Below are 114111 nucleotides of genomic sequence, written 5' to 3'. Positions count from 1 at the left end.
GAGGGGACCCGGCTCGGCGCCGCGCAGCACCGAGTCCAGCAGGTCGACGGTCACGAAGTCGGCGAGCGCCGGCACGACCACGTCCGCCAGCTCCTGCGCGGTCCGCCGTACGTCGAGGGTGCGGCCGATGTGCTCACCGGCACGGTCCAGCAGGGCGAGCCGGGTGCGGGCGCGGTGCCGCTCCGACACGTCGACCACCGTGTAGTACACGCCGATGGGCCGGCCGTGGTCGTCCTCCAGACGAGTGAACGACATCGCGTGCGCGGTCTCGCGGTACGGAGCGGACCGCACCCGGCCCACGTGCTCGTAGTCCAGCACCGGGACGCCCGTCTCCAGCACCTTCCGCATCTGCGCCTCGATGCGCTCGGCGTCGAGCCCCGGCTGCACCTCGGCGAGCCGCAGCCCCACCCTCTCGTGCGCCAGGCCGCCGCCGAACCGCTCCAGCGCCGCGTTCGACCACACGAACCGCAGCTCCGTGTCGACGATCGCTATCCCGACCGGCGACCACGCGGTCATCCGCTCCAGCACGGTCCGGCTCATGTCCCAGCCGGGCGCCTGCGTGGCATCGGACACGAGAGCGACCCAGTGGGCGGGCTTGAGGGGGTCGGTGGAGGGAGGGGGAGGGGGCGACGGGGGCGACGGCGTGGGGGCGGAAGGTGCTGGTGCTGGCGCAGAGGCGGGGCGCGGCGGCGAGGCCGGCGACGGCGAGAAGGGCAGACGTCCGGACGGCGAGGGCGGGAGTGAGGACGATGGCGAGGGAGAGGACGACGGCGACGGCGGCTGCGGAGGGGAATCGGGGGCCGGGACGGGCACGGTCCGCCGTGCGGTCGGTCTGCCGGAGTGCTGCGCGGCGGGCCGCGCACCGGCGGCCACGCCGCCCGCGCCTTCTCGAGCCGGCGCCCGCTCGGTGGGGGCCGCGTCGGTCCGGGGCGCGCCCTGCGCAGCCGCCGACGCCGCGGTCCGGGGCGGAGCGGGCTTGGGTGGGTGCGGTTGCGGGTTCCGCCGGGGCGGGCCTCCGGCCGCCGCGGGCCCCCCGCGCTCCGCCTCACCCGGCACAGGTGGCTGTGCTGCCTCACGGGTGGGGACGACGCGGACCATCACCTTGACGGTGTGGCCGTCGCGGTGGCGGGCCGTGAGGATGCCGGACCAGCCGCCGAGCGCGCGATGGGTTTCGGCCAGCGGGCTGATGCGTTCGCCGTCCTCGTCGACCAGGAGCGTACGGACGCTGCGGCCCAGGATCTCGGCCGCGGTATACCCGAAGAGGCGCTCGGCGTCCCGGGTCCAGCTCGTCACGAACCCGTCCGCGTCGATCAGCAACGGCGCGGCGTCGGCCACGTCGAAGCGCTGACGGGAAACGGCACTGCCCCTGTCGGTCCCCACGGCGACCCTCTCTGTCGCTGAGACGCCCTCAGGCCCCATTATTCACCTTGTGTGATCGCAGGCAGGCCAACTTGTGACGGCGCATATCGCACGACCGCACGCCACGGCGCACGGACCGGCACACACCAGCCCGCACGGGACCCCGTCGAGCCCCCGAGCGGACAGCCGACCACCTCGCCCGAGCCCCTCCCAGTCCCCGGGCACGTTCACGGCCGTACGGGATCGGTCACTATCGGGCGCTACGGGGACGAGGTCGCGCACCCGACCGGCCCGGAGTCGCCCGCACGACCGCCCTCGCCCCCGACCCCCGGTGCAGCCGTACGCCGGTAACGCGCTCCCGTACGCCCTCTGAGCTCCCCCGTACAGAAACGACCGCCCCCTCCGCGAGAGGCGTGCGAAGGGGGCGTGCGAAGGGGGCGGTCGACGGCCGATTCGGGCCACCTCGGGCCTCAGCAGTCGCGGAACTCCGGCGACTGGTTGAGGATCTGCGACCGCAGCGACGTGAAGCGGGTGTACGTCTCGCCGCCGCGCGCCTCCGTCGGGAAGACCGCCACCCGGTGGCAGTTCTGGAAGGCGAGCGCCACCCCGAAGTGCCGCTCCAGGCTCCCCCGGATCGCGTCGCTGGACAGCGCCCGCAGCAGCTGGCCCCGCTCCTTCTCCGACGGCGGTGGCGTCCGATTGTCGGCGAACGGCGCGGAGCCGGACCGCAGTTCACCGACGAGCGAGGCGATGAGCTCGTAGGCGTACGGCAGCGACGTGCGCACCGTTTCCACGAACTCCTCCTCCCGCACCTCGCCCTTCTCGGCATCGGCGAGCAGCTGCGGGGAGACGTCGAGCGACATGGGTGTTCCTGTTCTGATCAGACGGAGACTAGAAAGTGACTATGGAGGGGGTGGCGGCCCCGGCGGCGGCCTGCGCCTGCGGTCCGTGGTGGAACTCGGGGTCCACCTGGGCGGCCAGGTCGTGCCCGGTGGCGTCGTTGGCCCAGGCGGTGGCGTTGCGGAGGTGGAACTCGACGGCGTGGCGCTGGAAGGTGGCCCAGTCCTTCGTGCGGGCGTCGACGGCGTCCTTCAGCAGGGTCAGCGCGTGCAGGTTGTGCGCCTCCAACTCGCCCTGCTCCCGCCCCTGTTCCTGAGCGCGGACGTACGACGACTGCACGCAGTACGCCAACAGGTCCTCGCCCACGTGCTCCTTGAGGAAGAGCAGGTCGTCCTCGCCGGTGACCTTGTTGCCGACGACCGCGATCGGGATGCCGAACTCGGCGGCGTGCTCCCGGTACTGCCGGTACACGGAGACGCTCTTCCGGGTCGGCTCGGCGACCAGGAAGGTCATGTCGAACCGGGTGAAGAGCCCGGAGGCGAACGCGTCGGCGCCGGCGGTCATGTCGACGACGACGTACTCGCCGGGCCCGTCGACGAGGTGGTTGAGATACAGCTCCACCGCGCCGAGCTTGGAGTGGTAGCAGGCCACCCCGAGGTCGCTCTCGTCGAAGGCGCCGGTGACCATGAGCGGCACGTCGCCCACGCGCTCGACATGCCGGGCGTGCAGGTCGTCGTCGCCGAGGAGTCGCAGCAGGCGTGAGCCGCGACCCGGCGGTGTCGTCTTGACCATCGCCTCCCGGGAGACGATCCGCGGGTTGCTGCCGCGCAGCAGGTCCTTGATCTCGCCGGTGCGCGAACTCAGCGGCGGGGCGCCGAACTCCGCGTCCTCGTCGAGGCCGAGGGCGTGCGCGAGGTGCTGGTTGATGTCACCGTCGATCGCCACCAGCGGGGCGCCCGTCCGGGCGAGGTGCCGGGCGAAGAGCGCGGAGAGCGTCGTCTTGCCGCTGCCGCCCTTGCCTACGAAGGCCACACGCATGGACCGTCACCCCGCTCGCTCTCGGCGGCACCCTTGACGCCGATAATGAAAATGGATGTCATGAACGTAGATTCGGGAGTGACGGTCGGCTTGTCAAATCCGCCCCCGATCAACTCCCTTGTGCATGTAAGCGAGTTGGCGAACCTTTTGCGGTGGGCCCCGGTCCTTGGGTCCGACGTGGGGACCTCATGGCGTCTCGATGGTTTCCCGATGATGTCCCGATGGTTTCCCGGAGGAACTGATTCCCCTTGTGTCCCATATGTGCCCACGCACAGTGCGTACGTGCCTGACGAACCGTCGAAGTCCCTGCCCCGGTCGGTGTTTGCCGAGGTTGACAGCCCCTACCCCTTGGTAAACGATGTCCCCACCCTGTGGCTCAAGTGACCCCTGAGCCCGGTGTTTTCTTCGACCACTCACCCCCCGGCGCGGCCTTCGGCTGCCCTCGTGCCGCCGTGCTGCCGCCGCGCCCAGGGGTCTCGTACGCAACGACGTTCCGAGTTCGAGAATGGGATCTGCATGTCCATAGCGAGACGTGTCATCGTGAGCCGCCTGGTGGGGACGGGCATCGCCGCTCTTGCGCTGAGCGCGGCGGTCTCGGCTCCGGCCTTCGCCACCGACGCACCCGGCGGCGACGGCTGGGGCAAGAAGAGCTACGCCCCCGGCCAGGGCGCGGGCACGGCCACCGAGACCGACCGCTGCGAGTTCTCGCTGGACGGCGTGACGTTCACCGACTGGGTCAGGCTCGACGACCAGAACCTCAAGCCCAGCGAGGACGGCAAGGTCCACCTCAAGGTCCGCACCGCCTCCGACGCCACGACCTGCACGGTCTCCCTCGCGTCCTACCTCGCCCACGGCCCGACCTTCGCCACCTCCGGCGAGCAGGTCTTCGTCGACTTCGACACGGTCACGGTCAAGCGCGGCGCCACGGACTCCCTCGACATCGCCGTCCCCGACGCGGGCTGCTACGCCCAGATCGACCTCTACCGGGGTGCCGTGAAGTTCGACGGCAAGCTCGACGCGAAGGACGGTTTCGAGCACGGCGACGTGCCCAAGGGCCCGGACCGCCCCGTCATCAAGGACAAGCTGATCGCGGCCTGGAACGGCGGCACGAAGGACTGCGCGACGGAGGAGCAGCCGCCGGCCGAGGAGAACCCCCCGGCGGAGGAGCAGCCCCCGGCCGAGGAGCAGCCGCCCGCCGAGGAGAACCCGCCGGCCGAGGAGCAGCCCCCGGCCTCCACCCCGCCCGCGGACGAGAAGCCGCCCGCCGACGACACCCCGAAGACCGAGTCGTCCCCTTCCCCCTCCGACTCCACCCCGGCCGCCCCCACCCCGAACGGCGGTGAGCCCGGCGACCTCGCCGAGACGGGCGGCGGCAACGCCATCCCGATCGCCGTCGGAGCGGCGGCTCTGGTGGCAGCGGGCGGCGCGATCTTCGTCGTGACCCGCCGCAGGGGCGCGGGCGGCACGGGCGCGTGACGCGGCGCGAAGACGCTTGAACCTCTGCGGCGTCCGGTCTCTCTCAGGCCGGGCGCCGCAGAGGTGTGCCCGGGTGAGGTGTCAGCGCTTGTCGCCCCGGCGACCGGGGCGGCGGCCCCGCGAAAACGGTCGAGTAGGGCCCCGGCCTGCGCGGCGCCCGAGTCGAAGAACTGCGTGCACAGCGCCGGCGGCACAGCACCCCCGTGCATCCCCACCTCATCGCACGAGAAGCAGAACGCCGCCTCGAACAACACGGCGTCGAGGTCATCGTCGTACGCCCGGATTCCCCACCCGGGCGAGAACCCGCACCGATGCCGCACGCCCTCGGGCAGGGACCTGACCAGGGCGAATAGGCCATTGACCTCGTCCCCGGCCCAGTGGGCGACCACCTCTCCGGGGTACAGGCCCCCCTTCCTGCCCGGAAGCCCGGAGATCCGTACGACCTCGATCAGCGCGGTGACGGCGACGGCCGGTGCGGGGAGCGGCATGCAGGCAGTCTGCCCGGCGGTGCCGTGAAGGGGGTGGCCGACGGCTGACGACAGCCTCGGTGACCTCCAGGACGCGTGCCGAGGCGTCGTGCGTTCCGACGACCGCTGCATCCCAAGGCCGTACGGGCAGGGAGCTTCCTGGAGCTGAGCCCGAAGCACTCATCGCGATGAGGCGTAGCGGCTGGCCAGCGCAGCCGCGACCTGGGCCATCGACTCCCGCAGCTCGGGCGGGCCGATCACCTCGGCCTCGATGCCCAGTCTGAGCAGGTCGCTGACCGCGACGGCTTGTGGCTCGATCGACATCTCCACCCGCACCCAGCCCTCAGCATCCGGTGGCCCGGCGCCCTCAAGGGCTCGTACGCCGGCCGAACCGAACTGCATGGGCAACAGCTTCTGGGCACGAGGCGAGATCCTCAGGAGCGCAACTCCCTGGTGAAGCGCAGCTTCCAGGCGGCGGGAGGACTCCTCCCAGTAGGCAGCCAGATCGAATCCGGCCGGGCGATCGAAGACTTCTCCAGTGGTGTCGACAGCCAGGAAGCGCGATATCCGGTAGGTCCGCACGGTCTCGTCGATCCCCGCCACCAGGTACCAGATCCCGCCCTTGAGGACGAGACCGAGCGGATGCAGTTCCCGGTGCACTTCACCACCCCACCGCCGATAGTGTGCCCGCAACACCCGCTGCCCCCACACTGCCTGGGCCACCGCCCCCAGATACGGAACCGGGTCGGCGTCCCGGAACCAGGCCGGCGCATCCAGGTGGAACCGGTCCTGAATGCGCCGAGCCCGGTCGGCCAGTTCGGCCGGAAGAGCGGCCTGCAGCTTCAGCTGCGCGGCGGCCAGCACCGCCCCGAGGCCCAGATCGCGCGCAGGCCCGGGAGCCCCGGCGAGGAAGAGCGACGCGGCCTCGGTATCGGTGAGCCCGGTCAGCCGCGTGCGGTACCCGTCCACCAGCCGGTAGCCACCGGCGGGCCCGCGGTCGGCGCAGACCGGGACGCCCGACGCGCCGAGCGCCTCGATGTCCCGGTAGACCGTACGGACCGACACCTCAAGCTCCGCGGCGAGTTCGGACGCGGTCATCCGCCCGCGGTTCTGGAGCAGCAGAAGCAGGGAGAGAAGCCGGTCGGCACGCATGGAACCATTGTCCCGCCGTACCTGACAGGAGATGTCAGGTACGGCGTTCAGGCTGATCACGCACCGCACGGGGAGGACCGTGCGACCGATCAAGAGGACAGCCATGCCCGTCCGGACCAGCGGCCACTTCACCTTCGCCAACTGGGAAGAGCGCACTCTCACGCCGAGCGAGGTGAGTCCGAAACTCGCCCACGCCACCGTCACCAACACCTTCTCCGGCGGCATCGAGGCCACCGACACCACCTGCGAATACACCACCGTCTACGTCACGGAGAAGACCGGCACGTTCACCGGGATGGAGCTCCTGGCCGGCCGTCTCGACGGTCGCGAGGGCACCTTCGTCGCCGAGGAACGCGGCTCCTTCGAGGCCGACGGCACTGTGCACTGCACCTTCGAGGTCGTACCGGGATCAGGGACCGGAGAACTGGACGGACTGCGCGGGACCGGCAGCTTCACCGCCAAGCACGGCGAACCGTCCGTCTCCTACACCTTTGACTACGACCTGGACTGAACAAGCACCCCAGGCAGCGCATCTCGGGTCGAACCCGTAGCTCCCGCCCCTGGAGGGGCGGGAGCAATTCAATTACGAGAATCGGGCGGGCGCGGATTCTCCCCCAGCCAACGACGGACTGCCTCCGCCTCCGCCTCACGCCCGAGCCCGTCAAGCAGATCCGCCTGTAGGCCCAGCAAAGCATGAAGTCGCGGGAGTACGGACGGAGCCGAGACAACGTGACTGCGGTAGAGCTCCACAGCCTCCCCCGTCGCGCGTAGCGCCACGGAAAGGTCGCCCTCCGCTGCCAGAAGCATCGCGAAGACAGCGAGCGAGGTGGCGAGGTCGGGTTCGTAGGCGGCCGGATTGCCCTCCGCGAGTTGCTGGTGGGTGTGGGCGAGGACGACGGTGAGGCGAAGAGCGAGGGGGGCGATGACGCGGGATGGGTAGGGGAGTGCGTCTGCTGCGGTCCGGATGCCTTGGTAGGTCAGTGGGGCGGTGTCCAGGGCCGTGTCCAGAGTGTGGAGGACTTGTTCGCTGGCGGTCGTGCGGCCGGTGTTGTAGTGGGCGATGGCGGCGCGGGCCAGGACGGTGATGAGCTGGGCCTGTTGTCCGGGCGTTGCCGCGCCGAGCAGGGCGGGCAGCGGGATGTCGTCTTCGGTGAGGGTGCGGGAGGCGTGGTATTCGGCGATGCGGTCGGGTTGGAGGGAGCCCCAGTAGCGGTCGCCGTCGGCCGGGTACAGGGAGGCGAGCCAGGCGGCGGCGGGTGCCGTCTGGTGGGCGGGCAGGCCGGGCAGGGTCGTGATGACGCGCAGGGCCTCGTCCTTCGTGGAGGCGCCGCACAGGGCGGCCACCGCCACGGCGGCGCCGAGGGTGGGGCGGGCAGGCCGAGTCTGTAGGCGGGCGAATTGGCGCTGGCTTCCCAGAAGCGGTCCTCGTGTTGGAGGAGGGTGCGCTCCGGTGGGGTGCCGGGGGCCGCGTCGACGGGTCGCGGTCCGTGCTGCAGGAGGCCGACCAGCGCGGTCATCTGCAGGGTGAGGACGTTGTCGTAGCGGTGGTCGTGCAGGTCTGCGGGGGGCCGGAGCGCGTCGGCCAGGGATGTCCACTCGTGTGCGGGCAGATCGGGAAGCAGCGGCAGCAGGAGGGCGAGGTCATGGGCGGCGCGGTAGAAGGCGTCGCGCCGGTCCTGGGCGGCCTGGCTGGTGGGGATGAGCGGGGCGAGGGGATGACCGGGGCTTCTTCGAGAAGGTCTCGTACGTTGGCGACGGCTTGGAGGGAGCCGGTGCGCCACTGCCCGTCGGAGCGTGCGAGCAGCAGCACGCGCACCCGGTGGCGGGAGCGGTGCAGGTGGGTGAGGAGCCGGCGGAGCAGGCGGGGGCGGGTCTCGGCGTAGTCGACGACCAGCAGCAGGGGCAGGGATGTGGTCAGGGTGGTGAAATCGGGCGGGGCGGCGTCCGGGGTGGGGTCGTCGGTGAGGTCCGGGCTCAGGTGTCCGGTGACCCAGCCGCGCCAGCCGAGGGTGTCGGTGAGCCGGCGGGCGAGGCGGGTCTTGCCCTGTCCTCCGGGGCCGGTCAGCACGCGCACCTGGATGGCGGGCGGGCCGTTCTCGCACCATGCGTGCAGGTCGGCGAGTTCGCTCTCGCGTCCGTGGAAGGCGACGGCTTCGGCGTCGGCGCGCAGGAGAGCTGCGGGGGAGCGGAGGTTGCGGTCGACGGCGGCTGGGGTGAGCAGGGCGGCGGGTTCGACCGGTTCGAGGACGGGTTCCCAGCCTGTGTGCTCGGTGACGAGGGTGCGGAAGGCGTCGTCGTCCAGGAGACGGGCGGCGGGGGTGGCGGTCAGGCGGGTGCCGGCGTCGGCTTGGCGGTCGCAGCGCATGACGCCGCACAGCAGGTCTGAGCCGTAGCCGTCGTCGGTGAGGACGGCGGCGCCGGACATGCCCGCCCAGCGGCTCACGCCGCTGGGGGTTTCTGTTGCGGGGGTGGGGGTGGTGCTGGTGAGTTCGTAGCGGCCGGCCAGGGAGCCGGTACCCGGGGCGATACGGCCGGCGAACTGCTCATCCAGTCGCCGGCCGTCCGTGGTGTCTTTCTGCAGGCGGGGGAAGCCGCTTGCGGTGACTGGGTGGGGGCGGGTTCCGATGATGAGGCCGTAGCGCTGGGGTGGCCGGGTGAGCAGGTCACTGAGGGACTGCGGTGCCTGCCAGCCGTGGCCGTCGGCGATCTCGATCAGCGCGGCGTCCACGGTGGCGTCCTTGCGCTGCCAGCGCACGACCGCAGGGAACTGCTTCTCCCCGGTGTCGGGCAGACTCACCGTCACCGGGTTGTCGGCGTCCGGGTCCGCGTGGTCCAGAACGTGGGCGGCTGTCAGCACCAGGCGCGGCCCCACCAGGTAGCCGGAGCCGAACCCCCTCTTCCGCTGCTCCTTCTCCAGCCGGTCCACCCGGATCTGCACCCGCCGGTCGAACTCCACCAGCGCTCCCCTCCCCCGCTTCTTTGCCGCCGCCTCCGGCATGTGCCTGGAGGGTCTACTCCTCGTCGCTGACGTCGATGTCGCCGCCGCCGGGCCGGTGCGGGGTGAGCTTCACGGTCACGGTGTGGGTGGCCTTGCTGCCGCTTTCCCTCTTGCCGCCCAGGCTGATCACGCTCCAGCGCAGTCCGCCGTTGACGCCCTTGGTGCCGGTCAGTTCCAGGCCGAGGTCCAGCGTGATCTCTCCCAGCGTGAACAACACCCCCCCGGTCCCCCCGGCCCGCTGGGTCAGCGATCCGGTCCTGGGCCTCGGCGATCTGGTCCCGCAGCAGCGGGATCGCGTCCGCCAGGTCCATCCACTCACGATCCGAACCGCTTGTGCCCACCACAGTCCCCCTCCACATCTCTCCCTCGTCTCCTGCCGTACGGCAGGAGACGTATCCGGCTACTTCTCCCGGCGCAAACCAGCGGAAACCACGTCACGGCCGTCGCGTTCCCGAGAGCCTGTCGCTCTCCGGCCCGCCGACGCTCCGGCAGGGCCCTCGATGCGTTGTCCTCCTACAGGTTCGTCCTCCGGCTCCCGTCGGCATCAGGGGGCCGTCCGCAGCTCGTTGAGGATCTGTTCCAGGCGCCTTCGGAGGTGAGGGTTCGCGGTCCCGTCGAGTTCGTGCTCGAGGGCGGTGAGGAGCTGGTCGGTGGTGGACGGGGCCCGTTCGCCGAGCAGGCGGACGGTATGGACGGCGCCTTCGACGAAGCCCGTGGCGTGGACGGCCTTCATGATCCTCCTGCGTACCGTCTCGATGACTTCGCACTGGCTGCTGTACTGCGCGATGTAGCGGGCGGCGAGGTACTGGCCGAAGGGGTCCCGCACCAGGGTCCAGCGGGGCTCGGTGCCGGGGGCAGTGGTCGGTGCCGGACGGACGGGGAAGTCCGACTCGGAGAACAGAGCCAGCAGTTCGTCGGTGAGCCGGAAGCCGTACCTGTCGGGGACGGTGCGGCGCAGTGCCCGGCCCAGAGCGGCGGTGAAGTCATGACCGGTCATGTCGGGTTTGCCGTCGGGCCGGATGACGAACTGGTAGGCCAAGCGGCACACGATCTGGCCGAGTTCCTCGGGCCCGATGGCGGAGCGGGAAATGCCCCGGTACAGCTCACGGTCACCGAAGAGCAGGGTGTAGGTGCTGTCGTAGAGGTCGATCAGCCGGTGCGGGAGATGGCCTTGGCGCTCGTGGACGGCGGCCATCTGGGTCAGGAGTAGCGGGTTGGTGACCAGGGACATCAACTCGGGGGAGGAAAAGACTTCGGTGAGCAGTCGTTCGGTGTCGTGCGCGGGCATGTGGGTGGCGCGGGCCCACTTGGAGAGGTAGGTGCGGACGTCGACCTGCGTGAACGCGTCGATCGTGTGCGGGGCGAATCCGTGCGCCACCAGCCCGGAGACGGAGGCGCCGGGGCGGCTGAAGACGACAACGGTGGCCCGGGGGTAGCTCGTTGCGAACGTGGTCACGTCGGCCTGGGCGCGGTCGCGGTCGCGGACGGACAGTTCGTCGAGACCGTCGAAGATGATCAGGGTGCGACGCTCGGTGAGGAGAAGTTCGAGCGTCTCGTAGGACATCTCCAGGTCGTGGCGCAGCCCGACCGAGTCCGCGATGAGGCGTTCCAGCGATTGCCGCCGGCCGGTGTACTGGCGCAGGGGGACGGTGAAGGCGACGTCCAGCCGACCGCTGTGATGCGTGGTGGCGATGTCGTAGCAGATCCGGTCCGCCAGGACGGTCTTGCCGGCTCCTGCGCCGCCGAGGACGAGAATCTGGCGGTGGTCGGCGGCCACGTCCTTCCAGGGGGCCAGGTAGGCGCCGGGCAGGGTGTCTTCGGTGGAGGTCAGGCGCTGGGGGATGTACAGCTCGTCGGGGGCGGAGAGCCACCGTTCGCGGCCGTGGAATGCCATGGGGCCGACGCCGGACCACTGGCTGCCCAGCAGGCGGCTGCGGTAGCTGTCGAGGAAGTCGCTGGTGTAGACGTCCAGGAAGCGGGCGACATGTGCGCCGTCGGGGTCGTCGCCCGCACTCTCGCAGTGCTGGCGGGCGAACAGTTTGAGCAGGTCGTGGTAGCGGAAGTGGACACCGTCGCTCGTCTCGACGAGCTGGGCGTCGACCAGAAGTTCCAGCAGTTCCTCGGCCCGGGCCTCCGGTACCTGGAGGAAGACGCCGGCGTGCCGGGCTTGGAAGCGGCTGAGAGGGAGTTGGGACAGGACGCGGAAGGCGTGGGCCTCGGCCTCGTGCAGGCCGCGGTAGCTGATCTCGAAGCTGCCGCGGACGTCGCGGGAGCCGTCGGCCAGTTTCGCGAGCCTGGTGCGTTCGTCGGTGAGTACGTCGGCGAGCTTGCCGACGGTCCAGTGGGGCTTCCTCTTGAGGAGGGCGCCCGCGATGCGCAGGGCCAGCGGGAGGCGGCCGCACTGCTGGACGAGCGTGCGGGCGGCGTTCTCGTCGTCGGTGCCGGGCCAGTGGCGCTGGGAGACCTCGGCGAGCAGGGTCAAGGATTCGGCCTCGCTCATGAGGTCCAGATGGTGGAGCCGGACGCCGTCGATCTCCGACAGGGGAATGCGGGAGGTGACAAGGACGAGGCAGGTCGCTGTGGCGGGGATCAGGTCCACGACCTGGTCCGCCGACTGTGCGTTGTCGAGGAGGATCAGGCAACGGCGCCCGTCGAGGAGGGAGCGGTAGCGCTGGGGGAGGTCCTGCGTGCCGACCGGGACACTGAGGGTGGCGGGGTCGAGATCGGCGACGAACCGCTGCAGGATCTGTGTGGCGGTGGGCCGTTCGCCGTTCTGCTCGCCCAGGTCGGCGTAGAGCTGGACCTCGTCGAAGCGCCCGGTCAGCCGGTGGGCCATGTGCACGGCCAGGGCGGATTTGCCGACGCCCGGGGTGCCGCACAGGTCGATGACGTGAGGCCCGGGCCCGTCGTTGCCGATCAAGGACGCTATCGCGATGATGTGGTCCACGCGCCCGCTGAAGTCCTTCGTTCCCTGAGGGAGTTGGCGCAGGGAACGGGTGGGGCCGGGTGCGGAGGTGAAGTAGATCGGTGCGTAGTTGTCGCGGAGGACGTTGACCTGTCGGGCGTGGCCGGTGGCGAGCGCCATGGTGGCCGGCCGGGGCGGACGACGTCTAGGAAAACGAAATGGGCCCACTGTTGTTTCCGCTGACGTTGACCTGCTTGGCGTTGCCGCTCGCGTGGGCGATCAGCGTCTGTGTGGCAGGGTCACTCTGGGCGGCGGTCACCAGGGCTTCGAGGGTGGCGGCGAACTCCGCATCGCTCTCCAGCTCACGGCGCAGATGGCCGGCCACGGCGGCCTGCATGTCCTCGTCCCCCGGACTCGCCTCCAACTCGGCCAGGGCAGCGCTCTGCGCGTCGGAACGGCCGAACCGTTGCCTGACGGCCTGCGCGACACTCTGGATCTTCAGCCAGGCGGCCTTCCCGGCCTCCATCGCGGCGCCCTCCCCGAACTTGGTAGCAACCAGCGCCACCGCAACGGCACTTAACGTAGCTGGATCCATGTTCGCCTCCCCCTCGCGTCCCCACGACACGGTCCTGCCCCCACGCTAGCGGCGCGCAGCGTGCTCCGGCAGCGAAACAGTCACAGCCGCCTCCGGCCCAGGGCCCCGCTGAATTTTCCCGGGTACCCCATGCTCTTCGAACCGTCGGTCGAGAATCCGCTCATGGCTCAGGCTGCGGAAAGAATGTGGGCCTGGGCTCGTGGTCACGGACTCGTCCGCGAGCAGACGGCGAGGGAGCGGATGGAACCCACGCGCCCCGAGCTGTGGGCCGCGCTGTGCTGCACGACCCGTGACCTCGAAGCACTCACTTTGTGCATCGGGTGACCAGCGTCCGCTGCTGCGCGCCGGGTTTCTCGGCGGGAACCTGGAAAGGTTCACGACTGTCGACGACGGCGTAAGAGTCGGGCTTCGCTTGGATGCGGAGCCCGATGGGGCGGCCTTGTTGTCGGTCCGGCCTCGGTCGGGATCCCGGTGGAGCGCGTGTTGCGCCGTGTCCTGTAGTGCTGCGTCTTCGGGGTCCTCCCGTGAAGCCGCCTGGATCCGAACCCGATTGCTCCTTTGCGGCCGGGTCCGCATTCTGCTGGGATGCGCTTCTCCATCCACATCCCCAACTTCGGTGACTTCGCCGACCCTCGTAGCGTCGCGACTGTGGCGGCTGCCGTCGAACAGGCGGGCTGGGACGGACTCTTCGTCTGGGACAACGTACTGCACCGCCAACACCAGGGGCGCCCCTTCGGAGATCCCTGGATGCTGCTGACTGCGGCCGCGCTGGCGACCTCGCGGATCCGGCTGGGCACCTTACTGACGCCGGTGCCCCGTTATCGTCCGCAGCAGCTTGCCCGCCAAGTGGCGACCCTGGACAATCTCAGCGGTGGCCGGGTGATCTTCGCGGCCGGCCTGGGCGGGCCGGTCGAGGACGAGTACCGCAGCTTCGGCGACACCGCTGAGCCGCAGCTCCTCGCCGAGCGGCTGGACGAGGGGCTGGAGCTGTTGAGACGCTGGTGGTCCGGCGAGCCGGTGGACCACCATGGCCGGCACTACGAGGTCCGGGACGTGACGCTGCTGCCTGCAACCGTGCAGCGGCCTGGTCCGCCGGTGTGGATCGGCGGGTTCTGGCCGTGTCGCCCGCCTATGCGGCGGGCAGCGCGGTGGGACGGGGCGGTGCCTCTCTTCGAGACGGCCCGGCATGGGCATGTGCCTGATGTGGCAGAGGTTCGGGATCTTGCCGGTTATGTACGCAAGCACCGTACGGGCACCTCCGAGCGGCCTTTCGAGCTCGTGCTCGGCGGTGCCACGCCGTTGGATGCCGTGAAGGCCAGGGACGTGATCGGTCCACTGCGCGACGCCGGCGCCACTTGGTGGGACGAGCGGCAGGTCCAGACCGGCCCTGATCTGGACAGCATGCCCGCGGTGATGCGCCGGATCGAAGCGGGGCCGCCGGTGATCTGATCAGCCTTGCGGGGGTGTGCCGGGCTTGCCGGTGGGATTCTTCGGTCACTTGTCGGGGCGGTATCTGGGGCCGTTCATGATGACCTGGTGGCCGGCGTTGATCAGCCGGTCCAGCAGCGACTCGGCGACGACGGCGTTGGGGAAGAGGGGATACCAGTCGCTGGGCGCCCGGTTGCTGGTGATGATCAGGGACCGGCCCTGTCACCCGCCGACGAGTTCGTAGAGGTCGTCGGCCTGGGGTGCGGTCAGCCGGCGTTCCTGCACAGACGAACCGCTGAGGTGACGCGGTCCGCGCCTTCGCGAGGTCCCTCAGTCATGGCGGGGCCGCGAGCTGTTGTGGCTGCGGCCCCGCTGGGGCGCCGGGGTCCTGACGGGTGGCCGCGCTGGAGGCCGCGGCCGCTGGCGCCGACATAGAAGCGCGAATCCTTCGACTCATGCCGACCCAGGCCTTGGGCCAGTGCCCGCCTGGTGAGTCCGGCTGCTTTCCGGCTTTCGGCGAGGCGTATTGCGCGGGCGCCTTGCGGGCTTGCTGAACGATCGAAGAGGGGTGACGTCCTGTCGGTCCGAGGATGCAACTCGGCTTCCCCGCCGTCACCTGCCAGCGCGATCACCCCCTTCGCCGAGGCCGCCTACTTGAGCGCCGTACCACCCGAGTTGTGATACGCGATCGTCTTGCGGATCAGGTTTCCGCCGTCGGACTCGGGCGTCGTCTGCTCCGTCCACCCCGCACCGAACAGCAGGCCTGCGATGTGGGCGTCCGCCACCTGGTCCATGTGGGCGAAGAACCAGTCCACCTTGTCGTCCTTGTAGTGGTCGGGCGTGTTGTTCTGCGCCATGTTGCCCACGGGGATCTGCCACAGGACGACCGGCTTGCCCACGGACTCGGCCATCGTCTTCCAGAACTTCAGCGAGGCGGCGGCCTTCTTGTCGGTCCAGAAGGTGTCACGGCTGCCGTGGGCCGGCAGTGCGTACCAGCCCGCGTCGCGGTCCGACACATCGCTGACCAGGAAGTCGGCGTTCTTCGCCCCGAGGTCCGCGTAGTCCTTGACGCACTTCTGGACGTCGGTCTCCCAGTCGAAGCAGGAAAGGTGCAGCCCCACGGCGGCGTTCGGCGCGTACTTGCGCGTCATCTGAATCAGGCACTGGGCGAGTCCGGCAGCGCTGTTCTCCTGCGATCCACAATCCGTCGGATTGGCGGCAGAGACCTGCGCGGGCACCTGGTGCAGATTGCCGAGCGACCGGGCGAAGCCCCAGAAGTCGGGCTCAAGGTCGATCGCGTCGTGCGACTTGCCGATCTTCTGGAGGAAGAAGCGGTAGTCGTTCAGGTACCGGGTGAGCAGGTCACGCCTGTTGATGGCCTTGACCTCGCCCGGGCCGTCGCCCTCACCTGCCGCGTCCCCGAGGTCGCGCAACGAGTACCAGGTCCAGAGCATCTTCTGCGGGCGCGGCTTGCCCTTGTACGTCGCGTCGGCCACCACGTCGTCCCGCCAGGTCACGTAAGTGCCGGGCGCCGTGGTGCTGCCGTTCCAGCAACCCCACCAGCCCGACCACGCGTCCTTGCAGCGCGCTGCCGTGTAGTACTCCGACGAGGGTGCGGGCTGGCTGTGCACATAGGCGTATCGCACGTCGAACGGCGCGGCGTTCGCCGAGGCGTCGGTCATCGAGCCGCCGATGAGCACCGTGTCACTGCCCATGAAACGCTTCGTCGACGTGCCCTTGGTGGCGGGCGGAGACGCCGGCGGCGACGCTGGCCGGGTGCCGTTCGGAGCCGGGCTCGCCGGAGTGCTGCCGCTGGGCGTGGGCGTGCTGCCGGCGTCCCCGGGGTTCCCGGTGCCGCCGGCACTACCGGCCGCGACGAGTTTCCACTGCTGGTTGGCGCGGCCCCGGTCGCGGTTCTGGACGATGTCGCCCCCGTTGGCCTTGGTGGCTTTCTGGACACCCACAGCCATGCCGCTGAAGCGATTGACCAGACGCACGTAGCCGTCCGGCGACTTGGCCAGTTTGAACTGCTGGTTGGTGCCGTTCAGGTCTTTCCACTGCACGATGGCCGAGCCGGCGGTCTTCGACCAGCCGAGGTCGTCCAGCACCTTGCCGGAGTTCCGGTTCTGCAGCCGGTAGTACCCGTCACCCGATTTGATGAACCGCCACTGCTGGTTGGCACCGCCGTGACGGCTCCACTGCACCACCCGCGCGCCGTCCTTCGTGGCGGAGGCGTGGTTGTCCAGCACCTTGCCGCTGTTGCGGTTGACCAGCACGTACCACTTCTTCAGATCCAGGCCTTTCTGCTCCGCCGAAGCCTGGTTGACCACAACGGCCGAGCCGGCCACGACCACCATGGCGAGACCCGCCCAGAGCCCCCGCCGCGCGAGCAGCCGACGGCCACGATGCTTCGGGCGGTCACCGCGCGCGCCGCCGTCGGCACGGTGGCCGCCGACGCGGGACGCCACCGGTGACGTGGGTGGGCCTGGGACATGTCTGTGCTCTGGTTCCAGGGACATGTCTGTGCTCTCGCTTTCAGCCGTTGCACCTGACCGGACCGCTTGGCCGGACAACGCTTAGTGGTCCGAGGGGCCGAAAAAGGTTGCCGCGAAGATCCACAGATTTTTCTCGCCCTGCGCAGTGGGCGGCCGGCATGTCCCGGGAGCCGTCGCGTCGGATCAGGATCCGGCGGGAAGTCCCTTGCCGAGCATTCTGTCGATGGCCACCCGCGTGAGCCAGCCGAGGCCCGCGGTGAAGAGTGGTGGCCATACGACCGGCCCGAGGGAGTAGCCGACCAGTACCACCAGCGGGATCCATACGCGATGCACCGACTGGTAGAGGAGACCTGGTGGGCGGACCCCCGCCAGCCGGGCCAGGTCGGGCAGCGCGAAGAACACCAGCGCGGCAACCGTCGTCGGAAGGCCGTACTTGACGCTCTCGAAACCCGCGAAGGCGATCAGGAACAGTGCCAGAGCGCCCCAACCTGCTTTCCTCGCCCACCCCTTGCTGCTCTGAGCGCCCTCGCTTGTCATGTCCCCAGCGTAGTCGCGAGGCCCTGTCCGCCAGGCGTCCCCTCCGTGAACACCTCGTCGGCTGAGCCGGCCGTCAGGTCCCGGGTGAGCCAGGTGCGGAACGTGCCCAGGTCGGTGCACGTCAACGCGGCGGTCCTGGCGAGGTGGTCCCTGACCCGGGCGAGCAACTGCGGGCCGGTGAGCGGCTCGTGGGCGCAGGCGGCCCGGCCCACAGGGATCGCGGTGGCCTTCTGGATCCGGGCCGACACCGCGTCAGGCGAGCGCCGAGGCCGGGGCCCCAGGAAGTCCCTGCGCAACGGCTTGCCGAACCGGTCGTCACCGTCGGTCCTGATCGCCGGTGCCTGGTAGTCGTGATCGTCGAGCGACCTCAGGTCATGGCCAGGACGGCCGAGACCAAGGACCGCAGGCAGACGCGCTCGGCTTCCTCGTTCGGCAGGGAGAGGTGCTGCATCGTCAGTCCGTCGAAGCCGGCCAGGAAGAACCTCGCGATCGTCTCGGCGGGCTGGCCGAGCCGGTGACCGGTGCGTTCGGCGGCCTGCTCGACCAGCTTCGTCGTCACCGCCAGGACCTCGCTGTAGTGGTTCTGAAGAGCCTCCTGCAGGTATGGCGTACGCAGGGCGAACATGCTCAGCTCGGTGAGCAGCTGGTGCGAGGCGGGCTGTTCGAGCACGGTACGCCAGAGTGCTTCGGCGAGTGTGAGGATGGTGTCCTCGAAGCTCGCGTCCGTGGGCGCGGCCCGTGTCACCTGGTCGATGAGGTCGCGCGTGAGCTGTTCCATGACGGCCCGGTACAGCTCCTCCTTCGTGCCGAAGGTGTAGTGCACGGTCGCCTGTGCCACGCCGAGCTCGGCGGCGATGGCGCGGGTGCTGCCGGCGGCGACGCCCTCCCTGGCCATGAGGCCGATGGCCGCCTTGATCAGTTGCGGGCGGCGCTCCGCCGCGGATACATGTGCCATGACGCGATCCTATCCGACTCAGTCTGCTGAACAGGTCGCTCGACAAATCAGCGGTACGTGATGATGGCCGCTCCTGGGCCGGCGGCCGATCGGGCGGGTGGGCCGGCCGACCGGCCCACGAGCATCCGCCGCCTGTCAGCGAGCGGTCCTCGACGCCTCGGATCGCAGCAGGGTGTTGAGGTTGGCCATGGAGGTGCGCATGCCGGCGCGCATGGCGGGCTGCTGTATGGAGTCGAGGAGCAGGCCCAAGGGGCCGAGGCCGATGGTGTATTCGACCTGGTAGAGCATCTCGGTGGCCTCCCGGCCGTCGGAGGTCTGGACCGGGCGGAACTCGAAGGTGTTGGTGAGGTCCTGGAGGGGGGCGAATCCGGTGCCGGTGTCGACGCGGCGCTTGAGGGGTTCGATCTCCTGGACGGTCCAGAGGGAGTCGGTCTTGAGCGGGCCGAGGGTGCGGTTGCGCTCGGCGTAGGTCTTGCCGACGGTGGCGAGGCCGTGGTGGTCGGTGACCTCGATGGCTCCGGCGACCCACTCGGCGTAGCGGTCGGTGCGGGAGATGACGTCCCAGACCCGCCCGAGGGGGGCGTTGATGACGGCGGTCTCGGCGACGACGAAACGGTTCATGACAGGGTTCCCTTGCTTGTCGGTACTTCGTGCGCGCAGCTCTGGCGGAGGGGTGCTTCGTGCGCGCAGCTCTGGTGGTGGGGTGCTTGGTGTGCTCAGCTGTGGTGGAGGAGTTCGGTGGCGGTGGTCCGGCCGGAGCGGACGGCGCCGTCCATGTAGCCGTTCCAGTAGGGGGAGAACTCGGCGCCTGCCCAGTGCACGCGGTGGTGGGGGCGTGCCATCCAGTGGCCGTAGTCGGTGAGGACGCCGGGGGCGGCGACGGAGGTGGGGCCGCCCTGGGTCCACTGCTCGGCGGTCCAGTCCTGCTCGACGTAGTCGACGGTGTCGAAGGCGCGGTCCCCGACGACCTGGGCGAAGCAGCGCAGGACGGCGCCGCGGCGTTCGGCGGCGGGGCGGTGGGCCCACTTGCGCCATTCCCGGCCGCCGAGGAAGCCCATCAGGACGCCGGGTCCGCCGTCGGGCGGGGTGTTGTCGAACATCTCGCGGATGGGGGAGCCGCCGCGCAGCAGGCCCATGCCGGAGAGCCCGTCCTCGCGCCAGAACGGCTTGTCGTAGACGGCGACGCACTTCATGAGGGTGCCGAACGGCAGCCGCTGGAAGAGCTGGTCCTGCTGGGCGGGCAGCAGCGGGTCCCACATGATCCGTGAGGCCACCAGCGGCGGTACGGCGACGATCACTCGGTCGGCCCGCCAGTCGCCGGCGTCGGAGACCACGGTGACACCGGTGGAGTCCTGGCTGACGCGTCGCACCGGCGCCGACAGGTGGACGCGGCCGTCGAGTTCTTCGGCGAGGCGCTGGGCGACGAGCTGTGAGCCGCCGACGAAGCGGCTGTCCTGGGCGCCGCCGGTGGTTCCGGTGCCGCGCTCCATGGTGCCGGGGTGGGTCTCGTTGCCGAAGGTGGAGACGTACCAGAGGCTGAACAGGGCGGAGGCGTCACGGGCCTCGCCGCCGTAGGCGGAGTTCAGGAACAGGTTGATCATGTCGACGGCGTCGCCGGTGATCTCGGCCTTGCGCAGCCAGGTCTCGTAGGTCATGCCGTCCAGCTCACGGGCGTTCGGGGCCTTCCAGGGGGCGGCCGGATCCACCTTGCCCGCCGCCTGCCCGATACGCGCCAGAGCGATCCCCATGTCCGGCAGGGCGAGCAGGTCCGGCGGGGTGTGCCCCGTGAACCGCTTGGCCCTGCCGTCGTTGACGTAGACGGTCTCGCCGGGAACGGCGGCCTGGTAGGTGGCCACGCCGACCTCCTCGGCCAGCGCCAGGATGTGGTCCTGGGTGGGGCCCACGAACTGCCCGCCGACCTCCGTCACCTGACCGTCGCCGAGATCGTGGTTGAGCAGCCGCCCACCCACCCGGTCCCGCGCCTCCAGCACGGCCACCGACCTCCCCGCCGCGACAAGCTCCCGCGCCGCGGTCAGACCGGCCAGCCCCGCACCGACCACCACCACATCCACCCTGCGCACGTGCCGCGCCATGGCGATGTCCCTGTCCTGCGTGCTGCTCATGATCGCTCCTTGTCCTGCGGTGGTCCCGGCGCTGCGGACGTGCTCCGCGGGGGAGAGCGGCACAGGCCCATGACCTGGCTCTTCCGAGGGCGGTGTGCTCCGGTGACCATCACCATACAGGTGACATTGTCGGCTGACAAGGTCGATAGTTTGAGTTGTGTGATTTGGTCGTACGACTTGAGCAAGTGATAAAGTCAGTGCCGAAGCAGCTCGCATGCCGCCCACGGCACCGGCATGCCTCATGCCCGCGGCCGCGGCCGCTCGACGGCGCGGGCCGACCCGCTTCGCCCTTCGCCCTTCGCCCCGCGTCCGCGACGAGACGTCCGGGACATCCCTTACCGACCTTGGGAGTTCGCCATGGCAGTACTGCTCCATCGGCTGGGCCGCAGTGCCTACCACCACCGCAGGCTGGTGCTCGGTATCTGGCTCGTGGTCCTGGCCGCGCTCATCACGTGCGCCGGCGTCTTCGGCGGCAAGCTCGACGACCGCTTCACCGTGCCGGGCACTGAGTCGCAGCGCGCGCTGGACACGCTCGGCAAGACGCTGCCCGAAGCCTCAGGGGCGGGCGCCGAGATCGTCTTCACCGCACCCGAGGGCCACCACATCACCGAGGCCCGCTACACCGCGGCCATCGCCGGAACCGAGAGGGCGGTGGCGAAGGCGCCCCAGGTCAAGGCCGTCCTGGGCCCAGGCCTGTCCGGGGCCGTCTCCGCCGACCGGAGCACGGCGATCGTGCAGGTGCAGTACTCGGTGCAGCGGGCCGAGGTACGCCCTTCGTCCCTGGACGTGATCGAACGGGCGGCCGAGGCGGCCGAGAAGGGCGGGCTCAGGACCTCGGTGGGCGGCAGTGCCTACGGCAGCAACGGCGTGCACATAGGCCCGTCCGAGATCATCGGTGTCGGCGTCGCCGTGCTCGTCCTCGTCGTCACCTTCGGCTCCCTGCTCGCCGCGGGCATGTCGCTGCTGCCCGCCCTGCTCGGCGTGGCCGTGGGACTGGCCGGGCTGTTCGCCCTCACTCCGGCGGTCAGCATCTCCTCCACCGCGGTCACGCTCGCGCTGATGCTGGGGCTGGCCGTGGGCATCGACTACATCCTGTTCATCCTGACCCGCCACCGCCAGCAGCTCGCCCGTGGAACCGACCCGCAGGAGTCCATCGCGCTGGCCAACGGCACGGCCGGCAGCGCGGTCGTCTTCGCCGGCAGCACCGTGATCATCGCCCTGGCCGCACTCAGCGTCATCGGCATCCCGTTCCTGACCGTGATGGGTCTCGGTGCCGCCGGAGCCGTCCTCGTCGCGGTCCTGGCCGCGATCACCCTGCTCCCGGCCCTCGCCGGATTCGCGGGCACCCGGTTGACCCCGAAGCCCGGCAGCAAGGAGGCCCGGCGGGCCACCGATCCCGACGGATCCGCCGGCCGGGCGACGCTGGGCGCCCGCTGGGTGAGGACCGTCGTCGCCAAGCCCCTGCTGACCGTCCTGGCTGTCGCCGGCATCCTCGTCGCGCTGGCGCTCCCCGCGGCGGACCTGCGCCTTGCCCTGCCGGACAACGCCTCGGCCCCGGTCACCTCCACCGAACGCAAGGCGTACGACACGGTCGACGACAAGTTCGGCCCCGGCTTCAACGGCCCACTCCTGGTGCTGACCGAGACCGACAAGGGGGCAGGGGCGCAGGCGGGTGCTCAGGCCGCGCAGCAGCTGCGGGACCTCAAGGGGGTCAAGGCTGTCCTGCCCCCCGTGCCCACACGCGATCCCGCGCAGACCGTCATCCAGGTCATCCCGGAGACCGGTCCCGACAGCGCCCGCACCGACCGGCTCGTCCGCGACATCCGTGCCGCCGCCCCGGACATCCGCGAGACAACCGGAGCGACGGTCGCGGTCACCGGCACCACCGCCGTCAACATCGATGTCTCCACCCGCCTCAGCGACTCCCTGCTGCCGTTCATGGCGATCGTCGTCGGCCTGAGCCTGATCCTGCTGACCATGGTGTTCCGCTCGCTGGTCGTCCCGCTCAAGGCCGCCGTCGGATTCCTGCTGTCGGTGGCGGCCTCGCTCGGCCTGGTCGTCGCCCTGTTCCAGTGGGGCTGGCTGGCGGACACCCTCGGCCTCGCCCACACCGGTCCCGTCGTCAGCTTCCTGCCGATCATCCTGATCGGCGTGCTCTTCGGACTCGCCATGGACTACGAGGTGTTCCTCGTCTCCGGGATGCGGGAGGAGTGGGTCCACACCGGCGTGGCCCGCGGGTCGGTGATCGACGGCGCGCGGCACAGCGTCCGGGTCGTCACCGCGGCCGCCCTGATCATGTTCACCGTCTTCGCCGGGTTCTTCCCGCTCGACGACGCCCTGATCAAGCCCATCGCCTTCGCGCTCGCCGTCGGCGTCGCCATCGACGCCTTCGCCGTCCGCCTGACCTTCGTCCCGGCGGTCCTCGCCCTCGCCGGACGGCACGCCTGGTGGCTCCCCGCCTGGCTCGACCGCGTCCTGCCCGACCTCGACGTAGAAGGCACACGCCTCCAGAAGGCCCCGCAGGTGCGGGACAAGGAACCCGAGCGAGTCTCCTGAACCGGCTGCGCACCCGGCGGATCCCCCGCCGGCAGGGGCCCTGACCCGGAGGAAGCACCACCTCCGGGCCAGGGCCTCACCTTTGCCGGGGTGCCGTCCCCCGGGGCGCCCCTGTCACGGGGAAGCAATCAGGCCGGCCGGAACACCGGCGATCACCTGAAGTCCCGTCCTACTGGCCTGTCAGTTCCACTTCGCAGTCCAGTGTCTGTGTGAACTCGCGACCGCCCTGCCGATAGACGAACCGGCAGTAGCGGGCGCCCTGGTCGGGAAGGGCGGTGATCTTCAGCCTTGCCAGGTAGTAGATGTCGCTCGACGTGTGGGGAGCTACCTTCACGGGCTTGTCGGAGTGGTCGCGCAGCGCAGCGAATCGTGGAGTCAATCTCTCGCCCTCTTTCACCAGCAGAGCCAGCCCTTCGGTGTCCTCAAGGCTGTAGGCACCGTATTGCAGGACCTCTATCCCCTCGGACACCTGCACGATGGATACCCCGGTGATGTCGATCGGCTCGGCGGACCTGTTGGTGGGTACGGGGAGCGCGAACCACCATGTTTCCCCGACCTTGACGTTCTCGCTTCCCACGATCCCGTTCTCCTGGGCGCCACCCTCCAACGCCTTCCCTTGATAAGGCTGTTGCTCCCGCGTGGAACATATCGAGATAAGGAGTACGGTCGCCGCTGCGAGGGCGACTCTCCTGGCAGCGGAAAACGCCGTGCTTGGTCTGTCCGGGGCCATTCTTTCCCCAATGTGTTGCCGGGCATCGATTCTTGATCCCGGCCATGGAGTGTTGCATGCGCTCGGGAGTGGCTTCGCCGGGCCGGCGAATGAGCAACCGGCCGCGTCTCTACGTATCCCCTGACGAGTGCACTCGGTACGGAGAACGCGAACGGAGATCAGGGCATGGTGAGGAAGCTGCCGCGAGGTGCCGCGCTGGCTGTGACTCTGGCTGTCCTGCCCCTGGCGGCGGCGTGCAGTGGGGGCGGTGAGGGTGACAAGGCGTCGGGTAAGGCGAGTGATGAGTCGAGTCCTGTCTCCGCGGTCGTCGCGCCCGCCAAGGTCGAGGTGATCGCCGAGCTCACCGGGTGCGAGGTGAAGATCCGGACCGAGGCGGAGGAGTTGCGCGAGGGGGTGTGCCAGACCGGGGACGGGGACTACCTCATCACCACCTTTCCCAAGGATGAGTTGAAGGAAGTCTGGCTGGAGTCCGCCTCCATGTACGGCGGCAAGTATCTGGTCGGGCCGCGCTGGGCCGTCTCCGCGAAGCCGGACGTGCTCAAGAAGCTGAAGGCCAAGGTGGGCGGCACGATCCGGGACCTGAGTCAGCCGAGTGCCTCGTAGCCACTGAGGTCGTACGCCGCTTCGTCGTCGATCGCGTTCTCCTCCCAGTCGATGGCGATGGAGACGGGACGGCCGTCCGCCGCGTACGAGACGTCGACAGTGTCGGCGCCGTCCTCGCGTGCCGATTCCACCTCCTGCAACAGGCGACCGATGGTGGGGATGTGCTGCGGTGACCGGTCGACCACGTGCCGGCCGCTGTCGTCGAGCCCGACGGCCTTTACGACCCTCCCGTCCCGGACCGTCACCGTGAACGTCCCGATCAGCGGCCGCTCGCCCTGCGTCGACTTGAGCGTGTAGGTGTACGAGGCCGGTTCTTTCCAGGTGGGTGCCGAAGCCTTCGGGAAGGTGGGCTCCTGATCGCACCCGGAGATCGCCCACATCAGCGTTCCCGCCGCCGCCAGGGTGGACAGAGCGCGGGTACGCGGTCGTACGGCGGTGGTCGGCGGCATGGTGGTGTCCCCCTCGGAGCGCGGCTGAAGACGGTCACCACTCGGACGCCGGACGGGGTGACAACGTTCGGGGGCAGAGAGAGGACAGGGCGTCGGCGCCGAGTCGGTGAGCCGGGCCGACACGTTTTCCGGCCGTCGTTGCCAGGAGGCTCCGCCCGGGAGCGCCCCACAGGCAGGATGGCCCCATGACGAAGTCGTCCGTACAGTCCGCCCGACGTTCCTCCTCCTCGTCTTCTTCCTGCTCCTCCTCCGGTTCGTTGCTGTCCCTGTGGTCGCAGGACTCCGTGCTGTCGATCGGGTCCGTCGGGTCCGTGCTCTCGGTCGGGTCCGTCGGTTCGGCTCTGTCGATCGGTTCCATCGGGAGCGCCCTGTCCGTCGGCTCGATCGGGTCGTCCCTGTCGCTGATCTCGACCGGGTCCTGGCTGAGTACGGGGTCCCTGTTCTCCGCACAGTCCCGGTGGTCGGTGCTGTCGTGGCGGTCCAACGGGGGCCTCATGACTGCGGGAGCGGTGGGCGCAGGGGTGGTGGGGTTGGCGGCCGGAGGAGCTCTGTTGCTGAGCCGGCAACGGCACAAGGCCTAGCGGGAGACCGCCACGAGGGGTACTGGCTCGGATCGTATCGCCAGCGTTGGTATCGGCGGCGATACGATCGCCGCCGATACCAATCCGCCCTGTGCAGGTGCCGTGGGCGGATCTCCGTACAACGCGATGAGCCCCGCTTCACTGGAGTGAAGCGGGGCTCATTCTCTGGAGCGCCGGGCAGGCCTTGCACCTGCATTTCCCCGCAGGAAGCGGGGCGTCTTTCCTTGGACCACCAACGCATCGAGTGCTACCGGGAGTTCGTTTTTCCGGTGAGCGGCTCGAGATCAACTATAGCGGATCTTCGGGGGCGTTGCATCTCGCGTCCCGGCGGGTCAGAGCAAGTGCGCCTGGGGGGCGTACTCGACGCGGAGGTACTTGGCGTTTCGTTCGCCGACGAACTTGCGGAGGATCGGTTCGGCGGTGTCGGGGTCGTCCACGCCGACGTGGACGAAGCCGGTGCCGTCCAGGCCGGCCTCGCGCAGGGAGAAGGTGCCGTCCCGGCGGCTCATGTCCTCGCTGACGCGGTCGAGGAGGGTGTTGAGGTCCTTCTCGTTGATGTCGCGGTCGTGGAGGCGTACGGTCACGCCCTGCTCGGCGGCTTCGCAGACGGCGGTGTCGAAGGAGGCGGAAGGGATGCGGTACACGTTCAGGGAGGCCGTGTCCTCGTCCAGGACCGTGCCCGTGTAGATCGAGGCGTGTCGGCCGGTGGCCAGCTCGTCCACGTGGCTCAGGGTGCGGTCGAGTGGGGTGTCCTCCGGGAAGCCGTCCCTGGCATGGCCGGCGAGGCTGCCTTTCGGCTGGGTGCCGTGGCAGGTCCTCGTCGCGGACGACACGACTTCCACGGTCTGGGCGTCGGCCGCCGATCCCCGCACGCCGCCGAGGACGACGACCGCTCCCAGGGCGGCCGCCGCGGCTCCGGCACGGGTGCGGGTGGCTGAGCGGGCCCAGGTCCGCGTCCAGGTCCCGGTCCGCCTGCTGTTGTTCGGTTCGCCCATGTGACCCCTCCGCGTCCTCTGCTCCCACGACCGCACGATCGGTACTTCGACGCACGGAGCCGCCCAAACGTTCGGCCCACGCGGATCACCTCGCGGGCGGCTTGTTCCGTACGGCCCGGGGTTGAATCGGACAACACGTGCACAAGCCGTACGACGGGCGAGGAGGGGCGGGACCATGGGGCGACTGCTCGGGGTGCTGACCAAGCCGGTGGTGATCGTGATCCTGCTGGTGGGGGCCGTGCTGGCCGGCTTCGGGCTGTACTGGTTCCAGCCGTGGAAGCTGTGGACCGACGAGACCGTGCGAGAGACTCTGCCGTCGGCCACGGCCACGCCCACGGCCATGGGGAAGACGCAGATCGTCGCCCGCGGGGAGTTCGTCAGCCACGAGCACTCGACCTCCGGGGACGTCCGGCTGCTGCGGCTGGCGGACGGGGCGTACGTCGTACGGCTGGAGGACTTCGACACCAGCAACGGGCCCGATCTGCGGGTGTGGCTGAGCGATGCGCCGGTGAAGGAGGGGGAGGGCGGCTGGCGTCTCTTCGACGACGACGTGTACGAGCACGTCAGCCTCGGCGGGCTGAAGGGCAACAAGGGGGACCAGAACTACCCGGTGCCCGGGGACGTCGATCCGGGGGACTTCACCAGCGTCAGCATCTGGTGCGACCGCTTCAACGTGTCGTTCGGGGCGGCCGAGCTGGTCCGGAGCGGGTGAGGCTCCGGACCGGCTCGGGGTCACCGGTGTCGAACGCAAGGGGTCCGGGTGTCAGTAACCCACCCGGAACGTCGCGTCCGCCCGCTCCGTCGCCGTCGAGACCGGGTCGATGCGGAGCACGTAGTTGTAGTGGCGGAGGTAGCGGGTCGGGTTGTTGTACGAGCGGAACGAGGACCACGTCGAGTCGGCGAGGCCGGCGACGCGGGTGAACGTGGCGTCCGCGGCGAACGTCGACGTGCCGTCGTTCGCGTCCAGGCGGAGCGCGTAGTTGTAGTGGCGGAGGTAGCGGGTCGGGTGGTTCACCGACTGGAAGGAGACCGCCGAGGAGTCCGCCAGGCCGGGGACCAGCCTCCACTGGGAGTCGGGGAAGGGGTCGAAGGGGTACTCGTCGATCCGGCCCACGTAATCGCTGTGGCGGACGTAGCGGGCCGGGTAGTTGTACGACTTGAGACGGTTCCACGTCGGGGCGCCCCACCTGGCCAGCAGGTTGCTGTATTCCGTCGACGTGATCGGGTGGATGCCGCAGTGCTTGGAGTTGAGCGGCTGGGTGTAGAGCTTCTGGTCGAGGGCGGTCCAGGTGCCGGAGGCGAGGTCGCTCGACTGCCAGACGTAGAAGACGCCGTTGGGGGTGTAGGTGTCGCCCCACAGGTACCAGGCGGAGGACGTCAGGGACTTCACCACCGTGGGGGCCTCGGTGCCGCCGTGCGCGACAGGCGTGCTGAACGGTGTGAAGCTGCCCGGGGCGAGGGACGTCGACCGTGCGCCGACCAGTTGCTGGTTGCGCTTGTAGTAGAGGTAGTTGACGCCGTTGACGCCGATGGTGAGGTTGCCGTCGATGATGTCGTAGCCGGGGTCGAAGAAGACCTGGGGGTTCGTCGACGTGACGAAGTCCGTGGTGTAGCTGACCATGATCACGTTGTGGCCGCTGCTGTTCACCGAGGAGTAGAGGATGCCGTACTGGCCGCGCGAGGCGTCCCAGTAGGCCTCCGGCGCCCAGCTGTGGGTGTTGGTCATGTCATGGAGTTTCAGCCGCCGGTAGCCGGTGAAGGTCCGCAGGTCGGTGGAGTCCCAGACGTGGATGTACGTGCTGTTGTAGTTCCAGTCCGTGCCCTTGAGGTCGGTCGCGAGGACGACGAAGGTACCGTCCCGCTTGCGCATCAGGAACGGGTCGCGCAGGCCGCCCGCGCCCTGGGTCGGGGTGACCAGGGGGGCGTTCTGGTTCAGCGGGGTCCAGTTCAGGCCGTCCTGGCTGACGGCCAGGTGAAGACCGTAGTCGGCCTCCAGCATGGTGGTGGACTCGGTGAAGTAGACCATCGCGTACGCGGAGTCGGCGGCGTGGGCGGTGCCGGCGCCGAGGGTGAGCACGCCCGTCGCGGCCAGCGGTACGGTCGCCGCGGTGCCCAGGAACGCGCGGCGGGACAGGCCGGGTCCGCTGGTCGTACCGCTCATGCCGCTCATTCCGCTCATGTCAGGCTCCACTTCTGGTGGATGCAGTCGGCGATGGCCTTCATGCCGCCGGGCCACTCGGTCTCGTCGATGGTGATGTACTCGTAGCCGGCCTCGGGCAGCCCGGCCGCGACGAACGCGTCGACCCGCTGCTTGATCACGTGGTGGTCGACCTTCGCGGCCGTCGCGAGGGCGAGGGCGCGTACGGCGGAGCTTCTGCAACGGCCTCTGAAGCCAGGGGAGTCGGTGCGGGGAGGGGGTGCATGCGGCTCCTTCGATGGATATCCGAGGGCACGAGGGTCGATATCTCGAACAAGGATCGGCTCGCCGAACGTGTCGGCTGGCAGAAAGTAGAGCCGGTGGGTGCGGAAGTCAACGGGTGTGGCAGAGGCGGTTCTTGAACCGGCCGCAAAGGGGTGGTGGGGGTGGGAGGGCCGCGCTTCGGGGACGGAGGGGTGCCACAGCCGCGAGCCGCGAGCCGCGGGCGGCGGAGAACGCCTAACGCGTTGCCCGAACCCGCTCCCGGCCCCAGGCGGCCAGTGGTTCCAGCGCCTCGTTGAGGCGGGTCCCGGCATCGGTCAGGGAGTACTCGACGCGGGGCGGCACCTCGTCGTAGGAGACACGGCGCACGATCCCGTCCGCCTCCATCTCGCGCAGATGGGAGGCCAGGACCTTCTCGCTGACGCCCGGAAGCTGTCGGCGCAGCTCGCCGAAGCGGCGGCACGGGTGCTCGTGCAGCGCCCAGAGGATCAGGACCTTCCACCTGCCGCCGATCACCTCCATCGCGGTGTCGATCCCGCAGATGTGTCCGTCCGGTTCGCCCGGCCGGTTCAGCGTCGCCATGCCCCCACCCCTTTGACATCCGCCATCCCCGTGACGTGCTCGCTCACCTCAGGGTAACCACCCACTCCGAAGTACGTACTTGATCACTTCCGTGCCTGTGACCAGCCTGTTCGGCATGACACAGAACCTTTTCGAGAAGCCCGCCGTCACCCTGCTGGGGCTCGGCGCGATGGGCACCGCGCTGGCCCGCGCGTGGCTGGCCGCCGGTCATCCGCTCACCGTCTGGAACCGCACCCCGGCCCGCACCGCGCCGCTCGCCGCCGAGGGCGCGAGGGTCGCGGACAGCGCCGCCGAAGCGGTCGCGGCGAACACCCTGGTCGTCATCTGCCTGCTGGACGACGCCTCCGTGGACGAGGCCCTGGCCGACGCCGACCTCACCGGCCGCGACCTGGTGAACCTGACCACGACCACCCCCGCCCAGGCCCGCGCCCGCGCCGAGTGGACCGAGGGGCGGGGCGCCCGTTACCTGGACGGCGGCATCATGGCCGTCCCGCCGATGGTCGGCGTCCCCGAGGCCGGCGGCTACGTCTTCTACAGCGGCTCCCGGCACCTGTTCGAGCGGCACCGGACCACGTTGACCGTCCCGGTCGGCACCACCTACGTCGGCGAGGACGCGGGCTTCGCTGCTCTGCACGACGTGGCTCTGCTCAGCGCGATGTACGGCATGTTCGCCGGGGCCACGCACGCCTTCGCCCTGATCCGCGAGGAGGACATCGACCCCACGGCCTTCGCCCCGCTGCTCGCCGACTGGCTCGTCGCCATGGCCCCGTCCGTCCACCTCACCGCCGCCCGGCTGCGCAGCGGCGACCACTCCGGAGACGTCGTCTCCAGCCTGGCCATGCAGGTGGCCGGCATCCCGACCTTCGTGACCACCGCCGAGCAGCAGGGCGTCAGCCCCGAACTGCTCGCCCCCTGCTTCGCGTTGATGCGCCGCGGCCTGACGGAGCGGAACGGCGAGGAGGACCTGACGGGACTGGCCGACCTGCTGCTGCGCTGACCCCGCCGTACGGGCGTACCCGTCACACGCGGCCCGTGAGGTGGGCCGTGCCGGGCGACGTCTGCACCGGCTGTCGGCAGTCCGGGGCTGCCGGGGGCGGGGGCTGACCGTCGAGGGCTCGGCAGAGGGCGGCGTGGAGGTGCTCGGCTTCGGTGAGGGTGAGGGTCAGTTCGGTCTCGGTGGGGTGGCCGCCGGTACGGGTCACGCGCAGGGGCACGGCCAGGCGTTGGCCGTCGGTGCGGCGCACGGGGCGCCCGGGTGCCCTCTCGACGATCCAGCTCATGACGCCGCCCCACCTTTTCCGATCCTCGCGAGGCGGTACGCGCCCCACAGTTCCCGCCCGCTCTCGCACCCGTCCTGCGCCTTGGGGATGCCCTTGCAGCCGCCGTCGCACTTGCGGGTGTGGTCGAACCACAGGCGGTACGCGCGGAGCATGGGAAGCTCGGCGGGCCGGACGGTGGTGCTTGCTTGTTCGTGTGTCATCAGCTCGCCTCCGTGAACTGCCGTGCCTGAGGCGGTGATGACGGGCAACTCGAGGTGCGGCCACAGGAGTGACACGGCCGGGCGAATTCCTGCTCCTGCGACCACTCCTCGGCGACCAGGTACGGCCGGACCATGACGGTCGCGGCGCCGTCGAAAAAGGTGTGCAGGCCGTATGGGGAGCGGTGGGCCGGAAGGCCGGAGGGCGCCGCGTGGACTGCCCGGGTGGTCAGGGCGGCGATGTCTACCGTCGGGTGCGTGGGTCCCCGGCGTCTGCCGGTGCCGGGCGCGAACAAGTCCAGTGCCTGGCGCATCAAAGCGTGGATAATGCCCACCGTCATCAGCTCCTGTTTGTCGTGTCTGGTGGCCACGCCCCCGGACGGTCGCACCCGTCGCGGGGGCCTCTTGCTGGCGTCTCCGACCGTAGCGCAACTTGGTACGTCCTAGCACGTCTTTGTACGTGAACGCTCGGCCTATGCTGCCCTGAGTCAGCCTCTTACGCTCAAACTTATGATCGAGATCGACCGTGAGAGCATCACCCCGATGTACGTGCAACTCGCGTCCGCCCTGCGCGAGCGCATCCGGCTCGGAGAGATCCCGGTCGGCCGCCGCATCCCTTCCCACTATGAGCTGGAGCAGGAGACGGGCGGTGCTGTCAGCCGTCGCACCATCAAGTCCGCCATCGAGATGCTTGTGGCGGAGGGGATTCTCCAGGGGGTCCAGGGCAAGGGTGTGTTCGTCATCTCGAAGCCCGCGGGTGGTCCGTCGGCCGTGGACCGGCCGTCGCCCGACTCGTGATGCGGTGGCCCTTGCCGGTGTCGGCAGCATCCGGCCGGACACCGGCTGTCGCGGTCACGCGCTGACTGTCGAGTGCAGCCGGGTGCTCTGAGTTGGAGGCCTCAGGAGGGATAGCAGACCGTTGCGAGGGTGGCGGCGCGTGTCAGTTCTGGATGGCTGAGCACGTCGGTGCTGTCGACGAACTGGTCGACGTTTCCGATCGTCGGCAGGGCGCGGACGGCCGGGTCGGTGATGCGGGTGGTCAGCGCCGCGGTGAAACGGTCGGCGTGCAGCACCTGAAAGGGTCTGGCGTGGTAGGGCCGCGTGGCAGGGTCGACAGGGTCGGTGAGGCCGAGTTGGTTGTGTGTGGCCGCGACGGCCTCGTAGGCCCGGGCCAGGTGATGTTCGCGGGTGTGCCAGTCGGTGGCGGCGAGGACCGCGGTGAGGACCGGGCTGAGGGCGGGTGCCTGGGGAGTGCGGGCGAAGGCGCTGCCGAGCCACTTGCTGTAGGGCGGGTAGCGGCGGTCCATGAGCAGGCAGAGTCGCATCAGATCGCGCACCAGTCGGGCGGCGACGATGGCGGAGCCGATTTCGTCGCCCACTTCGCCGCAGCGCCCGACAAAGGCTTCTTCCCGGGAGATGCGCTGCCACTGGCAGGCGAGTAGGTAGAGCCATAGGTCGTGGGGGTACCAGTGAAGGGTGGCGCGGGCTGGTGCCAGCTGGCCGAGTCCGTCGTGGAAGACGGCACCGGCAGTGACCTCGGCGAGAAGCTGAGTGGGGATGGCCAGCCAGTCCGCCAGGGTGATGTCGGTACGCGGGTCGAAGCCCAGTTGCGCGGTGAACCAGGTCCCTGGATCTATGACTTCGACTCGGTGGTTGACCGGCCCGTCAGTTGTCTGCATGACCCCGACACCTTCTTCGCCGACGGGGGCGAAGTGCGTCGGGTAGCCGCCGAAGGTTTTCGGCAGGCGTTCGGAGAGCAGTGCTGTGATCCTGGCGCCGTGGCGAGCGACGTCCTGCGGGCGCAGGAAGATCTGCAGGCGGGGTCCCCACTCGTGGTCGGTGGATCGGACGGTGTCGAATCCGAGGACTTCCGAGCCGCTGCCGAGGCGGGCGGCGGAGTGCGTCACGTCCGGCGCGGCAGCGTCCAGCAGAGGCCGTACGGCGTCGAGGTAGAAGCGGCGGGAGAGCTCCAGTCCGGGAACGAAGGACGACATGGTCATGCCGGGGAGGGTGCCAAAACGGCGTGTGGTCGTCGAAGGCTTTTCCACGTTCCGGCGGTTGCGGTCGACCGCACGTACCGCCAACCAGTGCCGCTGTGTTACTAGTAGATTGTCGCGGCTTAATTTCGTCGTGTGGTTGGGTAGAGGTGGCGCAGTTTCACGCGTGCGTCGTCGGTGGTGAAGTGCCAGTCGACTTGGCGCTGGTTGCTGTTGGTGTGCTGCTGCCGGGCGGCGAGTTCGGTGTTGAGCACGGTGAGGTCGTCGATGCGGCGGTCCAGGCACTGACGGGTGAGCGCGGAGAGCTCGATCTCGGCGATGTTGAGCCAGGACCCGTGTTTGGGGGTGTGGTGGATCTCCAGGCGCTGGGCCAGCGCGAAGGCCTTTGCCGGGTCGAACGCCTCGTAGAGCGAGGCGGTGGTGTGGGTGTTGAGGTTGTCCATCACCAGCACGACCGTGGCGGCGTCGGGATAGTCCACGGTCAGCAGGTGCTCGACCTGGTGCGCCCAGTCGACCCTGGTCCGGCGGGACTGCGCGTCCACGCGCCGCCATCCGCGCAGCGGCTCGACCCAGCAGAAGATCGAGCAGGTCCCCGAGCGGACGTACTCGTTGTCCTCGCGCCGGTCACGGCCCGGCCGCGCGGGGAGCGGATCACGGACGTGGCCGAGCAGCTGGTACGGCTTCTCGTCCATGCACACCACCGGGCGCGCCGGGTCGAAGGGCCGGTGATAGACCGCCAGGACGTCCTCCATCGCCGCGGCGAAGGCCGCGTTCGCGGCCGGCGGGATGGTCCAGCACTTCTTCACGTGAGGGCGCAGTTCCGTTTTTTTAAGACCCGCCCGATCGTGGAGTGGTCCAGATCCGGGATGTCCTCGGCCAGCGCGACGTGCTTCTCCAGCAGGCGCAGCGACCAGCGGGCGTGTCCTTCGGGCGGCGTCGAGCAGGCCAGCGCAATCAGTCTTGCCTCGACCTCGCCGGTCACCGGGGAGGGCACCGGCGGCAGTGCGCGTTCCTTCCGGCCGACCGTGGCCCACACATCGCCGCCGGTCTCCGCATACCGCTTCGAGATCAGGCGGACCGAATCGCACGAGACCCCGACCCGCTCCGCGATCACCGCCCGCGGAGCGACCTCGCCGGCCGAGGTGTCCAACGCGAGCAGCACCCGCGCCCGCCTGATCATCGACGCGCTGCGGACCCCCGTCGTCGTCACACGCTCCAACGCCCGACGGTCTTCGGCACTCAAGACAACCGGATACTTCTTCTGCGAGGACACAGCACCCCCTGCCCGGCCGGACGGAAGCATCAAGCGAAGCCTGCCCGACACCAACTCCACCAACCATAACGACACTTAGTCGCGACAGTCTACTAGGCAGGGGGCGGGCCGGTAGGGGGCAACCCGCTGCCCCCTACCTACCTTGAAATGCGCCCAGCCTCTGGTGGGTTGTCGGCCTGTGGCGGCTACTCCGTCGCCGTCGGCCTCCTCGACAGCTTGGTCGCGAGGTGCACGTCCGTCAGCGGGCGCAGGCGGTACGTGTACGCGTAGTCGCGGTTGGCGAAGAGCTTGTACTCGTCGTGGGTGTGGGCGCCCCAGCTGTTGTCGCCGCCGACACCCATCTGGCGGTGGTTGACGCGCAGGACGACGGTGTCGCGGGGGGTGAGGTGGTAGTCGTGGCGGAGGCCGGTGGAGAGGTCCTCCGGGGTGAAGTGGGAGGCGTTGACTTCGAGTAGCGAGTCACCCGCGATGAGGAGGCCCTCGCCGTCGCGGTCGGTCAGGGCGGCCCAGCGGACGTCGGTCTTGTTGCCGTTCTCCTGGGGGCGGATGTAGCCGGACCACTGCTCGGCGACCGTGCCGGAGTAGAGGCCGACGTCGGTGCCGTTGTTGCGGTCCCAGTGGTTCTCCTCCGGGCCCCGGCCGTAGTAGTGCAGGCGGTCGAGGCGGCGGGGGAGGTGGAGGATCGTGCCCACCTCCGGGATGTACGGGAGGGAGGCCGCCCCCGGGCGCAGGGTGTTGTCGACCTTGATCTCGCCGTTGCCGAAGACCGTGTAGGTGGTGGTGTAGGCCGACTCGACGGTGGTGGGCAGGGTGCCGGTGACCTTGATCTCCACTGCCCGGCCTGCGCCCAGGGGGCGGACGGTCACGTCCGTCACCTTGCGGTTGGTGCCCGCGTCCCGCCAGGTCTGGTTGCGGATGTGCTGCCCGTTGCCGTGGTCGTTGTCGGTGGGGGCCCGCCAGAAGTTGGGGATCGGACCGGAGGTGAGCAGGCGGGTGCCGACCGCCTTGTAGGAGGTGAGGGTGCCGCTCTGGCGGTCGATGGTGACGGAGAAGGCGGGGCTGCCCTTCACGCCCTTGCCGGTGACCGTGATCTCGTCCGGTCCGTCCTTGTACGTCAGCTTCGGGACGGCCGTCAGGGGGACCGGTGTCACCGCCGGGCTGCCCGCGTCCACCGGCAGTTGCTGCCGGGCCACCTCGAAGCCGGACTTCGCCCAGGGGGTGCGTTCCCGGGTGGTGAAGGAGAGTTCGAGGAAGTACTCGGTGCCGGGTGCGGGGGAGGAGGGGAGGCGGAAGGGGACGGTGATGTCCTTGGCGGAGAGAGGGGCCACGTCCAGCTGGGTTCGGGTGAGGCGGCCCTGCTGGATCTTCCTGCCGTCCGCCACCAGGGTCCAACTGCCGTCGAACTCGCGGAGGTTGGTGAAGAGGTACTCGTTGGTGAGGGTGACCGCCCGTGAGGCCGAGGTCAGGGCGTCGGTCGCCGGGGTCGCGTGGATCGCCTGGTAGACGCGCTTGATCTCGGCCGCCTTGCCGGTGTGGCCCCGGTCGGCCGTGACGATGCCGTCCGCCACGAAGGCCCCGTCGTTGGGGTTGTCGCCCCAGTCACCGCCGTACGCGAAAAACGAACGTTCCTTCGCGAAGCCCTCCCGCTTCCGCTCGCCCACCTTCACCGTCGCCGCGTCGAACCAGAACCGCACTCCCTCGTCCCCGGGCCCACGCCCCCCGGACGCCAGCTCGGCCCCGCTCAGGGCACGCGCGTACACACCGGCCCGCCGGATCGTTCCGCTGAACTCGCGCGTCGGGTTGTCCGTGTCGGTGCCGAGGGAGAGGGGAGCGGTGTTGACGCTGGGTCGCCGGGTCGTGGTGCGGGTGGCCTTCACCTCGCCGTCGACGTAGAGGGTGAGGGACCCGGCCTCGGCGTCGAAGACCCCGGCCACATGGTGTTCGCGGCCGGTCCAGCCGTCCGCCGGGAGGCCCCAGCTGACGCTGACCCACTGGCCGCCGCCGTAGATGAAGAACTCCACGCTCTTGTCGCTCTGCTTCAGCGCGTACTGCGTGTCGCCCTTGGCGACGAGCGGCTGGTGGCCGCCGGTGACGTGCGGGGTGACCCACGCCTCCAGGGTCAGCGAGCCGGTGAGGTCGAGGGCGGGGTCGCGGGTGAAGCCCGTGGCGCCGGACAGCCCCTTGCTCCGGCTGAACGTCCCTGCGGCGGTGAGGAGTTGGCCCTTCAGGGCGCTCGGGCCCGCGTCCGTGAAGACCCTCAGCTTCGGCACCGGCCAGGTCAGTGACTGGTCGACGAAGTCCCAGATCCAGCCGCCCTGGAGGACCGGGTAGCGCCGGATGAGGTCCCAGTACTTCTTGAAGTTGCCGTTCGAGTTCCCCATCGCGTGCGAGTACTCGATCATCACGTACGGCCGGGTGTCCGAGGTGTCCTTCGCCCGCTGCTCGACCCGCTGCGGGCTGTCGTACATCTCCGAGCGGATCTGGCTGATCGTCGGCCGGTCGTCGCCCTCGTACTGGATGACACGGGTCTTGTCGTACGACTCGATCCAGTCGCGCATGGCGACGAAGGTGGAGCCGCCGCCCGCCTCGTTGCCGAGGGACCAGATGACGACGGAGGCGTGGTTCTTGTCGCGGTGGACCATGGCCTTCGCTCGGGCCACACAGGCGGTCGTCCACTCGGCGTCGTTCCCGGGGTAGCGGTCCCGGATGCCGTGGGTCTCCAGGTTCGTCTCGTCGACGAGGTAGAGGCCGTACTCGTCCGCGAGCTCGTACCAGAGCGGGTTGTTGGGGTAGTGCGAGGTGCGGACGGTGTTCATGTTGAGCCGTTTGATGATCCGCATGTCCTCGACCAGGTCGGCGCGGGTGAGCGCCATGCCCCGGTCGGGGTGGATCTCGTGGCGGTTGGTGCCCCGGAGGGAGACCGGCTGCCCGTTGATCCGCATCAGCCCGTCCTTGAGCGCGAACTCGCGCAGGCCGACGCGGTGGGAGAGGGTCTCGACGACCTTGCCGCGCGGGTCGCGCAGCCGGAGCACGGCCGTGTAGAGGGTGGGGTGTTCGGCGGACCACAGCTCGGGCGAGGGGACGGACTTCTTCGCCTGGACGGTCACGTCCTCGCCGACACCGCCGCCCTTGCCGCCGCCTTCTCCGCCGACGGCGACGGACTGCACGAGGGGCCGCGCCCAGACGGCGTGGCCCCGGTCGTCGTAGAGCTGCGTCTCGACGGAGTACGTCCCCTCGTGCCCGGCCGCGTACGCGCGCACGCTCGCGGTGACGGACAGTTCGGCGGTCTTGTAGCCGTCGCCGAGTGGGGTGTCCAGCTTGAAGTCGCGCAGGTGCACGGCGGGTGTGGAGTAGAGGTAGACCGAGCGGAAGATGCCGCTCAGCCGGATCATGTCCTGGTCCTCCAGCCAGTCGCCGTCCGAGTAGCGGTAGACCTCGACGGCTATCTGGTTGGTGCCCGGCTTCAGGTGCCGGGTGATGTCGTACTCGGCCGGGTCGAACGAGTCCTCGTGGTAGCCGACGAGTTCGCCGTTGATCCACACGTAGTGGGCCGACTTCACGCCCTCGAAGTGGAGGAAGGTGCGGCGGTCGCCGGCCGTCCAGTCCTTGGGGAGACGGAAGGTGCGCCGGTACTGGCCGACCGGGTTGTAGCGGGTCGGCGCGGCCGGCGGCTGGGCCTCCTCGCCGAGGCCGTTGGGGCCCCACCACGGGTAGGTGATGTTGACGTAGATGGGGAAGTCGTAGCCGTGCAGCTGCCAGTTGGAGGGGACCGGGATGGTGTCCCAGCCGCTGTCGTCGACGTCCGTCTTGTAGAAGTCCTCGTCCCGGTCGCCCGGCCGGTCCACGTACGCGAACTTCCACCGGCCGTCGAGGCTCAGCCGGTACGGGGAACGGGTGCGGTCGGCGACGAGGGCCTGTCTGACGTCCGCGTACGGCATGAGGGTGGTGTGCGGCGGCTCCGCGCCGACCTGGAAGAGCGCCATGTTGCCGGACCACTCGGGGCTGCCGGGGGCCTCCGGCCCGGAGCGGGGCGCGGCGTACGCGGCGCCGCCGGAGAGGGCCAGCGCGCCGAGGAGGGCGGCGCCGCCCTCCAGCAGCCGGCGGCGGCTGACGACGGGGCGGGCTGCGGGGGTGCCGGTGGGCGCTTGCGGGTGCGGGTGGTGCATTGCCGGGCCTTCCTCGCGATGACAGGGGGGTGCACGTACGGAGAGACGTGTGGGACGAGGAGCGTCGGTTGCTGTCTGATGTTGTTGAAAAACCGCGCCCACCCTAGGACTTCGAACAGAACCGAATCAATGACTCTGTCGGACTTTGTGCGGTCGTGGGTGCCCCGCCCTGGTGTCGCACCTCCGCCGCCCGCTCGGCCGCTTACGGTGCCCCCATGACGGCGGGAGTGGTGTGGGCGTTGTGCGCGGCGGTGTGCATGGGAACGGCGACCGTGTTGCAGGCGCTGGGCGCGCGAAGGGTGGCGGCCGCGCGCGGCGACGGGGGTGCGCGCGAGCGGGGGCGGACCGTGGTGGAGGTGCTGCGCGGCTGGCCCTTCCTCGCGGGGGCGGGACTGGACACGCTCGGCTTCGCGGCGCAGGTGGTGGCGTTGCGGCTGGCACCGGTGTTCCTGGTGGAGGCGGCGGTGGCCGCGTCGCTGGCGGTCACGGCGGTGGCCGGCACGGTCGTCCTGGGGCTGCGGCCACGACGGGCGGAGTGGGCCGCCGTGGCCGTCGTGGTCCTGGGGCTGGCGACACTGGCGGTGTCCGCCGGGCGCGCGGGCGACGGGGACGGTGACACCGCGCTGCGGGTGGCGGTGCTCGTCGCGTCGGTGCTGGTGGTGGCGGGCGGCTGGGTCGTGGGCGGCCGGCTGCGGCGGGGCCGGGCCGTCGTCCTCGGCGCGGCGGCCGGCCTGAGCTTCGGCCTCACCGCGATCGCCGTACGCCTGCTGCCGGACACCACGGTCCTCGGGGTCCTGGCTCAGCCGTCGGCGTACGCCGTCGTCGTCTCCGGCCTCGGCGGGTACCTCCTGCTCGTCCAGGCCCTCCAGTCCGGCTCGGTGACGGCGGCCACGGCGGCGATGGTCATCTGCGAGACCGTGTGGCCGGGGGTCTTCGGGGTCGCGTGGCTCGGCGACTCGACCCGCGACGGGTACGCGTGGTCGGCCGTGCTCGGCTTCGTGTGCTGTGTGGCGGGCGGGGTGGCGTTGGCGCGGTTCGGGGAGGCGGGGGAGACCGGGGGGACCGGGGAGACAGGACAGGCGGGGAGTGCCGGGGAGGCAACCTCGCGGGCGGTCGGTGGCGACCCATGAAGTCCCGTCACGGTCTCTGGCACCTCTGGTCCGGTGACGTCCCGCGGGGCCATGACAGATGTCATGGCCCCGCTGTGAGAGCGATCGTCCGCGGGACGGATGTGGAGCGCACGGGTTGTTCGTGACAATCGCCTGGCAGGGCCCGGGAGTTGACCGTCCCGGGTCGTCCGAACGTCAGGAACGTCAGGAACGAGGGGGAGAACTCGTGCGTATCAAACAGCTCGCCGGGACCGCGCTGGGCACCACGCTTCTGCTGGCCGCGGCGATGCCCGGGGCCGAGGCCGCAGCCCCGGCGTCGTCGGCGTCGTCGGGCAAACTGGACCGGGCCGAGCTGCGCGAGACGCTCGACGCGGTCCACGAGGCCGGGATGTACGGCACGTACGCGGCGGTGCGGGACGGCCGGGAGCGCTGGGCCGGCGCGGCCGGGCTGGCCGACGTGGACACGGGGCGGAAGGTCACCCCGACCATGCGGCACCGTGTCGGCAGCATCAGCAAGACGTTCACGGCCGTGGCGCTCCTGCAGCAGGTGGAGCGGGGCCGGATCCGTCTCGACGCGCCGGTCACCCGCTATGTGCCCGAGCTGTTCGAGGGCAGCGGAAGCGACGAGGACGGGCGGGAGCGCGGGGACGCCATCACCGTACGGATGCTCCTCAACCACACCAGCCACATAGGCGACTACGTCCTCGGCGCCTTCCCCTCCCTCGCCCAGAACTCCACCGCCAGCCTCGACGAGCACCGCTTCCGGGAGATCGGTCCCCGCGAACTCGTACGGCTGGGCCTCGCGGCCCCCGCCACCGGCACCCCCGGCGCGCAGCCGGGCAGCTACTCCAACACCAACTACGTCGTGGCCGGCCTGATCCTGGAGAAGGTCACCGGCCAGAAGGCCTCGACGTACATCACCCGCAACGTCATCGAGCGCGCCGGCCTGCGCCACACCTCGTACCCGCGCACCGCGTACATCAAGGGCCCGCACCCCAGGATGTACGAGTCGTTCTACGGTCTCATCGACCCGCCCCGCGACTACAGCGTCTACGACATGTCCTGGGCGTACACGGCCGGCGCGATCGTCTCCACGACCGACGACCTCAACCGCTTCTACCGCGAGCTGCTCACCGGTGATCTGCTCCGCCGGTCGTCCCTCGCCGAGATGCGGCGCACGGTTCCGGTGGAGATCGGCCCGGGCGCCGCGATCGACTACGGCCTCGGCATCTACACCTTCGACGTGCCCGGCTGCGCCCGGTTCTGGGGCCATGACGGCGGGGTCTTCGGCGCGGGCACGATCAGCCTGACCAGCGCGGACGGCAAGCGTCAGCTGTCCATGGGCTGGAACCTGATGAAGTACCAGCGCCTCAACGCGGACGGCACGGCGCTGGAGCCGAGCCCGATCGACGAGGCGATGGGCGCCCACGTCACCAAGGCGCTCTGCCCGATGCTGGAGGACGAGGGAGCGAGGGACGGTTCGGGTTCGGGTGCGGGGCTGAAGTCGCGGCTCGCGGCGGGGGACGCGCGCAGGATCCTGCCGGACGGGATCCTGCCGGACGGTCTGCTGGGTAGGACGCTTCCGTAGTCGTCCTAACCGTCCTCGCACCCCAGGGAGCGCACGTCTTGCCCACCTTCGTCATCTTCGACCTGGAGTACACGACCTGGCCGGGAGCCATGGAGCAGGACTGGTCGGCGCCCGGCCAACTGCGGGAGATCGTGCAGATCGGCGCGGTGCGCGTGGACGAGGAGTACTCCGTCGTCGAGGAGTACGACACGCTTCTCCGCCCGGTGGTGAACCCTCGACTCTCGCCCTTCTTCACCACCCTCACCGGCATCGACCAGCGGAGCGTGGACCGGGACGGCCTCCCGCCGGCCCGGGCCCTGAGCGACTTCCTCGCCTTCTGCCGGGGCGGGGCGGTCCTCTCCTACGGCAACGACATGCTCGTCCTCGGCGAGAACATCGGCTGGGCCCGGGCCCGGGGCGAGAAGATCGAGCACAGCGCGCTCACCCCGGGCTTCCTCAACGTCCGTCCGTGGCTGAACGCGGTCGCCCCGGCGACGGCGGGCGTCAACTCGGGCCGTCTGTGGCAGACCCTGGGCCTCCCCCGGCCCGCCGCCCCGGGCGACGAACACTCGGCCCTCTTCGACTGCCACTCCATCGCGACGGCCCTGCGCCACTTGTCGGGCACGGGGGTGACGCTGCCGGACGGTCTTCTCCGGGTCAGTGGGGTCCGCGGGGGGAGTTGAGGAGTTCGGCGCCGAGCGGCGAGAGAGTGTGCCGCACGGTGTTGCCCTGTCTGTGCGTGGAGACCAGCCCGGCCTGGCGCAGCACGGTGGCGTGCTGGCTCGCCGACGCCGCGGAGATGTCCGCGCGACGGGCCAGTTCCCCGGTGGTGCTGGCGTGCACGAGCAACTGCATGACCGTCGCCCGGGTGCGGCCCAGCAGCGCCGCCAGCGGGCGGGGGACCGCCCCGTCCTGCGCGGTGGCTCCCCCCGCCCAGCCCCGGCTGCGGACGACGGGATAGACCAGCACGGGAGCCGTGTCGGGGTTCTTCAGCGTGATGGGGATGCCGAAGCAGAAGAACGACGGCAGGAGCACCAGCCCTCGGCCGTTGAGGAAGAGGTCCTGGTCCACGGGGTAGGGGAGTTCGAGTACCGGCGGTTGCCAGCGCGCCTGCGGGTGCAGCTGGGTGAGCAGCCGTGCGACGCCTCCGGTGGCCAGGGCGTGCAGCCGGGTGGCCCGGTCGGCCTCCAACTGGGCGTGGAGGGCACGCCAGTAGGGGGCCAGGGCTGTCCGGTGGTAACTCCGGACGGCCTCTCCGAGGGTCCTGACGACCGCCGTGTCACCGGCGGCCAGCGCACCCAGCCAGGGGGCCGGGGCACGCCGGGGGACCAGGTCGCCGAGGTCCGCGCGCAGCCGGGTTCGCGCGGTGGCGAGCAGGATGTCGAGGGCTTCGTCCAGGCAGGAGACGCCCGCGGTCGGAGTGAGGAAGTCCGCCGAGTAGCCCACGGGGGGCGCCAGTTCGCACAGCATGCGGGTCAGGTCCGCCGTGCCGCCGAGCAGCCGGCCGCGGGTCCGGTCGCGCCACAGGCCGAACTCCTTGGTACCGGGTCGTTTCTGCAGGGCGTGCAGGCTCAGCAGCACCTCCCAGAGCACGTCAGGCTCGGCGGCCAGGCGGGTGTTGGCCATGTCCTCGGTCGTGAAGTGGATGCTCAGCACGGTGTCCCCCTGTTGTCTGGATGACGCCCGCGTCGGCAGGTCCGGCCGATGTCCGGCCGGGCATCTGCCGGGCATCTGCTGGGCCGACGTCCGGCCGACGTCCGGCCGGTGCTCGCGGCGTCGGTATGAGTGCTTATGAGCGTTGCTGCTTGCTTTGCGTGGCCGGTGTGCCGGCCCCTGGTCGTGACGTGCCACTTTCGGAGAGCACTGAAAGTCCTGGCGCGTTCGTTCATCGATCAATCACGCTGGCGGCGTGAGCCCGGTCGCACCGGAGCCGACCCGCCTACCGCTCGCACCCTCCTTCACGCCCCACGCGAGAGGACGTCATGCGCAAGGCCGCGATCAGCCTGCTCCTCGTGTCCGCCGTCATCACCGGCTGCGCCGGCGCCCAGCGCTCCCCGGCGAATACGGAACGTCAGGAGGCGGTCTCCGCACGGCAGTTGACCGAGGCCGAGCAACTGCGGATCTCGGACGCGCAGCAACGCCTGATCGGCGGTTGCATGCGCCGGCAGGGCTTCGAGTTCTGGGAGGCCGAGCGGCTCAGTCTGGCGAAGAGCCGCACCCTCGGCTATGTGCTGGACGACGTCGACTGGGCCCGCACGTACGGCTACGGCAGTCGCCTCCAGGCCGAGGAGGCCGTCGCCCGCGCCGCCAACCCCAACCTCGCCTACCGCAAGCGTCTCCCCGAGCAGCGCCGCACGGCCTACGACCTGGCGCTCGACGGCGGGATCGACGGGCCGGTGATCAGCGTCGAGATTCCCGGCGGCGCCGGCACGGTGCGCAAGCGCCTGGGCGGCTGCGTGGCCGAGTCCGAGAAGAAGCTGTACGGGGACCCCCGGGAATGGTTCCGCGCGGAGAAGGTCTCCGGCCACCTCCGGTCGCTCTACGTCCCCAAGGTGCTGGCCGACCGGCGTTTCTCGGCGGCACTGGAGGTCTGGTCGCGCTGTATGAAGCGGGCGGGATACGACTACGAGGACCCGGGTGCCTCCCGTCGGGCGGCCATCGCGCGGTCCGACCGGGTGGCCGAGCCCGGGGTCTTCGAGGCCGAGAAGAAGCTCGCCGTGGCCGACGCGACCTGCGCCGGGGACGCCGACCTCCGCGTCATCGGCGAGGAGCGCGAGAGCCACTACCTCGACCAGCTGCGCGACCGCTACGGCGAAGAGCTCGACACCTGCACCCGGCTCCAGCACCGGGCGCTGGACCTCGCCCGGAAGATCGTCGGCCCACGGGCCTGACCACACCAAGGAGTACACATGCGCAGACCAGCCATAGCCGCCGTCGTCGTCATCGCCCTCGCCTCCCTCGGGCTCGGGGCACCGACCGCGTCCGCCACGTCGGCGGACGAGAGCGTCTGCGGGGAGGAGTGGCCGAACAGCCGGGACGGCAATCTGAGGGTCTGGCAGGACTGGGGCTGCCAGGGCATCCTCCTCGGCACGACGCCGGGGAACGACCGCTTCTGGGGCGACAGCGGGAATGAGGGGGTGTTCAACTCACCGGACCACCTCGCGCCGTCCTCCGTGATGAACAGCGGGTTCCTCGGGGGCAAGGACGTCGTCGCCTTCTACGCCGAGAAGGACTACCAGTACCAGTTCGGCTACGTCTGTCTCGCCCCGGGAGAGCTGTGGGCCGACAATCTCACGGACAACAAGTACCAGTCCGGGGCGGTCGTGAACGACAACATCAGGTCCCACCAGTGGGTCACCGCCTCCGCGTGCGGGGCGGGCACCTGGCTCACCTGACCTGACCTGACCTGAGGCCGGGGCCCGTCGGCCTGCCGACGGGCCCCTTCCCCCGCCGACCCGAAACGACCCGAACCCCGCCAGGAGCCGTCATGTCCGAGGAACCCGCGGTCCGCGAACTCCGGCTGGTCGTCACCGCCGCCGACTACGACGCCGCGCTGCACTTCTACCGAGATGTGCTGGGGCTGCCCGAGCGGGCGGCGTTCTCGTCGGACGGCGGGCGGGTGTCGATCCTCGAAGCGGGGCGGGCGACGCTGGAGATCACCGACCCGAAGCACGCGGAGTACATCGACGAGGTGGAGGTCGGCCGCCGTGTGGCCGGCCACATCCGGGTCGCCTTCGAGGTGGACGACTCGACCGCGACCACGGCGAAGCTGGCGGCGGCCGGCGCCGAGGTGATCGCCGAGCCGACCCGGACCCCCTGGAACTCGCTGAACTCCCGCCTCGAAGCCCCCGGCGCCCTCCAGCTGACCCTCTTCACCGAACTCGGGACGTGAGAGCCGTGGGGCGCGGGAGTCGTCGGACGTGAGGGCCGTCACCGGACGGCGCTTTGCATGATCATGCATTGCCATGCATAATAATTTCTATGTCCAAGGTCCTCACCTCTCTTCCGGCCGGCGAGCGCGTCGGCATCGCCTTCTCGGGCGGGCTCGACACCTCGGTCGCCGTCGCGTGGATGCGTGACAAGGGTGCCGTCCCCTGCACCTACACGGCTGACATCGGCCAGTACGACGAGCCCGACATCGCCTCGGTGCCCGGCCGCGCGAAGACCTACGGTGCCGAGATCGCGCGCCTGGTCGACTGCCGTGCCGCGCTGGTCGAGGAGGGCCTGGCCGCGCTGACCTGCGGCGCGTTCCACATCCGCTCCGGCGGGCGGGCGTATTTCAACACGACCCCCCTCGGCCGTGCGGTCACCGGCACCCTGCTGGTCCGGGCGATGCTGGAGGACGACGTCCAGATCTGGGGCGACGGCTCGACCTTCAAGGGCAACGACATCGAGCGGTTCTACCGCTACGGCCTGCTCGCCAACCCGCACCTCAGGATCTACAAGCCCTGGCTGGACGCCCACTTCGTCACCGAGCTCGGTGGCCGCAAGGAGATGTCCGAGTGGCTGGTCGCGCACCAGCTGCCGTACCGGGACTCGACGGAGAAGGCGTACTCCACCGACGCCAACATCTGGGGTGCCACCCACGAGGCCAAGACCCTGGAGCACCTGGACACCGGCGTCGAGACCGTGCAGCCGATCATGGGCGTCCGGTTCTGGGACCCCGAGGTCGAGATCGCCACCGAGGACGTGACGATCGGCTTCGACCAGGGCCGCCCGGTCACCATCAACGGCAAGGAGTTCGCCTCCGCCGTCGACCTGGTGATGGAGGCCAACGCCATCGGCGGCCGCCACGGCCTCGGTATGTCCGACCAGATCGAGAACCGCATCATCGAGGCCAAGAGCCGCGGCATCTACGAGGCCCCCGGCATGGCCCTCCTGCACGCCGCGTACGAGCGCCTCGTCAACGCCATCCACAACGAGGACACCCTCGCCCAGTACCACTCCGAGGGCCGTCGCCTCGGCCGCCTCATGTACGAGGGCCGCTGGCTGGACCCGCAGGCGCTGATGATCCGGGAGTCGCTGCAGCGCTGGGTCGGCGCGGCGGTCACCGGCGAGGTCACCCTCCGCCTGCGGCGCGGCGAGGACTACTCGATCCTCGACACCACGGGCCCGGCGTTCTCGTACCACCCGGACAAGCTGTCCATGGAGCGCACCGAGGACTCGGCCTTCGGCCCGGTCGACCGGATCGGCCAGCTGACCATGCGCAACCTCGACATCGCCGACTCGCGCGCCAAGCTGGAGCAGTACGCGGGCCTCGGCCTGATCGGCACCGGCAGCCCCACCGTCGGCGCCTCCCAGGCCGCCGCGACCGGGCTGATCGGCACCATGCCGGAGCTGCCGCAGGGCGGAGCCGAGGCCATCGCCTCGCGCGGTGAGGTCTCGGAGGAGGACGCGCTGCTGGACCGCGCCGCGATGGAGTCCGGCACGGACTGACCGCCGGCGGGCGGCGACGACGTGCGGTGGAGGCCGGCTCGACGAGGGATGTCGAGCCGGCCTCACGTCAGTCGGTCGAGGATGCGGTTCGCCGCGTACTGGAGGTGCTGGGAAGAGGGCGGCTGCGCGAGCGCGGTGATCACGGCGAGCGGGTCGGGCCGGTGGGCTGCGTCGGGCACGTCGGTTGTGGCGGCGGCTTCGGGAGCTTCCCGTACGTGGCGACGTAGCGGTCGATCCCCCAGAGGGCCTGGTAGCGGGCGGGCTCGGACGGATCGTGGAGGTGGGCGAGGAGGAGGGCCACGTCGGCGTCGGCGTCGTCGTCCGTACGCGGCGGCCCACCGGCCCACCCGCCCGAGCCCTTCAGGCGGCGGCCCTCGGCGCGCGCTCCTCCGCCGTCAACTCCCGCATGAAATGGGCCACCTGATGCGCCGCACCGGTCGCTCCGCCGCCGCGGCCGGCTCGGGGCGCCTCAGTCGTTGTCGGTGTTCTGGTTGTTCTGGGAGTTGGACTTGTTCGCGCGGAGCAGCACGTCGCTCGCGACGTCGGTCGTCCTGGCCACACCGCGGGCCCAGCGTGGGGCGTCGCCTCGCGCCGTCCAGTAGACGCAGACGATGCCACCGAGGGCGAGCAGGAGGACGACGGACAGGATGAGCATGGTCGTTGCTCGCTCTCTGTGCTGGGGGCCGAGGACGGCGGGTTCCGCGCGGCGAACGCGCACGCGATGAACGCGACCGCGACCGCGACCGCGACGAAGGGGACGCGTGTCCGCGGGCATTGGTTGCGTCGCGCGGGGCCACGTGCGCCGCACCCCCCCCGCGGTGTCAGTGGTGGGCACTACGTTCCGGCCATGGGCATCTATCTGGTGAGCGTCGACGCGGAGGAATGGTTCGGTGAGGGGGAGGGCGAGGGTGAGCACGAGGAGGAGGGGCGGGGGCGGGTGGCCACGGCGTTGAACGAGGAACTGGGGCGGCGGGGGCTGCCGGCCTACGACTCGGTGCCTGCGGCGAGGCCCGTGCGCGCGCCCTTCGTGCGTGGGGCGGGGCTCGACTTCGAGGAGAAGCTCGTCCCGCCGATGGACGGGTTCATGCGGCTCTGCGAGGCCCACCTCACGCGCGAGGAGGTGGAGACCCTGTGCGGCTGGACGGTGCTCGTGCCGCTCTCGCTGGAGGAGGACGTCTGGCTGGACGGTGTCGAGTCCAGCTTCGCGGAGTCGACCATGGTCGCCGGCGCCCCGCAGGTCCTGGCGCTCGCGGAGCGGCTCGCGGCGGCCGTCGAACTGCCGCCCGAGACACCGGAGATGTGCGACAACCTGGACCTGACCACGTGGTTCCTGGACGGACAGGCGAAGACGCTGGCCGCGACCCGGCCGGGGCCGTGGGCCGAGGACCTCGACATGGCCTTCTACGTGGCCGTCTACCTCCGCGCCGCCCAGCACTCGATCCGCCGGGGCTGCCCGATCGTCTACTCATGAGATTTTCCGACCGGAAGCGCAGTCGCTCAGAGGAGTGCGTCGGGGGAGGGGGGACGGCTCGGCGATAGCATCGAAAACCCCGTCTGGCGGGGGCGTGGTCGGGTGGTGTGGAGGAGCGGGAGTGGGATGGGCGGTGGGGTAGGTGGTGGGGCGGCGCCGGTGCGGCGGCGGGATGCGCGGCGGAACCGGGAGTTGTTGGTGGCTGCGGCTCACGAGGTGTTCACCGAGCAGGGGCTCGAAGCGCCGCTCGATGTGATCGCCCGCAGGGCCGGCGTCGGGAACGCGACGCTGTACCGGCACTTCCCCAGCCGCGCCGCCCTCATCGACGCCGTCTTCCACGACCAGCTCGCGGGCACGATGGCCGTCGGGGACCGGGTCCGCGACGCGCCGGATGCCTGGGCCGGGCTGACCGAGTACCTCGGCGCGGTCTTCGACACGCTCGCCGCCGACCGGGGCACGAACGACCTCATGACCACGCGCGTACCGGGCGTGGACACCCTGGAGGACGTCCACGAGCACAATCGGCGGACCATCGAGTCCCTGCTGCGGCGCGGCCGTGAGGAGGGCACGGTCCGGGCCGATGTCACCACCGAGGACGTCCTCTTCGCCCTCGCCGCCCTCGGCCGCGCCGTCCCCGCCCTCACCGCCGTCACCACCCCCGACGCCTGGCGCCGCCCGCTCACCCTCCTCCTAGACGGCCTGCGCCCACCGGGGCCCACGGACACCCGGGCATCGCCGACCTTGCCCGAGCCGGCCTTGGACGCGGCTCAACTCGCCGACGTGCTGGCCGAGTTGGGGCCTCATCGGGCGCCCAGAGCGTAGAGGGGCAGGGGGCAGAGGGGGCCTGGACCCTGGACCTACTCCTTACGCTCCTCCTCTTCGAGGGTGATCGCCGCCGGGCAGACCGCCGCCGCCTCGCGGACGGGCGGGTGGTGGGGCGCGGCGGGTGCCGGATCGAGGGCTGGTGGAGCGGACCCTCGACCCCGACGGGGGAGTGGCCCGCAAGTTCCGGATCACCGACAAGGGGTCGGAGCGCCTCGCCGCCGCAACGGGAGGAGTTCGTCACCGGTCTCACCGGCGGCATCGCCGACTGACCCGCCGAACGCCTCCGGCGCTTCGCCGCCGACCTGGAGCAGTTCAACACCGACATCGAACGTGTCAGCGGACGTTCCTGGCCGCGCCCGATGGCCGAGGGCTGACCGCTCGGCAGCGGTCGGCCCCCGGCCCTCGGCCATCGGACGTGGGGGTAAGGGTGTGGGTCGGTGCGTGCGAGCCTCAGTTCACGCAGACGATGCCGAGCAGGCAGAGGCCCGAAGGGGACGTCGTCGCCGTGTCGGAACTCGAACCGTCCGACCCGCCCGTACCCGAACCGGAGTCCGAGCCCGAGCCGCTTCCGGCTTCCGAACCGGTGCCGGTGCCGCCTCCGTTGCCGGTGTCCGAGCCGGAACCCGATCCCGACCCCGCGCCCGTGCCCGCCTCCGAGGAGCCGGAGTCGTCGGTGGCCGGCGGTGTGGTCGTCCCGTCCGACGGGGTGGTGCCGGCGGCCGACCCGCCTGCGCCGGAGGTGCCGGTCCGCGCCTCCTGGGCCGACGGCGTGCCCGAGTCCGTTCGGGGGGAATTGGGCTGCTCGGCACGGGAGTTCGACCGACTGGCGGTGGAGCGGTCGCGCGCGGGGTCGCCGGACGGGGTCCACGGGGTGGACGCGTCCGGGGTGCGCCGGGCGTCATCGGTCTCCGGCGTCGACGTACGGCCGCGCTGCGAGCCCTGTTCCTCGATGGAGCCGAGGCCCTCGGCGTCCGGAGCGGAGGCCGCCTGGGTGCGGTCGGTGGACTGCCGGTCCATGCTCATGACGGTCAGACCGCCGCCGACCAGCGCGACGGCGGTCGCGACGACGGCCCGGCGCTGGTTCTTCTTCCACCGCGCCAACTGACGCCGCCGCGCGGCCCGCCCTCGCGGCGCCACGGGAACACCCTCGACGTCCACATCGTCGACACCGTCGACACGGTGCGCGCTGTCCACACCACTCAGGTCACCGGCGTCGCCGTCGTCGGCGTATCCATCCTTCGCGTATCCATCCTTCGCGTATCCGTCGTCCGCGTACCCCTCCCGCGGGAGGGCGTCCGTCGTGAACCCGTCCTCCGGCGCCCCGCCGTGCCACGCCCCGTCCGTCGCGCCGTACTCCCACGTCGGCGCCGGAAGCACCGGCGCCGCCGGTGTCGTCGGCGGCATCGGGATCATCAGCGGCGCGGTCGTCGTCCCGGTGGGGCGGGACGGGTCGACACGGCTGTCGATCGTGGCCGGGGCTATGTCGGGCGCGTAGGCGCCGCAACCCGGGCACACGAGGGCGCCGTTGAGATGTCGGCGACATGAGGAGCAGTAGTCCATCGAGGGTCTTCCTGTGTGGGCATGCCGTCGACCCGCCGGGCCGCGGCCCGGTCACAGCACGTTCGCACGCGGGATCGAGCGGATCGAGCGGTCAGCAACGCTAACGAGGCATTCTCAGAGCTGTGTGCAGGCTGTGTGATGCTCCTGCGTGGATTCCCGGGGGACTTGGGGCCGGTTCCGCAGGGATACGCGGGCGTGTGTTTGAGCCGTGCTCACCACACCTTCCGTGAAATTCCGTCCCAACAGGCAACCCTGGCACCGCATTTATCAATCTCTCAGGTTGCTCACAGGAAGAGCGGATCGAGCGTGGCCGGCCGGGGGTGCGTGGGGGTGCATCCGCACGGCGGGCCACGGATCGGCCGTCGACCGTGGGCTGTCCAGTCCGATGCCCCTGACCAGGGCACTCGCAGACGAGGAATCGATGACCAGCCAGATGACCAGCCCCTCCAGCCCGACCGACCCGACCGACCCGACCGGTGCGACCGCTGCCGCGGACTCGACCGTCCCGACCGGCGGTCAGGGCCGCCGCCGTCGCCTGAAGCGCCCGGGCCTCGCCGCCCTGGCGTCGCTCACCGTCGTCGCCGCCGTGGCCGGGGCGGCCCCCGGCGCCGGTGCCGCGCCCGCCGCGAAGCCCGGGAAGCCGCAGCTCAAGCTGATCGCCGCGTCGAAATCCGTGACGCTGACCCGCTACGAGTGGGACAACGGCGTCCAACTGCAGCTCGGGACGTACATCTCGGTCGACAACGCGCCCCTGGAATTCAAGGTGACGCGGAAGTCCTACAAGGACCCGATCGTCGCCAAGCAGATCCTGCGCGACGGCAAGAAGACCACGACGAAGACGCTCCCGAAGGGGCTCGTCGACGACTTCTCCGGGCTGACGGGCTTCCTGGAGATGTCGGTCAAGAACGCGGCCGGGGAGGAGGTCGTGAAGACCAAGGGCACCTTCTGCCCGAACAACGCCTCGGGCCGGATCCGTCCGGACGCCCCCTCCACCAACCACTATCCGCAGAGCTGTTCCACCAACCCGTGGACACTGGGCTCGGTGTGGGGCGTCGAGAAGGGCTGGGCCACCAACACCACCAGCTGGAACTACGACAGAACAGTGGACCTGCCGGCCGGTGAGTACACCGCCCAGGTCGGGGTCGCGAAGAAGTACCGTGACGCGTTCGGCATCCCCAACGACCGGCCGACCATCAAGGTGACGGTGCGCGAGGAGCGCTCCGAGGAGGGCGGCGAGGGCGGCGGTGTCGGCATGGCCCCGTCGAAGTCCTCGCACGGCGGTCACGGATCGGGTCACGGCTCCGGCCACGACACGCGGTCCGCCCCGGACAACCACCACTACGGCCCGCGCGGCGCCGACGTGCCGGCGCCGCCCGAGCTCCCCTATGCCCTGGTCGACCGGGGCCTGGCGAAGCACCTGGGCGACGGCAAGGGCCACACCGACGGCTCCCGCATCGCGCCCGCGCTGCAGGCCGCGCCCAAGCGTCCCACCGGCAAGGCGGGTGCCCCGGCGAACATCCCCAAGCCCGACCTGCGGTCGCTGCCCGCCTGGGACATCGCCATCACCGACGGCGAGGACGGCGACGCACCCGGCAAGGACTACCTGGCCTTCAGCGCCAACGTCTGGAACGCCGGCCCCGCGCCCCTCGTCGTCGACGGCTTCCGCAAGCCGGGTGCGGACCTGATGGACTCGTACCAGTACTTCTACGACGCCAAGGGCAAGCAGGTCGGCTACGCGCCCGCCGGCACCATGGAGTGGGACCCGCGCGAGGGACACGAGCACTGGCACTTCACGGACTTCGCCAGCTACCGCCTGCTCAGCGCGGACCAGACCAAGGAGGTGCGCTCCGGCAAGGAGGCGTTCTGCCTGGCCAACACCGACGCCATCGACTACACGGTGAAGAACGCCAACTGGCACCCGGAGAACACCGACCTGTCCACCGCGTGCGGCTCCGAGGACGCCATCAACGTCCGTGAGGTCCTGGACGTCGGCTCCGGCGACACGTACACCCAGTACCGTCCCGGCCAGTCCTTCGACATCACGGACCTGCCGAACGGCACGTACTACATCCAGGTCATCGCCAACCCGGAGAACCGTCTCCAGGAGGCCAACCACAAGAACAACATCGCCCTGCGCAAGGTGATCCTCGGCGGCACCGAGGGCGCCCGCACGGTCCAGGTCCCGCCGCACGGCCTGATCGACACCAAGTGACAGCGGCTGTCGACGCCGAGTAACGGCGGTTGTTCGGTCCACGACGGCATGAACCCCCAGGCCCACCCGGGACTGGGGGTTTCGTCGTGCGTGGCGGCCGTCTTCCGGGATGTTCCGCGCCCCCCGTGGGAGACTCGGGCGGTGATTATCGAACGTGCGTACGCACATCTGGAGTCGAGCGACGAGCTGGGTGGGGCAGGAGCGGACCACGGGGAATGGCCCTGGTCGGTGCCCTGTGTGCGCGGACTCCTGGCGGACGGTCTGCGCTTCACCGCGCCGGTGACCTTCCTGGTCGGGGAGAACGGCTCCGGGAAGTCGACCCTCGTCGAGGCCCTCGCCGAGGGCTTCGGCCTGGACTCCTGGGGCGGCTCCCACGACTGGCGCTACGCCTCCCACCGCCCGAAGTCCGTGCTCGGCGAACGGGTCCGCTTCGACGCCACCCCGCGCGGCCGCCGCATGCTCGGCAGCTGGAGCGCGCGCAAGGGCTTCTTCCTGCGCGCGGAGACGGCGCTCGACGCGCTGGACCGGGAAGGCTTCGCCCCTGACTCGGTCAGCCACGGCGAGGGCTTCCTCGCCGCGTTCCGGGGGAAGTTCCTCCAGCCCGGCCTGTATGTGTTGGACGAGCCCGAGGCTGCGCTGTCGTTCACTTCCTGCCTCGAACTCATCGGCCACATCGACCAGTTGGTGAAGAACGGCGGGCAGGTCATCTGCGCCACCCACTCCCCGCTGCTGACCGCGCTCCCCGGCGCGGACATCATCGAGGTCGGCGACCACGGCATGCGCCGCGTCCCTTGGGACGAACTGGCCCTGGTCGACCACTGGCGCCGCTACCTCGCCGACCCGACGGCCTATCTACGGCACGTCCTCGGCTGATCGGCTCGGGGTGCTGAGGGTGTGCAGGGCGCGCAGGGCGTTCAGGGTCTCCGGCGGGATCGTGTGGTCGAGGAGGTGGAGGGGCGCCGCCCGGACTCCGGCGGCCTCGGCGGCGTGCCAGTGGGCGAGGGCGCGGGGGAGGTCGACGAGGCCGTGGATCAAGGGGAGCGTCGTACGGGGGTCCGGGGCGGCGCCGGGTCCGGGGCGGGTGAGGTGGGCGTGCAGGAGGGACTCCAGTCGGCAGGAGGCGAGGGTGCCGGGGAGGTGGACCGCCAGGTGGTGCTGGGTGCGGGCGGTGGCGTGGCCGGTGAGGGCGGCGGCCGGGAGGTCCGGTGACAGGTGGGTCTCGGTGGAGTCCAGGGCCAGCAGGCCGCCTCCCACGATCAGTACGTCCTGGTCGCGCCTCATGCGCTCCAGGGCCCGCGTGGTGTCGAAACAGTGCGGGAAGGAGTCGTCCACGACGATCGTGCCGGGGCGCAGCCGGTCCACGTCCAGCAGGGCCGTCGGGCCGCCGCTGACCGCCGTGACGATCAGGTCGGACGTCTCGTGGACCTCGGCGGGCAGGGCCCGGGGGTCGGTGGACACGACGACCTGTAGGGCCGTCGTGGGGTGGTCCGCCGACAGCTCCGCCGCCAGGTGGTGGAGGCGGGGGGCGCTGCCGGGGACGTCGCAGAGCAGGATGCGGGCCGGTGGGTGGGGGCTGAGGGAGAGCAGCAGACGCAGGGACGACGTGCCGATGGAACCGAGGCCGACGACGGCGAGGGTCAGGTCGGCCAGGTCGCGGTCGGTCGCCCGCAGGGCGGCGTGGACGGTCTTCACCACGGCGACGGTGGTGGCCGCGTGGCCGGTGGTGAGGGTGGTCGGGGCGGTGGGTGCGGTGGGTGTGGTGGGTGCGGTCGGGGGTGTGGCCGGGAGTTCGCGGAGGACGTCGTAGCCGTAGCCGGTGAGGGACGGGATCATGCCGGCCAGGGAGACGCAGCGGGCGCCGAGGGACGCGGCGTGGTCCACGGCGCGGGCGGTCAGGGCGGACAGGGTGCTCGGGGCGGTCGGGGGAGTCGGGGTGGTGGGCATGGTCGGGGCGGTCAGTTCGTCCGCGAACAGGGGGAGGGAGACGAAGCCGGATCTGCCGAGGGGGGTGGTGACGCTCTCCAGGACTCGGGGGCGGCCGTCCGGGAAGAGGAGGGCGCGGAGCTGTTCACGGCTGGGGACCGCGTGCGCCGGGAGCCCGGCGAAGGCGGCCAGTTGGTGCGGGGTCGGGAGGTAGCCGATGAGGGCCGCGTCCAGGGCGTTGTCGCGGTGGCCGGATTCTTCCAGTTCTCCCATCAACACCCCTGTGAAGCGGGCGAGTTCGTCGGAGGTCACGGCCTTCGACGACGCGCGCGCCGTGATGCTCAGACCTTCGCCGTCCGGGGAGGGGCGTACGGCCAGGAAGACATCGGTGCCCACCGGCGGAGGCGCGAGTTCGGTGTCGCTGTCGTCGGCCCGGAGCGACAGCGTGGTGTCGGGCGGTGCGCCGAGGGAGCTGAAGTCCAGGAACGTGAAGAAGAACTGGGCGGTACGGGGCAGTCCTTGGGGCGTACGGAGGTCCAGGGGACCGGTGGCGCGGGCCGCGAGCGTCTCGGCGGTGATCCGGCGAAGGTCCTCGTCGAAGCCCGGGACGGGGTGGGCGTCGTCGTACGGTGCCACCGGGCGCAGCGCCACCGCCTCGGCGAACGGGCCGAAGACGCGGTGGGCGTCGTCCGTGGTCCCGTCCCTGCCGGTGACAGCCAGGCCGAGGACCAGGTCGCGGCGGCCGGTGAGGGTGGTGAGGGCGCGGTAGTACGCGGTGAGGACGGGGGCGTGGAGCGTGGTGCCCGCCGTCCGGGCGAGGTGGCGCAGGGCCCGGGTGCGGTCGGCGTCGAGGGCGACGGTGGTGGTGTGGAAGGCGGGGGTGCTCCCGTCGGGGCGGGCGCGCAGTACGGGTGGGGTGTAGGGGGCGTGGTGGCGGGCGCGGTAGTCGTCGGACGACGGGTCCGCTGCAGGTGCCGGTACCGGTGCCGGTGTTGGTGCCGGGCCCGGGGTGGGTGCCGGTTCCGGTGGGGTTCGGCGGAGGACGTGGTCGCGGAAGGTGGAGGCGAGGGGCTCCAGGCTGTGGGGGAGGCCGCGCTCGAAACGGCCGTACACGGTGAGGAGTTCGCGGGTGAGGAGGGCCGCGCTGTAGCCGTCGCCGATGAGGTGGTGGGCGTGGACGAGGAGGACGTGTTCCTCCGGCGCGACCGTGAAGAGACGCAGCCGCACCAGGGGCCAGGCCCAGGGTTCGAAGCGGCGGCTCGCCTCCTCCGCCGTCCGTTCCTCCAGCAGGTCGGGATGGACCAGGGTCTCCGTCTCGACGGGAAGCCGTAGCGAGGCGGGGAGTTCCTGCTGCACGGGTGGGCGCGCACCGGCCGGGAACACCGTGCGGAGCATGGGGTGCCGGGCCATGAGGACGTCGACGGCCCGTTGGAACAGGTCCGGGTCCAGGGCGCCGTGGATACGGAAGCGGGCCAGCCAGGCGGGGTTGGGGCCGGGGGCGGCGCCGGAGCCGGACGCGAGGGCGTCGGCGAGGAGGAAGCCCTGTTGGGAGGGCGTGAGGGGGTAGGGCGCGAGGGGGGAGGAGGTGGAAGGGGAGGGGGAGAGGGTCGGGGTGGAAATGGAGGGGGCGGGGCCCTCGGGCGGTGCGGTGGTGTCGGTGGTCGCGAGGGTGTCGATGGCTGTGGCCAGGGCCGAAAGCGTGCGGTGGGTGTAGAGGGCGGTCGGGCGTGGCAGCGCGGGGCGTTCGCGGCGGATGCGCGAGAACAGTTCCAGCACGGTGATGGAGTCGCCGCCGAGGGTGAAGAAGTCGTCCTCGCGGCTGATCTCGGACGCCGTTGTCTCCAGCAGCTCGGACCAGATGCGTGCCAGCAGCCGCTCGGTGGGCGTCGCGGGCGGTGTGCGCCGGGCGTCGGGGAGCGTGTTCTCGCTGCGGGGAGCCAGGCGGTTGCGGTCGATCTTGCCCGTGCCTGTCAGCGGGAGCGCCGGGAGGGAGTGGATGCGGGCGGGGAGCATGTACGGGGGGAGGGTGCGGGAGAGGAAGCCGCGCACCTCGCGGGGGTCGAGGGTGGCGGTGGTCCTCGGCTCCACGTACGCCTCCAGGCGGCCTTCGCGCAGCAGTACGGCCGCGCGGGAGACACCCGGGTGGGTGAGCAGGGCGGCCTCGATCTCGCCGAGTTCCACGCGGTGGCCCCTGACCTTGACCTGGTCGTCGAGTCGGCCCAGGAACTCCAGCACCCCGTCGGCCGTACGACGGACGCGGTCGCCGCTGCGGTACCAGCGGCGGCCGTCCCGTTCGGTGAAGGCGGCGGCGGTGAGGTGGGGGTCGCCCAGGTATCCGGGGGTGAGGCCGGTGCCGGCGATGAGGAGTTCACCGGGTTCGCCGGTGACGCACGCGTGGCCGTCCTCACCGACGACGGTCAGTTCCGTACCGGCGATGGGGCGGCCGATGGGGAGGTGGCGGACGTCGTCCGCCGGGCGGGTGTCGATGATGTGGCAGGTGGCGTTGATGGTGGTTTCGGTGGGGCCGTAGAGGTTGGCGATCCGGTGGGCGCGGGGGCGAGTGCCGGCACGGGTGACGTCAGCGGTGTCCAGGAGGTCGAACCAGCGGCGTACGTGGGCGGCGGGCAGGGCCTCGCCTCCCACGTGGACCCAGCGCAGGGCGGAGAGGTCCGGGGCTGTGCCGTCGTTCCGGCGGGCGTGTTCCTCGGCGGCGGTGAGCAGGCGTTCCCACAGGGTGGGGACCGAGCTCCACACCGTGATCCGGTCGGCCACGACACGGTCGAGCAGTGCCTCGGGGTCGCGCAGCAGGTCGCGGGAGAGGGTGTGCACGGTGGCGCCGACCAGCAGGGGTGCCAGCAACTGCCGTACGGAGGCGTCGAAACAGGCCGACGCGGTCTGGGCGAGCCGGTCGCCGGGGCCGTAGCCGAAGGTCGTCAGAGACCAGTCGAGGTAGTTCGTCATCGACCGGTGGGTGATGGGCACGGCCTTGGGGCGGCCCGTCGAGCCCGAGGTGAAGATGACGTAGGCGATGGCGTCGGGGGAGGGGAAGGAGGGGGCGTCGGAAGCGGGGTCGGGTTCGGGGTCGGTGGCGGGGGTGGGTACGGGTACGGGGACGAGGGTGACTTCGTCCAGGGTGGTGGCCGTTTCGTGGGTCGCCGGGTCGCAGACCAGTACGCGGACTCCCGTACGGGAGAGCTGGTCCCGGTGCCGTGCGGCGGGGTGGGTGGCGTCCAGTGGTACCCAGCCGGCGCCCGCCCGCAGGATGCCGACGACTCCGGTGACCGTGGACGTGCCACCCGGTTCCGTGAGGAGTCCGACCAGGTCGCCGGGGCGTACGCCCTGCGCGCGCAGGCGGGTGGTGAGGGTTGCGGAGGCGGCGTCGAGGGCGGCGTAGGTGAGGGTGGTCCCGCCGTCGGCGGCCCGCACGGCCACGGACCGAGGGGTGGCGCGGAACTGGGCGCGGAGACGGTCCACGATGCCGCCACCGTGACCTGTGCCGGCCGCGTCCGGGAGTGCTGGGGTGGGACGTGCTGGGGTGGGGAGTTCCGTGGGGGAGGGCGCTGGGGTGGGGAGTACTGTGGTGGCGGCCCGTAGTTCTGCGACGTAGTCGTCGGCGAGGCGTCGTACGGTCTCGGGGCGGAACAGGTGGGCCGGATGGTTCCACGACAGGCGCAGCGCTGCGTCGGCCTCCCAGCACAGGAGGCCGAGGCGGGTGGCGGCGGAGGCGGTGGCCGCGGCCGTGGGGGTGACGGTGACGGGCCAGTCGGGGCCGTGGACCACCGGGAAGCGGGCGAAGCTGAAGCCCGCCTCGGCCGCGGTGCGCGGGGCCGGACCCGTGGTGGGGCGCACCTCGGACAGCAGTCGGGCGAAGTCCGTGCTGCTCAGGGTCGCGTGGGCCTCGGCCTCCCGCCAGCTCCGGCGCAACCGGTCGGCGAGCGCGATGACCGGTTCGACGGGGTCGATGTCCACGAACACCGGGAGGGTGTCGGCCAGCGGCCCCACCAGACGGTCGATGCCGGCGATCGGCGCCTCCCGTCGCGCCCGTGCCACGTTGACGGCGACGGTGCGGCGTCCGCTCCACCGGGCCAGACAACGGCCGTACACCGCCAGCATCAGGTGGAACAGCGACACATCGTGCCGCGCGGCCGTCTCCCGGAGCGCGGCGGTCAACTCCTCGTCGATGTCGGTGCGGTGGTGGGTGAGGGGCGGGGCCGGGGGTGCCTCGGGGTCTCCGTCGTAGGGGAGGGAGAAGGGGGAGGTGAGGGAGGCCGGGTGTTCCGCCAGGCGCGCGCGCCAGTGGGCGAGGTCCTCCGTGTGCGCCGGGGACTGGCGTTCGGCGGTCAGGATGGCGGCGTAGTCGGTGAACTCGGCCCGGGGTGAGGGTAGGTGGGGTGTCTGTTCTCCGCGCGTCAACGCCGTGTAGAGCGACCAGAGTTCCTCGGCCATGAGCTTGAGGCTGAAGCCGTCGGCCGCGGCGTGGTGGACGACCAGGAGCAGGTGGGCGAGGTGTGCGTCGTCCCGGTCGTGGACGAGGACGGCTCGTACCGGGTCCTCCGTCCGCAGGTCGAACGGGCGGTTGCAGAGGGCGTGTTCGAGCTGTCGTAGGTCGTGGGGGTGGCCGTGCGGGTGGGGGGCCTGGATCTCGTACCAGCGCGGGGCCGTGTCGGTGGGGCCCGCGGGGGCGGCGTACTGGCTCGGGCGTGCGGCTCCGTCGTCGGTGATCCGCAGTCGCAGCATGGGGTGGCGGGCGGAGAGGTGGGCCAGGGCCCGGCCGAGGAGGGTGGTGTCGAGAGGGCCGGTGATGCGCTGCCGTACGTAGCCGTAGGCGGTGATGCCCTCGTGGAGGGTTTCGGTGGTGTGGAAGGCGAGTTGGAGAGGCGTGAGGGGGAGGGGGGTGGTGAGAGGTGGGTTGGTCGGGGGTGCGGGTTGGGGCACCGGCTGGGGGGCCGGGGTCGGGGTCGGAGTCGGCGGGGTGGTGGCCAGGTGGGTGGCCAGTTCGGCGATGGTGCGGTGTTCGAAGAGGAGGGTGGCGGGGAGAGGGCGGTCCAGTTGGCGTTCGAGGCGGCGGGCGAGATCTACGGCGCTGAGGGAATCGAGGCCGAGGGTGAGGAACGGTTCGTCGTCGCCGATGTCCTGTGGGGGGCGGTGCAGGGCGTCGGCGAGGAGGCGGCGTATGACGGTGGCTATTTGCGTGGGCGTGGGCGTGGGGGCTGGGGTCGGGGTGGGTGGGCGCCTGAGAGCTCGCGGGGAGCTGGTTGTCGGCGGCTGCGGGTGGGTTGTGGCTGGTCGCGCAGTTCCCCGCGCCCCTATGGGGCCTGCGGCCTCCATCCCGCTCGCGGCAATCGCCGGGATCGAGGTGTCCGTTGCTGTGATCAGGACGTGGGGCGTGTCGAGGGTGAGGGCCTTGTGGAGGGCCGTCAGGGCTGCCGGGGTGGTGAGTGGTGTGAGCGCCGTGTGCGTTCCGCTCGCCATTCCCGCGTTGGCGACCGGGCCGAACGCGATGCTCTGCCAGGGGCGCCCGGCGGCGCGTTCGGCGGTGGCGAAGGCGTCCAGGAAGGAGTTCGCGGCGGCGTAGTCACCGAGGGCGCCGGCCAGGCCGGGCAGTACGGCCGAGACGGACGAGAAGGCGACGCACACGGCGCCCTTCTGGCCGTGCCGCCGCAGCGCCTCGGCCAGCAGCCTCGTCCCGCTCACCTTCGTGGCGAGTACGGCCTCGATCTCGTCGTCCGGCTTGCCCCGCAGGCTGCCTGGGCGAGCCGTGCCCGCCGCGTGGAACACGGCGTCCAGGGGCGGCAGACCGGCCACGAGGTCGTCGACCGCGTCGGCGTCGGTGACGTCGGCCGCCTGGTAGCGGGCGAGGGCGCCGAGCGCGCGGAGCTCGCCCAGCAGGGTGCGGGGCGGGGTGACGGTACGGCCGGTCAGCACGAGCGTGGGCGTGCCGCGTTCCGCGAGGTCGCGGGCGAGCGCGGAGCCCAGGCCGCCCGCGCCACCGGTGATCAGGTAGGTGCCGTTCGCGGGGAGAGGCGTGGCGGTGGGGAGGGAAGAGTGGGCGGGGGCGGGGGTCGCTGTCGTGCGGGTGAGGCGGCGGCCTGTTCGCCAGGCGACGGTGCCGGCCGTGACCGCGGCGGCGTGCAACTCTGCTTCCAGCGCGGTGAGTTGGACGTCCAGCTCATCCTGTGCCGAAACGTCGATGCTCAGCGAGGTGAGGTTCGGATGTTCCTGTGCGAGGGCCAGGGCGAAGCCGTGCAGGAGGGCTTGTTCGGGGCGGGGGCCGGGGCGAGGGCGGGAGTGGGGGGAGGCGTCGGTGCTCGTGCCCGTGCTCGTGTCGGCCTCCGTGCGGTACGCGTTCTCGGTGACGAGCAGCAGACGGGTGGGCCGGGTGAGGGGGGTGTCGAGCGTCGCCAGCACCTCGCGCAGGGCCGATACGGCCGTGCCGGTCTCCGACCGCGGGCTCGGGGAGTCACCGGCGAACCACAGCACGGCCTCCGGACCTTCCGCCCGGTCGTCCGCCTGGTCTTCCCCCTGGCCTTCGTACGGGCCTGGTGTCGGCGTCGGGGTCAGTACCTTCACCCCGCGCTCGGTGAGCCGGTCCGTGAGGGAACGGCGTAGCGGGGTGTCGGCGCCGACGAGGCGTACGGCTCGGGGGCCGGGGGCGGCGGTCAGCGGGGCGTCGCGCCAGAGGAGGGGCTGTGGGGTGGGCGGGGTGTCGGGGAGGGGGCGGGGGAGGTGCGTGCGGGGTGCGGAGGCACCCCGCACGCCTGAGGACGCCGCGCCCGACTCGGCGGCAGCCTCGCCGCCTGACGCGCCGCCTGACTTCGCGGGTGCCGGCGCGGGCGCCGGCGTCGGCCCGAATGCGCTCGCCGCTTCGGATGTGGGCGCGGCTCCTGATGCGGGCGTGGCTTCGGATGCGGACGTCGGCGCGGACGCCGGCGCGGATCCGGGCGCGCTGTCGACTCGTCGCGCCCAATGGTGTTCGCGTTGGAAGGGATACGGGGGCACGGGGACCCGGCGTCGTGTCGTGTCCCGGGCCGGGGACGTCGGGGAGAGCGGGGTTCCCAGGGCCCAGAGCCGACCGACCGTTTCGAGCAGGGCGCCCGCCCCCCTTGTCCCCCTTGACCCCCTCGTCCTCATCGGCCCTTCGCCGGTCGCGAGGGCGGGCAGGACCGTCACCTCGGCTCGTGCGGCGGCCGGGCGGGCGGCGTCGACCGCGTGGATCGGGGCGGAGAGCGTGGCGCCGGGGCCGAGTTCGACGAACGTGTCGTAGCCCTCGTCGAGGAGCCGGGCGACGGCGGGGCCGAAGCGGACGGGGCGGATCGCGTGGTCGCGCCAGTAGCCGGAGTCGGGGGTCAGGTCGGGGGCCCAGTGACCGGTGACCGTGCTCAGCATGGGAACGGTGGCCGGGTGCACGGTCAGGGCCTTCGCCGCGCTGTGGAGGGGGTCGAGCACGGGGCCGAGCAACGGGGAGTGGAAGGCGTGGGACACGCGGAGCCGCCGGGCGGCCACGCCCCGCGCGGTGAGCGTGGCCACCGCCCGGTCGACGGCCTCGGACGCACCCGACAGCACGATCTGGGTGGGTGAGTTGACGGCGGCCACGGTGAGGGTGCCGTCGGAGTCGGCGACCAGGGCGGCGACGGTCTCCTCGTCCCCCCTGACGGCGGCCATGGCGCCCGGCGTGGTGAGTCCGTTCATCAGGCGGCCGCGTTCGGCGGCGAAGCCGACCGCCTCGGCCGGCGGCAGGGCGCCGGCGACGCACGCGGCGGTGATCTCGCCGACGCTGTGCCCCACGACCGCGTCCGGCGCCACGCCCCACGCGGCCAACTGCCCGGCCAGCGCCACCCCGAACGCGACGAGCAGGGGCTGCGCCACCTCCGTCCGGGCCAGGGTCTCGGGGTCGGCGTCCTCGTCCAGACACCAGGCGGCCAGGCTGCGCCCCGCCACCGGCCCGGTGAGTGAGGAGGCCTCCTCCAGAAGATCCCGGAACACGGGTGCCGAGCGCCACAACTCCCGTCCGAGACCGGGCTGTTGGGCCCCCTGTCCGGGCAGGACGAACACGGTCCGGGGCCGTCCCCGAACGAGCCCCGTCACTGCGCGGCGCGGACGGCCCGCGACGCACTCCCGACCGAGGCCTCCCGGACCGGCCGGACGACCAGGATCTCCCGCTCCACCTGTGTCACCCGCCTCACCCGCGCCACCGACGCCTTGCCGGTCACCGACGCCTTGCCCGTCACCGACACCTTGCCCGCCACTGGCGCCTTCCGGGTCCAGCCCCCACGACCGCCCTGCCTCTTCGAGCCGTTCCGCGAGGTTGCCCTCCGCCACCAGGGCCAGTCGGTGCGGTCCCTCGTCGCGGGCGGTGCTGACGGTGGCGCACACGTCGCCCTCGTCCAGTTCGGGGTGGGCCCGCAGATGCGCGGCCAGCTCAACCGCGGCGGCCCGCAGGGCGCCCTCGGTCCGGGCGGACAGGGTCAGCAGGTGCGGGCCCCCGGCGGCCGGGGCCGCCCCGCCCCCGCGCCGGTCCCGGGGCGCCTCCTCCAGGATCGCGTGGGCGTTGGTGCCGCCGAAGCCGAAGCTGTTGACGCCGGCGATCAGGGGACGGCCGTCCGCGCCGGTCCACTCCTCCTGCTCGGTGACGAGGCGGAACCCGGGGGCGGTGTCGGCGAGGAACGGGGCGGGGGCGGTGACATGGAGGGACGGCGGGAGCCGGCGGTGCGCGAGCGCGAGGGCGACCTTGACCAGCGCGGGCATCCCGGCCGCGTTGAGCAGGTGCCCGACGTTCGTCTTCACCGAGCCGAGCCGTCGCGGAACCCCGTCGGCGCGGGGCGGGAACGCCTGCCCGAGCGACCGCGCCTCGACCGGGTCACCGATCGGCGTTCCCGTGCCGTGCGCCTCCACGTACGACACGTCGGCCGGATCGACACCGCACTCCTCGTACGCCCGGCGGATCACCTCGCGCTGCCCGCGCGGGGTCGGTGCGAGCAGGCCGAGCGAGCGGCCGTCGTTGTTCACGGCCGTGCCGCGTACGAGCGCGAGGACCGGGTCGTCGGCGGTGCGGGCGTCGTCGAGGCGGGCGAGGACCAGCGCCGCGCCGCCCTCCCCCGGGACGAACCCGTCCGCGTCGGCGCCGAACGCCCGGCACCGGCCCGTCGGCGACACCGCGCCCGTCGCCGCGAGGAGGCGGTGGCCGGTCGGGGTCAGGCCCAGGTTGACGCCGCCGACCACGGCAAGGTCGCACTCGCCGGACAGCAGGCTGCGCCGGGCCAGGTGCAGGGCGACGAGGGCGGAGGAGCAGGCCGTGTCGACGGCCAGCGCGGGGCCGTCGAGGTCCAGCACCTGGGAGACACGGGCGGCGATCAGGTTGGGCAGATTGCCGGTGAGGGCGGACGGGTGGCGGGCGAGGTCCCCGTCGGCGGCCTCGGCGAGGATCTCGCGGTACCCGCTGTCGCCGGTCGCCGCGAAGACCCCGACCCTGCGGCCGGCCCGCCGGGGTCCCGCGTACCCGGCACGCTCCAGCGCCTCGTGCGCCAGCTCCAGGAAGATCCGCGCCTGCGGGTCGGTCGCCCGCGCCTCCGCGTCGTCCATCCCGAAGAAACGGGCGTCGAAGGCCCCGGGATCGCTCAGCCGGCCGCCCGCGTCCCCGCCGACGGTGTCCCCACCGGTCGCGAGCAACTCCCAGAATTCCTCGGGCGTCCCACCCCCGGGAAACCGACAGGCGACGGAGAGAACGGCGAGGGGCTGTGACACGTGCGGCTCCGCCGCGTCGGCGCGACCAGCCACCACGTGCCCGCACTCGCCGACGGACCCTTCCCCCCGAGCTCCCAGGCGCCCTCGGCTCTCACCCGCGTCAGCACCCGCCCCTTCCCCCAACAACCCCAGCACATGCCCGGCCAACGCCCCCACCGTGTCGTGGTCCCGCAGAGCGCCCGGCTCCACCGTCACCGCGAACTCGTCCTCCAACCCGGCGAGCACGGCCATCGCCTTGAGCGAGGAACCCCCGAGGTCGAAGAACCGTTCCCACAGCCCGACTTCGGCCGCGGGCACGTCCAACACCCGCGCCCACACCGCCCGTACGGCATCCTGAACCTCCCGCAGTGAACGGGACACGCCGGTGCCCCCTTCCCCCGCGGTGCCGTGCCCCCGAGCCACGCCCACCGCCGTGCCGCCCCAACGCCCCTCGACCGCCGCGTACTCCCCGGCCTCGAACCTCTCCCGCAGTACCCCCCGCCGCAGCTTCCCGCTGGTCGTCCGCGCGAACGCCCCCGGCGGCAGCGGCAGTACCCGTACGTCGTCGTGGCCGAGGGCCTCCCGCAGCCGGCCGGCCGCGGCGCGGAGCACCCGGGCGGCAGTGGACCGCTCGGGCCGGGCCCACTGCACGAACGCGACGACCCGCTCACCCCCGCCGTCCGGGTCGGTGGACCCCACGACGGCCACGGCCCCGGGCGGCAGTCCCGGCGTCGCGGCGACCGTCTCCTCCAGGTCGGCCGCGTGGAACGTCCGGCCGTTGGCGAACACGACGTCCTTGTGGCGCCCGGTGACGCACAACCGCCCGTCCCGCAGGAACCCGAGGTCGCCCGTGCGCAGCCAGCCGTCGTCCCCGAACGCCGCCGCGCTCGCCTCGGGCGCCCGGTGGTACCCGCGGCCCATCTGCGGGCCCCGCACCTCCACATGTCCGACCCGCTTCTCGCCCGTCGGGGCCCCGCTGTCGTCGGTGATCCGGACCTCGCACGCCGCCACGGGGCGACCGAGGTCCATCAACTCCACCGCATGCGCGCCGGGTTGGGCGTCCACCACCCGACCGGCACTCAGCGCGGCCCGGTCCAGCACCAGGGGCGTCGCGGTCTCGCCCAGCGGCGGTACGGTCACCGCGAGGGTCGCCTCGGCCAGGCCGTACACCGGGAGCGGGGTGCGCGGGTCGAGCCCGGCCGGGACCGTGAGGGCCGTGAACTCCCGCCAGACGCGCGGGGCGATGGGTTCGGCGCCGACGAGCAGCAGGCGTACGCAGCTGAGGTCGAACCGGGCGAGCGCGGCGGCCGGGACACGGCGGACGGCGAGGGCGAGGGCGAAGTTCGCGGCCGACAGAAGGGTCGCGCGGTGGCGGTCGACGGCCTCGAACCACAGGGCGGGTCGCTTCGCGAAGGACAGCGGCTCGATCCGGATCTGCTTCACCCGCGCGGCCATGGGGACCAGGTGCGTGCCGATGAGCCCCATGTCGTGGAAGTACGGCATCCAGGTCGCGATCACGTCGTCCGAGGTGATCGCCATCGCGGCGCGGATCTGGCGGAGGTTGGCGAGGACCCCGGCGTGGGTCAGCTCCACGCCTTTGGGGGTGCCCGTGCTGCCGGAGGAGAACTGGAGGAAGGCGATGTCGTCGGGCGCGGGGCGGGGGAGGCGCCGGGGCGGGTGGCCCTGCCGCAGCTCGTCCAGCCGCAACACCCGTATGGAAGGGTCGAGTCGGCGGACCGTGGTGGTCGATGTGTCGTCCGTCAGCACGGGAGGTCTGTCGAGGAGCTCCCACACCGGGCCGATCCGGCGGGGCTCCGGCGCGAGGGGGACGGGGACGGCCCCCGCCGCCAGCGCCCCCCAGAACAGGGGCTGGAAGGTGTCGCCCCGGTCGGCGACCAGCGGCAGGGGAGTGCCCGGGGTCACGCCCGCCGCGAGCAGGCCGCCGGCCACGCGCAGTGCGTCGTCGCGGAGTTCGGCGAAGGTGACCGTGTGCTCGCCGCCGTCCCCCCGGACGTGCACGACGGTCTGCCCGGGGGTCTCCCGCGCCGCCTGGAGCAACACGTCCAGCAGTGTCGGGTCCGCGCCGTCGTTCACACGTTCATTCGATCTCTCCACCGTGCGGACACTACAAGCCGTCCGGGCCGGTGGCGGGCAGCGGCGGCCGACGGCGGGCGGCCGGGTCGGCGGTCCCGGCAGGCCGGGACCGCCGACCCGAGGCCGTCCTCCGCTCTGCCCCTACGTCCAGCTGTGGGCCACGTCCACCACGAGGCGGTCGGAGAGTTGGAGCACCCGGAACGGCAGCCGGGCGCGGACGCCGACGCCGATCTGGGTCTCGCCCTCGAAGCTGCCGGCGAAGCGGGTGTCACGGAAGGTGCGGTAGCCGGTCAGGTTCACCCCGGGAAGGGGCTTGGCGACCTTGCCCGGGTAGACGACCCCGCCCGTCTCGGGGTCGTAGCTCGGCGCCGCGACCCGTATCTCCAGGATGGCTCCGCCGGTCACCGGGATGGGGTCGCCGGAGCCGACCTGGTGGAGCCGGTCGACGTAGTGGACCCAGTAGCCGACGCGGTCACCGCCGTCGGGTACGTCGAACACGATGCGGTCGAAGCAGTCGTGCCGGCCGGTCCTGATGTCCGTCAGCGGCACGGCACCGCTGTCGGGGCTGCCCTTGACGCCACTGCCCCAGCCCGTCGGGCAGGCCGCGGCGGCTCGCGCGGCACCCCCGGGCGCGGCACTCGCGGTGGCCGCCGCCGTCCCGATCGCCGTCCCCGCGAGCGCGAGCGCCAGAACCGCGGCTCCGATTCGTCGCATGTCGTCCCCCCTTGTTCGCACAACGCTGCGGTAGCGCTGTTATCGGATGAGACGACCGGATATGGCGGAAGGTTGTACTCCGGCCCCACGAAAGTGTCCCGGGACCGCGACAACAGCGGGACCCCCCTCCGGGCCTCCGGGCCTCCGGGCCCTACTTCTGCGCCACGGGCGAACCGTTGCGTTCCGGGTGGCGGCGGCGGGCCGTCGGGGTGGGGGAGGGAACCTTGCGGAGGAGGGGCGCGGTGGTCGGGCGGCCGGGGCCCGGGCCGGACGGGCGGCTGACGTACTGGCTGTGCAGACTGTCGTCGATCCGCCAGAGGATGCCGGTGGTGCGGCCGGTGGGGGCCGCCGGGTCGAGTTTGGCGGTGAAGGAGGCCAGCCGGTCGTAGAGGGTCCGGGCACGCGCTCCGGTCGCGGTCAGCTCCGAGGTGGTGGCGTCGTGCAGCGCGTCGAGGACGTGGACCAGGTTGTGCCCGGACAGCTGGACGTCCTGCATGCCGCCGTCCGCCTTGGTGATCCGGCCCGGCGGCAGGTTGGGGTCGGCGGTGAAGTGGGCCGCCCTGGTCGCGGTCGGGCCGACGCGGTCGTACGGGTCGCGGGTGCTCTGCGTCCAGGCGGGCTCCCAGACACCGAACGCCGTGCGGGCCAGGAACGTCCAGGTGTCCTCGTGGCAGCGCAGGGTGAGGTACGAGACGCCGGCCGCCCGCCGGAGGGTGTCGATGTGCTCTTGGAGGGCCACCCGGTTCGCCGCGAGGGCGGCCCGCAGCACCACCCGGTCCTCCTCCCGCCAGCGCCGCTCCTGCTCACCGCGCTGCGCCAGCAGATCCCGTTTGAGCTGCTGGTTGCGCGCGTACTGCTCGACGAACGTCTTGAACAACGTCCTGAACGTCTTGACTGCCTGGAACATCTCGAACATGGCGCCTGCTGGGGTCGGGCCGGACATCCTGGGGTTGCAGCGGCCCAACGACGTTCATCAGATCTTGGTCACGGCGACCTCGGCGGTGCCCTTACCTCGTACCGATGCTGAATGAGCGTCAATTATGTTGCCACTCAACGCTGTTGAACCCCCTGACCGGCGCGTGGGACGGCATCAGGAGTGAATGTGGAATTCCCGTGGCGGACTGCCTTACGTGTGAGTAGAACGTTAGGGTCTGCCGTATGAACGCACGGCTGGCCCTGCTCGGCACGGTGGAGCCCGGTGTCGCGGAGAGCGAGGTCTTCCGGCTGGCGCTCCAGCACGCGGTCGGCGAACTCGGCGCGCTCGGGGCGATGATGCATCTCAGAGGCCCCATGTCGGCCCTGCGTCTGGTGTCGACCAGCGGCCTCCCGCCCGCACTGACCCGCCCCTGGGAGATCATCGACCAGGAGGGCCCGCTGCCCCCGGCCCGCGCCCTGCACCAGGGCAGTGGGGTGTGGTTCCCGCTCGGTTCCATGGCCCTCGCCTGGCCCGGCACCGGGCTCGCCGCGTTACCCGTCTCCGGCCGTGACCGCACGGTCGGCGCGCTCACCGTCCTCACCGGCGACCGGGGCGAACCCACCGGCCTGCAGTGGGACTTCCTGCGGTCCGTCGTCGACTGGACCCAGGACCGCATGGCACGGGCCTCCCCACCGCCCGGCCCCGCACCGGCCGAACCCAACGCCGAACGGCTGCGGCAGGTGCTGAAGGAGGCCAGCGTCGGCTCCTGGGACTGGGACATCCAGAGCGGCGACCTGATCTGGGACGAGGCCGCCCTCCAGCTCTACGGCACCCGGCCGGCCGATTTCACCGGCAGGATCGAGAGCTGGATGCGGATCGTCCACCCCGACGACCTCCCGCACACCCTGGCCGCCGCCGAGCGGGCGATCCGCGACCACACCGTGTACGAGGCGGAGTACCGCGTACGGCGCCTCGACGGCACCTGGGGCTGGACCCGGGCCCGCGGCCGGGCCACCTACGACGAGCACGGCGCACCCGACCGGATGATCGGCGTCGGCTGGGAGAGCGACGAGGCGCGCTCCGCCCGGGACGCGGTCGGCCGGGCCCTGCGGCACATGAGCGACGGGTTCCTCGCCGTCGACGACGACTGGCGGATCACCTTCTCCAACCTGGTGGCGGAACGCACCCTCGGCCTCACCGAGGAGGAACTGTTCGGGCGGCAGCTGTGGGAGCTGCCGGCCGTGCGCGAGTCGCCCTGCCTGGAGACCCGCTGCCGGGCGGCCGCCGCCGAGGAGAAGCCCGCCGGGTTCGACGTCCAGGTGCCGGACCACGACCGCGTCTACCACCTGCGGCTGGTCCCCGGACCCGACGGCCGCACCATCTACTTCACCGACGTCACCGAGCGGCGGCGGCACGAGGAAGAACGCCGCGAGGCCGAGCGCGCCGCCTCCGAACGGGCCCACCGCATCGCCGCGTTGACCGCCGCGCTCGCCAAGGCGACCACCTCGCAGGACGTCGTCGACGCGGTCGCGCTGCGGGTGCTGCCGCCGTTCGCCGCCAGCGGCCTCCTCGTCCAGGACGTCGAGAACGGCCGGCTCCACAACGTCGGCGCCGTCGGCTACTCGCCCGAGTTCATCGACCTCGTCAACCACCGCCCCCGCGCGCAGTACGGCCCGGCCTGGGACGCCATCAACACCGGTGTCCCGGTGTTCATCTCCTCGCCGCAGGAGTACGCCGCCTACGTCCCCCAGCACGCCGACCTGCCCGCCCGCGCGGGCAAGGCGTCCTGGGCGTTCCTGCCGCTGACAGCGTCCGACCACACCTTCGGCGTGTGCGTCGTCTCCTTCGACCGGCCGCGCCGCCTCACCGACGAGGAGCGCACCCTGCTGACCGCGATCAGCGCCCTCCTCGCGCAGTCCCTGGAACGTGCCCGGCTCTACGACCTCGAACACACCCGGTCCCGGGAACTCCAGCGCGCCCTGCTCCCCCAGGACCTGCCGGCCCTCACCGCCTGCGAGTCGGCCGCCCGCTACCTCCCGGCCGGCCAGGGCATGGACGTCGGCGGCGACTGGTACGACGTCATCCCGCTCTCCAGCGGGCAGGTAGCCCTCGTCGTCGGCGACGTCATGGGCCACGGTCTGTCGGAGGCCGCCACCATGGGGCGGCTGCGCACGGCCGTGCACACCCTCGCCGCCCTCGAACTTCCCCCCGACGAGATCATGGGCCACCTCAACGACATCGTCGGCTCCATGGGTGAGGACTCGTACGCCACCTGCCTGTACGCCCTGTACGACTCCACCACCCAGGTCTGCTCCCTCGTCCGGGCCGGGCATCCGCCACCGGCCGTGGTCCTCCCCGACGGCACCGTGCGCTTTCCCGAGTGGACCGCCGACCCGCCGCTCGGCGCGGCTGAGCCGCCGTTCGAGACGGTCGAGCTGAGCGTGCCCGAGGGCAGTCTGCTGGTGCTCTACACCGACGGGCTGGTCGAGTCGGCGAAACGCGGCATCGACGAGGGAATGGCCGACCTGGCCCGGCTGCTGCGCACCGCCCACGAGGACGGCACCGCCGCCGACCTGGAACGCCTCTGCGACACCCTCACCCACGGCCTGCTGCCCGCCGAGCACGCGGCGGCCGACGACGCGGCCTTCCTCGTCGCCCGGCTGCACGCGCTCACCGGCGACCGGATGGCCTCCTGGTCCCTCCTGGACGACCCGAGGGCCGCGAGGCAGGCCCGCCACCACGTCCGCGAACAACTCGCCGCCTGGGGCCTGGACGCCCTGGCCCCCACCACCGAACTGCTCGCCAGCGAACTCGTCGGCAACGTCGTACGCCACGCCAGGGGCCCTGTCCGGCTGCGGCTCCTGCACGGCTCCGCGCTGGTCTGCGAGGTCTTCGACGGCAGCCTCACCATGCCCCGCATACGCAGAGCCGGCGACACCGACGAGGGCGGCCGGGGCCTGCAGCTGATCACCGCGCTCTCCCAGCGCTGGGGCACCCGCTACACCGCCACCGGCAAGTGCATCTGGACCGAACAGTCCCTCACCGACACCGACCCCCGGTCCACAGCGCTGTCCGGCCCGCAGGAGCACACCCTCCTGGTCCCGGCCGACTTCGACGGCGACCTGGACGCGCTGCCTTTCGACGACATGGACATGGAACTGGACATGGACGTGGACGTGGATGTGGACGGGGGAATGGGGCGCGGCGGCAGCCATCGGTGACCGTCACCACCGGTGGACGCCGAGCCGCGGACGTGTCGCAGACATGCGGAACCCCGGGGTGCTCGCCGTGGAGGGGCGGGTGCCCCGGGGTTCGTGTCCGGCCGGCCGACGCGGCCGGTCCGTCGACGGAGTCGGTCAGCTTGCGTCGCCGATGCGCTCGACGCGCTCGTTGACGCCGTTGCGCAGCTCGCTCAGGGTCGTGCCGGGCGGCGCCGTCTTCGGCGTCGAGGACGGCGGCTGGGTCTCGTCCGCGCAGGTGGTGCCGGAGGCCGGGACCACCTGGTCGACGAGGTAGTTCACGACCGCGTCCGTCGCACAGGCGCTGCGGCCGAACGCCGTGTGGCCCTCGGCGTCGAACGTCAGCAGCGAGGCGTTGTCCAGCTGCCGGGACAGCGCGACCGCGTCCTGGTACGGGGTGTCCGGGTCACCGGTGGTGCCGAGCACCAGGATCGGCGCCGAACCCTTGGCCCGGAAGGAGCCGTCGTAGCGGCTGGGCGTCTCGGCGGGCCACTGGACGCACGCGGTGGCGTGCTGGTGGTCGTAGGTCGGCGGACCGAACGCCATGGCCGGGCCCAGCAGCGGCGCGTCCTTCGCGTTGGCCGTGACGTTCCGCTCCAGCTTGCGCAGGCTCTTCGGGTAGTCCTTGTCGACGCACTCGACGACCACGTTCGGGCCGAGGAAGTCGAAGCTCGCCGGGGACGGCGGCCGCAGCAGGAACGAGGTGTTGTCCCGCGCCTGCGCCTTCTTCAGCGCCGCGCCGAGGGAGGGCCAGATGACCTTGCCCTCGTTGATGTTGAACATCAGCCGGTAGACCAAGGTGTAGCCGTTGGCCTTCCCGCCGTTCGCGGTCGTCACCGGGTTGGCGTCGAGGTCCTTCTTCAGCTGCTCGAACGCCCCGCGCGGGTCGCCGTCACCGAAGCCGCAGACCGCCTGGTCGGCGGCGCACCAGTCGAGGAAGCGGCTCATCGTGCCGTCCAGCGCCAGGTACTGGGCCCGGTCGTACTCGTAGGGGCGGTAGGCGTACTTGTACGGGTCGTACGCCCCGTCGAGCGTCGCCGCCCGCACCCGCTTGGGGAACATCGACGCGTAGACGGTGCCGATGTACGCGCCGAACGACCGCCCGTAGTACGTCAGTTGCTCCTCGCCGAGGGCCTGGCGCAGCAGGTCGATGTCACGGGCGACGTACTCCGTGCCGACGTACGGCAGCAGGCCGCCCGAGTTGTCGAGGCAGGCCTGGTTGAACTCGGCGGCCTCGCGCACCGCCGGGCCGAAGGCGTCCGGGCCGGGGACGCCCTTGGCGTCGGTGACGGCCTTGGTGTAGCGGGCGTCGTCGAAGCAGGTGAGCGCCGAACTGCGGCCGACACCGCGGACGTCGTAGCCGAAGACGTCGAACGAGTCGCGCAGGGCGGCCGGGAGGTCGTCGTAGTTGTTGCGGACGAAGTCCACGCCGGAGTTGCCCGGTCCGCCGGGCTGCATGAAGAGCGTGCCCTTGCGCTTGGCCGGGTCGGCGGCCTTCTTGCGGACCACCGCGAGCGTGATCTTGCGGCCCTGCGGCTCCCGGTAGTCCAGTGGGACATCCGCGTCGGCGCACTCGTACCCGCCCTGGCAGTCGGTCCAGGCGAGCGTCGGCACGGGCGGCGGCGGGGTCTTCGCCGACTGCGGCTGCCGCGTCGTGTCCTGCGCGGCCATCGCCTGGGTCGCCGTCCCCGTCGCGGCGAGGACGAGCGCCGTCACGGCGGCACCGACGAGTCTGAGCCGAGTGGTACGTCTGGGTGCGTACCGATACGTGGTCATGAGTGTGTTCCCCCCTGGGAATACGTGTCCACGGCAACCCCACTGGTCAAGGTGGGGCCGGAGCATGTCTAACTGAGGAGAGGCCAAAAACGCCAGAGAGGTGCCGCCGTGACCGACTTCCCACGCAGTTTCTCCACCCTGCCTGCCGGGGGCGGGGGAATGCCGGATCGCCGGCAGGGCGATTCGGGGCCGTGACGGGTGATCGGGGGGCCGTGACGGGTGGCCGGGGAGCGTGGCGGGCGTCACACGCACCCGTGTCACATCCGCGCGGGCCCGGCCCGTCCATGTGTTGTCACCGCACACGACGGCACAAGGAGCCAGCCATGGAAGCGCGTCTGAACCTGTTCGCCAACCCCCTCACCGGCAAGCTCGTCAAGCACCTCGTCGGCGCCGACAAGGTGATCGCCTCGTCCGAACTCCCCAAGGCAACACAGGAGTTGGTGAAAATCCGCGCCAGTCAGATCAACGGCTGCGGGTACTGCCTCGACATGCACACCAAGGAGGCCGAGCACGCCGGGGAGACCGCGCAGCGGCTGCACATGGTGGCGGGCTGGCGAGAGGCGAAGGTCTTCACGGACGCCGAGCGCGCCGCGCTGGAACTCGCCGAGCAGGGCACCCGCATCGCCGACGGGGCCGGCGGCGTCCCGGACGGGGTCTGGGAGAACGCGGCCAAGCACTACGACGAGGACCAGCTCCTCGCCCTGGTGGCGCTGATCGCCCTCATCAACACCTTCAACCGGCTGAACGTCATGGTGCGGCAGCCGGCCGGTGACTACCAGGTGGGCATGCTGGGCTGAGACGAGCCGATAGCGCACCCCGTCGCGAGTCTCGCGGCGGGGGAGCTGCCCGGCCTGCCCGCCTGCCCGGCCTGCCCCGGCCTCTGCCTTCTGCCCCGATTGCGGCCCTGGCTTACGGTCCCGGGCCCGGCTTCCAGCCTCGGCCCCGTTACTGGCCCGGTACCCGCTACTGCTTCCGGTGCGCGTTCCGGGTCCCCGCTTCCGGTCCCCGGCCGGCTCCCACCCCCGCCCGGTCCTACTCCTCCGGCTTCCCCTCCCGCTGGGCGAACTGCAAGGAGATGGATCGCAGGACGTCCGCGGCCGTCGTGTCGGTCCGGCCCTCGTCGTGTACCTCGGCCAGGTGGACGAAGGCGTAGGAGAAGCAGTTGGCCAGGGTCACGATCGCCGGTGCCAGGGCGTCCGTGATGATGTGCGCGGTCTCCTGCGCGGAGGCGTCGGCGGGCAGCTCGATCTTGGGCAGGGTCTCCACGAGCAGCGCGGAGACGGCCCCCGTCAACGCCACCTCGACACCGGGGTTCTCGCGAGCCTGCCGCCGTACCTCGACCGCCTCGGTGAGAATCCCGACGACGCGCTGCATGATCTCGGATCGCTCCATGGGGGGAGCTTAGGGCCCTCGGACCGGGCCCAGGTCTTCAGCCCGAGCCGCCGCTCGCACGACCAAAGGCCGTCGGCGACCTCACCCTCGCCCACGAGGGCCGGGAGATGACCGCCGCACCGGGCTTGGCTCTCACCATCTACACCGCGGAACCCGGTTCGGCCTCCGAGGAGGGACTGCGCCTGCTCTCCTTCTGGGCCGCCACCGCGGAGGCCGGGTGTCCCTCGCGCCGGGCGGCCGACTGAGGCAGGGACTCCTCGACCGGCATGACATCCGTGGGGAGGCCCTCCTCTCCGGAGCGGAACAACAGCCGCTCGTCCGCCGAGCCGGCCCCGGGACCCGCCGAGCCGACCGCGACCCTGTCCGGACCCGCCGCGGCCGCGTCCGGACGCGGCGGGGCCTCACCCGCGGGCCCCGGATAGAACTGCGCGTACCACCGCCGCAGCGCCCTGATCCCCTTCTCGTGAGGCAGCAGCACCGGCCGGGCCTGATGGATCTTGTGGTCCCAGATCCGTATCTCCTCGCGCACCTCGCCCAGTGCCTCGGCCCGGAAGACGAGCTTGAACAGGGGTGTGAGGAAGGGAAGTCGGCGTGGTTTGCGCAGGTAGTACAGCATCCGCAGCTCGCTCGTGCGGTCGTCGACGGGTGTGCTGAGCGCGACGGCGGTCACCGACAGCACCGGCCCGTGGACCCGGACGACCATCACACCCGGCCCGTACATGAACGCGTCGAAGGTGTTGTGGATGTCCCACCCGAACACGCGCCGGCTGATCGTCCCGAGCGCCTCGGCGAACGGCCCGTCCTCCCGCCACTCCTGGACCGGCGGCTCGCTCTGCCCGTGGATGAAGTGGAAGTGGGACTCGTCGACGATGTTCTCGCGCATCTCCTGGACGTGGATCCGCGCCCGGCACGTGTCGTCGATGGGCGAGGCGAACCGCCGTGACCCCGCCTCCTCGATCTCCGGCACCTCCCAGGAGGGTTCGCCCACTCCACCCGGCGTCGCACCCGGCGCCGCACCCGATTCACCCGGCACGTCCGACGCGTCCGGCCCGACGTACACCAGGATGAGCCCACTGTGCTCGCGCACCGGGAACCCGCCGATCGACACCTTGGGCGTCCGCACGGCGAACGGCGCCTCCACGCACCGCCCGTTCGCCCCGAACCGCCACCCGTGGAAGGGGCACTGCACCGTCCCGTCCACGACCTTCCCGCCGACGCCGAGATGGGCGCCGTAGTGCGGACAGTGCGCGTCCCGCACGGTGGCCCGCCCGTCCGCCCCACGGAACGCGATCAGCGCCCGCCCGAAGTAGTGCAGGCTGACGACTTTGCCCGCGGGCAACTCCGTGCTGCGCAGCACCGCGTACCACCCGTACGGCACGCTCGGCATCGGATACGCGTCGGCACGCGGATCACGGTCCGAACCCCGGCCCCGACCCCGATTGTCATGGCCTCGACGTATTCGCATGCCGCCGATGTTAGGGGCCGATGTGCCCCGGCGACCCCAACTAGCCGAATCTCTAGGTCAGTTGTCCTGATCGTGCCCGCTACGACGGCATCCCGTAGGCCGCCACCATCACGTTCATGGCCACCTTGTTCATGGTGCCGCCCTTGGCGTCCGTGGAGTTGACGCTGTAGACGAGGGTGCGCGAACCGTCCCGCGTGGAGGCGACGACGCTGTTGTAGCCCCAACGGCCACCCGTCTTGCCCCACACCGCACGCCCGCCGAGCACCTTGCGCGCCAGCCCGACGGCGTACTCGGCGGGCTTGCCCGTCTTGTGGTCCGTCACCTGCGGCACCGTGAACATCTCCTCCAGCACCGGCCCGCGCGGCACGACCCGTCCCCGGAACAGCGCCTTCGTGAACCGCTCCAGATCGGCCGTGGTCGAGACGATGTCCCCGGCCGCCCAGCCGTCCGTCACGCCCCACACGGTCACGTCCCGCAGCCCGGTCGTCCCGTCGTCGAGGGTCATCCGCTGGTACCCGTGGTTGTGCGGGCCGACGATGCGCGGATCGGTCCCCGGGACGTACGTGTCCCGCAGTCCGAGCGGCCTCAGCACCTGCCGCGCGACCTGCTCCTCGTACGAGTCCCCCGTCACCCGCTCGACGATGAGTCCGGCGATCGTGTAGCCGATGTTGAGGTAGTGCTGCCGCTCTCCCGGCGTGAACTCCCGCTCCTTCGCCGTCGCCGACCGCACCATCTCCTCGGGGTCGTGGATCCGGAAGCGGTTCGCGTACGCCCCCTCGATGGTCGTCCACGGGAAGTCGGGCGCGGGGATGCCGTGCGTGTGGTTGAGCAACTGCCGGACGGTGACGCCGCTGTACGACGCCGGGATCAGCTCGGGCAGGTACGAGCGGGCGCTCCGGTCGAGGTCGACTTTCCCCGCGGCGACCAGCCGCAGCACGACGGCGGCCGTGAACACCTTGGTCACCGAACCGGCCCGGAAGCGGGCGCTCGGATCGGCGGCCCGGCCGGTGGTGAGGTCGTGCACGCCCGAACTGCCGCGCCACACCCCCTCGCTCCCCCCGACCCGCACGAGTGCGGCGGTCGCGTCGGCGGAGGGCAGCCCGGCGATGGCGGCCTCCATGGCGGTGGTGAGCCGGGTGTCCGCCGACGACGGTGCTTCCGACCGTGCGGAGGCGGAGGCGAGGGCCGGGCCGGGTGCCGCGGTGGCCGGCAGTACCGTCGGCCCGGCGGCAGCCCCCAGCACGAGGGCGGCGGCGAGCAACGTACGGGTGGTGCTCCTCATGGTCAACTCCTGGGACGTGGGCCGGTGTTCAGGTCGTGGCCCCATCCTTCTGACCAGCGGCTACCAGCGGATCACCCGAGCGAGCGGTTCCAGGGCGTGCTAGGGGCGCAGTTTCCTCGCCGACATGGGGGAGGACAAGGCGCGCTCGGCTCCCCCGGGCGGGCGACCTCCACCCCCGCCCGGCGTACCGGGCCCGGGCAGGCGGGGAACCGGCGGCCTCCCCGAGGGATCCCCGCCCGCCCCGGGCAACGTGCCACCCGCCCAGAGCGAGTCGTCACCCGCCGCGATCAGCCCCGTCTCGTACGCGCAGATCACCGCCTGGATACGGTCGCGCAGGCCGAGCTTGGCGAGCACGTTGCCGACATGGGTCTTGACCGTGTGATCGCTGACGACCAGTTCGGCGGCGATCTCGGCGTTCGACAGCCCTCGCGCCAGCAGCAACAGGGTCTCCCGCTCCCTGCCGGTCAGCACGTCGAGCCGGGGGTCGGGCCGCCGGTCCGGGGCGGCGTTCACGGTGGGCCGTGTGTACTGCTCCACGAGCCGCCGGGCCACGGACGGCGCGAGCAGCGAGTCGCCCCGCGCCACCACCCGCACCGCGTGCACGAGATCGTCCCGCCGGACGTCCTTGAGCAGGAACCCGCTGGCCCCCGCGTGCAGCGCCTCGTACACGTACTCGTCGGAGTCGAAGGTCGTCAGCATGACCACCCGACAGCCGCCGCCCGCACCGCCTGTAGGGCCCGCACCGCCGGCAGTGCTCGCACTGCTCGTACCGCTCGTACATGTCGCACTGATCGCCCGGCACGCCTCGATGCCGTCCATCCGGGGCATCCGGATGTCGAGCAGCGCCACGTCGGCGCGGTGCCGCCGCACCGCCTCGACCGCCTCCACCCCGTCACCGACCTCCGCGACGACCTCGATGTCGGGCTGCACGTCGAGGATCAACGCGAACCCGCTCCGCACCAGCTCCTGGTCATCGGCGACGACCACCCGGATCACCTGACCGGTCACCGGCCCGCCTCCGCGGTCGCGACCACGGCCGGCACGGGTATCCGCACCCGTACCTCGAACCCGCGCCCACCGGGTCCGGCCCCGACCTCCGCCGTACCCCCGAGCGCGGCGGCCCGCTCCCGCACCCCCACGAGCCCGTGCCCACCGCTGCCGAACCCAGCCCGAGCCCCTCGCCCGTCATCGACCACGCCTACCCCCAATTCGCCTTCACCATAGGTAAGTTGAACGGTGACGGTACGGGCCGCCGCATGCCTGACCGTGTTCGTCAGTGCCTCCTGCACGATCCGGAAGACGGTCGCCCCGACGGCCTCCGGGAGCACGTGCTCCGACCCCGCGACCTCGTACCGGACCTGAAGCCCGCTGCCCCGCACCCGCTCGAACAGCGCGGGCAGCTCCCCGACCCCGGGCTGAGGCGCACGGGGCGCGAGCTCGGGCGCGTACCCCGCACCGACCCCCACGCTGCCGTCCTCGCCGCCCTCCTCGCTGTCCCGGAGGAGGCCGAGCATCCGCCGCAGCTGGACCATGGCGTCCCGCCCGGTCTCGGAGATCACGTCGAAGGCGGCCTCGGCCCGCTCCGGCGCCGTACGCACCGCCACGGGCCCGGCCTCCGCCTGCACGATCATCAGACTGACGGCGTGGGAGAGGATGTCGTGCATCTCCCGTGCGATGCGGGCCCGTTCCCGCGCGGCGGCCCGCTCGGCCTCCACCCGGTGGGCGCGCTGACGGGCGTCGGTGAGCCGCCCGAAGACGTAGGCGGCCGTGAACACGAAGGCGGAGAAGGTCAGTTCACGCGCCGACCGCGTGTTGAGCCACACCCCCACGGGCACGGCGATCAGCACCAGCACCCCGCTGACGAGCCGCTTCCAGGGCGACGACAGGACGGCGACCGTGTAGACGATCACGAGCCCGTTGTACGGCAGCGGCTGCCCGGGCCCGTCGACGGCCAGCTTGTAGACCATGCTGGTCACCAGAACCGCCAGCAGCACAGCGAGCGGAGCCCGCCGCCGCCACACCAGTGGCACCACGGTGAGCGTCATCATCCCGTACGCGGCCCAAGTCGCCGGCGCCAGCCCGACCGCCCGAGGCACCACGAACGGCATGGTCATGGCCCCCTGCACCAACAGGGCGACCCCGACATCCACCACCCACGGGTACCTCTCCGCGAGCCCTCGCCCCCGCCCCCACCAACCCCGAGCCCCCCGTATGCCGTTCACGAGTCCACACCGTATAGCGGAGCGTTGTGAAGATACGTGGCGCAGCAATCGCCGACCCTCGCGGAGCCGCCGACCCGGCGGCATCATGGCGAAGCAGAGAGGCCGAGGGGCCGAGGGGCCGAGGGGGCCCATGCACGCGATCGCGCGCAGCGTGGATCCACAGCAGGGAAGGGCACATCATGGTCGAACACGGTCAGCCGTACACAGCCATCCTGTTCAAGTTCGTCGTCCTGGTCGGCCTGTTGTACATGCCGGTCCTCGTCTTCCACCTGGGCACATGGTTCCCGTTCGCCGGAGCCAGCGGATACCTGCTCTGGGAACTCGGCCGCCTCCACCGGGCGTACGGCAGGGTCACCGGCCACGGGGACGAGCAGCGGCGCGCGGGGCGCGAAGGGCGCGACGGGCCGACGGCGACCGCCACCTGAGCGCTCAGCGGGCGGACCCCGGCGGCGGCGCCGTACTCCGCCGCCGTACGAGCCGCGTCGGCACGAGCGTCGTCCCGTGCCCTTCCGTCTCGTCCCCCTCTCGCCCACCCTCCCGCATCTTGCGGAGCACCCCCTCCACACACAATCGCCCCACCTCCGCGAAGTCCTGGTGGACCGTGGTCAGGGGCGGCAGGAACGACGCGGCCTCGGGAATGTCGTCGAACCCGACGACGCTCACGTCCTCGGGCACCCGCCGCCCCCGCTCGTTCAGCGCCCGCAACAACCCCAGCGCCATCTGATCGTTCGCGACGAACACGGCCGTGCAGTCCGCCTCCTCGGCGATCCGCAACCCGGCCCGGTAGCCGGACTCGGCCGACCAGTCGCCGCGCACCAGCGGCGGCGCGTCCGCCACGCCCGCCTCGGCGAGCGTGGCGCGCCACGCGTTCGCCCGCCGCTGCGCCGCGAACGAGTCCTCGGGCCCCGCCAGATGCCACACGGTCCCGTGCCCCAGCTCCAGCAGATGCCGTACGGCGTCCCGCGCGCCCCCCGCCTGGTCGGTGTCGACGACGGTGTACCGGTCCCCGGCGTCGGAGTCGGCGACCACGACCTGCACCCCGGGCGGCACGGACACGGTCGCCGCGTCCAGCAGATGCACCTCCATGATCACGATCACGGCGTCCACGGCCAGCTCCCCGAGCCGGGAGAACGCCCCGTTCACCTCGTCCTGCGTCGGCACGGCGACGGGCAGCAGCGTGACGGCGTACCCCTCCCGCGCGGCGGACGTGGCGATGGCGTCGAGCGTGCGGATGTTCCCGAGGGTGGAGAGGGAGAAGGTGATCACCCCGAGGGTCCGGAACTCCCCGCGCCGCAGGGCCCGCGCCGCGCTGTTGGGCCGGTACCCCAGTTCCCGCATGGCGTCGAGGACCTGCCGGCGGGTGTCCTCGTTGACGCCGGCGAACCCGTTGGAGACCCGGGAGACGGTCTGGGCGGAGACCCCGGCGATCCGTGCGACGTCTCCCATGGAAGGCCCCTGGCGGGGCCGGGCGCCACGTCTCCTCGTGCGTCCGTCGGTTGTGTCCACCTTGTTCCCCCGACTCCTCAATCGACTCTTGACGACTCCTTGACCACCGAGATTCGGACAGTGTAGACATCCGCCTCAGTGGATGTTTACGTAAACATCCACTGCGACAGACCATACGAGAGCACCGCGAATCGCAGTAAAAGCACCGCGAACCGCAGTAAACAGCACTACCGCACCGCAAGTAACCCTCTCGCCAGGCAACCCCCCGCACCGCGCTGAACGTCGGCCCCGATCTCCGTGTATGCACCGCCGGGACGCGGCACACGGAAGAGTTGGAGTACTCGAATGGCACACCGCACCCGTACGAGACGGCTCCTCGGAGCCATCGGCATCACGGCCCTGGCCACCGGCACGGCCATGGCCACGACCTCCCTGCCGATGGCGCACGCCGACACGTCGGCCCCCGCCGCCGCGTCCGTGACGGTCAGCCCCGACCCCTCCTACAAGGGCCAGAGCTTCGAGGGCTGGGGCACCAGCCTGGTCTGGTTCGCCAACGCGACCGGCGACTACCCGCCCGCGATACGCGAGAAGCTCGCCAAGCTCCTCTTCGGCGAGGACGGCCTCAACCTCAACATCGCCCGCTACAACATCGGCGGCGGCAACGCCCCCGACGTCAAGGACTACCTGCGGGCCGGCGGCGCGGTCGAGGGCTGGTGGAAGGCCCCGGCGGGCACCACCCGCGAGGACGTCGACTGGTGGAGCGCCGACGACAAGAAGGACTGGAAGAAGAACGCCGACGCCACCCAGCGCTGGTGGGTCGACCGCATCAAGAAGGACATCACGCACTGGGAGACCTTCAGCAACTCCCCGCCGTGGTTCATGACGGAGAGCGGCTACGTCTCCGGCGGCTTCGACGCCTCGAAGGACCAGCTGAAGGAAGAGTCGGTCGAGGACTTCGCCAAGTACCTGGTCGGTGCCACCGAGCGCCTGGAGAAGGCGCACGGCATCAAGGTCGACACCCTCGACCCGTTCAACGAGCCCAACACCAACTACTGGGGCACCAAGCTCGGCGCCGACGGCCAGCCGACCGGCGGCCGCCAGGAGGGCGCACACATGGGCCCCGAGCTCCAGCAGAAGGTCCTCAGGGCGCTCGGCCCGGTCCTGGACGACTCCCGCAGCCGCGCGAAGATCTCCGCGATGGACGAGACGAACCCCGGCACGTTCGCCACGAACTGGAACTCCTACCCCGAGGAGGTCCGTGACCTGGTCGACCAGATGAACGTCCACACCTACGGCACCAGCCAGCGCACCACGGTCCGCGACCTCGCCAAGGCCGCCGACAAGCCGCTGTGGATGAGCGAGGTCGAGGGCGACTGGGGCGACGGTCAGAATTTCACCGACATGCGCCCCGGACTGGGCCTCGCCCAGCGCATCGTCGACGACCTGCGCGAACTGGAGCCCCAGGCATGGGTCTTCTGGCAGCCGGTCGAGGACTACGACAACATGAAGCCGGGCGGTGAGTCGGAGAAGGGCGGCAACTGGGGCTCGATCCAACTCTCCTTCGCCTGCGGCAAGTCAGACACCCTCAAGACCTGCCCCATCTACACGAACACCAAGTTCGACACGGCCCGCAACTTCACGCACTACATCAAGCCGGGCGACCGTCTGATCAAGACCAATGACGAGTCGAGCACGGCCGCGGTGGCGAAGAAGGGCGACAAGGCGACGGTCGTCCACGTCAACAGCACCTCCGAGTCCCGCGCGGTGACGGTCGACCTCTCGAAGTTCGGCAAGGTCTCCAAGAAGGCGACGATCACCCCGGTGGTCACGGACGCCGCCGGCAAGCTGATCCGCAAGAAGGCGGTGAAGGTCACCGGCAAGAAGGCGACGATCACGGTCCCGGCCCAGTCCGTGACCTCCTTCCTGGTCAACGGCGTCTCGGGGGTGGCGACCGCCAAGGCCGAACTCCAGGACAGCCACAGCTACACCCTGACGGGCGTCCAGAGCGGCAAGAACCTGGCCGTGGGCCCCGACGGCAAGAGCCTGGTCATCAAGACGCCGAGCACGGCGGCCGGCAACGCCCAGCAGTGGACCCTGGACCGTATCGGCAAGGGCGCGACCGACAACCGCACGCGCTACGCCCTGACGCAGCCGACCTCGAAGAAGCGCCTGGCCATCCGCTTCGACTCCCTGGTGGTGGAACGCGACACGGCCACGCGCGACGAGGCCGCCCAGTGGATCCTGTCCTCGACGGGCAACGGCACATGGACCCTGGTGAACGTGGCCACGGGCCAACTCCCGGACGTACACGGCCAGTCGACGAACGACGGCGCGGGCGTCGGAGTCTGGACCCCGAACTCGGGCCTGAACCAGCGCTGGAAGCTGACGGATGTGACGCCGGCCCCGGCTTCATAGCCATAGCTCCCGCTGAGAAAGCCCCAGGTCACGAAATCGACCTGGGGCTTTCTCATGCCTCGCGCCTTTCGGTATTCACCGCGTCAACCGGCGAACTCGCGCCACACGAAGGGCTTATGTCGGAACGATGGCGCAACCCGAATTGTTCCATTGCCGTCGTATGGGATAAATCGGCAGATCGGCCCTTTCGGGAGGTGGTGTCTTCGTGCAGATTCTCGACGGTGTTCGCGCTACGTCACGGGTCATGCGCAGGAGCAGGGGACCCGTGATCGGTATCGCGGGGATTCTCCTGCTCGCCCGCATGGAGGACGAGATCGTGGAAGAGCGCCACTTCTGGCTCATTCAGGGTGCGCTCCTCTTCCTGCTGCTGCTCTGCTTCGTCGTGCCCTGGACGGGCAGGAAGCTGGTGCGCGAGTCCGCCGAGGAGGAGCGAGCGAAATCGCGGGTAAACATCTCTCCGGATATCGAAGAGGAAATCCGTGAGGAAGGACGTCAGGAGGAGCGGGCCAAAGTCCGCGCGGATCTCCCCAAGCAGGTGGCACGGGCGGTCGACGAGGCGCTGCAGCGCAAAGACGACTGATGGGGACGACTGATGAGGGCGCCTGGTGAAGGCGACTGATTGAGCCGTCAATTGCCCGTCGCGGGCTTCGCCCTCGACGGGCCCCTGGGCGCCACGCGGTGTCGGTCATCCCTTGTTGGCGCAAGCCTCGGCTTCCGCCAGGTAGAGCGCCACCGGCCCCAGAGTCAGCATCCCGCTCGCCCCGCCCGCGTGTTCGAGGCGGGCGGCGCGCAGGGCGGTCGCCGCACGGGCGGCGAGCGGGCGCTCGTGGAGGCGGGCGGCGGCGTGGGCGGTCAGGCACCAGAGTGCTTCCTGCATGTGATCAAGGGGTGGTTCGGGCGCCGTGGTCAGCGCGGTGCGGGCCTCTTCTGTCCGGTTGTGGGCGAGCAGCACCAAGGGGCGCGTCCAGGGGTGGTACGGGCCCCAGTCGAGAGCGGGATCCGTGGGCGCGGGACGGCCGTGCAGGAGACGTAGGCCCAGGAGGGCGAGGGCGAACAGGCCCCGGTGCAGCCCCGGCATGCCCGCTGTTTCGGCGAGGGCGTCTTCGACGGCGCGGTAGTGCGCCGCGGCTGTGGCGGCGCTCGGTCCGCCCGGTGCGGTGCTGCGTGCGGCTGTGACCCGGGCGCGGAACCAGCTGGTGAGTACGGGGACGGCAGAGGCCTCGGTGCTGAGGGCGAGCTGCTCGGCGGCCTCGGCGTGTGCGGTCGCGGCGTCGAGGTCGCCAAGGGCGGAGGCGGATTGCAGACGGATGAGCCGGCCGAGGACGGCGAAGTTCGCCAGCTTGTGCCGGGTGGCCAGGTCAAGGATCTCGGCGCCGATCACGTCCCGCGCCGCCGCGAGCCCGGGCCGGGTGAAGGACTGGAGGAAGACGCCGTTGAGGGCGAACACCAGCAGAGCGGGATCGCCCAACTCCCGGGCCAGTGCCTCGGCCTCGCGCGCCGCCTGCCCGGCACGCCTCAGTTCGATGGCGGACAGCTCGGCGCTGCGGCTCTCGACCGCGACGGTGGCCAGCAGGCGGGCGCGCAGTTCGGCGGGGCCGTCGGTACCGAGCGCCGTGAGCGTACGCTCGGCCGCCGCGACGACGGCGCGGGACTGCTCGGGGTCGTCGGCCCGGCTCCACAGGGCGGGCACGTCGTAGGCGCCGATGACGCGGGCGGTCAGGGCGATGTCTCCGGTGCGCTCTGCCGCCCGGGCGGCGGCGAGGCGGTCGCGCCGCGAGTTGATGAGGGCGTCACCACCCGCCAGGGCCAGGGTGCGGGCCAGTTCGACGGTGGTGCGCGGGCCGAGTGGTACTCCGGCGGACCACACGGTATGCGGCGGCTGGAGCGTCGTAGCCCCCTGGAGAATGTCCATCTCCAGGCGCCGCAGGTCGGCGCCTGGGTCGAGCCCGAGCTGGTCCGCGAGCATCGTGCGGGCGCGGCGAAGGGTGGCCAATGCGTCCGCCGTACGACCCGCCCGGTGCAGTGCGCGGGCCAGCAGCCCCCAGGCCGGCTCACGCCAGGGGTGTTCGGCGACGTGGGCGCCCAGTTCGGCGACCAGTTCGGCTCCTGAACCGGAGTCGAGGAGAAGGCGGGCGCGCAGTTCCGTCCCTTCCAGCCTCAGCTCCTCCAGCCGGGTCCGTTCGCGCTGGGCCCACGCTGAGCCGGTCACGTCGGCGTAGGCGGGGCCGCGCCAGGCCTCAAGGGCCGCGTCGAGGTCGGTCAGCGCATCGGGTGTATGCCGGGCGCGGGCCAGGGCGTCCTCGAACCGGTGGACGTCCACGGTGTCGCGTGGCAGGCGCAGCGCGTAGCCGGGTCCTTCCGTGACGAGGACGCGCGGCGGGGTACGGGGCGGCCGGTCGGGTTCGATGGCGCGGCGCAGCGCGGCGACGAACGTACGCAACGCACCCACGGCCCGCACCGGGGGCTCGGCCCACAGGTCGTCCACGAGGGTGTCGGTGGGGACCATTCGTCCCCCGGCGGCGACAAGCCGGGCGAGCACCTCGCGGTGGCGGGGGCCACCCAGGTCGACCGGGGTGCCGTCGTCGCGGAGGGCCCGTACCGCACCGAGGACGTCGAGTCGCATGGCCTCCATCTTCCGCGCCGCGGGTCTGCGCCGTCGAAGCGTACTGATCGGCTGCTGATCGCCGTCGCCCACGCTGACCCCGTCAGTCCTCGGACCAAGGCTTCTGCCGGTCCCCCGACCCCAGGAAGGGGCCTTTCATGACGCTCACCATCCCCGGTTTCGACCACGTCCGTCTGCCCGGCGCCGACGGAGTGGAACTGGCTGCAGCCGTCGGCGGCCACGGCAGCCCGGTCGTGCTGCTGCACGGCTTCCCCCAGACCCACCTGATGTGGCGCCACGTCGCCGAGCGGCTCGCCGGCGAGCACACGGTGATCTGTCCCGACCTGCGCGGCTACGGCGCCAGTGACAAGCCGGCGGCCACCGGCCCTGAGGTGTACTCCAAGCGCACCATGGCCGCCGATGTCGTCGCCCTGGCGGCGGCGCTGGGCCATGAGCGCTTCGCCCTGGTCGGCCACGACCGGGGCGCCCTGGTCGCCTTCCGGGCGGGGCTGGACCATCCCGAGACTCTCACGCACCTGGGCGTCCTCGACGTCGTGCCGACCCTGGACATGTGGAACGTCCTGCACGGTCTCCCGGCGGCGGTCGGCTACCACCTGCTCCTCATGGCGCAGCCGCCGGGCCTGCCGGAGACGATGATCGCCAACAGCGCCGACGCCTTCTTCGGCTCCTTCCTCGACGCCTGGTCCAGTGGCCCGGCCGCCATGCCGGAACCGGTCCGAGACGCCTACCTGCGGGCGAGCGCCGCGGCCGTGGCGTCGATCGTCGCGGACTACCGGGCCTCGGCGGGCATCGACGTCACACACGACCAGGCGGACCAGGACGCGGGTTCCCAGCTGGCCATGCCCGTGACGGTCGTCCAGCAGGACTGGGGTGCGAGGCTGGGCTACGACGCCGCCGCGGTCTGGCACGCGTGGGCGCCGGATCTGGACCACCGGCTGACCGGCGCGGGGCACTTCATGGCCGAGGAGGCGCCCGACGAGATCACGAAGGCGATCCGCGACCTGTTGCTCCGCTGAGCTCCCCCGGGCTGCGGGAGGCGGCCGGGCGAGCCCCTGCGTTCCCGCGCCGGACGGGCCCCGCAATCAGGCGACCGCTGACCAGCCCCGCCTCCCCACGGAGGCGCGGCTGGGCTACGACGCCGCCGCGGTCTGGCACGCGTGGGCGCCGGATCTGGACCACCGGCTGACCGGCGCGGGGCACTTCATGGCCGAGGAGGCGCCCGACGAGATCACGAAGGCGATCCGCGACCTGTTGCTCCGCTGAGCTCCCCCCCGGGCTGCGGGAGGCGGCCGGGCGAGCCCCTGCGTTCCCGCGCCGGACGGGCCCCGCAATCAGGCGACCGCTGACCAGCCCCGCCTCCCCACGGACGCCGCCGCGGCCCGGGGACACCAAGGGACGCCTCGGCAGGGCGGGGCGGCGCCTCGCGGGTGCACGCACCGCGTCGGCGTACGGGCTGCTGTTCCTGGATCGCCTGGTTCAGCCGTGGAGGGTGGCGAGCCAGTCGCTCAGCAGGCGGTTGACCTCGTCGGGGCGCTCCTGCTGGATCCAGTGGCCGCAGCCCTCCAGGAGGTGGGAGGCCGACAGACCGGGGAGGGTGGTGGGGTAGGCGTCGATGGCGTCGGACATCCAGGTGGTGGAGGCGTCCAGTGCGCCGCCGACGAACAGGGACGGCTGCTTGATCGGGGCTCCACGGTGCGGGGCGAGGTCTTCCCAGTCGCGGTCCATGGTGCGGTAGCGGTTGAGCGCGCCGGTCATCCCTGTACGTTCGAACTCCCCGGCGTAGACGTCAAGGTCGCTCTCGCTCAGCCAGGCCGGGAGAACCCCTGTGGGGAAACGGTCACGCAGCCGGCCGCCGCCGCGAGTGACGAAGTGCGGGTCGGGCTCGCCCGGGGCGGGCATGGTGTCGGCGGACAGGACCGCGTAGAAGCCCGCGAGCCAGCCCCGGACGTCGGGCTCGATCTCCGCCTCGGCGCGGCCGGGTTCCTGGAAGTAGGAGACGTAGAACTCCTGCTCGGGGCCGCCGATCCGGCCGAAGATGTCGGTGGGACGGGGACCGCCGGGCGGTGCGTACGGCACGCTCAGCAAGCCGACCGCGCGGAAGACGCCGGGGTGGATGAGGGCGGAGACGGCGGCGATGTTGGAGCCCCAGTCGTGGCCGACGATCACCGCGCTCTCCTCGCCGAGGGCGCGCACGACGGCGACGTTGTCCTCCACCAGGTCGAGCATGCGGTAGGCCTCGGCCGCCTCCGGCCTGGAGGAGCGCCCGTAACCACGCACGTCGATCGCCACCGCTCGGTAGCCGGCGGCGGCGAGGGCCGGGAGTTGGCGGCGCCAGGAGTACCAGGACTCGGGGAAACCGTGCACGAGCAGGACCAGCGGGCCGGTGCCCTGCTCGACCAGGTGCAGGCGCCCGGCCGGGGCCTCGACGGTGCGGTGGCGGAGTGCGGCGGTCGGCTCGGATCGCATGGGCGGCTTCTCCTCGGTTCGCGGGCGGCCGGCGGGTACCCGTCGATCATGCGGCGCGGCGGCCACTCGGCGCGATCAGCGTTGCCACTCTGGCAAGCTTGCAGGACAGGGCGGTGAAGCGGCACGGCAGGAGGCCCAGGGACGGTGGCAGGGGACGGCGTGGCCCGGACGCTGGCGGCGATGGGGGTCCGGCTGCGCGTCGTGCGCGAGCGCCGTGGCGTCACACTCGCCGATGTCAGCCGCGCGACCGGTATCTCGCCCAGCACCCTGTCGCGGATCGAGACCGGCCGGCGCAAGCCCACCCTGGAGGTGGTGCTGCAACTGGCAGAGGAATACGGAGTCGCCCTGGACGAGCTGGTCGGTACCGCACCCGCCGGTGTGGCCGTGCCCCGCAGCACGGCGCCGTACAGCTTCGGCGACGACAAGGCGGTCTTGCCGCTGACCCGGTACGTCGGCGGCCTGCACGCCCACAAGCACGTCCTGCCTGCCGTCGCGGAGCCGCCCGGGCGGCCCCGGCAGGTGTCCCACGAGGGCTACGAGTGGCTGTGCGTCCTGTACGGGCGACTGTGGCTCGCACTCGGCGGCCGGGACCTCGTCCTGACTGCCGGAGAAGTCGCCGAGTTCGACACCCGCACCCCCCACGGAGTCGCGAACGCCGGATCCGACGGACCGGTCGAGTATCTGGTCATGTTCGGGCCTCAGGGAGAACGTCCACGGCTGCGCACCCCTCCAGCCGCTGGTCGCGGGAGTGGTGACGAAGGGCCGCTGAACGAGCAGTTGCTCTCCCGGTGACAACGATGGAGCTTCGGCTCAACCGAAGGCAACGGCCCCCTTCTGGCAGGATCTTCCCCGAACCCCCAGCACGCGGGCGGGCACCCTCCTGGCTCCTCTCCGTCATCGGGAAGCCAGGGCCTAGCGTCCGGATCCATGTGGGAGCAAGAGATCGTGGCTGACCGACCAGCCTGGCGGCACACTCCGTCCGGAGTGGTCTTCCGGGAGGTTCCCGGCGGAACGTTCCGGATGGGCCTGTCCGACGCGGAACTGGACGCGGTGCGTGCCATCGAGCGGGCCGGGGGCGCCGAAGACGAACTCGAAGTGTTCTTCGCCAGTGCCGGCCAAGCCCGACCGGTGCGAGAAGTACGGGTCGAGCCGTTCCTGATCGCCCGGCATCCGCTCACGGTGGCGCAAGTACGGCACTGGCTGCCCGAGTACGAGGACAGCTTCGCCGACTCGACTTCGACCACGGCCCGGTTGGAGGACGACTTGGACGACCTGCTGGGCAAGGTGCCGTTCCGGCTGCCGAGCGAGGCGGAGTGGGAGTACGCGGCCCGGGCGGGCACGACCACCCTGACCTTCCGCGGGGACGCGAAGCCGGACGAGGACCAGGTACTGGACGACTTCGCCGACGAGGAACGCACCGCCGCGGCCGAGAACGCCTTCGGCCTGGCGGCGATGGGGTCGACCAACGAGCTGTGCGCAGACGTGTGGATCCCGCACTTCACGGCCGCGCCGCTGGACGCACGCCCCCGCACGGGCGACGGACCACGAGTGGTCCGAGGAGGAGCCGGCGACCTCTACCCATGGCAGGGCTGCGACGAATGGCTACTGCTGCTCTCCGCCACCCGCGACGAACTCCAGGACTTCACCGCGATCCGCCCGGTGGAACCGGTGCCCACCGGTCGGGAGACGTGATCAGCTCGGCGGGGAGACGAGGCGCGTCCCCCCGCCGGGAGCGGAGACGGCGGCCCTGCTGCCATAGGGGACGGCTGAGTCGCGGGCGATGACCGCCATGTATCCCGCTCAGTCCGGCTGACCTACAGGTCCACCCGGGTTTCGCTGTCGCCGTTCCTGAGAATGACGTGCGCCGGCCTGAACGGCAGACTGCGCAGAGTCGGCTCCACGATCTTGAAGAGCGCACCGGCATCCGGCCCGTAGGCGTACACCACGGCCTCGCCCCCTCCGAACTCGTCGCCATCGACCTCACCGGCACCCGCGTCTTGGGCCGCTGCCGCCATCACTCGGCGAGCTTCGCGGACGAGCCGGCGCTGGTCGGTCTCGCCGAAGCCACCGTGGGCAAGCCGGAAGTGAGCTATGACGGCATGCTCCTCCGCCCCGTCACCTGGGGCTATGGGCGTCTCCACGCAGGACAGGCTCCCATCATGACGCCGGCACCGTCATGTCTCCCTGCCATTACTCCAGGGAGGGCGCTGTGACCGCGCCCGCCTATTTGCCGGTCTCCGGGCCGTACCACTGGAGAGCCTGGCCGGTCACCGCCGCGATGCAGGCGAAGTCGTGGTCGCGGTGCAAGAGGGTGAGCCCTTGCAGCTCGGCCGTCGCGGCGACGACGAGATCCACCGGACCCGCGCTCCTGTGCTTTCCCTGTTTGGTGAGAGCTTCCTGAACCTGCCAGGCACGGTCGTAGGCGCGATCGTCGACGGGAACCCAACCGAAGATCAGCCGCATGTCCTCGATGCCGCGCGCCCTGTCGGCGGCCGACCGCGCGCTGTAGAAGAACTCGAGCTCGGTGATCGAACAGGTGGCGATGAGTCCGGCGGCTGCCGCCTGGTCCCAGCCGTACTGCTCGGCGTCCTCACGCATGAACCGAGCGAGTGCGCTGGTGTCGATCAGGAACTGGGCCGCGTTCACCGGCGGTAGTTCCCCTTGTTCTCGAACAGTTCCAGGTCGAATGCGCCGTCCCCGGTCGCCGACCGCAGCCGGGCGATCGCCAGGGCGCGACGCCGATTCTCCAGCACCTCGCGAAGAGCGGTGTTGACCGTCTCCTTCTTGGTGCTCGTCCCGAGGGCTTTGGCCACGTCCGCGACCAGGTCGTCGTCCAGGTCGATAACCGTTCGGCTCACGAGTGCCTCCCTGATATCAAAGATGGAGGCAAGTATATCTCCCATGATGCCCACCGGTGCGCGCGGGCATTCGTCCTGGCCGCCGAGCCGTATGGTGCCACCGCGCCACGGAATGGATGCGGGATGGAGGAAAGACGCGTTCCGCGCTCACGGCGACCGGCCACCGGTCCGGGTGGCGGCCCCGCTGTCACAGGGGGCGGCTGAGTTGCGGGAGATGACCGCCATGGATCCCCTGGTGCCCGCCTTGCATCGTTGGTTGTCGACACCCTCTGGTTCCTCGAGAGCTGCGACCACGAAGTCGATCTCGATTCCCTGCAGCCGGCAGGTGCCGGCCGTCCCGGACCGCTACGCGCCGGGGGCCCGGTACTGGATCTGCCCGGCCTTGCGCAGGGCGTCCATGGTTTCGTCGACGCTCAGGAGAACGGTCGTCTCGAACGAGCTGAGTGCGCCGCCTCCGCTGATCGCCAGGGCGACCGCGGCCATGGAGACGTTGTCGGGGGCCTCCCACAGGTTGTATCCGTCGCGGGTGCCGAACGCGTACCAGAAGCCGTGGAGCTTGCCGCCGACGGACTCGATGTACGACTGAGCGGCCCTCGCGCGGTCCTCGGGGTGACCGATGAGTCTCGCCCAGGTCTCCGGCGTGTAGCTGAACCTCGATAGATAGAGCGGCATCATGTCTCCCTTTCGTCCCAGCAAGGGATGTCCCCGCAGGATGGGATACATCTCCGCCGCCGCCCGCGTATCCCCCGAACGGCCGGGATGACGACCGGCATGGCCACTGCCGGTGAGCGACCCACCGCCCAAGGACTACGGCGTCGAAGCCCTCAGCCTGGGAGGCTGAGGTGATCTTGGGCCTACTCTGCGGCCGACCTGTTGCCAAGCTCTTCGTCCCGGACTCTCGGCCCCGTGGTCTTTCAGATGCGATAGCTGTTCAGCAGGCGTTGTCGCAGTTGGACGCTCAAGGGTTCCGGGAGCCCGCTACAGTGCGCGCCGTGGACATACCCAGCTGGTTCGTCCGGCTCGCTCTCGGTCTGGCCCTCTTGCAGGCCCTCGGCCTCGTTCCCGTCATCCGCCGACTGCGCGGCTCCGACTCGGCGGTGCGTTTCGAGGCGCGCCTCGACCTGCTGGACGTCGTCGCCTCCCTGCTGCTCATCGGCGGTCTGGTGCTGAGTCTCGCAGTGGCGGAACCCTGGTTCTGGCTCACCTGCGTCGGCTTCGTGCTCATGACCGCCGTGTACGCCGCGAGGGGTGTCCGCTGGCTCCGCGCTCGCCAGCGCCACACGGCCTGACCCAGTGGATCGATCCTTGTCAGCCTCGATGGACCCGACGCCGTCACCGCCGACTCGGCCCCCACCGGCCCACCGGTACCGCGGACATCACTTCACCACGATGGTGTCCCCGGACGACGTCGACGGTCCGGTGGTGGTGTTGCCGTAGTACACCCAGCGCCACGTGCCCGTCCTGGTGGCCTTAACAGTCGTCCTGAGGCCACCCGAGCCGTTCGCGTACACCTTCTTCACCGTGGTGTAGGAGGTGGTGCCGGCGGGCTTGAACTGCAGGCTCACCCGGCGGCCTCCGTAGGAGGCGTACTTCCTGGTCTCCCAGTTGGCCCGCGTGACCTTTCCGGTCACGGTGATGGTCCTGTCCTTGGCCACCGGTTCGGGCGAGGCGTTCACGGTCAGGCGGGAGTTGCGCTTGACGTGGACCGTCAGATTCTTGTCGTCGGTGTCACCGCCGCCGCCCTCGAAGTACACCTCGGCCCCGACCTTCCAGGCCCCGGCCTCGCTGTTCCGCATATCCCACACGCTCGGGTCGAAGTACATCGTCTCGTTGAAGTCGCAGACGCCCGAGCTCACCTTGATGCAGTCGCTCGTCTCGACGGCGTGCCACAGCCGATCACCCGCACCACCCCGGTACAGGAACACCGCCGGCCACTTCCACTTGTGCGTGGTCGTCATCCGGAAGGAGGCGGGCGCCGCCACCTCCTTCGACACTCCGATCACAATGGGCTTGCCGCCGTTCACCTGGACACGGGTGAACGAGACCCCACCCTCGGCCGCCCCGGCCGGCGACGCGGCCACGGCCGTGAACACCGCCGCCGCACCGCCGGCTACGACGGCTCTCCAGACCTGCTTCCCCACCTGATCCCCAATCTCCTTACGGCAAGGCACCGAAGGCTCATTCTTCCCGCGCCTTGCAGACGGCCGGCATCCGCACGGGGTTGCAGACCCGCGGATCACAATCGGGTGTCAGACGGTCCGGGACCGCCCATCCCGGTCGGCTCGGCCCGGCAGGGGGCCGAGCCGACCGGGATGCGGTCTCATGGGTTCGGCCGTGCTGACGCGCCCTACGCACGCCCGATGATGTGCGCCGCCCCGGGCGAGGCCTGGACCGACTGGCGGCAGTCCGGCGCGGCCGGCGGTGTCCTACGAGATCCCGGTCGAGCGGCCCGCGCGGTGACGTGCGTGGGCGGTGCCACGGTGTCCAGCCGTGGCCGCGGGCGCGGCACTCGGGGCGAACTGCGGGCTGTCCGACGCGCCTTGGACGGGAAACCAGGCGGCATCCGGAGACCGGGGCCTCTAACGTGCGCGCATGTCACCCTCACTTGAGCGTCCCCCCTTTCAGGCCGACGAACGCACCGCGCTCCTCGGCTGGTTGGATCTGCAACGGCAGATCCTGAGATGGAAATGCGAGGGCCTGAGCGAGGCCGACGCGCACCGCTCCGTCATCCCGACCTCGCCGGCGATGACGATGGCCGGGCTCATCAGCCATATGCGGTGGGTCGAACACACCTGGCTCGAAGTGCTGTTCCTGGGTGGCGACAAGACGCAGAATCCGTCCCTGGTCGAGATGGGCGCGGACGCGGACTGGCGTACCGACGGCAGCTCGCTGCGGCAACTGCTCGCGGAGTACGAGGCCCAGTGCGTCCGGAGCAACGAGATCGTGGCCGGGGCATCCCTGGACGACGTCGGCCGCCACCCCGACTTCCGCTCCAGCAGCGCCAACCTCCGCTGGATGCTCATCCATCTCGTCGAGGAGACCGGACGGCACGCGGGCCACGCGGACATCGTGAGAGAGCTGCTCGACGGGGGAAAGGGGTACTACTAGGGCGCATCGGAACTGCCCACGCAAGACGCCCCGTTGTAGGAGGGCCAGCGGCGTCGGGCCGCCCATCACGCCGGTCGGCCGAAGCCTTGTAACAGAGGGTCGGTGCTGCTTCACTGTGGCGACCTACGGGCCCCGTGCGGCAGTTCGCGCAGTCTTCGCTGCCTTCATGCCGTCCTCCAGGAAGCGTGACGCATGAAGGATTCAGCGCTGGTCACGACCGGCTTGCCCGTCGCGCTCGCCATCATCATGTTCGGTCTCGGGCTCTCGCTCACCACGGCCGACTTCAAGCGGGTGGCGCGTTCGCCGAAGGCGGTCGTGTTCGCGCTGACCGTGCAGATCGTGGTGCTGCCGCTGGTCGCCTTCGGGCTGGTCAAGGTCTTCGACGTGGACCCGTTGCTCGCGGTGGGCGTGATGCTGCTCGCCGCGTCACCGGGCGGTACCACCGCCAATCTCTTCAGCCATCTGTTCCGCGGGGACGTGGCGTTCAACATCACCCTCACCGCGATCAATTCCGTGCTCGCGGCCGTCACCATTCCCCTCGTCACCAACCTGGCCATCAACCACTTCGACGCCGAGGGCGACCTGGGACTGCAATTCGGCAAGGTGCTGCAGGTGATCGCCATCGTGCTGATCCCGGTCGGGATCGGCATGCTCGTCCGGCGGCGGTCCGCCGACTTCGCCGCCCGCGCCGACCGTCCGGTGCGGGTGTTCTCCATCGCCGTCCTGGTCGCGGTGTCCCTCGCCGCGCTGTTGGGAGAGCGGGAGAACCTCGCCGACTACCTTCGCCAAGTCGGCCTGGTCACCGGCATCTTCTGCCTCGCCAGCCTCGGCATCGGCTACGGCGGTGCCCGAGCGCTTCGCCTCAGTCAGCCTCAGGCCGTCGCCAGCGCCATGGAGGTGGGGATCCACAACACGACCGTGGCCCTCACCATCGCCCTGAGCATCCTCGACAGCACCGAGGTCGCCATTCCCAGCGCCGTCTACTCGGTTCTGATGTACGTCCTGGCGACGGCTTTCGGGTACGCCATCACCCGGGACCGTCCAGGGGCTCCCTCAGGGGCTCCTTCAAAGAGTTCCTCCACGGCGGGCTGAGCCCACGAGTCCGCTCCCCTGTCGAGTCCCGGGTGCGGTCAAGGACGTGTCCCAGGGCATTCCCAGGACCCCGTTCTTCGCAGGCCAACAGGGGTGGGACCGTTCTGCCGCCCGGGATGGGGCGGCCGCCGTTGTGGTGGGTCCCGGCGTCCTCGAAGCTCTGGGTGTCGCCCCGACCGGGTCACCACGACCGGCCCGGCCGCCGTGGGGCGACGACACCCTCCCGACCCTGCGTACCGGGCATCTCCGTGCCCGAGCGCCGGGTCGACGACGAGAGATGGATGACGCACATGAACACGAAGTTCTCCGCCCGCCGCGGCTACGGTCTCCGCGCGGCCGCCGCCGGTCTCGTCCTCGCCGTAGGGCTCGGTGTGTCGGCGCAGATGCCGGCGCAGGCGTCCGTCCCCGCCTCGGCCCAGGCGACCACCGCCACGTCGAAGCCGGCCGCCGTCGCCGTCCAGTCGAAGCCGGTCGCCGAACCGAAGTCGGTCACCGGTACGCCCGGCACCGTGGTGACCCGCGTCGCCGACTTCTACGGCGCGTACATCGACGCGAAGGGCGACTACGCGGACCCGGACACCACGCTGGCCAAGGCGCTCCGCAAGCACTACCTGACGCCCGACTTCGCCAAGCGGCTGGCCGCCTGGGAGAAGAAGAACGGGGCCGACGGCGTCCTGCGCGCCCAGAACGTTCCGGCGCGGTGGACGGTGTCCGACAACGGCAGCATGGGGCACAGCCACGAGGTCGTGGTCACCCTGACCTTCGGCAGCGGAACGACGACGCAGAAGGTCAAGCTCTTCGTGGTGGTGGAGCGGTACGACCGCATCGCCGACATCGGGATCACGAGCGCCCGCTGACGGCGGTGCCCCGTCCCGTGCCGTCCGGTACGACAGCGGGCGGCACCGGGGCCGGGCAGCGGTGGAACCATCCCCCTGCATCTGACGTGCAGTGATACGTGTACTGATACGCGTAGTGATGCGCGTACTCATACGTGCGGTGACGACAGGGCCCGGGATGCGGGATCGCGGGCGGCGGGGACGGCGGGGAAACGATGTCGATTCAGGGCGATGCCGACGAGTTCGCGGCGCTGCTGCGGCGTCTGAAGGACCGTACCGACCGGAGCTACGGCTCCCTCGCCCGCCGTCTCAACATGAACACCTCCACGCTGCACCGGTACTGCGCGGGCGATGCCGTACCCCAGGACTACGCGCCCGTGGAGCGGCTCGCGGCCTTCTGCGGCGCGACACCACAGGAGCGGCTCGAACTGCACCGGCTGTGGCTGTCGGCGGTCGCGGCTCGTCAGCGGGTGCGTACGGCGGAAGCGCCGGAAGAGGAGATTCCGTCTCCGGCACCGACTGCGAGCGAGGAGGAGAACGAGGACGCACACACGCACGCACACGCCGACACGGACGGGACCCTCGCCGGACAGGGCGGCCCCGCAGAACACCCCGACCCGGACGTGCGCTCCCCCTCCTCCGCTCCCCGCCCCCTTCCCTGGTACCGCCGACGGCCGGTCCTGGCCTCCACAGCCGCTACCTGTGCCCTGCTCGCCGGCACCCTCGTCGGCTTCACCGCGCTTTCGGACGGTCGCTCCTCCGAGGCCCAGCCGGACCCCTCCGGTACCGGTTCCGCGAGCTCCGGCCCCGCCACCCCGGGCGCCGACGGCCGCTCCACGAACCCGGCCCCCGCCCCGCCCCTCACCTGGAGCGTCGACTCCCTCGTCTGGGACAAGGGGTGTGACCACGACTACGTCATCGACAAGCCGCCCGCCCAGGTGCCTCCCCCACCGTCGGAGCAGGACGCCGGGGTCTGGGCGGCGACGCAGAACGCGGTGCACGGGCGGCAGACCAAGGTGCGGATCTCGGTGCAGGGGAAGTCGTCGGCGGCCGTGGTCCTGGACGCGCTGCATGTCCGCGTCGTCGGCCGCGACACCCCGGACGGCGGGACCGCGTACAACATGGGCCAGGGCTGCGGCAGTGAGCTCACGCCTCGCCGCTTCACGGTGAACCTCGACGCGGACCGCCCCATCGTCCACCCGAAGGACGGCGAGGACGGCGCCGACGGCGGACGCGTCCTCCCGGCCGTCCGCTTCCCGTACCGTGTCTCCGCCGACGACCCCGAGGTGCTGCTGGTCGACGCGACGACACAGACCTACGATGCCCGCTGGTACCTCGAACTCGACTGGTCCTCCCAGGGCCGCACCGGCACGATCCGAATCGACGACCACGGCCGCCCTTTCCACACCGCCAGTATCAAGGGAATGCCGCACTACTGGTACGGCACGGACGACACGGGAGGGCGGGCCTGGGTCCCCCTCGACAGCGACTAGCCACCGCCAAATCCACTGGGACCATCAGTGATCGACAGGGAGGCGTCTCCGTATGACCGACGCTGAGGGCGACCCCGTTCCGCGTCAACAGCAGACCACCATCGCGGTGACCGGGCACCTGGATCTGACTGAACGGGCCGTCCCCCTGGTGCGCGCGGCGCTGGACGAGCTGCTCAAGCCGTACGCCGGGGACGCCGGCCCGCTCGTCGGGGTGTCCTGCATCGCCAAGGGGGCCGACACGGTCTTCGCCGAGGCCGTGCTCGCCGCCGGGGGTCGGCTGGTCGTCGTCGTGCCCTCCCGGGACTACCGGCGCGGCGTCGTCGAGCCCGAGCACGGGGGCTCGTACGACCGGCTGTCGGCGGCCGCCGAGGAGGTCGTCGTGCTGCCCTACGAGACGGCCGACAGGGAGGCGTACGAGGCCGCCAACGCCGTGCTCGTCCAGCGGGCCGACCGCCTCGTGGCCGTGTGGGACGGTGCGCCACCCACCGGCATGGGCGGCGGCACCGCCGACGCCGTGGTCGCGGCGCGGGCGGCCGGGATCCCCGTGGACGTCGTCTGGCCGGAGGGAGCCGCCCGCGGCGGCTGAACCCCGGGGTGAACGTCCCGCGTGAATTCAGGCTCAGACGCTCGTGAGGATCACCAGGCGCTGGGTCGCCCGGGTCATCGCCACGTAGTGGTCCACCGCCCCCTCGATGCCCTCGCCGAAGGATTCCGGGTCGACGAGGACCACGAAGTCGAATTCGAGGCCCTTCGAGAGTTCGGGGGTCAGCACGCGGACCCGGGGCGTCGCGCCGGCCCACGTCCCGGAGGCCGGTGTGGAGTTCGGTGCGGTGATCACGCATGCCGTGCCGTCGGCGTTGGCGGCCAGCCAGGCGTCGAGGGTCGAGGTCAGGGCCGTCGTCAGGTCCGACGTCGGGGTGTGGTCGACGGGGATGCCGTTGCTGCGGATCGACGTCGGGACGTTCGCGTCGGGGAGTGCGGCGCGGATCACCGGTGCCGCCTCCGTCATGATCTCCTCCGGGGTGCGGTAGTTGATGGTGAGGGAGGACTGCGTGATGCGGTCCAGGCTCACCCGGTTCAGCCGGTCCTCCCAGGACTCCGTGAAGCCGTGCCGGGCCTGGGCGCGGTCGCCGACGATCGTGAAGCTGCGGGACGGGCAGCGCTGCAGCAGCATCTGCCATTCCGCGTCCGTCAGTTCCTGCGCCTCGTCCACGACGATGTGTGCGAAGGGGCCCGCCAGCAAGTCCGGGTCGGCGGTGTGGAGTTCGGAGTCGTCGACCAGGCTCACCCGGGCGTCCTCACCGCGCAGCATCGTCACCAGGCCCTCGCCGTCGTCGCCGTCGGCGCCCGAGTTGGAGACCGCCTCGATCAGGTTGTCCACGACCTGGGTCATCCGCTCGCGCTGCGCGGCGAGCGTGGCCTCGTGGCGGCGTTTGCGGCGGGCCGTCTCCGGGTCGCCGAGGCGCCGGCGGGCGGCGTCGAGGAGGGGGAGGTCGGAGGTCGTCCACGCCTGGGGGTCGTCGCGCTGGAGGAGCCGGACCTCGTCACGGCTCAACCAGGGCGCGCACAGCCGCAGGTACGCCGGTACCGACCACAGGTCTCCCACCAGGTCCGCCGCCTCCAGCAGCGGCCAGGCCCGGTTGAAGGTCGTGACCAGGTCCCTGTTCTGGAGCAGGGACCTGCGGAGGAGGGCCGGGGGTACGGCCGTCTCGGCTTCGGGGTCTTGGTCGGGGTTCCCGTCGGGGTCGGTCGCGGCCTCGTGCCTGTCCGTCAGGATCGTCAGCAGTTCCTCCCAGACCTGGTGGCGGGCCTCGTTGTGCGGGGTGCCCGGTTCCGCCGCGTCGAAGGCCGCCGTCCAGTCGGCGGGGCTCAGCCGGATGTCGGACCAGGGGGTCGTCACCGTCATGCCCTCGGTGGGCGGTTCCTCGTAGAAGCGGACGGCCTTCTCGATGCCGTCGGCCAGCGCCGCGGACGACTTCAGACGGGCCACCTCCGGGTCGGGCTCGACGCCGGCCGCCGCCCCCTCCTCGACCAGGTCGCGCAGGATGCACGTCTGCACGCCCTCCTCGCCGAGGCTGGGCAGGACGTCGGCGACGTAGGAGAGGTACGGGCGGTGGGGGCCGACGAAGAGGACGCCGCCCCGGCGGTGGCCCAGCCGGGGATCGGAGTGGAGGAGGTACGCGGAACGGTGCAGGGCGACGACCGTCTTGCCGGTGCCGGGCCCGCCGTCCACGACCAGCGCGCCCCGGGAGTTCGCGCGGATGATGGCGTCCTGGTCGGCCTGGATGGTGCCGAGGACGTCCCGCATGCGTTCCGACCTGTTGGTGCCGAGGCTGGCGATGAACGCGGACTGGTCGTCGAGGGCGGCGGTGTGCTGGTGGTCGGTGAGGCTGTCGAGCTCGGACGAGGAGAAGACCTCGTCCCAGTAGTCGCTGATACGGCCGTCGGTCCAGCGGTAGCGGCGGCGGCTGGTGAGGCCCATCGGGTTGGCGTGGGTCGCGCCGAAGAAGGGTTCGGCGGCGGGGGAGCGCCAGTCGACCAGCAGGCGGCGGCCCGTGGTGCTGTCGGTGAGGCCCAGGCGGCCGATGTAGACGGGGGTCTCGGGGTCGTCCTCGGTCACCATGCGGCCGAGGCACAGGTCCAGGCCGAAGCGGCGCAGGGTGCGCAGACGGGCGGTCAGCCGGTGGATCTCCGTGTCGCGGTCCATGGCGTGGCGGCCCAGACCGCCGGGGGCCCGCCGTTCGGCGTCGAGCTGGGCGGAGACCTCGGCGATCGACCGGGCGAGGGAGGTGGCGAGGTTCGCGAAGTGCCGCTCGTCGGTGGAGAGGAGGGCGGGGCCGGCCTTGGCGGAGAGCCGCTCGGGGAGACGGAACGCGCTGGGGTGGGTGGGGGCGGAAGCCGGCTCGGGGGTGGAGTTGGTGGTGGGGGTGGGGGCGGAGGTGGTCGGGGGGTGCATCTCGTCTACTCCGAAGGTCATGTCCGCGTGCTCCGGGTGTGGAGTGAGGGGCGGGGTGAGGGGCGCGTCACGGGGGGGGGGAGGGAGGTGGGAGGGGGGAGCGTGTCGGGCGTGGGGGAATGAGGGCGGGCGCCCCCGGCACCCCGGCTCATGCTGACGTAGACCGCCGCTCCCCTCCGTACATGTCCAGCAGCAGCCTCGCCGCCCGCGCCGCCCCGTCCGGCAGGACCGTCCCGGCGACCTCGGCCGCCCGCGTCGCCGTCTCCGGCGCCAGGGCCACCTTCAGCGCCGCCGACAGGGACTCGAACGTCGGGGTCGGGCCCTCGTGGGCCACGCCGATGCCCAGTTCGGCCACCCGGCTCGCGAAGTACGGCTGGTCCGCGCCCTGGGGCACGACCACCTGGGGCGCGCCCGCCCAGGTCGCCGTCGTCGTCGTACCCGCGCCGCCGTGGTGGACGACGGCGGCGACGCGGCGGAACAGCGCGTGGTGGTTGGCCTCGCCGACGACGAAGCAGTCGTCCCGGTCGTCGAGGGCGGCCAGTTCCGCCCAGCCCCGGGAGAGGATGACACGGCGGCCGTGGGCGCGGATCGCCTCGACGGAGGCTCGGGCGACGTCCTCGGAGCCGCCGATGGCGATGCTGCCGAAGCCGACGTAGACCGGCGGCGCGCCCGCGTCCAGGAACGCCGTCAGCTCGGCCGCGAGCGGCCGCTCGTCCGGCACGATCCAGGTGCCGGTCTGCACGACGTCGAGACCGGGGAACGACTCTCCCTCCGCAGTCGCCTCCGAGGGCCACGGCCTCCACGGATCCAGCACCGGGTCCGTCGCCAGCCAGGGCCGGGTGGTGAAGACGTGGTCGCGGACGGCGGCCACGGGTGGCAGGCCGACCGATGCCCGATGGGTGTCGATCACCTCGCCGAACACCTCGCTCGCGCTCCGGGCGTCGTAGTCCCACAGGGCGCGGTTGTCGGTCGTGTCCGTCGGCAGCGGCCGCCCCGGCCGGGCCATCGGCGGATGGTGGGGCGACGGCAGCGTGACGGACTGGAAGCTCGCGTACACGTACGGGATGCCCAGCTTGTCGGCCACCGACCGCACACAGGCCGCGGCCGGGAGCAGCCCCGTCGCCACCAGCACGTCGCAGCCCTCGGCCGCCTCGGCGACCGTGTCGAACTCGGCCAGCAGCTCGGCCGCCCGCCGTGGCACACCGCCCGGCGTCGGCGGCGCCGCCGCGGTCATCAGCGCGCGTACGGGCCGGCCGAACGGCACCAGCGGTACGCCGACACTCGCCAGCCGCCGCGCGAACTCCTCGTCCGGCGGCGCGCACACCCGCACCTCCGCGCCGAGCTCGCGCAGCCGGACCGCGAGTCCGACCAGCGGCTCGACGCCCCCGCGCGAGTCGTAGTTCGCCAACAGCACACGCATCGAAGCGCCCCCGGTGTTCGTCGAATCAGGCTCAGGCCGGAGATTCTGCGGCACCACGGGGGCCTTGCCGCAAGCCCCCCGGTGCGCTATACGTTGAGAGTGGCAAGGAGTACATGACTCCTTGCCTTTGTCGTGTCCGGCCCGTCTCCGCAAAAAATCTTCGGGAAAAATCCCACGGCGATGTCGAGACCCCGCGTCCAGCTCCGTCCCCGGTATGAACGCGACCACAATGGGTCGCCAGAGGACCGAGGAGTACGACCATGGCCAAGTACCTGCTGCTGAAGCACTACCGAGGCGCCCCGGCCCCGGTCAACAACGTGCCGATGGACCGGTGGAGCCCCGAGGAGATCTCGGCGCACATGCAGTACATGAACGACTTCGCGGCCCGGCTGGAGAAGACCGGCGAGTTCGTCGACGGCCAGGCGCTCGCGCCCGAGGGAGCGTGGGTCCGCTACGACGGTGAGGGGCGCCCGCCGGTCACCGACGGCCCGTTCGCCGAGACCAAGGACCTGATCGCCGGCTGGATGGTCATCGACGTCGACAGCTACGAGCGCGCCGTCGAGCTGGCCGGTGAGCTGTCCGCCGCCCCCGGGGCGGGCGGCAAGCCGATCCACGAGTGGCTGGAGGTACGCCCGTTCTACGGCGTGCAGCCCACCATCACGGAGTGACGGCACACGTGCGGCACGAAGTGATGGACGAGGTCCAGCTCAGGAGTCTCACGCCGAGCGTGCTCACCGTTCTCGTCCGCCGCGGAGCAGACTTCGCGGCGGCCGAGGACGCCGTGCAGGACGCGCTGGTCGAGGCGCTCCGCGTCTGGCCGGCCGATCCGCCGCGTGATCCCAAGGGCTGGCTGGTCACCGTGGCCTGGCGCAGGTTCCTCGACGCGGCCCGCGCCGACGCCGCCCGCCGCCGACGTGAGGACCGCGTCGAGGAGCAGCCCCCGCCCGGACCCGCGCCCGCCGTGGACGACACGCTCCAGCTCTACTTCCTGTGCGCCCACCCGTCGCTGACCCCGGCCTCGGCGGTCGCGCTCACCCTGCGGGCCGTCGGCGGCCTCACCACCCGGCAGATCGCGGAGGCCTACCTCGTCCCCGAGGCGACCATGGCGCAGAGGATCAGCCGGGCCAAGCGGACGGTCTCCGGTGTGCGCCTCGACCGGCCGGCCGACGTCGCCACCGTGCTGCGCGTGCTCTACCTCGTCTTCAACGAGGGCTACTCCGGTGATGTCGACCTCGCGGCCGAGGCCATCCGGCTCACCCGGCAGCTCGCGGCCGCGATCGACCACCCCGAGGTGGCCGGGCTGCTCGCGCTCATGCTGCTGCATCACGCCCGGCGCGCGGCCCGGACGGCGCCCGACGGCAGCCTGGTGCCGCTCGCCGAGCAGGACCGGGCGCGGTGGGACACACGTCTGATCGCCGAGGGCATCGGGATCCTCCAGGCGGCCCTCGCCCGCGACCGGCTCGGCGAGTTCCAGGCCCAGGCCGCGATCGCCGCCCTGCACGCCGACGCGCCCACGGCCGCCGAGACCGACTGGGTGCAGATCGTCGAGTGGTACGACGAGTTGGCGGCTCTGACCGACAACCCCATCGTCCGGCTCAACCGCGCGGTCGCCGTGGGCGAGGCCGACGGACCGCGCGCCGGTCTCGCGGCCCTCGCCGAACTGGACGCCTCCCTGCCCCGCCACACCGCGGTCGCGGCCCACCTCCACGAGCGCGACGGCGACCTGACCACGGCGGCCCGTCTGTACGGCGAGGCCGCCGACAAGGCCCCCAACCTCGCCGAACGCGCCCACCTCACCCGCCAGGCCGCCCGGCTCAACGCCCGCCGATAAGGCACACCGCCTCGCGCCGCTATGCGCTCACATGCTCAAACGGACGTCAGCCACTCAGACCACGCCTGCGGCAGCGCACTGAAAATTCGCTCGTCTCCCCGCGAGTAGCCCGCCAACAACCTCATCGAGCCCTTCGGTCGCCTCGTCCGTCGGGTCCGCAGGCTCCACCGGGCGGTGGAGCCGAGAACTCAACGAGGCGTCGCACCCCTCGGTTGCGCGCGCCGGCTCAGCCCTGCGGCTCGCTGATGTTGACCATCCACGGGACGCCGAAGCGGTCCGTACACATGCCGAAGACGTCGCCCCACATCTGTTTGTCGAGCGGGACCGAGACGGAACCGCCCTCGGACAGCTTTTCCCAGTAGCCGCGCAGCTCGGTGTCGTCGTCCCCGCTGAGGCTGACGGAGAAGCCGCCGCCGGGCTGGTACTCCATGCCGGGCGGGGTGTCGGCGCCCATGAGGGTGAAGCCGTTCGGCGCCTCCAGCATGCCGTGCATGATCTTGTCCGACTCGGGGGCGCCCGGCTGACCGAAGTTGCCGAAGGTGTGCAGCGTCAACTCGCCGCCGAAGACCTCCTTGTAGAACTCCATCGCCTGCCGGGCGTCGCCGTCGAAACTGAGGTAGGGGTTGAGCCGTGAGACCATGAGAACCTCCCTGAAACGGACAAACGGGCATACGGTCGGTTGTCCGGAGACTAGCCCCCGGCACTGACAACGGCATGCCGGGAGCGGTCGCGAAGGGGCCTCGGGTGTGCTCAGCTCTTCGTCGGCTCCAGGTCCGTGTCGGCTATCTGGGAGGCCAGCTTCGGGCGGACCGTGATCAGGTCGGCGGCGATCGGGTCGTGGAAGTACTTCCGGTAGAGCTTGACGTAGGTGCCGTCGTCGATCATGGCGTCGAGCGGCAGCGGGCTGGGCCGGTGTCCGTGGGGAGGACGACGGCGGTGGTGGGACGGCTGGTGTTCGTGTGCGCGGCCCTCCTCGCCGTCCACAGCCTGTGGACGCCGGACGCCGGACGCCGCCGCACCCACCCCGTCCCCACCCCCCGCACCCACCCCCATCCGAACCCCCCGGTCCGAACCCGAACCCGAGCGCCCCGCCCCCGTCCCCGCCCCACCTATAACCCAGGTACGAGGCGGACCTCGGTCTCCAGCCGGACTCCGGGTGGGGGGTCTCCGCTCTAGCCTGGGGGCGCCATGATGCGGACAGAGGACGACCGGCTGTTCCCGGTCCTGCTGATCGTCGCCCAGGCCGTGGTGTGGCCCGGGGCGGCACTGGCGCGCGGGACCGTCCCGGAGGGGCCGGCCCTTCTGGTGGCCGCCCTGGTTGCCGGAGTCGTGACGGCCGCGCTGGTGCTGCGCCGCAGCCGCCCCGTGGTCGCGCTCGTCGTGGTCGCCGCCGCGTGCGCGCTGGGCGCCGGGCCGCTGCCCGTCGGAGCGACGGCCCTGCTCGGCACGGCGGGCGTCGCGCTGGCCCTGTACACCGTGGCGACCGAACGCGACACCTTCACCGCTGTGTTGTGCGTGGTGGCGCTCGCCGCCTGGCAGGGCCTGATGCAGATCAGCCTGCACGGCCTCGGCGACCCCTCGGGCCTCGACCTCGTCCTCACCGCTCTCCTCTACGCCACCGCCTGCGGCGCCGGTCTCCTCGTACGGCGGGCCCGGCGCGCACGGTGGGCGGCCGAGCAGCGGCTGCAGCGGGCCGAGTCGGAGCGGCATCGGCTGCCGACGGTCGAACGGCGGCGTATGGAGCGGGAGTTGCACGATGTCAGCGCCCACCATCTGACGGCCGTCGTCGTCACGGCGGGGGCCGCGCTCGGACTGCGCGACCAGCGGCCCGAACTGGCCGGACAAGCACTGGAGTTCGCGGTCGAGACCGGTCGCGAGGTCACCCGGGCGCTCGGCGCGGTACGGGCACCGGCGCCCTCCCGGGAGGACCTGCCGTCGCCGGTGGAACGGCTGTCGGACCTGGTCGCCGGGTTCCGCCGCCTCGACCAGCGGATCGACTGCGAGCTCGAACCGCTGCCGGACGGGGCCGTCGCGGACGCGGCGTACGGCATCGTGCGCGAGGGCCTGACCAACGTGGCACGGCACGCGCCGGGCGCGCACACGCGGGTGCGGGTGCGGTACGGCGAGACCCGCACGGACGTCGTGGTCACGAGTGCGGCGCCGCCCGCCGGGACGACGGTGCACGCGGCGGGTCTCGGGGGCGGGCGGGGTCAGGGGTTCCTGCGGTCACGGGCGCGGGAGGCGGGCGGCACGCTGACCAGCGGGCCCACGGGGGAGGGCGGTTGGGAGATACGGGCGGCGCTGCCCGGGCGGACGGCCGCGCCGGTGGAGGCGGCGCTCCCGCGTGGCTACCGGGTGGCACAGCTGGTGGCCGCCGCCGGCCTCGTCCTGCAACCGCTGCTCCCGGCGCTGGTCATCCGCCCGGACACCGCGACGGCCACCCAACAGGCCTCCGCCGGCTCCCTCTTCGCCCTGCTCGCCGCGGCCCAGGCCCTCACCCTGCTCTGGCTCCCCCGCGCGCCCCGAACCGCCCTCACCACGCTCCTCGCCCTCCCCCTCCTCTGGCCCCTGGCCATGACCGCGACCCACTACACCGGCCCACCCCTCCTCCCCCCGGCCCTGAGCCTCCTCACCACATGCGCGGCCATCACCCTCCAAACGGCACGCGGCATCGCGAACGCCCCCGGGACGACCACGGATGCGACGGACGGGGCGTGGGAGCCAACGACAGCAACGGCGCCGTCCCAGCCGAGCAAGGCGGGCGACATGGGGCACGGCCCCGCGGATGCGCCGCGCGGCCCCGGAGACGCGCCGCGCGGGCCCGTGGACGCGACCGGCCCGGTCTCGGCCTCCGCCTCCGCCGTAGGCCGCGCGGACGCGCGGGGCCCTGTCCCGCCCCGCCCCCACCGCACCCTCGGCGTGTTCCACGCCCCCCGGTCTCGTCGCCCCCATCGCTCCCTCCCTCTCCGCCTCCTCCTCCCCACATCGACCCGCCCCCTCGCGTTCCCCCTCGCCGCCGTTGTCGTGCACAGCCTCGCCGCCGTCGTCGCCCTGGTCGGGCAGGGGAACGGGGGTTTCGGGTGGGGGGTCGGGGTGTGCGGTGGGGTGGTGGTCGTGGTGGGGGGTGCCGTGTGGGGCGGGGTGGTGCGCGGGCGGCGGGTCAGGGGGGACCGCGGCGCGCGGGACGAGCGGGTCGCCCTGTGGACCGAGGAGGCCGTGCGGGACGCCTGGGCCGAGCGGCGGCGGATCGCAGCGGGGCTGGAGACGACCGTGCTGTCCCGGACCGCCGACATGGTCGAGGAGGCCGAGGCGGGCCGCCTCGACGCGGTCGCCGACCGCGCCCGCGAGGCCCTCGCCGCGATGCGCGCCCTGCTCGACACCGTCCGCGACGGCGAACGCGACGCGGGCCCCGGCCGCAGTCCGCAACCCACCCTCCAGGCCCTCGACCTGCTCGCCCACCAGTCCCGGGCCACCGGCCGCGACGTGCGGATACGTCTGACCGACCAGGTGCCCGAACGCCTCCCCACCGCCGTCGACCTGGCCGCCTACCACGCCGCCGAGACGATCCTCGCGGCCGGCGGCGACCAGCCGACGATGCTCGAGTTCGACGCGCACGACGGTACGTTGACGCTCACTGCCACCGGCGTGCCGCACGCCGGGCGCACCGCCGTACTGGAGCGGCTGACGGCCCGCGTCGCGCCGCTCGGCGGCACCCTGACCATCGGCGGCCCGGACACGGTCCACCTCCGGCTGCCGCTCGCAGCGGCACCGGTTCCGCAGCAGGGCGACGCGACAGAGGACGAAGAGGGAAGTGACGGATGAGCCTCAGGGTGCTGGTCGTCGACGACCAGGGCATCGTACGGGCGGGGTTCGCCGCCGTGATCGACGCGGAGGAGGACATGACGGTCGTCGGTGAGGCCGCCGACGGCGCCGAAGCGGTGCGGCTCGCCGAGGAGTTGGCACCGGACGTCGTCGTCATGGACGTACGGATGCCCCAACTGGACGGCATCGCCGCGACCCGCATCATCACCGGCCGGGACCACGCGCCCCGCGTCCTCGTCCTGACCACCTTCGACCTCGACGCGTACGTCTTCGACGCCCTGCGCGCCGGCGCCTCCGGCTTCCTCCTCAAGGACGTGCACGCCGCCGAACTGCTGGCCGGCATCCGCGTGGTGGCCGCCGGTGAGAGCGTGCTCGCCCCCTCCGCGACCCGCCGCCTCATCGGCCACTACGCCTCCGGTACGACCCCGGGTACGGCGGACGGCGGCGGCCTGCGCGCCCTCGACGCGCTGACCGGCAGCCAGCGCACCGTTCTCTCCCTGGTCGCCACCGGACTCACCAACGCGGAGATCGCCGAGGAGCTCGGCATCACCGTCGGCACCGTGAAGTCCCACGTCAACGCGCTGCTCCGCAAGCTCGGTCTGCGCGACCGCGTCCAGGCCACGATCCTCGCCTACGACCTGGGCCTGGCCCGCCCGAACCCCCCGGGCACCCACCTCTGAGACCCGCCCCGACCGACCGCATCAGGACACAAGGACACCACGACACCAGGAAACAAGGACACAGGACACAGGACACCAGGATCGCCCCATGACCGAGGAACCCGCTCTTCCCGACCCCTCCAGCTCTCCCGAGCCGCACCGCGCGTTCCCGGCGCGCCGCCGCGCTCGTCCCCGCCCCGGCGATCTCCTCGCCCTCGCCTACCTCGTGCTCTGCGTCGGCCTGTTGGTGTGGGCGGTGGCGATGAGCTCCGACGACGGCTCGGGCGGGTCCATGGCGATGGTCGTCCCCATCCTGGCCTCGGCGCCGGTGAGTTTCCTGTGGCTCGCCCTGCCGGACGGGGCCGCGATGGCCGTCGTCGCCGTGATGCTGGGCGGCCTGGCCAACGCGGCCGTCATCGTCTGGTGCGGCCGCGCCCTGCGCCGGGGCACCCGCCCAAACCCGTTGCCCTGAGTCACGGAAAGGCGCCCCGCGTCGCACAGACCGGCGGCCGGTGTCAGCCACGAAGGTCTGCCGGTGTGTCAGCCGCACAGAGCGGCGGCCGATGTCAGAGACCGAACTCCTGCGGGGACAGGCCGAGGGCGGCGCACGCCTCGCGCAGGACCTGCTCCTCGGTCTGCGCGATGTACCCGTCCGCGCCCGCCACCACGAAGCCGGTCTGGACGACCGCCCGTGCCTCGGTCGGCTTCTTCGCGGCCTTGGCGATCTCCGTGAGGGCCTCGGCCTTGCCCTGCTGGAAATTGCGGGAGAGCTGGTCGACGTGGCGGTTGAACCGCTGCCGCAGCTGGTCGGCGGGGAAGTTCTGCAGGACGTCGTTGTTGAGGATCAGCGACTCCACGTGCTGCCGCTCGGCCGGGTCCACGTTCCCGTCGGCGGCGGCGACCAGTGCGCACATCGCCATGCTGGCGTCCCGGTAGGCACCGCTCTTCAGCTCCGTCTTGAGGGAGGTGAGCTGGGACTTGAGCGCGCTCACCAGCTGGGCCTTGGAGCCGCCGGAGGACCGCCCGGACCCCGAGGACCTGCCGGCTCCCATGGAACCCAGCGGCCCCGCCCCCGGCTGCCCGTGTCCGCTGCCGCCCCGCGCGCCCTGCGCCTGCTGCTGCAGACCCTTGGCCTGGTCCTTGATCCGGTCCCACATCGCCATGCGTGCCACCTCGGCTTCAGCCCGTGTCGTGCCGGTCGTTCCGGTCGTCCGCGTGCGTTCCGCACGTCTCCCTGTGAACGCCCGCCACCCCCGTGGGAGTTCCTCGACCGACCCACGCCGTCGTCCGCGCGTACTTCGAGTAGCTGGCCTGAGCCACGCCGCGCCGTGCGCCGCGGCATGCGTCTTGTCGTACCGGCAGGCTCAGCGGCCGTTGCCCTTCGCAGGGGCGCGGCGGCGTCCCTGGGCGGACGGGCGGCTGCGACGGCCGCGTGACGCCGAGGAGGGGCGGGCGGCCGGCTGCTGGGTGACCGGCGGGGTGAGGACGACCGGGACGCCGGAGGGGGCCTGCGCGCCGGTGATGCGGTTCAGCTCGACACCGCCGGAGCGGACCCGCGTGGTCGTCGGGGTGATGCCGGCGACCGCCATCAGCCGGGTCACGTCACGGCGCTGGTGCGGCAGGACGAGCGTGACGACCGTGCCGGACTCGCCCGCGCGGGCCGTACGGCCGCCCCGGTGCAGGTAGTCCTTGTGGTCGCCCGGCGGGTCGACGTTGACGACGAGGTCGAGGTCGTCGACGTGGATGCCGCGCGCCGCGACGTTCGTGGCGACCAGGGCGGTGACGTCCCCGTCCTTGAACTGGCTCAGGGCCCGGTTGCGCTGCGACTGCGACTTGCCGCCGTGCAGGGCGGCGGCCCGCACGCCCACCGCCAACAGCTTCTTCACCAGTCGGTCCGTCGCGTGCTTGCTGTCCAGGAACATGATCACGCGCCCGTCGCGGGCGGCGATCTCGGTCGTGGTGGCGTGCTTGTCGTCGTCCTCGATGTGCAGCACGTGGTGGTCCATCGTCGTGACGGCGCCCGCGGACGGGTCGACGGAGTGGACGACGGGGTCGTGCAGGTAGTCGCGGACCAGCCGGTCGACGTTGCGGTCGAGGGTGGCGGAGAACAGCAGCCGCTGGCCGTCGGGGCGCACCTGGTCGAGCAGCGCGGTGACCTGCGGCATGAAGCCCATGTCGGCCATCTGGTCGGCCTCGTCGAGGACGCTGATGGCGACCTGGTCGAGCCGGCAGTCGCCGCGGTCTATGAGGTCCTTGAGCCGGCCGGGGGTCGCCACGACCACCTCGGCGCCACCGCGCAGCACGCTCGCCTGCCGTCCGAGGGACATGCCGCCGACCACGGTGGCGAGCCGCAGCCGCAGCGCGCGGGCGTAGGGGGTGAGTGCGTCGGTGACCTGCTGGGCCAGTTCGCGGGTGGGGACGAGGACGAGGGCCAGCGGCTGCCGGGGCTCGGCGCGCTGTCCGGCCGTACGGGCCAGCAGGGCGAGACCGAAGGCGAGCGTCTTGCCGGAGCCGGTGCGTCCACGGCCGAGGACGTCACGTCCGGCCAGGGAGTTCGGTAGCGTCGCGGCCTGGATGGGGAACGGCTCGGTCACCCCTTCGGTCCGCAGCGTCTCCAGCACCTTTGCGGGCAGCTCCAGTTCGGCGAACGTCTCGACGGCCGGCAGTGCGGGCGTGACGGTGACCGGCAGCGCGAACTCGCCACCGGTGGGGGCCGCCACGGTCCGCCCGCCGCCCCGGCGACCACGACCGGCCTTGGCCGCACCGCCGCGGGCCGAGCCGTTCTTGACGGCGCCGCCCTTGCCCTGGCCGCCCCTGGGGGTGTCCGTGCGGCCGCCGGTGTTCTTGGCGGTCCTGGCGGCGCCCCCGCGACCCGGGGTGGTCCTGGAGGTGTCGCCCCGGTCGGCGGTGTTCTTCGCGGCGTCGCCGCGGCCCGGTGCGGTGCCGCCCGTCGCTGCTCCGGCTCCGGCCGCACGGGAAGGAGCCCCTTGGTCACCCGTCCCCGCGCCGCGTGAGCGTCCGCGGTCGCTCCGGGCCGTGCTGGTGCGGGCGGAGCCCTCCGTACGGGACCGGGAGGAGCTGCTGCTGTTCGTACGAGCCGTGCGGTTCATGGGGACCTTCCTCGGTGCGGCGGCGCCTGTCGCACACGAGCCGGGGCCCGCGCCTTTCGGGCGCGGACCCCGGCTCATGCGTTACGCGTCAGCGTCAGGCAGGAACGATGTTCTCGGCCTGGGGGCCCTTCTGGCCCTGCGTGACGTCGAAAGTCACCTTCTGGCCTTCCTGAAGCTCACGGAAGCCGGAGGTGGCGATGTTCGAGTAGTGGGCGAAGACGTCGGGGCCGCCACCCTCCTGCTCGATGAAGCCGAAGCCCTTTTCCGAGTTGAACCACTTCACGGTGCCGGATGCCATGCTGAAACTCCCTTGATGCAGTGCCCGGAGCCCACACTGTGCGGACCCGGTGTCGCAGCAACGGTTCGACCCGACGGGAAGTTGAGAAAGTCCCGGAAAGCCCCGGAAACAACAAAGAGTGCTCGTCGACGGAAGGTCGAAGAGCACTCAGAAGCCTCTGGTAACCAAAACTGCCACTTCATGTCAAGGTAGCACAGGCGAGGGGTGCCCGCAGGGTGACACGACACACTCCTGCGGACGCCGCTCGGTGAGAAGCCGGGATCGGGAAGGGATCAGCCCTGCGTCGGGGGAGCCGGGGGCTGGGCCGGCGGAGACGGTGGGACCGGCTGAGCGGCGACCTGCGCACCGGGCGCACTGGGGGTGTCGGGCGCACCGGGGCCGGCCGGCGCACCTGGCGCTCCGCCGGGCGCGGCCTGCCAGGGCTGTGGCGGCTGCGCGGGTGCGGGGAGGGCCGTGGCGGGGCGGCGGGTGCCGAGAGCGGCGGTCACGCTCGCGCCGAGGGCCAGCAGGAAGGCGACGGCCAGCAGATAGAAACCGGCGCCGAAGGTGGTGGTCCGGCCGTCCCCGTCCCACTGGGTGTCGTTGAACGCCTCCGTCAGCACCGACAGCGTCGTGCCGAGCAGCAGGACCGACCCGCCGACGGCGAGCGCGGGGCCCAGCGGGAGTCGGCGGCTGCGGCCGGTCAGGAGCAGCACGGCGGCGGCGACGGCGACCAGGGCGCCGAGGAGCAGCAGAAAGCCGGAGAACTGCATGACCGACTCGGTCTTCCCGCCGATGTCCCCGCTGGAGTAGGACCACGGCTTCGCGACGGTCTCGTAGACCGGCTCCTCCTCGCCGATGTGCTGGACCGACTTGTCCAGCGTGGCGAACGAGGAGCCGAGGGCGAGGAGGGCGCCGAGGATCAGCAGCGCGCCGGTCGTGCGGTCGGAGGCCGCCGCGGGGTCCCCGGGCGGGGAGGCGGGTCTGCCGTAGCCGGCGGGCGGCGTGGCCGCGTACGGATAGGGCGTCCCTTGCTGCGGGGGCGGGGCCCAGCCGGGCACGGAGGCCATGGGCTGGTGCGGGGGTACGGGCTGACCCGTGTACGGGCCGGACTGCGTCGGTTCCGTCATCTTCCGATGATAGGGAGAGAAGATCGTGTGCATAAGGTGAAGTGCCCATCGGAACAGGAGAGTTGGAGATATATGGCCCGCCCTCGTGTGCTGCCGGCGGGCGCCCCTGGGCGTGGCGCTCGGGCGTCGTGGAGGAGTGAGGGTTCCGCCGGGGGAGCGGGAGAACTCCGGCGGGGGCGGAGCCTGATTCAGGGTGGACGCGGGTGGGTGACCGGCCCCGCACGGGAAGTTCGACACCCCGTCCACGCTCCTCGACCCGTCACAGCGCGGCCGCTGACCGTCCGCAGCGGAGCTGAGGCCCACCCGGCGGGCCGGGAATAGTGTGAAAAGGATGTAGAGGGACATATCGAAGATAGGGGTGCGGCCTAGGTGGGATGTGGCCTCGCCTGGACCGGAGCCCGGTGAGAGTGAGGTGGGCGGACATGGAGCGGCGTGTCGTCGGCGCACCGGGTGCGAGCTCGGGCCCGGGCCCCGCCGGTGAGGCATTGACCGCGCGGGCCACTGTCGACGAACAGGGCACCGTTACCGGCTGGAGCGCCGGCGCCGAACGCCTCCTCGGGTACGCCCCGACACAGATCCTGGGCCTGCCGGCGACCTCCCTGCTCGCCGAGCAGCCCCCGGCGGACGCACTCCCGGCCTTCTCCGACCTGCCGCGCTGGCACGGCACCCTCGTCCTCAGGCACCGCGACGGGCGCCGGCTGGAGGTCAGGGTGCTGGCGCACCACCGGACGTCCTACGGCGGGGTCCGCGACTGGTTCCTGGTCTCCGCCCTGACGGGGACGCTGCCGCGCCCCGGCGACGACGCGCTCGCGCTGCACGGCTTCCTCGACTCCCCGTCCTGCGCGACCTCGGTGCACGACACGGACCTGCGGTACCGCGCCGCGAACCAGGGCTCGGGCCGGGCGCTGGGCCTGAGCGACGACGACCTGCGCGGGCTGCGCATCTCGGAGGCCGTGGACGATCCCGCCGTGGGGGAGCTGGAGCGGGTGATGCGGCAGGTCCTGGAGACCGGCGAACCGCGATACCTGGAGAACCACACGCGGGCCCCCGGGGAGACCCGAGAGCACGCCTGGTCGGTGGACATCTACCGGCTCCACGGCGAGGACGGCCGCGTCCTCGGCGTGGCCACCACCGGGCACGACGTGACCGAGCAGTACTGGGCCCGCAAACGCCTGCAGCTGATCGCCGAGGCGGGCCGCCGCATCGGCAGCACCCTCGACGTGACGCGGACGGCGCAGGAACTGGCGGACATCGCCGTGCCGGACCTCGCCGACTTCATCAGCGTCGACCTGCTGGCCTCCCTCGACGAGGGCTTCTCCCCCGCTCTCGGCGCGGCGGAGGAGTACGGCCGGGTCCCGCGGCTGCCCGCGGCGGGCCACGCCCTCGCCCTGCGGCGGATCGCCCACCGGTCCGTCAACCAGGGGACGCCCGAGGCGGTCGTCGCGCCCGG

General features: G+C 71.5%; 96 protein-coding genes and 4 pseudogenes (2 of these 100 running past the window's edge). 43 read left to right on the top strand and 57 right to left on the bottom strand.

The features are described 5' to 3' along the window. The 3 genes from P8T65_RS22355 to P8T65_RS22345 form a co-directional block, all read right to left on the bottom strand. Positions 1-1380, bottom strand: the 5' end (the start) of a protein-coding gene (locus tag P8T65_RS22355; protein ID WP_316727066.1) for a SpoIIE family protein phosphatase. 1605 nt of this gene lie to the left of the window's left edge; 1380 of the gene's 2985 nt are visible here — the first part of the coding sequence; the start codon lies at positions 1378-1380; the stop codon falls past the left edge of the window. 449 nt (positions 1381-1829) lie between these two features. Beyond that, positions 1830-2222: an SCO5389 family protein gene (locus tag P8T65_RS22350; protein WP_316727065.1), complete on the bottom strand. Its 393-nt coding sequence runs from the start codon at positions 2220-2222 to the stop codon at positions 1830-1832. A gap of 28 nt (positions 2223-2250) precedes the next feature. Continuing rightward, positions 2251-3237: an ATP-binding protein gene (locus tag P8T65_RS22345; RefSeq protein ID WP_316727064.1), complete on the bottom strand. Its 987-nt coding sequence runs from the start codon at positions 3235-3237 to the stop codon at positions 2251-2253. Positions 3238-3753: 516 nt separating this feature from the next. Here P8T65_RS22345 and P8T65_RS22340 point away from each other — a divergent pair. Beyond that, positions 3754-4713, top strand: coding sequence for an LAETG motif-containing sortase-dependent surface protein (locus tag P8T65_RS22340; RefSeq protein ID WP_316727063.1), 960 nt, complete (start codon positions 3754-3756; stop codon positions 4711-4713). A 647-nt stretch (positions 4714-5360) separates the two neighbouring features. Here the strand turns inward: P8T65_RS22340 and P8T65_RS22335 are convergent. Then, positions 5361-6332, bottom strand: coding sequence for a WYL domain-containing protein (locus P8T65_RS22335; protein WP_316727062.1), 972 nt, complete (start codon positions 6330-6332; stop codon positions 5361-5363). A gap of 103 nt (positions 6333-6435) precedes the next feature. Between P8T65_RS22335 and P8T65_RS22330 the strand changes: the two genes are divergently transcribed. Continuing rightward, complete coding sequence (locus P8T65_RS22330; protein ID WP_316727061.1) at positions 6436-6843, top strand: DUF3224 domain-containing protein; 408 nt, start codon at positions 6436-6438, stop codon at positions 6841-6843. Positions 6844-6911: 68 nt separating this feature from the next. Here P8T65_RS22330 and P8T65_RS22325 read toward each other — a convergent pair whose 3' ends face one another. The 5 genes from P8T65_RS22325 to P8T65_RS22305 form a co-directional block, all read right to left on the bottom strand. Beyond that, positions 6912-7682 (bottom strand): hypothetical protein, encoded by a 771-nt coding sequence (locus tag P8T65_RS22325; RefSeq protein WP_316727060.1) that lies wholly within the window; start codon positions 7680-7682, stop codon positions 6912-6914. Between the two features lie 163 nt (positions 7683-7845). Further along, complete coding sequence (locus tag P8T65_RS22320; protein ID WP_316727059.1) at positions 7846-9330, bottom strand: trypsin-like peptidase domain-containing protein; 1485 nt, start codon at positions 9328-9330, stop codon at positions 7846-7848. Between the two features lie 13 nt (positions 9331-9343). After that, on the bottom strand, positions 9344-9547 hold the full coding sequence (locus tag P8T65_RS22315) for a trypco2 family protein (protein ID WP_316727058.1): 204 nt from the start codon (positions 9545-9547) through the stop codon (positions 9344-9346). A gap of 327 nt (positions 9548-9874) precedes the next feature. Beyond that, positions 9875-12415, bottom strand: coding sequence for an NB-ARC domain-containing protein (locus P8T65_RS22310; RefSeq protein ID WP_316727057.1), 2541 nt, complete (start codon positions 12413-12415; stop codon positions 9875-9877). A gap of 25 nt (positions 12416-12440) precedes the next feature. Beyond that, a complete protein-coding gene (locus P8T65_RS22305) occupies positions 12441-12800 on the bottom strand; it encodes a hypothetical protein (protein ID WP_316727056.1) in 360 nt (119 codons plus the stop codon). 615 nt (positions 12801-13415) lie between these two features. On the opposite strand from P8T65_RS22305, the gene P8T65_RS22300 reads away from it, so the two are divergent. Further along, complete coding sequence (locus P8T65_RS22300; protein ID WP_316727055.1) at positions 13416-14279, top strand: LLM class flavin-dependent oxidoreductase; 864 nt, start codon at positions 13416-13418, stop codon at positions 14277-14279. A gap of 45 nt (positions 14280-14324) precedes the next feature. Here the strand turns inward: P8T65_RS22300 and P8T65_RS22295 are convergent, their stop codons facing one another. From P8T65_RS22295 to P8T65_RS22265, 7 genes are all read right to left on the bottom strand, one after another. Then, positions 14325-14462, bottom strand: a complete 138-nt coding sequence (locus tag P8T65_RS22295; protein WP_316731667.1) for a hypothetical protein — start codon at positions 14460-14462, stop codon at positions 14325-14327. A gap of 446 nt (positions 14463-14908) precedes the next feature. Further along, positions 14909-16726 carry an RICIN domain-containing protein gene (locus P8T65_RS22290; RefSeq protein ID WP_316727054.1) on the bottom strand — a complete coding sequence of 606 codons (1818 nt, stop codon included), beginning with the start codon at positions 16724-16726 and terminating at the stop codon, positions 14909-14911. Between the two features lie 210 nt (positions 16727-16936). Continuing rightward, entirely contained in the window at positions 16937-17290 is a 354-nt protein-coding gene (locus P8T65_RS22285) for a DUF4260 family protein (protein WP_316727052.1), read from the bottom strand. Further along, on the bottom strand, positions 17287-17538 hold the full coding sequence (locus tag P8T65_RS22280; RefSeq protein WP_316727051.1) for a hypothetical protein: 252 nt from the start codon (positions 17536-17538) through the stop codon (positions 17287-17289). Before P8T65_RS22280 ends, P8T65_RS22285 begins: the two co-directional genes overlap by 4 nt. Positions 17539-17657: 119 nt before the next feature. Then, the gene (locus tag P8T65_RS22275; protein ID WP_316727050.1) at positions 17658-18245 is read right to left on the bottom strand and encodes a TetR/AcrR family transcriptional regulator; all 588 of its coding nucleotides are present in this window, start codon (positions 18243-18245) and stop codon (positions 17658-17660) included. A 135-nt stretch (positions 18246-18380) separates the two neighbouring features. After that, positions 18381-18866, bottom strand: a complete 486-nt coding sequence (locus P8T65_RS22270) for an SRPBCC family protein (RefSeq protein WP_316727048.1) — start codon at positions 18864-18866, stop codon at positions 18381-18383. A 95-nt stretch (positions 18867-18961) separates the two neighbouring features. Next, positions 18962-20368, bottom strand: a complete 1407-nt coding sequence (locus P8T65_RS22265; protein WP_316727046.1) for an FAD-dependent oxidoreductase — start codon at positions 20366-20368, stop codon at positions 18962-18964. 357 nt (positions 20369-20725) lie between these two features. On the opposite strand from P8T65_RS22265, the gene P8T65_RS22260 reads away from it, so the two are divergent. Beyond that, positions 20726-22924: an MMPL family transporter gene (locus P8T65_RS22260; protein WP_316727045.1), complete on the top strand. Its 2199-nt coding sequence runs from the start codon at positions 20726-20728 to the stop codon at positions 22922-22924. 169 nt (positions 22925-23093) lie between these two features. On the opposite strand, the gene P8T65_RS22255 is transcribed toward P8T65_RS22260, so the two are convergent. Beyond that, positions 23094-23501 carry a hypothetical protein gene (locus P8T65_RS22255; protein ID WP_316727044.1) on the bottom strand — a complete coding sequence of 136 codons (408 nt, stop codon included), beginning with the start codon at positions 23499-23501 and terminating at the stop codon, positions 23094-23096. 318 nt (positions 23502-23819) lie between these two features. On the opposite strand from P8T65_RS22255, the gene P8T65_RS22250 reads away from it, so the two are divergent. Next, complete coding sequence (locus tag P8T65_RS22250) at positions 23820-24257, top strand: hypothetical protein (protein ID WP_316727043.1); 438 nt, start codon at positions 23820-23822, stop codon at positions 24255-24257. Here the strand turns inward: P8T65_RS22250 and P8T65_RS22245 are convergent. Continuing rightward, positions 24239-24706, bottom strand: a complete 468-nt coding sequence (locus P8T65_RS22245; RefSeq protein WP_316727042.1) for a DUF6174 domain-containing protein — start codon at positions 24704-24706, stop codon at positions 24239-24241. The two genes, P8T65_RS22250 and P8T65_RS22245, sit on opposite strands and share 19 nt — an antisense overlap. Before the next feature lie 185 nt (positions 24707-24891). Here P8T65_RS22245 and P8T65_RS22240 point away from each other — a divergent pair, with 185 nt between their 5' ends. After that, a complete protein-coding gene (locus tag P8T65_RS22240; protein WP_316727041.1) occupies positions 24892-25287 on the top strand; it encodes a hypothetical protein in 396 nt (131 codons plus the stop codon). A 332-nt stretch (positions 25288-25619) separates the two neighbouring features. On the opposite strand, the gene P8T65_RS22235 is transcribed toward P8T65_RS22240, so the two are convergent. Then, positions 25620-26282, bottom strand: a complete 663-nt coding sequence (locus P8T65_RS22235) for a hypothetical protein (RefSeq protein ID WP_316727040.1) — start codon at positions 26280-26282, stop codon at positions 25620-25622. 175 nt (positions 26283-26457) lie between these two features. Here P8T65_RS22235 and P8T65_RS22230 point away from each other — a divergent pair, with 175 nt between their 5' ends. Continuing rightward, a complete protein-coding gene (locus P8T65_RS22230) occupies positions 26458-26994 on the top strand; it encodes a DM13 domain-containing protein (protein WP_316727039.1) in 537 nt (178 codons plus the stop codon). A gap of 51 nt (positions 26995-27045) precedes the next feature. On the opposite strand, the gene P8T65_RS22225 is transcribed toward P8T65_RS22230, so the two are convergent. The 3 genes and pseudogenes from P8T65_RS22225 to P8T65_RS22215 all read right to left on the bottom strand — a co-directional run bounded on the left by P8T65_RS22225 (position 27046) and on the right by P8T65_RS22215 (position 29283). After that, a complete protein-coding gene (locus P8T65_RS22225; protein WP_316731666.1) occupies positions 27046-28443 on the bottom strand; it encodes a glycoside hydrolase family 43 protein in 1398 nt (465 codons plus the stop codon). Between the two features lie 29 nt (positions 28444-28472). Then, positions 28473-28745, bottom strand: a pseudogene (locus P8T65_RS22220) (hypothetical protein); the annotation flags it as partial. 193 nt (positions 28746-28938) lie between these two features. Then, on the bottom strand, positions 28939-29283 hold the full coding sequence (locus P8T65_RS22215; RefSeq protein ID WP_316727038.1) for a helix-turn-helix domain-containing protein: 345 nt from the start codon (positions 29281-29283) through the stop codon (positions 28939-28941). Between the two features lie 115 nt (positions 29284-29398). Here P8T65_RS22215 and P8T65_RS22210 point away from each other — a divergent pair, with 115 nt between their 5' ends. After that, complete coding sequence (locus P8T65_RS22210; protein ID WP_316727037.1) at positions 29399-30280, top strand: NAD(P)-binding domain-containing protein; 882 nt, start codon at positions 29399-29401, stop codon at positions 30278-30280. Between the two features lie 22 nt (positions 30281-30302). On the opposite strand, the gene P8T65_RS22205 is transcribed toward P8T65_RS22210, so the two are convergent. Genes P8T65_RS22205 through P8T65_RS22195 form a run of 3 tightly spaced genes read right to left on the bottom strand, consistent with a single transcriptional unit; the run spans position 30303 to position 31131 of the window. After that, complete coding sequence (locus tag P8T65_RS22205) at positions 30303-30563, bottom strand: hypothetical protein (protein ID WP_316727036.1); 261 nt, start codon at positions 30561-30563, stop codon at positions 30303-30305. Beyond that, positions 30560-30763 (bottom strand): hypothetical protein, encoded by a 204-nt coding sequence (locus tag P8T65_RS22200; RefSeq protein ID WP_316727035.1) that lies wholly within the window; start codon positions 30761-30763, stop codon positions 30560-30562. Before P8T65_RS22200 ends, P8T65_RS22205 begins: the two co-directional genes overlap by 4 nt. Continuing rightward, complete coding sequence (locus P8T65_RS22195; protein WP_316727034.1) at positions 30763-31131, bottom strand: hypothetical protein; 369 nt, start codon at positions 31129-31131, stop codon at positions 30763-30765. The genes P8T65_RS22200 and P8T65_RS22195 overlap by 1 nt, the downstream gene beginning before the upstream one ends. 139 nt (positions 31132-31270) lie before the next feature. Here P8T65_RS22195 and P8T65_RS22190 point away from each other — a divergent pair, with 139 nt between their 5' ends. After that, the gene (locus tag P8T65_RS22190) at positions 31271-31558 is read left to right on the top strand and encodes a GntR family transcriptional regulator (RefSeq protein WP_316727033.1); all 288 of its coding nucleotides are present in this window, start codon (positions 31271-31273) and stop codon (positions 31556-31558) included. 101 nt (positions 31559-31659) lie between these two features. Here the strand turns inward: P8T65_RS22190 and P8T65_RS22185 are convergent, their stop codons facing one another. From P8T65_RS22185 to P8T65_RS22170, 4 genes are all read right to left on the bottom strand, one after another. Then, positions 31660-32760, bottom strand: coding sequence for a DUF4037 domain-containing protein (locus tag P8T65_RS22185; RefSeq protein ID WP_316727032.1), 1101 nt, complete (start codon positions 32758-32760; stop codon positions 31660-31662). A 119-nt stretch (positions 32761-32879) separates the two neighbouring features. Beyond that, positions 32880-33563, bottom strand: a complete 684-nt coding sequence (locus tag P8T65_RS22180) for an IS630 family transposase (RefSeq protein ID WP_316727031.1) — start codon at positions 33561-33563, stop codon at positions 32880-32882. Further along, positions 33560-33967, bottom strand: coding sequence for a helix-turn-helix domain-containing protein (locus P8T65_RS22175; protein ID WP_316731502.1), 408 nt, complete (start codon positions 33965-33967; stop codon positions 33560-33562). The genes P8T65_RS22180 and P8T65_RS22175 overlap by 4 nt, the downstream gene beginning before the upstream one ends. Before the next feature lie 248 nt (positions 33968-34215). Beyond that, positions 34216-38196 carry a glycoside hydrolase family 2 TIM barrel-domain containing protein gene (locus P8T65_RS22170; RefSeq protein WP_316727030.1) on the bottom strand — a complete coding sequence of 1327 codons (3981 nt, stop codon included), beginning with the start codon at positions 38194-38196 and terminating at the stop codon, positions 34216-34218. Between the two features lie 215 nt (positions 38197-38411). Here P8T65_RS22170 and P8T65_RS22165 point away from each other — a divergent pair, with 215 nt between their 5' ends. From P8T65_RS22165 to P8T65_RS22155, 3 genes are all read left to right on the top strand, one after another. Next, positions 38412-39326, top strand: coding sequence for a hypothetical protein (locus P8T65_RS22165; protein WP_316727029.1), 915 nt, complete (start codon positions 38412-38414; stop codon positions 39324-39326). Positions 39327-39531: 205 nt separating this feature from the next. After that, positions 39532-40893: a serine hydrolase domain-containing protein gene (locus P8T65_RS22160; RefSeq protein ID WP_316727028.1), complete on the top strand. Its 1362-nt coding sequence runs from the start codon at positions 39532-39534 to the stop codon at positions 40891-40893. A gap of 38 nt (positions 40894-40931) precedes the next feature. Then, positions 40932-41555, top strand: coding sequence for a 3'-5' exonuclease (locus P8T65_RS22155; RefSeq protein WP_316727027.1), 624 nt, complete (start codon positions 40932-40934; stop codon positions 41553-41555). Here P8T65_RS22155 and P8T65_RS22150 read toward each other — a convergent pair. Then, complete coding sequence (locus P8T65_RS22150; protein ID WP_316727026.1) at positions 41530-42528, bottom strand: winged helix-turn-helix domain-containing protein; 999 nt, start codon at positions 42526-42528, stop codon at positions 41530-41532. The two genes, P8T65_RS22155 and P8T65_RS22150, sit on opposite strands and share 26 nt — an antisense overlap. 326 nt (positions 42529-42854) lie before the next feature. On the opposite strand from P8T65_RS22150, the gene P8T65_RS22145 reads away from it, so the two are divergent. The 5 genes from P8T65_RS22145 to P8T65_RS22125 all read left to right on the top strand — a co-directional run bounded on the left by P8T65_RS22145 (position 42855) and on the right by P8T65_RS22125 (position 46732). Beyond that, positions 42855-43763, top strand: coding sequence for a hypothetical protein (locus P8T65_RS22145; RefSeq protein ID WP_316727025.1), 909 nt, complete (start codon positions 42855-42857; stop codon positions 43761-43763). 18 nt (positions 43764-43781) lie between these two features. Beyond that, positions 43782-44267: a hypothetical protein gene (locus tag P8T65_RS22140; RefSeq protein ID WP_316727024.1), complete on the top strand. Its 486-nt coding sequence runs from the start codon at positions 43782-43784 to the stop codon at positions 44265-44267. 92 nt (positions 44268-44359) lie between these two features. Beyond that, entirely contained in the window at positions 44360-44764 is a 405-nt protein-coding gene (locus P8T65_RS22135; RefSeq protein ID WP_316727023.1) for a VOC family protein, read from the top strand. Between the two features lie 89 nt (positions 44765-44853). Beyond that, positions 44854-46308 carry an argininosuccinate synthase gene (gene argG / locus P8T65_RS22130; RefSeq protein WP_184906118.1) on the top strand — a complete coding sequence of 485 codons (1455 nt, stop codon included), beginning with the start codon at positions 44854-44856 and terminating at the stop codon, positions 46306-46308. Between the two features lie 280 nt (positions 46309-46588). Next, positions 46589-46732, top strand: a complete 144-nt coding sequence (locus tag P8T65_RS22125) for a hypothetical protein (RefSeq protein WP_316727022.1) — start codon at positions 46589-46591, stop codon at positions 46730-46732. A gap of 45 nt (positions 46733-46777) precedes the next feature. Here the strand turns inward: P8T65_RS22125 and P8T65_RS22120 are convergent, their stop codons facing one another. Beyond that, a complete protein-coding gene (locus tag P8T65_RS22120; RefSeq protein ID WP_316727021.1) occupies positions 46778-47026 on the bottom strand; it encodes a hypothetical protein in 249 nt (82 codons plus the stop codon). A gap of 129 nt (positions 47027-47155) precedes the next feature. Here P8T65_RS22120 and P8T65_RS22115 point away from each other — a divergent pair, with 129 nt between their 5' ends. Both P8T65_RS22115 and P8T65_RS22110 read left to right on the top strand, forming a co-directional pair. After that, positions 47156-47779, top strand: a complete 624-nt coding sequence (locus P8T65_RS22115) for a hypothetical protein (protein WP_316727020.1) — start codon at positions 47156-47158, stop codon at positions 47777-47779. A gap of 126 nt (positions 47780-47905) precedes the next feature. Continuing rightward, positions 47906-48601: a helix-turn-helix domain-containing protein gene (locus P8T65_RS22110; protein WP_316727019.1), complete on the top strand. Its 696-nt coding sequence runs from the start codon at positions 47906-47908 to the stop codon at positions 48599-48601. Between the two features lie 453 nt (positions 48602-49054). Here the strand turns inward: P8T65_RS22110 and P8T65_RS22105 are convergent, their stop codons facing one another. Beyond that, positions 49055-50164: a hypothetical protein gene (locus tag P8T65_RS22105; protein WP_399099685.1), complete on the bottom strand. Its 1110-nt coding sequence runs from the start codon at positions 50162-50164 to the stop codon at positions 49055-49057. Between the two features lie 421 nt (positions 50165-50585). On the opposite strand from P8T65_RS22105, the gene P8T65_RS22100 reads away from it, so the two are divergent. Both P8T65_RS22100 and P8T65_RS22095 read left to right on the top strand, forming a co-directional pair. Then, positions 50586-52376, top strand: coding sequence for a lysyl oxidase family protein (locus P8T65_RS22100; RefSeq protein ID WP_316727017.1), 1791 nt, complete (start codon positions 50586-50588; stop codon positions 52374-52376). Positions 52377-52517: 141 nt separating this feature from the next. Next, on the top strand, positions 52518-53249 hold the full coding sequence (locus P8T65_RS22095) for an AAA family ATPase (RefSeq protein WP_316727016.1): 732 nt from the start codon (positions 52518-52520) through the stop codon (positions 53247-53249). Here the strand turns inward: P8T65_RS22095 and P8T65_RS22090 are convergent. The 3 genes from P8T65_RS22090 to P8T65_RS22080 all read right to left on the bottom strand — a co-directional run bounded on the left by P8T65_RS22090 (position 53229) and on the right by P8T65_RS22080 (position 67743). Further along, positions 53229-66113: a non-ribosomal peptide synthetase/type I polyketide synthase gene (locus P8T65_RS22090; protein WP_316727015.1), complete on the bottom strand. Its 12885-nt coding sequence runs from the start codon at positions 66111-66113 to the stop codon at positions 53229-53231. The genes P8T65_RS22095 and P8T65_RS22090 overlap by 21 nt on opposite strands. A 141-nt stretch (positions 66114-66254) precedes the next feature. Continuing rightward, complete coding sequence (locus P8T65_RS22085) at positions 66255-66827, bottom strand: hypothetical protein (RefSeq protein WP_316727014.1); 573 nt, start codon at positions 66825-66827, stop codon at positions 66255-66257. A 151-nt stretch (positions 66828-66978) separates the two neighbouring features. Then, positions 66979-67743: a hypothetical protein gene (locus P8T65_RS22080; RefSeq protein WP_316727013.1), complete on the bottom strand. Its 765-nt coding sequence runs from the start codon at positions 67741-67743 to the stop codon at positions 66979-66981. Positions 67744-67985: 242 nt separating this feature from the next. Here P8T65_RS22080 and P8T65_RS22075 point away from each other — a divergent pair, with 242 nt between their 5' ends. Continuing rightward, positions 67986-70964: a SpoIIE family protein phosphatase gene (locus P8T65_RS22075; RefSeq protein WP_316727012.1), complete on the top strand. Its 2979-nt coding sequence runs from the start codon at positions 67986-67988 to the stop codon at positions 70962-70964. A 135-nt stretch (positions 70965-71099) separates the two neighbouring features. On the opposite strand, the gene P8T65_RS22070 is transcribed toward P8T65_RS22075, so the two are convergent. Then, positions 71100-72758 (bottom strand): alpha/beta hydrolase, encoded by a 1659-nt coding sequence (locus P8T65_RS22070; RefSeq protein WP_316727011.1) that lies wholly within the window; start codon positions 72756-72758, stop codon positions 71100-71102. A gap of 323 nt (positions 72759-73081) precedes the next feature. Here P8T65_RS22070 and P8T65_RS22065 point away from each other — a divergent pair, with 323 nt between their 5' ends. Then, positions 73082-73555 carry a carboxymuconolactone decarboxylase family protein gene (locus P8T65_RS22065; RefSeq protein WP_316727010.1) on the top strand — a complete coding sequence of 158 codons (474 nt, stop codon included), beginning with the start codon at positions 73082-73084 and terminating at the stop codon, positions 73553-73555. A 235-nt stretch (positions 73556-73790) separates the two neighbouring features. Here the strand turns inward: P8T65_RS22065 and P8T65_RS22060 are convergent, their stop codons facing one another. After that, positions 73791-74150 (bottom strand): hypothetical protein, encoded by a 360-nt coding sequence (locus tag P8T65_RS22060; protein ID WP_316727009.1) that lies wholly within the window; start codon positions 74148-74150, stop codon positions 73791-73793. A 68-nt stretch (positions 74151-74218) separates the two neighbouring features. Between P8T65_RS22060 and P8T65_RS22055 the strand changes: the two are divergent. Continuing rightward, positions 74219-74395 (top strand): annotated as a pseudogene (locus P8T65_RS22055) (transcriptional regulator); the annotation flags it as partial. A gap of 233 nt (positions 74396-74628) precedes the next feature. On the opposite strand, the pseudogene P8T65_RS22050 reads toward P8T65_RS22055, so the two are convergent. The 4 genes and pseudogenes from P8T65_RS22050 to P8T65_RS22035 all read right to left on the bottom strand — a co-directional run. Then, a pseudogene (locus P8T65_RS22050) lies at positions 74629-75537 on the bottom strand (Rieske 2Fe-2S domain-containing protein); the annotation flags it as partial. Positions 75538-75694: 157 nt separating this feature from the next. Further along, positions 75695-76897, bottom strand: coding sequence for a serine hydrolase domain-containing protein (locus P8T65_RS22045; RefSeq protein WP_316727008.1), 1203 nt, complete (start codon positions 76895-76897; stop codon positions 75695-75697). Between the two features lie 99 nt (positions 76898-76996). Then, a complete protein-coding gene (locus tag P8T65_RS22040) occupies positions 76997-77905 on the bottom strand; it encodes a response regulator transcription factor (RefSeq protein ID WP_316727007.1) in 909 nt (302 codons plus the stop codon). After that, positions 77902-79011 carry a histidine kinase gene (locus P8T65_RS22035; protein WP_316731665.1) on the bottom strand — a complete coding sequence of 370 codons (1110 nt, stop codon included), beginning with the start codon at positions 79009-79011 and terminating at the stop codon, positions 77902-77904. Before P8T65_RS22035 ends, P8T65_RS22040 begins: the two co-directional genes overlap by 4 nt. 287 nt (positions 79012-79298) lie before the next feature. Here P8T65_RS22035 and P8T65_RS22030 point away from each other — a divergent pair, with 287 nt between their 5' ends. Beyond that, the gene (locus P8T65_RS22030) at positions 79299-79544 is read left to right on the top strand and encodes a hypothetical protein (protein ID WP_316727006.1); all 246 of its coding nucleotides are present in this window, start codon (positions 79299-79301) and stop codon (positions 79542-79544) included. 4 nt (positions 79545-79548) lie between these two features. Here P8T65_RS22030 and P8T65_RS22025 read toward each other — a convergent pair whose 3' ends face one another. After that, on the bottom strand, positions 79549-80565 hold the full coding sequence (locus tag P8T65_RS22025) for a LacI family DNA-binding transcriptional regulator (RefSeq protein ID WP_316727005.1): 1017 nt from the start codon (positions 80563-80565) through the stop codon (positions 79549-79551). A gap of 345 nt (positions 80566-80910) precedes the next feature. Here P8T65_RS22025 and P8T65_RS22020 point away from each other — a divergent pair, with 345 nt between their 5' ends. Both P8T65_RS22020 and P8T65_RS22015 read left to right on the top strand, forming a co-directional pair. Then, entirely contained in the window at positions 80911-82980 is a 2070-nt protein-coding gene (locus P8T65_RS22020) for a glycoside hydrolase (RefSeq protein WP_316727004.1), read from the top strand. Positions 82981-83245: 265 nt separating this feature from the next. Continuing rightward, the gene (locus P8T65_RS22015) at positions 83246-83560 is read left to right on the top strand and encodes a hypothetical protein (RefSeq protein ID WP_316727003.1); all 315 of its coding nucleotides are present in this window, start codon (positions 83246-83248) and stop codon (positions 83558-83560) included. Between the two features lie 105 nt (positions 83561-83665). On the opposite strand, the gene P8T65_RS22010 is transcribed toward P8T65_RS22015, so the two are convergent. Beyond that, on the bottom strand, positions 83666-85603 hold the full coding sequence (locus P8T65_RS22010; RefSeq protein WP_316727002.1) for an AfsR/SARP family transcriptional regulator: 1938 nt from the start codon (positions 85601-85603) through the stop codon (positions 83666-83668). Between the two features lie 137 nt (positions 85604-85740). On the opposite strand from P8T65_RS22010, the gene P8T65_RS22005 reads away from it, so the two are divergent. Together P8T65_RS22005 and P8T65_RS22000 are read left to right on the top strand one after the other, a co-directional pair. After that, positions 85741-86619 (top strand): alpha/beta hydrolase, encoded by an 879-nt coding sequence (locus P8T65_RS22005; RefSeq protein ID WP_316727001.1) that lies wholly within the window; start codon positions 85741-85743, stop codon positions 86617-86619. A 139-nt stretch (positions 86620-86758) separates the two neighbouring features. Next, positions 86759-86866 (top strand): annotated as a pseudogene (locus tag P8T65_RS22000) (alpha/beta hydrolase); the annotation flags it as partial. 213 nt (positions 86867-87079) lie between these two features. Here P8T65_RS22000 and P8T65_RS21995 read toward each other — a convergent pair. Next, positions 87080-88069: an alpha/beta hydrolase gene (locus tag P8T65_RS21995; protein ID WP_316727000.1), complete on the bottom strand. Its 990-nt coding sequence runs from the start codon at positions 88067-88069 to the stop codon at positions 87080-87082. A gap of 144 nt (positions 88070-88213) precedes the next feature. On the opposite strand from P8T65_RS21995, the gene P8T65_RS21990 reads away from it, so the two are divergent. Next, entirely contained in the window at positions 88214-88861 is a 648-nt protein-coding gene (locus P8T65_RS21990) for a helix-turn-helix transcriptional regulator (RefSeq protein ID WP_316726999.1), read from the top strand. Positions 88862-89014: 153 nt separating this feature from the next. Beyond that, on the top strand, positions 89015-89761 hold the full coding sequence (locus tag P8T65_RS21985; RefSeq protein ID WP_316726998.1) for an SUMF1/EgtB/PvdO family nonheme iron enzyme: 747 nt from the start codon (positions 89015-89017) through the stop codon (positions 89759-89761). A gap of 122 nt (positions 89762-89883) precedes the next feature. Here P8T65_RS21985 and P8T65_RS21980 read toward each other — a convergent pair whose 3' ends face one another. The 4 genes from P8T65_RS21980 to P8T65_RS21965 all read right to left on the bottom strand — a co-directional run bounded on the left by P8T65_RS21980 (position 89884) and on the right by P8T65_RS21965 (position 91599). Further along, complete coding sequence (locus P8T65_RS21980) at positions 89884-90210, bottom strand: hypothetical protein (RefSeq protein ID WP_316726997.1); 327 nt, start codon at positions 90208-90210, stop codon at positions 89884-89886. A gap of 82 nt (positions 90211-90292) precedes the next feature. Beyond that, entirely contained in the window at positions 90293-90715 is a 423-nt protein-coding gene (locus P8T65_RS21975) for a PIN domain nuclease (protein ID WP_316726996.1), read from the bottom strand. Further along, positions 90712-90927 carry a type II toxin-antitoxin system VapB family antitoxin gene (locus tag P8T65_RS21970; RefSeq protein ID WP_316726995.1) on the bottom strand — a complete coding sequence of 72 codons (216 nt, stop codon included), beginning with the start codon at positions 90925-90927 and terminating at the stop codon, positions 90712-90714. The genes P8T65_RS21975 and P8T65_RS21970 overlap by 4 nt, the downstream gene beginning before the upstream one ends. A 345-nt stretch (positions 90928-91272) precedes the next feature. Continuing rightward, positions 91273-91599 carry a GYD domain-containing protein gene (locus tag P8T65_RS21965; protein ID WP_316731664.1) on the bottom strand — a complete coding sequence of 109 codons (327 nt, stop codon included), beginning with the start codon at positions 91597-91599 and terminating at the stop codon, positions 91273-91275. Between the two features lie 320 nt (positions 91600-91919). Here P8T65_RS21965 and P8T65_RS21960 point away from each other — a divergent pair, with 320 nt between their 5' ends. Next, positions 91920-92216, top strand: a complete 297-nt coding sequence (locus tag P8T65_RS21960; protein ID WP_316726993.1) for a hypothetical protein — start codon at positions 91920-91922, stop codon at positions 92214-92216. An 87-nt stretch (positions 92217-92303) separates the two neighbouring features. Here the strand turns inward: P8T65_RS21960 and P8T65_RS21955 are convergent, their stop codons facing one another. Beyond that, entirely contained in the window at positions 92304-93068 is a 765-nt protein-coding gene (locus P8T65_RS21955; RefSeq protein ID WP_316726992.1) for a hypothetical protein, read from the bottom strand. 451 nt (positions 93069-93519) lie between these two features. Here P8T65_RS21955 and P8T65_RS21950 point away from each other — a divergent pair, with 451 nt between their 5' ends. From P8T65_RS21950 to P8T65_RS21930, 5 genes are all read left to right on the top strand, one after another. Beyond that, positions 93520-94035: a DinB family protein gene (locus tag P8T65_RS21950; protein ID WP_316726991.1), complete on the top strand. Its 516-nt coding sequence runs from the start codon at positions 93520-93522 to the stop codon at positions 94033-94035. Positions 94036-94227: 192 nt separating this feature from the next. Beyond that, positions 94228-95127: a bile acid:sodium symporter family protein gene (locus P8T65_RS21945; RefSeq protein WP_316726990.1), complete on the top strand. Its 900-nt coding sequence runs from the start codon at positions 94228-94230 to the stop codon at positions 95125-95127. Positions 95128-95417: 290 nt separating this feature from the next. Next, the gene (locus P8T65_RS21940) at positions 95418-95984 is read left to right on the top strand and encodes a hypothetical protein (protein ID WP_316726989.1); all 567 of its coding nucleotides are present in this window, start codon (positions 95418-95420) and stop codon (positions 95982-95984) included. A 194-nt stretch (positions 95985-96178) separates the two neighbouring features. After that, positions 96179-97456 carry a helix-turn-helix transcriptional regulator gene (locus P8T65_RS21935; protein WP_316726988.1) on the top strand — a complete coding sequence of 426 codons (1278 nt, stop codon included), beginning with the start codon at positions 96179-96181 and terminating at the stop codon, positions 97454-97456. Positions 97457-97508: 52 nt separating this feature from the next. Next, entirely contained in the window at positions 97509-98042 is a 534-nt protein-coding gene (locus P8T65_RS21930; protein ID WP_316726987.1) for a hypothetical protein, read from the top strand. Positions 98043-98075: 33 nt separating this feature from the next. Here the strand turns inward: P8T65_RS21930 and helR are convergent, their stop codons facing one another. Both helR and P8T65_RS21920 read right to left on the bottom strand, forming a co-directional pair. After that, complete coding sequence (helR, locus tag P8T65_RS21925; protein WP_316726986.1) at positions 98076-100433, bottom strand: RNA polymerase recycling motor ATPase HelR; 2358 nt, start codon at positions 100431-100433, stop codon at positions 98076-98078. 127 nt (positions 100434-100560) lie between these two features. After that, entirely contained in the window at positions 100561-101832 is a 1272-nt protein-coding gene (locus P8T65_RS21920; RefSeq protein WP_316726985.1) for a glycosyltransferase, read from the bottom strand. A gap of 260 nt (positions 101833-102092) precedes the next feature. Between P8T65_RS21920 and P8T65_RS21915 the strand changes: the two genes are divergently transcribed. Further along, positions 102093-102500: a YciI family protein gene (locus P8T65_RS21915; protein WP_184906038.1), complete on the top strand. Its 408-nt coding sequence runs from the start codon at positions 102093-102095 to the stop codon at positions 102498-102500. 23 nt (positions 102501-102523) lie between these two features. Next, positions 102524-103663, top strand: coding sequence for a DUF6596 domain-containing protein (locus P8T65_RS21910; RefSeq protein WP_316731663.1), 1140 nt, complete (start codon positions 102524-102526; stop codon positions 103661-103663). A gap of 226 nt (positions 103664-103889) precedes the next feature. On the opposite strand, the gene P8T65_RS21905 is transcribed toward P8T65_RS21910, so the two are convergent. After that, a complete protein-coding gene (locus P8T65_RS21905) occupies positions 103890-104303 on the bottom strand; it encodes a VOC family protein (RefSeq protein ID WP_184906036.1) in 414 nt (137 codons plus the stop codon). A 110-nt stretch (positions 104304-104413) separates the two neighbouring features. Next, complete coding sequence (locus P8T65_RS21900; RefSeq protein ID WP_316726984.1) at positions 104414-104686, bottom strand: hypothetical protein; 273 nt, start codon at positions 104684-104686, stop codon at positions 104414-104416. A gap of 168 nt (positions 104687-104854) precedes the next feature. On the opposite strand from P8T65_RS21900, the gene P8T65_RS21895 reads away from it, so the two are divergent. The 3 genes from P8T65_RS21895 to P8T65_RS21885 all read left to right on the top strand — a co-directional run bounded on the left by P8T65_RS21895 (position 104855) and on the right by P8T65_RS21885 (position 108616). Then, positions 104855-107485, top strand: a complete 2631-nt coding sequence (locus P8T65_RS21895) for a histidine kinase (protein ID WP_316731662.1) — start codon at positions 104855-104857, stop codon at positions 107483-107485. Then, on the top strand, positions 107482-108165 hold the full coding sequence (locus tag P8T65_RS21890; RefSeq protein ID WP_316726983.1) for a response regulator transcription factor: 684 nt from the start codon (positions 107482-107484) through the stop codon (positions 108163-108165). The genes P8T65_RS21895 and P8T65_RS21890 overlap by 4 nt, the downstream gene beginning before the upstream one ends. Positions 108166-108253: 88 nt before the next feature. Then, on the top strand, positions 108254-108616 hold the full coding sequence (locus tag P8T65_RS21885; protein ID WP_316726982.1) for an SCO4225 family membrane protein: 363 nt from the start codon (positions 108254-108256) through the stop codon (positions 108614-108616). A 94-nt stretch (positions 108617-108710) separates the two neighbouring features. Here the strand turns inward: P8T65_RS21885 and P8T65_RS21880 are convergent, their stop codons facing one another. The 4 genes from P8T65_RS21880 to P8T65_RS21865 form a co-directional block, all read right to left on the bottom strand. Beyond that, complete coding sequence (locus tag P8T65_RS21880) at positions 108711-109307, bottom strand: TerB family tellurite resistance protein (protein ID WP_316726981.1); 597 nt, start codon at positions 109305-109307, stop codon at positions 108711-108713. Positions 109308-109508: 201 nt separating this feature from the next. Continuing rightward, positions 109509-111254 (bottom strand): DEAD/DEAH box helicase, encoded by a 1746-nt coding sequence (locus P8T65_RS21875; protein ID WP_316726980.1) that lies wholly within the window; start codon positions 111252-111254, stop codon positions 109509-109511. A 94-nt stretch (positions 111255-111348) separates the two neighbouring features. After that, the gene (locus P8T65_RS21870; protein WP_005483357.1) at positions 111349-111552 is read right to left on the bottom strand and encodes a cold-shock protein; all 204 of its coding nucleotides are present in this window, start codon (positions 111550-111552) and stop codon (positions 111349-111351) included. Between the two features lie 272 nt (positions 111553-111824). Further along, complete coding sequence (locus tag P8T65_RS21865; RefSeq protein ID WP_316726979.1) at positions 111825-112661, bottom strand: hypothetical protein; 837 nt, start codon at positions 112659-112661, stop codon at positions 111825-111827. Positions 112662-113083: 422 nt separating this feature from the next. Here P8T65_RS21865 and P8T65_RS21860 point away from each other — a divergent pair, with 422 nt between their 5' ends. Beyond that, positions 113084-114111: the beginning of a SpoIIE family protein phosphatase gene (locus P8T65_RS21860; protein WP_316726978.1), read on the top strand. It continues 1510 nt past the right edge of the window; 1028 of the gene's 2538 nt are visible here — the first part of the coding sequence; its start codon is at positions 113084-113086; its stop codon lies off the right edge, out of view.

It is taken from the genome of Streptomyces sp. 11x1 (assembly GCF_032598905.1).
Taxonomy (GTDB): domain Bacteria; phylum Actinomycetota; class Actinomycetes; order Streptomycetales; family Streptomycetaceae; genus Streptomyces.
The sequence above is the reverse complement of the archived record's forward strand: the minus strand, read 5'-3'. Positions and strand labels throughout refer to the sequence as shown.

Excerpts from the sequence above, each read along its gene's own strand:
- P8T65_RS22350 (WP_316727065.1), bottom strand. The coding sequence starts at position 2,222 with ATGTCGCTCGACGTCTCCCCGCAGCTGCTCGCCGATGCCGAGAAGGGC.
- P8T65_RS22345 (WP_316727064.1), bottom strand. The coding sequence starts at position 3,237 with ATGCGTGTGGCCTTCGTAGGCAAGGGCGGCAGCGGCAAGACGACGCTC.
- P8T65_RS22340 (WP_316727063.1), top strand. The coding sequence starts at position 3,754 with ATGTCCATAGCGAGACGTGTCATCGTGAGCCGCCTGGTGGGGACGGGC.
- P8T65_RS22335 (WP_316727062.1), bottom strand. The coding sequence starts at position 6,332 with ATGCGTGCCGACCGGCTTCTCTCCCTGCTTCTGCTGCTCCAGAACCGC.
- P8T65_RS22330 (WP_316727061.1), top strand. The coding sequence starts at position 6,436 with ATGCCCGTCCGGACCAGCGGCCACTTCACCTTCGCCAACTGGGAAGAG.
- P8T65_RS22320 (WP_316727059.1), bottom strand. The coding sequence starts at position 9,330 with ATGCCGGAGGCGGCGGCAAAGAAGCGGGGGAGGGGAGCGCTGGTGGAG.
- P8T65_RS22310 (WP_316727057.1), bottom strand. The coding sequence starts at position 12,415 with ATGGCGCTCGCCACCGGCCACGCCCGACAGGTCAACGTCCTCCGCGAC.
- P8T65_RS22300 (WP_316727055.1), top strand. The coding sequence starts at position 13,416 with ATGCGCTTCTCCATCCACATCCCCAACTTCGGTGACTTCGCCGACCCT.
- P8T65_RS22285 (WP_316727052.1), bottom strand. The coding sequence starts at position 17,290 with ATGACAAGCGAGGGCGCTCAGAGCAGCAAGGGGTGGGCGAGGAAAGCA.
- P8T65_RS22275 (WP_316727050.1), bottom strand. The coding sequence starts at position 18,245 with ATGGCACATGTATCCGCGGCGGAGCGCCGCCCGCAACTGATCAAGGCG.
- P8T65_RS22270 (WP_316727048.1), bottom strand. The coding sequence starts at position 18,866 with ATGAACCGTTTCGTCGTCGCCGAGACCGCCGTCATCAACGCCCCCCTC.
- P8T65_RS22265 (WP_316727046.1), bottom strand. The coding sequence starts at position 20,368 with ATGAGCAGCACGCAGGACAGGGACATCGCCATGGCGCGGCACGTGCGC.
- P8T65_RS22260 (WP_316727045.1), top strand. The coding sequence starts at position 20,726 with ATGGCAGTACTGCTCCATCGGCTGGGCCGCAGTGCCTACCACCACCGC.
- P8T65_RS22250 (WP_316727043.1), top strand. The coding sequence starts at position 23,820 with ATGGTGAGGAAGCTGCCGCGAGGTGCCGCGCTGGCTGTGACTCTGGCT.
- P8T65_RS22245 (WP_316727042.1), bottom strand. The coding sequence starts at position 24,706 with ATGCCGCCGACCACCGCCGTACGACCGCGTACCCGCGCTCTGTCCACC.
- P8T65_RS22240 (WP_316727041.1), top strand. The coding sequence starts at position 24,892 with ATGACGAAGTCGTCCGTACAGTCCGCCCGACGTTCCTCCTCCTCGTCT.
- P8T65_RS22235 (WP_316727040.1), bottom strand. The coding sequence starts at position 26,282 with ATGGGCGAACCGAACAACAGCAGGCGGACCGGGACCTGGACGCGGACC.
- P8T65_RS22230 (WP_316727039.1), top strand. The coding sequence starts at position 26,458 with ATGGGGCGACTGCTCGGGGTGCTGACCAAGCCGGTGGTGATCGTGATC.
- P8T65_RS22225 (WP_316731666.1), bottom strand. The coding sequence starts at position 28,443 with ATGAGCGGTACGACCAGCGGACCCGGCCTGTCCCGCCGCGCGTTCCTG.
- P8T65_RS22215 (WP_316727038.1), bottom strand. The coding sequence starts at position 29,283 with ATGGCGACGCTGAACCGGCCGGGCGAACCGGACGGACACATCTGCGGG.
- P8T65_RS22210 (WP_316727037.1), top strand. The coding sequence starts at position 29,399 with ATGACACAGAACCTTTTCGAGAAGCCCGCCGTCACCCTGCTGGGGCTC.
- P8T65_RS22205 (WP_316727036.1), bottom strand. The coding sequence starts at position 30,563 with ATGAGCTGGATCGTCGAGAGGGCACCCGGGCGCCCCGTGCGCCGCACC.
- P8T65_RS22200 (WP_316727035.1), bottom strand. The coding sequence starts at position 30,763 with ATGACACACGAACAAGCAAGCACCACCGTCCGGCCCGCCGAGCTTCCC.
- P8T65_RS22190 (WP_316727033.1), top strand. The coding sequence starts at position 31,271 with ATGATCGAGATCGACCGTGAGAGCATCACCCCGATGTACGTGCAACTC.
- P8T65_RS22185 (WP_316727032.1), bottom strand. The coding sequence starts at position 32,760 with ATGACCATGTCGTCCTTCGTTCCCGGACTGGAGCTCTCCCGCCGCTTC.
- P8T65_RS22170 (WP_316727030.1), bottom strand. The coding sequence starts at position 38,196 with ATGCACCACCCGCACCCGCAAGCGCCCACCGGCACCCCCGCAGCCCGC.
- P8T65_RS22165 (WP_316727029.1), top strand. The coding sequence starts at position 38,412 with ATGACGGCGGGAGTGGTGTGGGCGTTGTGCGCGGCGGTGTGCATGGGA.
- P8T65_RS22145 (WP_316727025.1), top strand. The coding sequence starts at position 42,855 with ATGCGCAAGGCCGCGATCAGCCTGCTCCTCGTGTCCGCCGTCATCACC.
- P8T65_RS22140 (WP_316727024.1), top strand. The coding sequence starts at position 43,782 with ATGCGCAGACCAGCCATAGCCGCCGTCGTCGTCATCGCCCTCGCCTCC.
- P8T65_RS22135 (WP_316727023.1), top strand. The coding sequence starts at position 44,360 with ATGTCCGAGGAACCCGCGGTCCGCGAACTCCGGCTGGTCGTCACCGCC.
- argG (WP_184906118.1), top strand. The coding sequence starts at position 44,854 with ATGTCCAAGGTCCTCACCTCTCTTCCGGCCGGCGAGCGCGTCGGCATC.
- P8T65_RS22115 (WP_316727020.1), top strand. The coding sequence starts at position 47,156 with ATGGGCATCTATCTGGTGAGCGTCGACGCGGAGGAATGGTTCGGTGAG.
- P8T65_RS22110 (WP_316727019.1), top strand. The coding sequence starts at position 47,906 with ATGGGCGGTGGGGTAGGTGGTGGGGCGGCGCCGGTGCGGCGGCGGGAT.
- P8T65_RS22105 (WP_399099685.1), bottom strand. The coding sequence starts at position 50,164 with ATGGACTACTGCTCCTCATGTCGCCGACATCTCAACGGCGCCCTCGTG.
- P8T65_RS22100 (WP_316727017.1), top strand. The coding sequence starts at position 50,586 with ATGACCAGCCAGATGACCAGCCCCTCCAGCCCGACCGACCCGACCGAC.
- P8T65_RS22085 (WP_316727014.1), bottom strand. The coding sequence starts at position 66,827 with ATGCGACGAATCGGAGCCGCGGTTCTGGCGCTCGCGCTCGCGGGGACG.
- P8T65_RS22080 (WP_316727013.1), bottom strand. The coding sequence starts at position 67,743 with ATGTTCGAGATGTTCCAGGCAGTCAAGACGTTCAGGACGTTGTTCAAG.
- P8T65_RS22075 (WP_316727012.1), top strand. The coding sequence starts at position 67,986 with ATGAACGCACGGCTGGCCCTGCTCGGCACGGTGGAGCCCGGTGTCGCG.
- P8T65_RS22070 (WP_316727011.1), bottom strand. The coding sequence starts at position 72,758 with ATGACCACGTATCGGTACGCACCCAGACGTACCACTCGGCTCAGACTC.
- P8T65_RS22065 (WP_316727010.1), top strand. The coding sequence starts at position 73,082 with ATGGAAGCGCGTCTGAACCTGTTCGCCAACCCCCTCACCGGCAAGCTC.
- P8T65_RS22060 (WP_316727009.1), bottom strand. The coding sequence starts at position 74,150 with ATGGAGCGATCCGAGATCATGCAGCGCGTCGTCGGGATTCTCACCGAG.
- P8T65_RS22045 (WP_316727008.1), bottom strand. The coding sequence starts at position 76,897 with ATGAGGAGCACCACCCGTACGTTGCTCGCCGCCGCCCTCGTGCTGGGG.
- P8T65_RS22035 (WP_316731665.1), bottom strand. The coding sequence starts at position 79,011 with ATGACCATGCCGTTCGTGGTGCCTCGGGCGGTCGGGCTGGCGCCGGCG.
- P8T65_RS22030 (WP_316727006.1), top strand. The coding sequence starts at position 79,299 with ATGGTCGAACACGGTCAGCCGTACACAGCCATCCTGTTCAAGTTCGTC.
- P8T65_RS22025 (WP_316727005.1), bottom strand. The coding sequence starts at position 80,565 with ATGGGAGACGTCGCACGGATCGCCGGGGTCTCCGCCCAGACCGTCTCC.
- P8T65_RS22020 (WP_316727004.1), top strand. The coding sequence starts at position 80,911 with ATGGCACACCGCACCCGTACGAGACGGCTCCTCGGAGCCATCGGCATC.
- P8T65_RS22010 (WP_316727002.1), bottom strand. The coding sequence starts at position 85,603 with ATGCGACTCGACGTCCTCGGTGCGGTACGGGCCCTCCGCGACGACGGC.
- P8T65_RS22005 (WP_316727001.1), top strand. The coding sequence starts at position 85,741 with ATGACGCTCACCATCCCCGGTTTCGACCACGTCCGTCTGCCCGGCGCC.
- P8T65_RS21995 (WP_316727000.1), bottom strand. The coding sequence starts at position 88,069 with ATGCGATCCGAGCCGACCGCCGCACTCCGCCACCGCACCGTCGAGGCC.
- P8T65_RS21965 (WP_316731664.1), bottom strand. The coding sequence starts at position 91,599 with ATGCCGCTCTATCTATCGAGGTTCAGCTACACGCCGGAGACCTGGGCG.
- P8T65_RS21950 (WP_316726991.1), top strand. The coding sequence starts at position 93,520 with ATGTCACCCTCACTTGAGCGTCCCCCCTTTCAGGCCGACGAACGCACC.
- P8T65_RS21945 (WP_316726990.1), top strand. The coding sequence starts at position 94,228 with ATGAAGGATTCAGCGCTGGTCACGACCGGCTTGCCCGTCGCGCTCGCC.
- P8T65_RS21940 (WP_316726989.1), top strand. The coding sequence starts at position 95,418 with ATGAACACGAAGTTCTCCGCCCGCCGCGGCTACGGTCTCCGCGCGGCC.
- P8T65_RS21935 (WP_316726988.1), top strand. The coding sequence starts at position 96,179 with ATGTCGATTCAGGGCGATGCCGACGAGTTCGCGGCGCTGCTGCGGCGT.
- P8T65_RS21930 (WP_316726987.1), top strand. The coding sequence starts at position 97,509 with ATGACCGACGCTGAGGGCGACCCCGTTCCGCGTCAACAGCAGACCACC.
- helR (WP_316726986.1), bottom strand. The coding sequence starts at position 100,433 with ATGACCTTCGGAGTAGACGAGATGCACCCCCCGACCACCTCCGCCCCC.
- P8T65_RS21920 (WP_316726985.1), bottom strand. The coding sequence starts at position 101,832 with ATGCGTGTGCTGTTGGCGAACTACGACTCGCGCGGGGGCGTCGAGCCG.
- P8T65_RS21915 (WP_184906038.1), top strand. The coding sequence starts at position 102,093 with ATGGCCAAGTACCTGCTGCTGAAGCACTACCGAGGCGCCCCGGCCCCG.
- P8T65_RS21910 (WP_316731663.1), top strand. The coding sequence starts at position 102,524 with ATGGACGAGGTCCAGCTCAGGAGTCTCACGCCGAGCGTGCTCACCGTT.
- P8T65_RS21905 (WP_184906036.1), bottom strand. The coding sequence starts at position 104,303 with ATGGTCTCACGGCTCAACCCCTACCTCAGTTTCGACGGCGACGCCCGG.
- P8T65_RS21895 (WP_316731662.1), top strand. The coding sequence starts at position 104,855 with ATGCGGACAGAGGACGACCGGCTGTTCCCGGTCCTGCTGATCGTCGCC.
- P8T65_RS21890 (WP_316726983.1), top strand. The coding sequence starts at position 107,482 with ATGAGCCTCAGGGTGCTGGTCGTCGACGACCAGGGCATCGTACGGGCG.
- P8T65_RS21885 (WP_316726982.1), top strand. The coding sequence starts at position 108,254 with ATGACCGAGGAACCCGCTCTTCCCGACCCCTCCAGCTCTCCCGAGCCG.
- P8T65_RS21880 (WP_316726981.1), bottom strand. The coding sequence starts at position 109,307 with ATGGCGATGTGGGACCGGATCAAGGACCAGGCCAAGGGTCTGCAGCAG.
- P8T65_RS21875 (WP_316726980.1), bottom strand. The coding sequence starts at position 111,254 with ATGAACCGCACGGCTCGTACGAACAGCAGCAGCTCCTCCCGGTCCCGT.
- P8T65_RS21870 (WP_005483357.1), bottom strand. The coding sequence starts at position 111,552 with ATGGCATCCGGCACCGTGAAGTGGTTCAACTCGGAAAAGGGCTTCGGC.
- P8T65_RS21865 (WP_316726979.1), bottom strand. The coding sequence starts at position 112,661 with ATGACGGAACCGACGCAGTCCGGCCCGTACACGGGTCAGCCCGTACCC.